82 protein-coding genes and 2 other annotated features are annotated in these 93,129 nt (G+C 30.5%); of the genes, 59 read left to right on the top strand and 23 right to left on the bottom strand.

Features of this window, described 5'->3' with window-relative positions; all coding sequences use genetic code 11:
• Window positions 1-153 precede the first annotated feature (153 nt).
• The 6 genes from CLCOS_RS01140 (at window position 154) to CLCOS_RS01165 (ending at window position 6,678) form a co-directional block, all read left to right on the top strand.
• A complete protein-coding gene (locus tag CLCOS_RS01140) occupies window positions 154-936 on the top strand; it encodes a PhzF family phenazine biosynthesis protein (protein ID WP_063600015.1) in 783 nt (260 codons plus the stop codon).
• 17 nt (window positions 937-953) lie between these two features.
• Window positions 954-1,844: a DMT family transporter gene (locus CLCOS_RS01145; RefSeq protein WP_204524430.1), complete on the top strand. Its 891-nt coding sequence runs from the start codon at window positions 954-956 to the stop codon at window positions 1,842-1,844.
• 12 nt (window positions 1,845-1,856) lie between these two features.
• Window positions 1,857-2,798, top strand: coding sequence for a DUF1848 domain-containing protein (locus tag CLCOS_RS01150; RefSeq protein WP_063600013.1), 942 nt, complete (start codon window positions 1,857-1,859; stop codon window positions 2,796-2,798).
• A gap of 301 nt (window positions 2,799-3,099) precedes the next feature.
• Entirely contained in the window at window positions 3,100-3,801 is a 702-nt protein-coding gene (locus tag CLCOS_RS01155; protein ID WP_063600012.1) for a response regulator transcription factor, read from the top strand.
• Window positions 3,791-5,239: a HAMP domain-containing sensor histidine kinase gene (locus CLCOS_RS01160; protein ID WP_242866870.1), complete on the top strand. Its 1,449-nt coding sequence runs from the start codon at window positions 3,791-3,793 to the stop codon at window positions 5,237-5,239. The genes CLCOS_RS01155 and CLCOS_RS01160 overlap by 11 nt, the downstream gene beginning before the upstream one ends.
• An 83-nt stretch (window positions 5,240-5,322) precedes the next feature.
• On the top strand, window positions 5,323-6,678 hold the full coding sequence (locus CLCOS_RS01165) for a hypothetical protein (RefSeq protein WP_063600010.1): 1,356 nt from the start codon (window positions 5,323-5,325) through the stop codon (window positions 6,676-6,678).
• Window positions 6,679-7,042: 364 nt separating this feature from the next.
• Here the strand turns inward: CLCOS_RS01165 and rd are convergent, their stop codons facing one another.
• Window positions 7,043-7,732, bottom strand: coding sequence for a rubredoxin (rd, locus tag CLCOS_RS01170; RefSeq protein WP_063600009.1), 690 nt, complete (start codon window positions 7,730-7,732; stop codon window positions 7,043-7,045).
• A gap of 60 nt (window positions 7,733-7,792) precedes the next feature.
• Window positions 7,793-8,314: a ferritin gene (locus tag CLCOS_RS01175; protein WP_013238603.1), complete on the bottom strand. Its 522-nt coding sequence runs from the start codon at window positions 8,312-8,314 to the stop codon at window positions 7,793-7,795.
• 480 nt (window positions 8,315-8,794) lie between these two features.
• On the opposite strand from CLCOS_RS01175, the gene CLCOS_RS01180 reads away from it, so the two are divergent.
• Window positions 8,795-8,992 carry a cold-shock protein gene (locus CLCOS_RS01180; protein ID WP_013238604.1) on the top strand — a complete coding sequence of 66 codons (198 nt, stop codon included), beginning with the start codon at window positions 8,795-8,797 and terminating at the stop codon, window positions 8,990-8,992.
• A 79-nt stretch (window positions 8,993-9,071) separates the two neighbouring features.
• On the opposite strand, the gene nudC is transcribed toward CLCOS_RS01180, so the two are convergent.
• The gene (gene nudC, locus CLCOS_RS01185; protein WP_013238605.1) at window positions 9,072-9,893 is read right to left on the bottom strand and encodes an NAD(+) diphosphatase; all 822 of its coding nucleotides are present in this window, start codon (window positions 9,891-9,893) and stop codon (window positions 9,072-9,074) included.
• A gap of 221 nt (window positions 9,894-10,114) precedes the next feature.
• Here nudC and CLCOS_RS01190 point away from each other — a divergent pair, with 221 nt between their 5' ends.
• The 7 genes from CLCOS_RS01190 to CLCOS_RS01220 all read left to right on the top strand — a co-directional run bounded on the left by CLCOS_RS01190 (window position 10,115) and on the right by CLCOS_RS01220 (window position 13,543).
• Window positions 10,115-10,348 (top strand): hypothetical protein, encoded by a 234-nt coding sequence (locus CLCOS_RS01190; RefSeq protein WP_013238606.1) that lies wholly within the window; start codon window positions 10,115-10,117, stop codon window positions 10,346-10,348.
• Window positions 10,341-10,703, top strand: coding sequence for a spore coat protein (locus CLCOS_RS01195; RefSeq protein ID WP_063600008.1), 363 nt, complete (start codon window positions 10,341-10,343; stop codon window positions 10,701-10,703). The genes CLCOS_RS01190 and CLCOS_RS01195 overlap by 8 nt, the downstream gene beginning before the upstream one ends.
• A 19-nt stretch (window positions 10,704-10,722) precedes the next feature.
• Window positions 10,723-11,859: a zinc-dependent alcohol dehydrogenase gene (locus CLCOS_RS01200; RefSeq protein WP_013238608.1), complete on the top strand. Its 1,137-nt coding sequence runs from the start codon at window positions 10,723-10,725 to the stop codon at window positions 11,857-11,859.
• 14 nt (window positions 11,860-11,873) lie between these two features.
• A complete protein-coding gene (locus CLCOS_RS01205) occupies window positions 11,874-12,086 on the top strand; it encodes a hypothetical protein (protein WP_063600007.1) in 213 nt (70 codons plus the stop codon).
• A 22-nt stretch (window positions 12,087-12,108) separates the two neighbouring features.
• Window positions 12,109-12,411, top strand: a complete 303-nt coding sequence (locus tag CLCOS_RS01210; protein WP_063600006.1) for a spore coat protein — start codon at window positions 12,109-12,111, stop codon at window positions 12,409-12,411.
• Window positions 12,412-12,657: 246 nt separating this feature from the next.
• Complete coding sequence (locus CLCOS_RS01215; RefSeq protein WP_013238611.1) at window positions 12,658-13,143, top strand: flavodoxin family protein; 486 nt, start codon at window positions 12,658-12,660, stop codon at window positions 13,141-13,143.
• A 202-nt stretch (window positions 13,144-13,345) separates the two neighbouring features.
• A complete protein-coding gene (locus CLCOS_RS01220) occupies window positions 13,346-13,543 on the top strand; it encodes a cold-shock protein (protein ID WP_013238612.1) in 198 nt (65 codons plus the stop codon).
• A gap of 64 nt (window positions 13,544-13,607) precedes the next feature.
• Here CLCOS_RS01220 and CLCOS_RS01225 read toward each other — a convergent pair whose 3' ends face one another.
• The 3 genes from CLCOS_RS01225 to CLCOS_RS01235 form a co-directional block, all read right to left on the bottom strand.
• On the bottom strand, window positions 13,608-14,786 hold the full coding sequence (locus tag CLCOS_RS01225; protein ID WP_063600005.1) for a PLP-dependent aminotransferase family protein: 1,179 nt from the start codon (window positions 14,784-14,786) through the stop codon (window positions 13,608-13,610).
• Window positions 14,787-14,798: 12 nt separating this feature from the next.
• Window positions 14,799-16,322: a PLP-dependent aminotransferase family protein gene (locus tag CLCOS_RS01230; RefSeq protein WP_063600004.1), complete on the bottom strand. Its 1,524-nt coding sequence runs from the start codon at window positions 16,320-16,322 to the stop codon at window positions 14,799-14,801.
• 103 nt (window positions 16,323-16,425) lie between these two features.
• Complete coding sequence (locus CLCOS_RS01235) at window positions 16,426-17,355, bottom strand: site-2 protease family protein (protein ID WP_063600003.1); 930 nt, start codon at window positions 17,353-17,355, stop codon at window positions 16,426-16,428.
• A gap of 229 nt (window positions 17,356-17,584) precedes the next feature.
• Between CLCOS_RS01235 and CLCOS_RS01240 the strand changes: the two genes are divergently transcribed.
• On the top strand, window positions 17,585-17,908 hold the full coding sequence (locus tag CLCOS_RS01240; RefSeq protein WP_063600002.1) for a hypothetical protein: 324 nt from the start codon (window positions 17,585-17,587) through the stop codon (window positions 17,906-17,908).
• Between the two features lie 55 nt (window positions 17,909-17,963).
• On the opposite strand, the gene CLCOS_RS01245 is transcribed toward CLCOS_RS01240, so the two are convergent.
• Together CLCOS_RS01245 and CLCOS_RS01250 are read right to left on the bottom strand one after the other, a co-directional pair.
• Window positions 17,964-19,397 (bottom strand): sensor histidine kinase, encoded by a 1,434-nt coding sequence (locus CLCOS_RS01245; RefSeq protein ID WP_063600001.1) that lies wholly within the window; start codon window positions 19,395-19,397, stop codon window positions 17,964-17,966.
• Window positions 19,387-20,067 carry a response regulator transcription factor gene (locus CLCOS_RS01250; protein WP_063600000.1) on the bottom strand — a complete coding sequence of 227 codons (681 nt, stop codon included), beginning with the start codon at window positions 20,065-20,067 and terminating at the stop codon, window positions 19,387-19,389. The genes CLCOS_RS01245 and CLCOS_RS01250 overlap by 11 nt, the downstream gene beginning before the upstream one ends.
• A 164-nt stretch (window positions 20,068-20,231) precedes the next feature.
• On the opposite strand from CLCOS_RS01250, the gene CLCOS_RS01255 reads away from it, so the two are divergent.
• From CLCOS_RS01255 to CLCOS_RS01270, 4 genes are all read left to right on the top strand, one after another.
• Complete coding sequence (locus tag CLCOS_RS01255; protein ID WP_242866868.1) at window positions 20,232-20,966, top strand: ABC transporter ATP-binding protein; 735 nt, start codon at window positions 20,232-20,234, stop codon at window positions 20,964-20,966.
• Window positions 20,947-22,125 carry an ABC transporter permease gene (locus CLCOS_RS01260; protein ID WP_082853473.1) on the top strand — a complete coding sequence of 393 codons (1,179 nt, stop codon included), beginning with the start codon at window positions 20,947-20,949 and terminating at the stop codon, window positions 22,123-22,125. The genes CLCOS_RS01255 and CLCOS_RS01260 overlap by 20 nt, the downstream gene beginning before the upstream one ends.
• A 126-nt stretch (window positions 22,126-22,251) precedes the next feature.
• On the top strand, window positions 22,252-23,316 hold the full coding sequence (locus tag CLCOS_RS01265; protein ID WP_063599998.1) for a glycosyltransferase family 4 protein: 1,065 nt from the start codon (window positions 22,252-22,254) through the stop codon (window positions 23,314-23,316).
• A complete protein-coding gene (locus CLCOS_RS01270; RefSeq protein WP_063599997.1) occupies window positions 23,306-24,316 on the top strand; it encodes a lysylphosphatidylglycerol synthase transmembrane domain-containing protein in 1,011 nt (336 codons plus the stop codon). The genes CLCOS_RS01265 and CLCOS_RS01270 overlap by 11 nt, the downstream gene beginning before the upstream one ends.
• Window positions 24,317-24,318: 2 nt before the next feature.
• Here CLCOS_RS01270 and CLCOS_RS01275 read toward each other — a convergent pair whose 3' ends face one another.
• The gene (locus CLCOS_RS01275) at window positions 24,319-25,491 is read right to left on the bottom strand and encodes a glycosyltransferase family 4 protein (RefSeq protein ID WP_063599996.1); all 1,173 of its coding nucleotides are present in this window, start codon (window positions 25,489-25,491) and stop codon (window positions 24,319-24,321) included.
• 138 nt (window positions 25,492-25,629) lie between these two features.
• Between CLCOS_RS01275 and CLCOS_RS01280 the strand changes: the two genes are divergently transcribed.
• Window positions 25,630-26,160: a ferritin-like domain-containing protein gene (locus CLCOS_RS01280; RefSeq protein ID WP_063599995.1), complete on the top strand. Its 531-nt coding sequence runs from the start codon at window positions 25,630-25,632 to the stop codon at window positions 26,158-26,160.
• Window positions 26,161-26,244: 84 nt separating this feature from the next.
• On the opposite strand, the gene CLCOS_RS01285 is transcribed toward CLCOS_RS01280, so the two are convergent.
• On the bottom strand, window positions 26,245-27,342 hold the full coding sequence (locus tag CLCOS_RS01285) for a DUF5667 domain-containing protein (protein ID WP_063599994.1): 1,098 nt from the start codon (window positions 27,340-27,342) through the stop codon (window positions 26,245-26,247).
• A 389-nt stretch (window positions 27,343-27,731) separates the two neighbouring features.
• On the opposite strand from CLCOS_RS01285, the gene CLCOS_RS01290 reads away from it, so the two are divergent.
• The 4 genes from CLCOS_RS01290 (at window position 27,732) to htpG (ending at window position 34,390) form a co-directional block, all read left to right on the top strand.
• Window positions 27,732-28,970, top strand: coding sequence for an MFS transporter (locus tag CLCOS_RS01290; protein WP_063599993.1), 1,239 nt, complete (start codon window positions 27,732-27,734; stop codon window positions 28,968-28,970).
• Between the two features lie 83 nt (window positions 28,971-29,053).
• Entirely contained in the window at window positions 29,054-30,400 is a 1,347-nt protein-coding gene (locus tag CLCOS_RS01295; protein WP_063599992.1) for an FIST signal transduction protein, read from the top strand.
• A gap of 72 nt (window positions 30,401-30,472) precedes the next feature.
• Window positions 30,473-32,230, top strand: a complete 1,758-nt coding sequence (locus tag CLCOS_RS01300) for a hybrid sensor histidine kinase/response regulator (protein ID WP_063600033.1) — start codon at window positions 30,473-30,475, stop codon at window positions 32,228-32,230.
• 285 nt (window positions 32,231-32,515) lie between these two features.
• On the top strand, window positions 32,516-34,390 hold the full coding sequence (htpG, locus tag CLCOS_RS01305) for a molecular chaperone HtpG (RefSeq protein WP_063599991.1): 1,875 nt from the start codon (window positions 32,516-32,518) through the stop codon (window positions 34,388-34,390).
• A 447-nt stretch (window positions 34,391-34,837) separates the two neighbouring features.
• Here the strand turns inward: htpG and CLCOS_RS01310 are convergent, their stop codons facing one another.
• Window positions 34,838-36,082 carry an APC family permease gene (locus CLCOS_RS01310; protein WP_063599990.1) on the bottom strand — a complete coding sequence of 415 codons (1,245 nt, stop codon included), beginning with the start codon at window positions 36,080-36,082 and terminating at the stop codon, window positions 34,838-34,840.
• 213 nt (window positions 36,083-36,295) lie between these two features.
• Here CLCOS_RS01310 and CLCOS_RS01315 point away from each other — a divergent pair, with 213 nt between their 5' ends.
• The 7 genes from CLCOS_RS01315 (at window position 36,296) to CLCOS_RS01345 (ending at window position 42,428) form a co-directional block, all read left to right on the top strand.
• A complete protein-coding gene (locus CLCOS_RS01315; protein WP_063599989.1) occupies window positions 36,296-37,171 on the top strand; it encodes a LysR family transcriptional regulator in 876 nt (291 codons plus the stop codon).
• 164 nt (window positions 37,172-37,335) lie between these two features.
• Window positions 37,336-38,157: a hypothetical protein gene (locus CLCOS_RS01320; RefSeq protein WP_242866867.1), complete on the top strand. Its 822-nt coding sequence runs from the start codon at window positions 37,336-37,338 to the stop codon at window positions 38,155-38,157.
• A gap of 174 nt (window positions 38,158-38,331) precedes the next feature.
• Entirely contained in the window at window positions 38,332-38,985 is a 654-nt protein-coding gene (locus CLCOS_RS01325) for a response regulator transcription factor (protein ID WP_013238635.1), read from the top strand.
• Window positions 38,986-40,407, top strand: coding sequence for a sensor histidine kinase (locus CLCOS_RS01330; RefSeq protein ID WP_063599987.1), 1,422 nt, complete (start codon window positions 38,986-38,988; stop codon window positions 40,405-40,407). It abuts the gene before it with no gap.
• A gap of 74 nt (window positions 40,408-40,481) precedes the next feature.
• Entirely contained in the window at window positions 40,482-41,039 is a 558-nt protein-coding gene (locus tag CLCOS_RS01335) for a prolyl-tRNA synthetase associated domain-containing protein (protein ID WP_063599986.1), read from the top strand.
• A gap of 21 nt (window positions 41,040-41,060) precedes the next feature.
• Window positions 41,061-41,912 (top strand): helix-turn-helix domain-containing protein, encoded by an 852-nt coding sequence (locus CLCOS_RS01340; protein ID WP_063599985.1) that lies wholly within the window; start codon window positions 41,061-41,063, stop codon window positions 41,910-41,912.
• A gap of 48 nt (window positions 41,913-41,960) precedes the next feature.
• Window positions 41,961-42,428, top strand: a complete 468-nt coding sequence (locus CLCOS_RS01345) for a VOC family protein (RefSeq protein WP_063599984.1) — start codon at window positions 41,961-41,963, stop codon at window positions 42,426-42,428.
• A 178-nt stretch (window positions 42,429-42,606) separates the two neighbouring features.
• Here the strand turns inward: CLCOS_RS01345 and CLCOS_RS01350 are convergent, their stop codons facing one another.
• Both CLCOS_RS01350 and CLCOS_RS01355 read right to left on the bottom strand, forming a co-directional pair.
• A complete protein-coding gene (locus CLCOS_RS01350; protein WP_063599983.1) occupies window positions 42,607-43,935 on the bottom strand; it encodes a glycosyl hydrolase family 18 protein in 1,329 nt (442 codons plus the stop codon).
• A gap of 381 nt (window positions 43,936-44,316) precedes the next feature.
• Window positions 44,317-45,582 carry a serine dehydratase subunit alpha family protein gene (locus tag CLCOS_RS01355; RefSeq protein WP_063599982.1) on the bottom strand — a complete coding sequence of 422 codons (1,266 nt, stop codon included), beginning with the start codon at window positions 45,580-45,582 and terminating at the stop codon, window positions 44,317-44,319.
• Between the two features lie 361 nt (window positions 45,583-45,943).
• Here CLCOS_RS01355 and CLCOS_RS01360 point away from each other — a divergent pair, with 361 nt between their 5' ends.
• The 3 genes from CLCOS_RS01360 to CLCOS_RS01370 all read left to right on the top strand — a co-directional run bounded on the left by CLCOS_RS01360 (window position 45,944) and on the right by CLCOS_RS01370 (window position 48,254).
• Window positions 45,944-46,570, top strand: coding sequence for a GntR family transcriptional regulator (locus CLCOS_RS01360; protein WP_063599981.1), 627 nt, complete (start codon window positions 45,944-45,946; stop codon window positions 46,568-46,570).
• Window positions 46,571-46,805: 235 nt separating this feature from the next.
• Window positions 46,806-47,375, top strand: a complete 570-nt coding sequence (locus CLCOS_RS01365; RefSeq protein ID WP_063599980.1) for a LemA family protein — start codon at window positions 46,806-46,808, stop codon at window positions 47,373-47,375.
• A gap of 93 nt (window positions 47,376-47,468) precedes the next feature.
• A complete protein-coding gene (locus CLCOS_RS01370; protein ID WP_063599979.1) occupies window positions 47,469-48,254 on the top strand; it encodes a TPM domain-containing protein in 786 nt (261 codons plus the stop codon).
• A gap of 505 nt (window positions 48,255-48,759) precedes the next feature.
• On the opposite strand, the gene CLCOS_RS01380 is transcribed toward CLCOS_RS01370, so the two are convergent.
• Complete coding sequence (locus tag CLCOS_RS01380; protein WP_082853472.1) at window positions 48,760-49,827, bottom strand: uroporphyrinogen decarboxylase family protein; 1,068 nt, start codon at window positions 49,825-49,827, stop codon at window positions 48,760-48,762.
• Between the two features lie 133 nt (window positions 49,828-49,960).
• Between CLCOS_RS01380 and CLCOS_RS22220 the strand changes: the two genes are divergently transcribed.
• Complete coding sequence (locus CLCOS_RS22220; protein ID WP_156496357.1) at window positions 49,961-50,104, top strand: hypothetical protein; 144 nt, start codon at window positions 49,961-49,963, stop codon at window positions 50,102-50,104.
• A 72-nt stretch (window positions 50,105-50,176) separates the two neighbouring features.
• On the opposite strand, the gene CLCOS_RS01385 is transcribed toward CLCOS_RS22220, so the two are convergent.
• From CLCOS_RS01385 to CLCOS_RS01405, 5 genes are all read right to left on the bottom strand, one after another.
• Window positions 50,177-51,007: a MetQ/NlpA family ABC transporter substrate-binding protein gene (locus tag CLCOS_RS01385; protein ID WP_063600031.1), complete on the bottom strand. Its 831-nt coding sequence runs from the start codon at window positions 51,005-51,007 to the stop codon at window positions 50,177-50,179.
• Window positions 51,008-51,029: 22 nt separating this feature from the next.
• The gene (locus CLCOS_RS01390; RefSeq protein WP_063599977.1) at window positions 51,030-51,689 is read right to left on the bottom strand and encodes a methionine ABC transporter permease; all 660 of its coding nucleotides are present in this window, start codon (window positions 51,687-51,689) and stop codon (window positions 51,030-51,032) included.
• Window positions 51,679-52,653 (bottom strand): methionine ABC transporter ATP-binding protein, encoded by a 975-nt coding sequence (locus tag CLCOS_RS01395; protein WP_063599976.1) that lies wholly within the window; start codon window positions 52,651-52,653, stop codon window positions 51,679-51,681. Before CLCOS_RS01395 ends, CLCOS_RS01390 begins: the two co-directional genes overlap by 11 nt.
• Window positions 52,654-52,903: 250 nt before the next feature.
• On the bottom strand, window positions 52,904-53,398 hold the full coding sequence (locus CLCOS_RS21270) for a hypothetical protein (protein ID WP_242866866.1): 495 nt from the start codon (window positions 53,396-53,398) through the stop codon (window positions 52,904-52,906).
• Complete coding sequence (locus tag CLCOS_RS01405; RefSeq protein ID WP_242866865.1) at window positions 53,388-54,539, bottom strand: alpha/beta fold hydrolase; 1,152 nt, start codon at window positions 54,537-54,539, stop codon at window positions 53,388-53,390. Before CLCOS_RS01405 ends, CLCOS_RS21270 begins: the two co-directional genes overlap by 11 nt.
• A gap of 140 nt (window positions 54,540-54,679) precedes the next feature.
• On the opposite strand from CLCOS_RS01405, the gene CLCOS_RS01410 reads away from it, so the two are divergent.
• The 6 genes from CLCOS_RS01410 (at window position 54,680) to CLCOS_RS01435 (ending at window position 61,573) form a co-directional block, all read left to right on the top strand.
• On the top strand, window positions 54,680-54,904 hold the full coding sequence (locus tag CLCOS_RS01410; protein ID WP_430392606.1) for a hypothetical protein: 225 nt from the start codon (window positions 54,680-54,682) through the stop codon (window positions 54,902-54,904).
• Window positions 54,905-55,197: 293 nt separating this feature from the next.
• Window positions 55,198-57,177 (top strand): serine hydrolase domain-containing protein, encoded by a 1,980-nt coding sequence (locus CLCOS_RS01415; RefSeq protein WP_063599973.1) that lies wholly within the window; start codon window positions 55,198-55,200, stop codon window positions 57,175-57,177.
• A 30-nt stretch (window positions 57,178-57,207) separates the two neighbouring features.
• Window positions 57,208-57,975, top strand: a complete 768-nt coding sequence (locus CLCOS_RS01420) for an ABC transporter ATP-binding protein (RefSeq protein ID WP_063599972.1) — start codon at window positions 57,208-57,210, stop codon at window positions 57,973-57,975.
• On the top strand, window positions 57,962-59,857 hold the full coding sequence (locus tag CLCOS_RS01425) for an FtsX-like permease family protein (protein ID WP_063599971.1): 1,896 nt from the start codon (window positions 57,962-57,964) through the stop codon (window positions 59,855-59,857). Before CLCOS_RS01420 ends, CLCOS_RS01425 begins: the two co-directional genes overlap by 14 nt.
• Before the next feature lie 25 nt (window positions 59,858-59,882).
• Window positions 59,883-60,557, top strand: coding sequence for a response regulator transcription factor (locus tag CLCOS_RS01430; protein WP_063599970.1), 675 nt, complete (start codon window positions 59,883-59,885; stop codon window positions 60,555-60,557).
• The gene (locus CLCOS_RS01435) at window positions 60,554-61,573 is read left to right on the top strand and encodes a sensor histidine kinase (protein WP_063599969.1); all 1,020 of its coding nucleotides are present in this window, start codon (window positions 60,554-60,556) and stop codon (window positions 61,571-61,573) included. The genes CLCOS_RS01430 and CLCOS_RS01435 overlap by 4 nt, the downstream gene beginning before the upstream one ends.
• A 52-nt stretch (window positions 61,574-61,625) precedes the next feature.
• Here CLCOS_RS01435 and CLCOS_RS01440 read toward each other — a convergent pair whose 3' ends face one another.
• On the bottom strand, window positions 61,626-63,068 hold the full coding sequence (locus CLCOS_RS01440; protein WP_063599968.1) for an MDR family MFS transporter: 1,443 nt from the start codon (window positions 63,066-63,068) through the stop codon (window positions 61,626-61,628).
• 100 nt (window positions 63,069-63,168) lie between these two features.
• Complete coding sequence (locus tag CLCOS_RS01445; protein WP_063599967.1) at window positions 63,169-63,747, bottom strand: TetR/AcrR family transcriptional regulator; 579 nt, start codon at window positions 63,745-63,747, stop codon at window positions 63,169-63,171.
• Window positions 63,748-63,972: 225 nt separating this feature from the next.
• Here CLCOS_RS01445 and CLCOS_RS01450 point away from each other — a divergent pair, with 225 nt between their 5' ends.
• From CLCOS_RS01450 to CLCOS_RS01470, 5 genes are all read left to right on the top strand, one after another.
• Window positions 63,973-64,860, top strand: a complete 888-nt coding sequence (locus CLCOS_RS01450) for a DUF2225 domain-containing protein (protein WP_082853469.1) — start codon at window positions 63,973-63,975, stop codon at window positions 64,858-64,860.
• Between the two features lie 304 nt (window positions 64,861-65,164).
• The gene (locus tag CLCOS_RS01455) at window positions 65,165-65,824 is read left to right on the top strand and encodes a GTP pyrophosphokinase (protein WP_063599966.1); all 660 of its coding nucleotides are present in this window, start codon (window positions 65,165-65,167) and stop codon (window positions 65,822-65,824) included.
• Window positions 65,825-66,091: 267 nt separating this feature from the next.
• A complete protein-coding gene (locus CLCOS_RS01460; protein ID WP_082853468.1) occupies window positions 66,092-68,098 on the top strand; it encodes a methyl-accepting chemotaxis protein in 2,007 nt (668 codons plus the stop codon).
• Between the two features lie 10 nt (window positions 68,099-68,108).
• The gene (locus tag CLCOS_RS01465; protein WP_063599964.1) at window positions 68,109-68,993 is read left to right on the top strand and encodes an ADP-ribosylglycohydrolase family protein; all 885 of its coding nucleotides are present in this window, start codon (window positions 68,109-68,111) and stop codon (window positions 68,991-68,993) included.
• Between the two features lie 258 nt (window positions 68,994-69,251).
• Window positions 69,252-70,118: an SDR family oxidoreductase gene (locus CLCOS_RS01470; protein ID WP_063599963.1), complete on the top strand. Its 867-nt coding sequence runs from the start codon at window positions 69,252-69,254 to the stop codon at window positions 70,116-70,118.
• Window positions 70,119-70,476: 358 nt separating this feature from the next.
• Here the strand turns inward: CLCOS_RS01470 and CLCOS_RS01475 are convergent, their stop codons facing one another.
• Window positions 70,477-71,010, bottom strand: a complete 534-nt coding sequence (locus CLCOS_RS01475; RefSeq protein ID WP_063599962.1) for a nitroreductase family protein — start codon at window positions 71,008-71,010, stop codon at window positions 70,477-70,479.
• 237 nt (window positions 71,011-71,247) lie between these two features.
• Here CLCOS_RS01475 and CLCOS_RS01480 point away from each other — a divergent pair, with 237 nt between their 5' ends.
• The 5 genes from CLCOS_RS01480 (at window position 71,248) to CLCOS_RS01500 (ending at window position 78,000) form a co-directional block, all read left to right on the top strand.
• Complete coding sequence (locus tag CLCOS_RS01480) at window positions 71,248-71,694, top strand: helix-turn-helix domain-containing protein (RefSeq protein ID WP_023161678.1); 447 nt, start codon at window positions 71,248-71,250, stop codon at window positions 71,692-71,694.
• A gap of 73 nt (window positions 71,695-71,767) precedes the next feature.
• Complete coding sequence (locus tag CLCOS_RS01485; protein WP_063599961.1) at window positions 71,768-72,631, top strand: EamA family transporter; 864 nt, start codon at window positions 71,768-71,770, stop codon at window positions 72,629-72,631.
• Between the two features lie 127 nt (window positions 72,632-72,758).
• Window positions 72,759-73,655, top strand: coding sequence for a deoxyribonuclease IV (locus CLCOS_RS01490; protein ID WP_013238681.1), 897 nt, complete (start codon window positions 72,759-72,761; stop codon window positions 73,653-73,655).
• Between the two features lie 159 nt (window positions 73,656-73,814).
• Entirely contained in the window at window positions 73,815-76,460 is a 2,646-nt protein-coding gene (locus tag CLCOS_RS01495) for a penicillin-binding transpeptidase domain-containing protein (RefSeq protein WP_063599960.1), read from the top strand.
• Between the two features lie 193 nt (window positions 76,461-76,653).
• Window positions 76,654-78,000, top strand: a complete 1,347-nt coding sequence (locus CLCOS_RS01500) for a [Fe-Fe] hydrogenase large subunit C-terminal domain-containing protein (RefSeq protein WP_063599959.1) — start codon at window positions 76,654-76,656, stop codon at window positions 77,998-78,000.
• Window positions 78,001-78,030: 30 nt separating this feature from the next.
• On the opposite strand, the gene CLCOS_RS01505 is transcribed toward CLCOS_RS01500, so the two are convergent.
• On the bottom strand, window positions 78,031-79,419 hold the full coding sequence (locus CLCOS_RS01505) for a DUF2334 domain-containing protein (RefSeq protein WP_063599958.1): 1,389 nt from the start codon (window positions 79,417-79,419) through the stop codon (window positions 78,031-78,033).
• Between the two features lie 237 nt (window positions 79,420-79,656).
• Between CLCOS_RS01505 and CLCOS_RS01510 the strand changes: the two genes are divergently transcribed.
• From CLCOS_RS01510 to CLCOS_RS01545, 8 genes are all read left to right on the top strand, one after another.
• On the top strand, window positions 79,657-80,877 hold the full coding sequence (locus CLCOS_RS01510; RefSeq protein WP_063599957.1) for an exonuclease SbcCD subunit D: 1,221 nt from the start codon (window positions 79,657-79,659) through the stop codon (window positions 80,875-80,877).
• Window positions 80,864-84,358, top strand: coding sequence for an AAA family ATPase (locus CLCOS_RS01515; RefSeq protein ID WP_063599956.1), 3,495 nt, complete (start codon window positions 80,864-80,866; stop codon window positions 84,356-84,358). Before CLCOS_RS01510 ends, CLCOS_RS01515 begins: the two co-directional genes overlap by 14 nt.
• Window positions 84,359-84,422: 64 nt before the next feature.
• Window positions 84,423-84,622: a binding site (T-box leader), on the top strand.
• Between the two features lie 167 nt (window positions 84,623-84,789).
• Complete coding sequence (locus tag CLCOS_RS01520) at window positions 84,790-85,593, top strand: electron transfer flavoprotein subunit beta/FixA family protein (RefSeq protein WP_063599955.1); 804 nt, start codon at window positions 84,790-84,792, stop codon at window positions 85,591-85,593.
• Between the two features lie 4 nt (window positions 85,594-85,597).
• Complete coding sequence (locus CLCOS_RS01525) at window positions 85,598-86,596, top strand: electron transfer flavoprotein subunit alpha/FixB family protein (protein ID WP_063599954.1); 999 nt, start codon at window positions 85,598-85,600, stop codon at window positions 86,594-86,596.
• A gap of 23 nt (window positions 86,597-86,619) precedes the next feature.
• Entirely contained in the window at window positions 86,620-88,026 is a 1,407-nt protein-coding gene (locus CLCOS_RS01530) for an FAD-binding oxidoreductase (protein ID WP_063599953.1), read from the top strand.
• 115 nt (window positions 88,027-88,141) lie between these two features.
• Complete coding sequence (locus CLCOS_RS01535) at window positions 88,142-89,050, top strand: ketopantoate reductase family protein (RefSeq protein ID WP_063599952.1); 909 nt, start codon at window positions 88,142-88,144, stop codon at window positions 89,048-89,050.
• Between the two features lie 168 nt (window positions 89,051-89,218).
• Window positions 89,219-91,135, top strand: a complete 1,917-nt coding sequence (locus CLCOS_RS01540; RefSeq protein ID WP_063557203.1) for a [Fe-Fe] hydrogenase large subunit C-terminal domain-containing protein — start codon at window positions 89,219-89,221, stop codon at window positions 91,133-91,135.
• A 266-nt stretch (window positions 91,136-91,401) separates the two neighbouring features.
• On the top strand, window positions 91,402-92,340 hold the full coding sequence (locus CLCOS_RS01545) for an AEC family transporter (RefSeq protein ID WP_063599951.1): 939 nt from the start codon (window positions 91,402-91,404) through the stop codon (window positions 92,338-92,340).
• Window positions 92,341-92,743: 403 nt separating this feature from the next.
• Window positions 92,744-92,942: a binding site (T-box leader), on the bottom strand.
• Window positions 92,943-93,129: the final 187 nt, after the last annotated feature.

Consider the following 93,129-nt stretch of genomic DNA (forward strand, 5'->3'; position numbering starts at 1 on the left):
GATGCTACTGGTAATAAGTTTATTGGAAAATATGATATTAATTTAGCTTAAATATTAGGGGTGAAGCAGAGATGCTGAACCTTATACTATATAAAAATCAAGCTCTCTGAGTTTTCGAGAGCGTACTATTATTCAAAGAGGGGGGCTAAGTATATGAAATATTATGTTGCTGATGCTTTTACGGATGAAGTGTTTAAGGGAAATCCGGCAGGAGTATGTGTATTAGATGAGTGGCTGCAGGATGATGTAATGCAAAAAATTGCAGCAGAGAACAATTTGTCAGAAACAGCTTTTGTAGTTAAAGGTAAAAATAAAAATGAATATGATCTAAGGTGGTTTACGCCAAAGGCAGAAATAGATTTATGCGGACACGCTACACTGGGGACTTCCTATGTTATTTCCAATTATGTAGATGTTGGAACAGATAAAATGATATTTCATACTGCAAGTGGAATACTTGAAGTCAATCGTAAAAGTGATTTATATGAAATGAATTTTCCTACAAGAGAACCTAAAAAAACTCAAATACCAGAAACAATTTTGGATATCATTGGGGTGAAACCTATAGAAATATACTTATCAAGGGATTTATTTACAGTAGTTGAAACAGAAGAGCAGGTTAAAAATTTAGCTCCTGATTTTTCTAAAATGTTAAAATTAGAAGTTGGCTCAGGAGTTATCGTAACTGCAAAGGGCAGTGATGTGGATTTTGTATCCCGTTGTTTTTATCCGAAGCTTGGTGTAAATGAAGATCCTGTAACTGGTTCTGCACACAGTAATTTAATACCCTTTTGGTCAAAAAGATTGAATAAAGATAAGATGATAGCAAAACAGCTGTCAAAACGCGGTGGAACATTATATTGTGAACTTTGTGGTGATAGGGTTAAAATAAGTGGAAGAGCTTCACTATATATGGTGGGAAATATTAATATATAGTTATGAGGAGTTAAATGATGGAAAATGGAAAAATAAAACTTATAGTTGCAATGCTCATATTCGGCAGCGTTGGGCTGTTTGTCAAAAATATAGACTTGTCTTCTAGCATGATTGCATTGGCAAGGGGAATAATAGGAAGTATCTTTTTATTTACAGCAAGTTACATAACAAGACAAAATACATCATGGAAAGCCATTAAATCTAATTTAATTCCATTAATAATATCTGGAGCTGCTATAGGTGTCAATTGGATTTTTTTATTTCAAGCATACAAGTATACCACTGTATCAAAAGCTACTTTGTGTTATTATTTTGCACCTGTAATTGTCATGTTTTTGTCTCCATTTATATTGAAGGAAAAATTGAATACAGTTAAGATTATGTGCATCATAGTCGCTATGGCGGGAATGTTTTTAATAGTAGGAGCTGGAAGTAGTGCGGCAGAAAACAATCAATTGCTAGGTATTATATATGGTCTCGCAGCAGCAGCTCTCTATGCCAGTGTGATTATAATAAATAAGTTTATAAAAAATTTATCAGGTATGGAAAGCGGTATGATACAACTTACTGCAGCGGCAGTAGTTCTATTGCCTTATGTATTTGTTACGGAAAAAGTGTCACTTTCACAGTTAGGTTTTAAGTCCATTGTACTTCTTTTAGCTGTGGGAATAATACATACGGGGATAGCTTATCTTCTGTATTTTTCTGCAATACTAAAACTTAAAGGGCAGACAATAGCAATATTCAGCTATATTGATCCCATATCGGCAATAGTTATGTCTAGTATATTTTTAGGAGAAAGAATGACATTTATACAGGTACTAGGTGGCATTCTCATATTGGGGACAACTTTTATCAATGAGTTATCAGGAAAAAAATCAGATGAAAAGGAATATATGTTGGATTAGAAGGATAGTTTTATGATATTAAGTGTAAGTAGAAGAACGGATATACCGGCTTTTTATAGTGACTGGTTTTTCAATAGGATAAAGGAAGGATTTGTGTTAGTCAAGAATCCATTTAATTCAAAACAAGTGAGTAAAGTGAGTTTAAATCCAAAAGTAATAGATTGTATAGTATTTTGGACTAAGAATCCTAAAAAAATGACGAAGAGATTGAACGAAATTAAAGAATACAACTATTATTTTCAATTCACTTTAAATTCATATGATAAGACATTGGAGACAAACGTTCCAGAGAAAAAGTATTTGATAAATACATTTATAGAATTATCAAAACGAATTGGTAAGGATAGAGTTATATGGAGGTATGATCCCATAATATTAACTGATAAGTTTACAAAAGATTACCATTATAAGTGGTTTGAGTATCTTGCAAGAAAATTGTGCCCATATACAAAGAAGTGTGTTATCAGCTTTTTAGATTTATACAGGAAAACAGAGCGCAATTTAAAAGAAATAAACATTTTACCGATAGACAAGGATGATATGTTTGAGTTAGCAGAGAAGTTTTCAAAGATAGCTTCTAAGTATAATGTGACTATTGAAACTTGTTCGGAAGAAATAGATCTATCAAAGTTCAATATTAATCACGGTAAATGTATAGATGACAGGTTGATTTCTAAGATATCTGGGGAAAAGCTGTCTATAGATAAAGATCCAAATCAAAGAGAGGTTTGTGGATGTGTAAAAAGCATTGATATAGGAGCTTATAATACATGTAACCATGCTTGTTTATATTGTTATGCAAATTTCAATAGAGATGCTGCTGAAAAAAATTTATTGAAGCATAATAAAAGGTCTGCACTATTGCTTGGTGAGTTATGTGGAGATGAAAAGATTGTAGATAGAAAGATGAAGTCATATAGAGAAGATCAGGTATCTTTTTTATCCGATGACTAGTTGCTCTAATACTCCCACGCACTCTGTGAAAGCGACTGTCACCAAATCAAAGATTTGGGATATCTGCTTTTCTCCAAGTGTACGTTGTGAGCAGCTACGTCCCTGGATATTAAAACTCCATCTGATGCCAAGAATTCTGTTTATAGAAAATAAGATTACGATATAATTGTATTGATGTAAGTTGATACAATTATTTTTATTTACATATGAAGAGGAGAAATGAGATGTAGTCTAAATAATCATTTACTTTATGGTATAATTTCACTGTATAAGGACGATAATTTGAGCGGAGGAATAAAAAGTGAATGAAAAAATACTTTTAGTAGATGATGAAAAGAGCATTTTAGATGTGCTGACCTATGCACTAAAAAGAGAAGGATATTTAGTAGAAAGAGCTTATGATGGAGAGGAAGCACTTCATAAAGTAGATATTTTTAATCCACACATAGTAATTTTGGATTTAATGCTCCCTGTGATAAAGGGATACGATGTTTGTAAAAAATTAGAAAACAAAAATATTGGGATTATCATGCTTACAGCAAAAGAAGATATTGTGGACAAGATACTTGGCCTTGAATTTGGAGCAGATGATTATATGACGAAACCCTTTGACATAAGAGAACTTCTTGCAAGAATCAAGTCACTTGTAAGAAGACTTAATAAAACTATTGATGAAAAAAGAGATATCGGTGTCATAAAGATAAATGATCTTATTGTTAATAAAAAAAAGAGAACTGTAAGTATAAAAAATGTTTTGCTAGAGCTTACACCTATGGAATTTGATCTGCTGTATTTACTGCTTTCAAACCCAGGCATAGTATACTCTAGAGAACAGCTTCTAAATATAATATGGAATATGGATTATGTTGGAGGAACACGAACTGTAGATACACACATTCAAAGGGTAAGAAAAAAGTTAGGCGATAGTTATCAGGATTTAATACAAACTGTTTATGGTATTGGATATAAAGGGGTTGACGAATTATTTGAAGGTGGGAATTAAATTCAAGCTCATATCTTTTACAGCTTCACTTTTATTGATTGTAATATCATTTTTGAGCTTCTTGGTACTTAATGGAATAAAAAGTTATCAAAATAAGGAAACACAGGCTATTTTATTTAAGCAAAAGGATATATTTGAAGAATATTTTAGTGAACGCATGAGTTTGAATAAAAATACTAATTATGATGACAGCTTAGCTAGAGGTAGTATTTTTAATAAAGCATGGCTGAGAACTATACCTGCAAATATATATAATACAAAAGGTGAACTCCTTTCAGGGTTTAAGACAGATGCAAAGCTAAATGAAAATGATGAGAAAAAAATTATGATAGACTATGCAATTAAAGGCAAAGTATCTTATAGAGAAATTAATGATGTGATATATTTTTATTCACCTATTAAATATAAGGGCAGTACAGCAGCAATTTTAGAATTGGAATATTCAATTAGAGAAAATAAATTATTTTATAGTGATATAGAAAAATTGTTTTATGGTATAGGTTTTTTGGCTTTAGTTCTTGGTATATTTGTAGGAATCTTTTATTTTTCCAGACTAACTAGAGACATATATGAAATGAAAGATTCAGTAGAAAGCATTCAAAAGGGTGAATTTAGTAAAGTACATAAGGTAAATCGAAATGATGAATTAGGAGAATTGAGCAGCGGTCTTATATTTATGAGTAATACTATAGAACAAAATATTGAGGAACTTCAAGTTGAAAGAGATTCTTTAAGTAGGGCCGTGGATAAATTAAAAAAAATGGACAAGCAACAAAAAGAATTTATAGGAAATGTAACTCATGAATTCAAGACTCCAATTACCAGTATAAAAGCCTATGCAGATGTGATTGGAATGTACACGGATGATTTAAAATTAATTGAAGAAGGTACTTTAAGTATATCAAAAGAATGTGATAGGCTTTCGAGCATGTTAGATAATATATTGAGCCTATCTGCCCTTGAAAAATATGATTTTGAAATAGAAAAAAATGAAGTTAATTTAAAAAAAGTATTGAATGAAATATGTAAAACAATGATGGCAAAAGTCAAGAAAAATAGTTTGATTTTAAAATATGATGCAGAGGATATTGTTGTTACCTTGGATGAAGATAGTTTAAAGCATATTTTAATTAATTTAATTGATAATGCTATAAAATACAATAAACCAGGTGGAAGTATATATATTCAGTGTTATAAAAATGATAAAGACAAGATAATTATAAGTGTTAAAGATACTGGTATAGGTATGAGTGAAGAAGTACTTTCCAAAATTTTTGAACCTTTTTATAGAGCTGACAAACATAGGAGTCGTGAAACAGGAGGAGCTGGACTTGGACTAGCTTTAGTTAAAAAACTAGTTGAAAAACAAGAGGGAAACATAAAGGTAAATTCCAAATTAAATGAAGGTACTACTTTTTGTGTTGAATTTTCCACATAAAGTTTACAAGATTGTGACATCTATTTATAATTTTGTGAAAAAGTTTTGATAATCTGTTTATAAAGAAAAAGGAGGAAAATTCAATGTTGAGTAAAAAGGTTTTATCTCTGATTTTGGCCGTAGGAGTTATAGGAGGTGTAAGTGCAATTCAATTAAATCATCATGTAATTGCTAAATCTAAACAGGACATAAAAGTAACAGCATATAAACCTTCTGCTAAAGTCAATGAAAACGGATACCAGATTGACAAATATGAAAATATTGAGGGTACTGCATGGCTTAACGAGAATGAAGTGTTGACTTTAACTAGGAAAAGTGAATTTAAAAATCCCGATTCCACTAGAATTATAAGATATTGCAGCATTTATAATTTAAATACAAAAAGCTCTAAGGATTTTAAGAATGCAAATATAGATGAATTTTTAGGAGTATCGCCAGATAATAAATTTGTTCTTTATTCAGAAGCAAGGAATATTCCAAAAGTTGAAAGCCAGGAGTGGAAGGATGCTCTTGCTTCAGGAGATTTACTCCACAAAAATGTAAAATTATTAAATTTGTCTACAGGTCAAATTACAGATGTAAATACGGAAAAGTTAAACAGTGATGCCCAATTTATATGGGTAAGTAAGGATAAAATTTTAGCAAATTATTTTAATCATTGGGCAATAATTGATACAACTGGAAAAGTGTATGCTGATGGAAGTTATAATGCTGGAGAACAGGATAGTGCATGGATATCCGGTGTAGATGATATTAAAGATTTAGGAAATAATATGGAAGGTAAGTTTTATTATACCCAAGATAAGAATGGAAAAGAAGGAGTAAAATTATGCTCCATGGACGTGAAGACTAAAGAGATAAAGGATATTTACGCCAATAAATATTCTTTGCATGCAGATAAAAAGGGAAAGACAATTATAATGGACAACTACAATAACAATGGTGGGGCAGTTGATGGAGTTTATGTAAACAGAACTTTTGGAGCACTTGTTATGAATGAATCCGGTAAGGTACTTCAAGATATTAAATTGCCTAAAGGCAGACTAACTTCGGGATCATTTACATCTGACTACATACTCTCACCTGATGGGAGTAAAGCTGCCTATGTGGAGAGCAATAATGAAATTAGTCGTCAGGTAGGTTCAGATAATAAGAATCTTGATATATCAATTAAGGTTATAGATATTAAAACAGGTGATATAAAGGAAATAGTAAAGGCATCCAGCTTAAAGAGTAAAAATGGAGAAAATAATTATATTACAGTTAGAATTAAAGATAAAGATGGTAATTTTAAAGAAAAGAAAATTAAGAGAGGACCTGGAATCTTAAATATTTCTTGGGATAGCACAAGTACGGCACTGTCATTTACTGATGGGAGCTCTTCTGATCCGTTTAATAAAGACAATATAAATACTTATATAGTTACTTTTGATAAATAACCTCTTTATAAATTAACTTTCGCACGTATAAAATTTTGACTTAATATAAGTAAATTGCGAAACATTTTTTAGAGGACAATTGACAGAGGACATAGGACAGTGAAGGTAAGTTTTCTTCCTTATGTCAGAAAACTAATTCATTTTTTTAGGCTTGTTTTGCTAATGCAAAACAAGCTTCAAATTTATATAAGTCAGCAATATTTCACTTTAGCCAAATGAGTCATTAGAAATTTAATTAAAGATTTTTCGTAGTGCAGCGGAGAAAAATATTCCTTCACTGTCCTCTGTCAATTGTCATCTGCCCTCTCAAAAAAGTTGTTTCGCAAAGTTTTTAAACTGCGAAAATTGGGCTATAATCGTGGATCTATACAATTAGTTTAAAATTATCTTTAGTAACCCCACATATTGGACAAGTCCAATCATCTGGTATGTTTTCAAATGGGGTACCAGCTGGAATTCCTGAGTCAGGATCTCCAACAGCTGGATCATAAATGTATCCACATACTGTACATTCATATTTTCCTATATTTTTTGAAGTTTGATTTTTATTTTGTGGGATGTTTGCTTCAACCTTAGGTGAGATTCCTCGTTTCATATCCTGGTAATATTTATAGGTAATTTGTTCTACATCGTTGATCAGTTCTGCATTTAGTACTTTACAGATAAATATTGTATGAGTAAAAACATCAATTTCTTTTTCAACTTTTAATTCAAAATAGGATGATGTGTTGTCTAATATTATAGGGACACCACTTTCTATTGTTTTAAATGATACTCCTTCAAATTTATCAATGTCCCTTCCTGATTTAAATCCAAATTTGCCTATGAATTCAATAGGAGTTTCTATGGATAGGGCAGATATACCTATCAATTTACTGCTTTGTATATAATCATGGGTAAGATTTTTTTTGTTAATGCTCACTGCGAGAATAGCAGGATTTGATGTTATTTGAAAAACTGTATTTGCAATTTGAGCATTTTTCTTTCCTTCTGAAATAGAACTTACAAGGTATAGTCCATAACTTAATTTGTAAAAAGCTTTATTATCAATCATAAATTTATATACCTACATGTAAGATCATGTAAGTAATCCCCCTCCTTTATATATTAAAAATTATTGGTTGGCATTTGCATTTACAGGCGGTACAAAAGTTCTTGATTGAAGTTCTGTATCTAGCATATAAAGTGCTGCAGAATTATCACTTATTTTATCCAACTTTTTAACTATCTTACTAAAAGTATCTTCTTCTTCAATTTGTTCATCTATAAACCACTTGAGTAAGCTTGCTGTGGCATGTTCTTTTTCTTCAGTAGCAAGATCCATCAAATTGTAAATTCTTGCAGTAACTTTTTTTTCATGTGTTAGTGCTTTGTTGAAAACATCATTTATTGAATCATAATTGTTATCAGGTGAATCTATAGATCCAATGAGTATTCTAGCATTTGTTCTTTTTAGAAAATCATAAAATTTTGATATATGGTAGTTTTCTTCTTCAATTTGCACTTTAAAGAAATTTGAAAATCCATCTAGATCCAATGAATCACAGTATGCCTTCATAGAAAAGTAAATATTTGCTGAGTACATTTCATAGTTTATCTGATCGTTTATAGCTTTTATAAGTTTATCACTTAACATAGTATAAGCTTCCTTTCTTTCGTAGTTTAGATTAAGTTACATTTTAGTATAAATTATATAAAATAAAATTATACATTTTACAATTTCCCTTGAGATCTCAAAAGTTAATATTGTGGGAACATTAGATATTAAGCCATAATTGTTATTATTTAATATCTAATGTTAGAATATCACATTTAATATAAATTTTCAATACTTATATTGCAGATAATATTTTTTATATGTATTAACATTTAAAATATTATGTAAATTAAAATTAATGTAAACAATAAATTTTTAACAATTATACATAATAAATTCTTTTACTGCCATACTAAATTTGTAATTAGTCTAAGAATTTTTTAGCAAAACTTTAGTACAATATTAAAAGGTTAAATAGACTAATAGTAATTTATTATAAAATCAACTACATATGGAGATTTTATTAGTGAGTTATTATGATAAATTTAAGAATAATAAAATTTGGGAGGTACACGTTATATGAATGGTACAGTAAAATGGTTTAATGGAGAAAAGGGATTTGGATTCATTACAGGAGAAGATGGAAAAGATGTTTTTGCACATTTTTCTCAAATAAATTCAAATGGTTATAAGTCACTCGATGAAGGTCAGAAAGTTTCTTATGATGTAGTTGAAGGACCAAAAGGACTTCAAGCAGAGAATATTACTACTATTTAGTTAATGAAATTTACCCCTTAAATAATCATTTTATTTGAGGGGCTTTTAGTTATCTAAAAATTTGTGATGCCTAATTTTATTATTGATTTCTTTTAGAAAATTCATTAATTAAGCTTCTTGCAATAGTGAATTTTTTAGGTATGTTAGGAAAATTATCTTTTGTAAACCAATCAGCTTGTTTTATTTCACTTCCATCAACTTTTATCTGGTCAGATTCATATTCTGCAAAAAATCCTATCATTAAGGAATTTGGAAATGGCCATGGGGAGCTTCTGTAATACTCAATATTTTTCACTTTTATACCAACCTCTTCAAAAACCTCTCTTTTTACAGCACTATTTAAGTCTTCTCCAGCCTCTACAAAGCCGGCAATTAAGCCGTACATATTGTCTTTAAATCCATTGTTATGTGCAAGAAGTATCTTATCACCCTTAGTAACTGCAACTATTATTGCCGGACAAATTACAGGATACATTATGTGATTACAGTTTGGACAAATTTTAGCCATTTCATCTTTTTTATTTTCTGTTTTAGAGCCACATTTGCCACAGAATCTATGAGTCTTATCCCAATTCAGTATTTGGCTAGCCCGTCCTGATATTAAAAAAGATTGTTCATCAAGTAGAGAACCAAGGTCGTACAAGTCCATTAAGTTGAAATTAATTGGTAAATTCAATTCAGAAGTTGATTCAATGGCAAAGCAAGATTTTTTTTCAATGCTGCCTAAAAAGAATTCAGTTTGATACTCAATATTTAGCAATTTAATATCGTCAAAGGTAGGAATGACAAAAGTATTTCCTTCTTTTTTTACTAATAGATTTTGGTTATGAAACACACAGCATAAGTCGCTAGCTTTACCTTTTTTTAAGGTATCAGATGATATTTTAAAATTATTATTCATGTGCGGCAAATCCTTTCATACTATTTATATAATAAACAATTATTTTTTATTATAACACTTGATTCGACATATATGGAGATTATTTGTTCATTTTAACAAATTTTTAAGTTGCTATAAGAAATATGCTTCTAGTAAGCTAAAGTTTTTATATATTGATTACATAATACAAGATAAAAAGTGCAATAATAACTTAGATGGAATAAATAAGGAGGTGATTTAGTATGCAGCACCAAACTTTAGCACCACATGAATCAATGGAAATACATGAGATGCTAAATTTTAAAACAGTATCTATAGTAAAGTCCAAGATGATGCAAGGCTTAGTTTTTGATCAAGATCTCAAGAAACTTATGGAAAAGGATGTGCAGCAATCAATGGGTGCTATAAATGATTTACAAGGACTACTGCAAAAGGTTTCTAATATAAAAGAGGAGAAGGTGAAATTATATGAATAATGACTATTTAGAAATAAGAAATGCTGAGGGTATGCCTAAAATTGTTGATTCAACTGCAGCACTGGATTTTTTACTATCTGCCAAAACTGGAATTAGAAATTGTGCCATTGCGCTAACCGAAACTGCTACTCCAGAAGTTAGAACAGTTTTACATAATCAATTGAAAAATGCAATTAATATGCATGATGAGATATCAAATCTTATGGTAAACAAAGGATGGTTTCATCCCTGTGATTTAGATAAACAATTTCAAACAGATATAGAGTCATCTAACACAGCAGTACAAATTTCTAAAATGGAGCTTTTCCCTGGGAACACGAGTAGACTGGGAACATTTGCAACACCAGAAAAATAGTTAGGAGGCAGCAGGTATAATGAAAGCTGTAACGTTTCAAGGTATAAAAAATGTAAAGGTTAAAGATGTTAAGGAACCTGAGGTTCACAAAAATGATGATATAATAGTAAAACTTACAACTACAGCTATATGTGGATCGGATTTACACTTAATTCATGATATGATTCCTAATTTGCCCCAGGATTACATAATAGGGCACGAACCTATGGGAATTGTGGAAGAGGTAGGACCCGATGTTACAAAAGTGAAAAAAGGAGATAGGGTTATTGTACCATTTAATGTAAGCTGTGGTGAATGTTATTATTGTAAACATGGTCTTACAAGCCAGTGCAATAATTCAAATCCCCATGGAGAAACAGGAGCTTATTTTGGATATACTGAAACCTTTGGAGGATACCCCGGAGGTCAGGCTGAATACATGAGAGTTCCTTATGGAAATTTTACGCCTTTTCGTATTCCAGAAGACTGCGAAGTAGAGGACGATAAGCTAGTTCTTCTTGCTGATGTTGTACCTACAGCTTATTGGAGTGTGGAGAATTCTGGAGTTAAGGCTGGAGATACAGTAATAGTGTTAGGTTGTGGACCAGTTGGACTTATGGTACAAAAATTTGCATGGCTTAACAATGCTGAGAGAGTAATTGCAGTTGATAATATACAGTATAGATTAGAACATGCAAGACTTCACAATAATGTTGAAGTAGTAAATTTTGAGGAACATGAAAATACTGGAGAATATCTAAGGGAAATTACCCATGGGGGAGCAGATATTGTTATAGATTGTGCAGGAATGGATGGAAAGATGACACCTATGGAGTATTTGGAAACTGGTTTAAAATTGCAAGGAGGAGCTATGGGTGCTTTGGTAATAGCAACACAATCAGTTAGAAAAGGGGGAGTTATTCAACTCACGGGTGTTTATGGTGGAAGGTACAATGCATTTCCACTTGGAGATATATTTAGCCGTAATATAAATATAAGAACAGGTCAAGCTCCCGTCATTCCATATATGTCAAAGCTCTACAGCATGCTTGCAGAAGGAAAGGTTGATCCAAGTGATATTATTACACATAAATTGCCTTTAGATCAGGCAGAACATGGATATGAAGTTTTTGATACTAAAACAGAAGGTTGCATTAAAGTTGTTCTTAAACCATGATGGAGGTGATACAAATGTCAAAGCAAAGTGCTATAGCACCACATGAAAGTATTGAAGTGCATGAGCTTTTAACCTTTAAAAATATTTGCCTTACAAAATCAATTACTGCAGCTAAACTAGTATCAGATAGTGAGCTTAAGACAATTTTACAAAATGATGTATCTACAACAAAACGACAAATTCAGGAGTTAAAAGAAATTATGGAACGATCATGTAATGTAAAATAGATCATAGAGGGAAGGTAGATTTATGAATTCAATAATAGAAAGCCTTACTGGAATGGATAAGATGAGTGATCAGGTCATTGCTACAGATTTTTTAATAGCAGCTAAAAGTGGAATAAGAAACTATTCTATTGCCATAACTGAAACTATATCAGAGGATGTGAAAGAGGTACTTAAAAAACAATTAGAAGATTCTATCCAAACTTATGAAGCAATTACTGATTATATGATGAAAAATGGATATTATCATCCATATAATATGGATGAACAGTTTAAAGTGGATATGAAAACGACGAATACAGCGTTAAATTTAACAGAAGGTATGTAACAGGAGAAGGTTGTCTTAAAGTAAAATTTGAGATAACCTTCTTTATTTCAAAAATTTTAAGCATAATCCTTGCTAAAAATAATTACACTAATTGATATAGAAAGAATTGATTGGTAGTGGTTATAAGATCGATGAAACATTAAAATCAGAAATGGAGTAAATATTTTCTAGAATTTTATAAACTTTTCATAATAAGTTATACTATAATAATGGTAATTGGAAATATTAAAAAGGGAGTGATTTTTTATGCAAGGTAAGATTTTAGTTGTGTACTACTCACTTGAGGGAAACACAAGACTTATAGCTGAAACTATTTCAAAAGAGATATCCAGTGACATTTTAGAAATAAAGCCTAAAAAAAGTATAGATCCACACAGCAAAATGAGGTACTTTATAGGTGGAAAGCAGGCCATAACTAAGGAAAAACCAGAAATTTTACCTTATGATATAAATCCTGAGGATTATGATGTTTTATTTATTGGAACTCCAGTTTGGGCATGGACTTTTTCACCTGCCATAAGGAGCTTTTTCGCCAATACAGATTTAAAAGGTAAGAAGATAGCTTTATTTAGCTGCAATGGTGGGGGCAATGGAAAAACTTTTAAAAATATGAAAGAGCAGCTTGAGGGCAACGAATTCCTAGGAGAAATTGAATTTAAAGATCCTCTTAAAAATGACACGAAAGAAAATATAGAAAGAGCTAAAAAGTGGTGTAACAGTATTTGCAAATAGTAATTTAGTATATTTAACATAAATAACTTGATTTATATAATAAACTGTGTTATTCTTAACAAGAACTTAAATTAATAGTTAATAATCAAACACAAATATATTTCAATTAGTACTTAACGATATAGTATGTTGATATGGGAATTTTATTAGTGAGTTATTGCGATGAATTTAAGAATAATAAAATTTCGGAGGTACACATCATATGAATGGTACAGTAAAATGGTTTAATGGAGAAAAAGGATTTGGATTTATTACAGGAGAAGATGGAAAAGATATTTTTGCACATTTTTCTCAAATAAATTCAGATGGATATAAAACACTTGAAGAAGGTCAAAAAGTTTCTTATGACGAAGGTCAAGGACAAAAAGGACCTCAAGCAGAAAATATTACTGTTCTCTAGTTAATGAATTTTACCCCTTAAATAGTTATTCTATTTGAGGGGTTTTTAGTTTCCGAAAATTTATTTATTTCTTGAGCACTTCTCCTAATCTTTTAATTCCTTCTATAATCCTATCATCTGGCATATTTGAATAATTTAATCTAAAGGAATTTTTGAAATTAGCATTTGGGAAAAAAGATTCTCCAGCTACAAATGCCACATTGTTTTTTATTGCTTTAGTAAAAATATCTGAAGCATCCATATTTGAAGGAAGTTGAATCCATATGAAAAGTCCGCCATCAGGAAGAGTATGTTTTATATCTTTAGGAAAATACTTTTCTATACACTGTATCATAAGTTCTCTCCTGTGTCTGTATACTTCTTTGATTTTTTGTATATGTTCTTCTATATCATACATTTCCATATATTTTGCAGTAATCATTTGTGCGAATATATCAGTATGCAAATCTGCACTTTGCTTAAAAGGAATATATTTTTGAATAATACTCTTATCTGCACATATCCAGCCAAGCCTTAAGCCAGGAGCAAATATCTTTGAAAAAGTACTTAAGTAAATTACTCTTCCTTCAGTATCAAAATGCTTTACTGGTGGAAGATCTTCTCCAGCAAATCTTATTGCACCATAGGGGTTGTCTTCTATTATTACTATATCAAATTTATTTGCTATTTCTACCAGCTTTTTTCTCCTTTCAAGACTCATAGTTCTTCCAGTTGGATTTTGAAAATCTGGTATGGTGTAGATAAATTTTGCATTAGGATTATCCTTAAGGGCTTTTTCAAGATCTTCCATAATCATTCCTTCTTCGTCCATAGGAATTTCTTTAAAGTTTGGAAGATAGGTTTTAAAAGCACTGATAGCTGCAAGGTAAGTTGGACTTTCACAAATTATAGTGTCACATTCATCTATAAATACCTTTCCTGAAAGGTCTAAAGCCTGCTGGGAGCCTGTAGTAACTATTATGTTATCCAAAGATGTTTTTATACTTAGTTTCTCCATTCTCTTACAGATAGCTTCTCTTAAGGGGATATATCCTTCAGTGGTACTGTATTGAAGAGATGCTTCTCCGCATTTAGTTAAAACTTCTGTACATACGTTTTTTAATTCATTAACAGGAAAAAGTTCTGGGGCTGGCAGACCTCCTGCAAAAGATATTATTTCAGGCCTTTCTGTAACTTTTAAAATTTCACGTATTTCCGAAGGCCTAACAAAATTATTTCTTTTTGAAAATTTAGTATAATTCATAAGTAACACTCCTTATATAATAGGTTTTCCAAAATAATTATCCTGGTTAACTGTTGAAGAATTTGTATTTTGAAGCAGTTCTGCTATAGCTTTCATAAGCTTATTTAATCCAATACTTATATTTTTTGCATTTTCGAAAGTGTAATTTAACCTCATATAGCTTTTACCATCGCTTCCTTCAGGGTAAAATACATTCCCTGGAGCATAGGAAACACCTTCCTTAGAACATTTTAATAACAATTGTGTTTGTGAAATATTTTCAGGAAGCTTGCACCAAATGTAATAACCGCCTTTAGGAAGATTAAAACTAATACCAAGAGATTTATTTTTTTCAAGTATGCCAAGCATTAAATCTCTTTTTTTCATATATTCTTTGCATATTAGCTTTATGTGATCTTCATACAGTCCTTCTCGTAAAAACTTATCCAATATATACTGTGAAGCTGTGTTAACGTGAAGATCTGTCATTTGCTTTAATAAAGCAAACTTTTTTATTACTTGTACAGGTGCAGCAGTCCATCCAACACGCATACCTGAAAACATAGTTTTAGAAAATGTACTTAGATATATGACATAGCCGTATGCATCCAGGGACTTTAAAGACGGCAAGTATATATTCTCATAGTTTATTTCACTGTAAGGGTCATCTTCGATAATTGGAAGCTGATATTTATATGCCAAATTTAGCAGCTTGTATCTTTTTTCTAAACTCATAACTATTGAAGTTGGATTTTGAAAAGTAGGTACTGTGTATAAAAATTTAGGCTTATATTTATTTAGTAAAATTTCAAGCACATCTAAGTTTATACCATCACTTTCCATAGGGACTCCTATAACTTTTGCCCCTGACAACTTAAATAGTTCAATTGCACTCATAAATGTAGGTTCTTCTACTATAACCACATCACCTTTACTTAGAAAGGCTCTTCCAATAAAATCTATTCCCTGCATAGAGCCTGAAAGTATCATTATTTCTTTAGGAGAAACAGATATGTTTCTTGATTTTAGTAATTTACTTAAGCTTTCTCTAAGAGGATAATATCCATAAGAAGAAATATAAGCCAGCATATCATTTCCGCATTTTTCCCATAAGTCTTTTTGCAATTTTACTATATCCTTAAGAGGATGCAAACTTGGATCTGCAATACCAGCTGAAAAAGATATATTTTTTTCTCCCCCTACTGAATTTATTATGTCAACAATGTCATGATTATTAGCAGAACTTACATTTGAATCAAAAAACTGATACCATGAAAGTGGTACAGTATGATTTCTAATACTTAACTGCTTATTTTTTGTGTTATTTGCTACTATAGTTCCTTTTCCTTTGTGGGACTCTAATAAACCTAAAGATTTCAATTCTTCATAAGCACTAATTACTGTACTTCTGCTTACACTAAGTTCTCCTGCAAGTTTGCGCTCAGATGGAAGTAAAAAATTTGATGGAAGCATACCAGAGTAAATCATATTTCTTATTTCATTTTTAATTTGTACGTAAATTGGTATGGAGCTTTTTTTGTCTATAGAAATGCGCATTTCTATCACTCTTTCTAAAATTTAAAAAATATTATATACATAATAACATTAAATTTTTATATTTAAACTACCAATTCTTATATTTAAAACCAATCCAATCTCATTATTGATAGGTTAAAGGGATAAAAGCATGAATATATTCACTGCTTGCACCAAGAATTGCTACTAATCCAAAATAAACTAGAGTAAATACAATTCTTGTTGAGGTTTTCATTTCATAATATTCTTTTTTAGGATTTTTATAATACTTGTACAATTCTACAATTCCTAAAATTAAAAATATGATTAGCACAGGGTTGAAAAATTTTATACAAGCCAAAGCAAAAACAGGGATACCGATAAACCATAGCTTAGGTGTTATAGCTGTAGCGATTCTACCACCATCTAGGGGATGAATAGGTACTAGATTAAATAAATTCATAAAAAATCCTGTATATGCTAGTGCTAAGAAAACATTATTGTGAGTTAAAAGATAAATAGGTATACAAAGTAGGGCGGCAATGCTGCCTCCAACTGGTCCTGCAGCAGCCATAAAAGCTTCATCTTTTGCAGTTTTAGGCATTTCCTTCATTGATATGAGTGCACCAATAAAGGGTATAAATATTGGAGTTGAAACAGGAAGATGAATTTTTTTAGCAGCTGCATAGTGTCCCATCTCATGTGCAAACAATAAAAGTATAAAGCCTACTCCAAAAACAACACCGTACATGCTGGCGTATATAAAAATAGCTAATATCATAGAACTTAGTGTATAAAATACCTTGCTTAATTTAAGTAGCACAAATAAGAATTTGAATTTTGCAAGAAATATCAATGCACCTTTAAATTTTAAAAGAAAAGCTCCTATTATTCCTAAAATGCCAATTTTACTTTTTTTTGACCTTATTTTTTTTAGGATAGGAGGCTTTACGTTTGAATTTTCTGTAAATTCCTCGTTAGCATCTGTTTTATAAGGCACATTATCTCCCTTGATTTCAGTATATAGATTATTTACAGATTGATTTTCGTTTTTTGATTTAGTCATACCAAACATTTAAATCACCTCTTTATATATCTCGTGTAGAATATACTATACTATATTCCATTATATAAATGATAACAAAATAAAAAATATTAGTAAAATAGAAAATTATGAAAATCAAATAAACGAAAGTTATTATAAAATGATATATTAACTATGAATATAATTTATTTTTCCAGTATTTGATAATAGAAATTAGATAAATATTTTGCTATAATATATTATAGGTGGTGAGATATATATGGATAAAGAAATCCTGGAAATTTTAAAATCTATGCAGCAGGATATGAAATCAATGAAACAAGACATAAATTCAATGAGACAAGATATGAGTTCAATGAAGAAAGATATAGTATCGATAAAATCTACACAAAAAGAACATACTCAGCTATTAAGTGCTTTAGAACATAAGACAAATGTAATTTCAGCAGAACAGGAAAATTTAAAGCATGAGGTTGCTGAAATTAAAGGAGAAGTTAAAGGCATAAGGAAAGACTTGAGCAATGTAGAACTCATCACAGCTAGCAATTGGTCTGATATTGCTAAATTAAAAGCCATTAAATAAGTAAGAATTTATAGGCACTTAATTTAGTGTCTTTTTAGAATATTAGGTAAAACGTCTAATCTGGAAGTAATATTGTAAAAGTAATTGTGCTTTCATCATAATTTCCCCATATCTTTCCATTGTGCCTTTCAATTATACTTTTTGTTATAGAAAGACCCAATCCCGAGCCTTCATCAGGATTTGTACGGGATTTATCTGCTCTATAAAACTTTTCAAATAGCGTACTTACATTTTCTATATTTAAATTTTCACATTTATTGCTTATGCTGATTACAGCATTTTTATCACATTGAGTTAAAGATACATTCACATCCGAAGGCTTGGTACTGTATTTTAGAGCATTGTACATTAGATTGTTTAGAGCTCTTACAAATAAATTGATGTCAATTGTAACCATTATATTTTCAGCACATATGTTATCTATAATATTTAACTTTGAATTTTCAAAAGTAATTGAAAATTCGTCAATTAACTGGTAGATGAGTTCATTTAAGCATACTGTAGACAGGTGCAATTTTAAGTCTCCACCATTTAGTTTTGTGAACATAAATAAATTATCCGTAAGTTTCTTCATTGTTTCAGCTTTTTTTAATGATATATTTATAAATCTTTGCATCTCTTCTTTGGATTCATACTCATTATTTTCTATAATTTGTAAAAAACCAATTATGCTTGTGAGTGGACTTCTTATGTCGTGGGCTACATTTGTTATAAGTGCATTTTTAGAAACTTCAATTTTTTTCTCGTTTTCAATTTTTTCATTTATTTTATCTGCCATAAAGTTTATATTTTTAGATATCTCAGATAGTTCATCATGACCTTTTTCACGTATTTTAAAATTTAAGTTTTCATTTGCAATAGTTTTTATACCGCAGCACATTTCATTTATGTATTTCATCCTATGATGGGTTATTATGAAAAATATCAACATACATATGGAAAGTAAAATTAAAATGTTTTTGTCTCCAACTAGTGTTCCTATTGAGTCATGAGGTGTATTTATAGGAGAGGCAATAATCCAAAGTATGGAAATATCATTACCTGTTTTTATAGGTGTTTTGTATATATAATCATGATACATGGTTAAATTCGTCGTATGATTAAAGTATTTTAAAAAGTCAGAGTATGTTTTTTCCAAGCCTTTATTTTCAGCAAGTTTAGATGAATTATATAAAATTTTGTTTTGGGGATCAGTTACAATAAAACCTAGTTTATATTTTGAATATTTAACTTCATATTTTGACAATACAGATTTATATTTGGAGTTATTATTGAAATTTACACCACTTGTATTTAAACTTACATCACGGGAAATACTCGACAATCTGCCAAGGCTATAGTTGTAATTTTGAAACTTATAAGGATACTTTTGAGATACAAAACTTATGTAGGTTGAATACACAGTCGTAAATATACAAAAACTTGCAATTAGTGAAAATATAAATGATATAAAGAATTTAGTTTGAATACCTGCTATTTTAACTTTCAATTTTATACCCAACTCCCCATACAGTTTTTATGTAATCTTTTTTAAGCTTTTGCCTCAATCTTCTTATATGCACAGTAACTGTTCTGTCAAATTCTATGTAAGGTTCCTTCCATACGTTTTCATATATTTGCTTTATACTCAGCACATTGTCCTTGTTCTTTGCAAGAAAATCCAAAATTTCAAATTCACGTGGGGTCAAATTTATCTCATCGTCATCTACCTTTACAATGTGCTTATCTGTATCCAGAAGCATGTCCTGAATTTTAATCAACTTTGAATTTTCATGAAAGTTTGAATTAAATTCTTTGTATCTTCTTAGATGGGAGTTTATCTTTGCAATTAGGAGCATTGGATTAAAAGGTTTTGAGATATAATCATCAGCCCCAATGGTAAGCCCCATTATTTTATCAGCATCGTCAATTTTAGCAGATAGTATTATAATAGGTAAATTTAAGTTTTCTCGTATTTTCATACATGCCATCATGCCGTCCATCCTTGGCATCATAACATCTAAGAGTATCAAATCTATTTTATTGTTTTTTAAAATCTCCAGGGCTTCAATTCCGTCTTTTGCACATAGGGAAGCTATGTTTTGGTTTTTTAACATTATAGTTAAAAGTTCTCTTATATTTTCATCGTCGTCTACAATTAAAACTACATTTTTGTCCATGTAAAAATTCACCTTCCTATTGTCCTATATTTATTATATACATTTTTTTATTGCTTTGGCCAATTGTAATAAAATCTTAATAAACAGTATCAATTTTGTAATATAAAATATACCAGGTTTGTAATATGAGCACATTATAATGAAGCTATCATATAAAAAAGGATGTGAATTTTTTGGAAGTATTGAAATTGGAAAATCTATCAAAGACTATAGGAAAGAGAGAAATTGTGAAAAATTTAAATTTAAGTGTAAAGGAAGGTGAGATTTTTGGATTTTTAGGGCCCAATGGTGCAGGAAAAACCACAACTATAAAGATGATTGTTGGATTTTTAAAACCTACTGGCGGCAAAATTTATATAAATGGGAAAGAAATCAAAGATAATAGGATAAGCTATATAAGCAATATGGCAGCTATAGTTGAAGCACCGGATATGTATCCATATTTAACTGGATTTCAAAATTTAAAGCAGCTGGCAAGGCTTGATGGAGATATTAGTCAAAGTCAAATAGATGAAGCTGTAAAATTAGCTGGATTAAGTGACAGGATAAATGACAAAATTAAAAAGTATTCCCTTGGAATGAAACAGAGGCTTGGTATTGCACAGGTTCTCATGGGAAACAAAAAGATATGGATACTGGACGAACCAACTAATGGACTAGATCCAAGCGGAATGATTCATTTTAGAAATTTGTTTAAAAAATATTCTAGAGAAAAGAAAGTTACCATATTCATATCATCCCACATACTTGGCGAAATGGAATCCATGTGTGATAGGGTTGCATTTTTAAATGAAGGTGAAATTAAGGGAATAGAGGATGTAAATAATATGAAGGGAAACCTTGAAAAAAGATATCTTGAAGTTGTAGGAGGAGAAGAAGATGATTTTTCCAATAATTAAAAACGAAATTATTAAGATATTTTATAGAAAAAAGTTTTTAATATGTTCTATTATATTACTGCTTGTAGCTGTATTTTCAGTATTAGCTGTGAACGGCGAAAATGGAGAGAGGGGACTGCAAAAAGACAAAAGTATAGAACAATACTATAAAGATCAAAAAAAATTAGTAAAGGATAAAACAAAAATTGCTGAAATTCAAACACATATCGATAACATTGATAAAATGGCAAAAGATTATGAATTTCAAAAAACACATCCACTAGCCTGGAAAGATACTTTAAAAAAGGATGTAAAGCTTATGGAAAGTGTTGATGATAGTAAATTGGATGATGCTAAAAAAGAACAAAGAAAAAGTGAAATTACTTATAAGAAATATTTATTAGAGAATAACATAAAGCCAGTTAGCAGTATTAAAGCTACAGGATACGTATTGTTTAATGATTACAGCACTATTTTGGATTATGGCATGATAGTGATATTTTTAGTAGCAGTGTTTATGACAGTAGACAGTGTTTCAAGTGAATACGCACCTCCTACATTAAAGCTTTTGCTTTTAAGACCTGTTACAAAGACAAAACTTCTACTTGGCAAATTTTTAGCTTGTGCCATTTCAAGCTCTGCACTTGTAGTGATTTTCAATTTGATATTTTTTTTGTTTGGAGAAATTGTATATGGTTTTGACAGCTTCAAATATCCAGTTTCTATAGAACCTGCATTTAAACACAGCAGCATACAAAATATGGATTTGCATAAATTTATATCTGTCATTCCAGGAACGTCAAGTATTATGCCTCTTTATAAATTTTTAATTGAATTTATGATCTTACAGATAATTTTTATAATTGCAGCTACAAGTTTTTGTATTCTAATATCTACTTTAATTAAAAGCAATGCAGCAGCGACATCTACAGCTATACTATTTGGAGTAGCTTATGTGATACTTTCAAAAATTCCTGCATTGTCTGATAAGTCAGATATTATGCCAGCATTTTTTATAGCCCTTGGAAGCTCTGGAAGTATAATAACAAGACGAATTGTACAAGATACAGGAGCATACTATATAAATACGTTATCTGCAAGCTTAATAATGATTGCATGGTCTATATTATTTTTAGGGTTAAGTACAATTATAGCAGAAAAAAGAGAAGAGTATATCTAGTCATTTTCAAAGAAGTAACAAGTCAGTATGCTAGTTTATTTTTCAAATGCCTTAAAGAATATATTTATAATAATTTGCAGAAACTACAAGAGCATAGACAAAGCTATTTGAAAGGGGAAATTTAATATGCCTGTTATTAATATGCTCTCTTCTGCAGAACAAGTAAAAGGGCAGGGGGTGTTGTCTGCTTACGTTGAACAAGTTAATTTAGTTAGGAATGAACTTAAGGATAGTTATGAAGTAAGAATAAATGATTTTAAATTATGTGATATTATGCACTATCATACCATTGATTTTAAGTTCTTTTTAAGTATACCATTTGCAAAATTATTGGGTACAAGTGTTGCTTATGTACATTTTGTTCCAGAAACTATAGATAATAGCTTAAAATTGCCTTACATCATAAAAAAAATATTTTACAAGTACATAATTTTGTTTTACAAAAGTGTAGATTACCTCGTAGTTGTAAATCCATATTTCATTGATGTCTTAAAAAAATATAATATAGAAGAGGAAAAGATAGTATACATTCCTAATTTCGTATCTGAAAACAACTTTTTTGAATATGAAAAGGAAAAAGCAAAAAAAATAAAGCAGGAGTTACGTATTCCGCTTAAAAAATTTGTTGTTTTGGGAGTAGGTCAGGTGCAGAACAGAAAGGGAATACTAGACTTTATTGAAGTTGCCAAAAAACTTCCACAAATTCAATTTATATGGGCAGGTGGTTTTTCTTTTGGTGTGATAACAGATGGGTATAAGAAATTAAAAAAGGTTGTAGAAAATCCACCTGAAAATGTAAGGTTTTTAGGTATCATTGATAGGAAAAATATGAATGATATTTATAATATTGCAGATATAATGTTTTTGCCTTCCTATAATGAGTTATTTCCAATGTCTGTTTTGGAAGCCATGGCACTTAAAATTCCTGTACTATTGAGGGATCTAGATATATACCATAACATTTTGTTTGATGACTATTTAAAAGGAAAAAATATAGATGAATTTGTAAAATGTATAGAAAGATTACAGGATAAAGGTGAAAGTTATAGAACTTGGTGTGAAAGGTCATGGAAATGTCACAAGTTTTATTCCAAGGAATACATCTTAAACACGTGGAAGCAATTTTATGACAAGATATATTATGAGAAAAATAAAAGAAGAAAGCTTAAGGGAAACTTAAATGAAAAATAAAATGTTTAATATAATTGTTGTATTTATTTCCGCCTGTATTTTTTTCTTATTTTTCATTTTTACAAAAGGCATCCATTCTATGATTCAAGAGTTAAAGTCACTGGATATCCACTGGATATCTTTAGCTGTAATAGCTGTTATTTTATTTTGGACATTTGAAACAATGATTTTATATACTGTAATGAAAAAGCTCTATTTTGGGGAGCATTTGCTTTTCAAATCAATAAAATTTCAAATGGTTGGTCAATTTTTTGGAGCAATTACACCTTTAGGAGCAGGAAGCCACCCTTCTCAATTATATGCAATGACAGAAGCAGGAATGCCTGCAGGACTTTCAGGGTCTATATTGATAATAAAGTTTATGATACATGAAATAGTAAGCATATTTTATCTAATAGTAGCACTGCTTTTTAGGTTTAACTATTTTAATTCAAAAATTAAATATTTTATTTACTTTGCGATCCTTGGTATTGTGATTAACGCAGGAGTGATGTTACTAGCAATATCAATTGTAATAAATAAAAAAATGACTAAGGCTATAATAAACTTTATTGTGAAATTGCTTGGAAAGGTTCATATTATGAAAGATGTAAAATCAAAACAAGGGAAAATTGAAGATGAAATAGAAAGTTTTCATAAAAATGCACTTTTAGTAAGAAAACACATAGGTATGTGTTTTCATGCTTTAATCTATTCACTTTTTCAGTGGGCTTTTTATTTTAGCATTCCTTATTGTATTTACAGAAGTTTCGGGCTTAATTCTACAGACTTATGGACAATTATGGCTGCGCAGGTGTTTCTAACAGTATTTATGACTGCAATTCCTCTTCCAGGAGCAGAAGGAGGAGCAGAAGGGGGATTTTATGTAATTTTTAATTTGTTTTTTAAAGCTAAAACTGTCATAGCCCTTTTTGTATGGAGGATAATTACTTATTACCTGTCTATTATAGTGTCAAGCATATTTATTTTAGCATTTCCAAATGTACGTTTAAAAAAATGATATTATTGAACAGTAATGTTTTGACATTTTGCATTTAAAATTTTACTATAAGTTTCAATTACTCTATGGGTGAAAATGCAGCTGGAATATTTCTTTGAAGTATGAATTGCCTCTTCACTCAATTTATTTTTTAAATTTTCATCTTTTAAGATTTTATCTATGTAATAGCTAAATTCCCAGGGCTCCTTATAAGAAAATCCATTTTTACCCTGAAGAATGATTCCGTCTATACACGGATCATATTTGCAAACTACAGGACATCCGCTGCTTAAGGCTTCTATATAGGTTAATCCTTGAGTTTCACTGGTAGAAGCAGTGACAAATATATCTGCTATTTTATAATATTTGTAAATTTCTTTTGGATCTATCATTCCTGTAAAAACAACAGTATCTCCAAGACCTTCAGTACGTACCTGCTCTTTTAAATTTTGTAAATAAGGGCCATCTCCTACAATTAAAAGTTTAACATCCCCAACCTTATTAACTACAGTATTAAAGAGTTTTATGAGTTCACTTATATTTTTTTCTTTTCCTATCCTTCCAATATAAGCTATAACTTTATCTGTATTTTTAATTTTAAGTGTTGAAAGAATTTCTTCCTTTTCGTTTAAAAGCAAAGGTCTGCAAAATTTATTTAAATCAATTCCCGTTGGTATCACATTAATAGGTTTATTTACTCCATAATGAAGCAGCATCTTCTTTGTTTTTTCTGTTGGAACAACTACGCCATCAAGGCTATTTAAAAGTAGACGGGTTATTTTCCCAACAGCACTTTTTTTTATAAGTTTTCCGCCAAATAGATAGTCTAAATATTCTTCATACATTGTATGATAGGTGTGAATTTGAGGTACATTTATTTTGCTGGCGATGTACTTGGCTGCAAATAAGGTAGAAAATTCTGTTTGAGAATGGATCATATCAGGTTTCCAATCTATAAGCCTATTTATGATTCTATTACGAAATGGAACTTTAATTCTGGCATTAGGGTAAATTCCAATGCCAATGGACTTTAAGTAACATATATCTCCTATGATTTTCTCATTTCCTGTAGGAGATAGGGTTAGAATTTTAACATCGTAATTATTATTCTTTAATTCTTTATATAAATTGTATATTGAAGTGACAACACCATTTATCATAGGAAAATATGTGTCGGTAGTAATTAAGATTTTCATTTTCTATTTCTCCTAATCTAATTAGAATTTTCTATTCCTAATTAGTGTTTCCAATAATATATAAAAAAATAATGAAACGTAATATAATTTTGAATTTATCATAAAATTAACTATAATGATATTTTTTAGGAGTGAAATATGTCAGGCGATATATCAAAACATACAAAATATATTGTTAATTTACCTTATCCTAAGCCAAGAGTGGAAAAAACAAGTATAGGATATGCAAATGTTCTTCTTAAAGATTATGCAGGAGAAGTAAGTGAATTTACTGCAGTCTCCCTCTATGTGTATCAACATATGGTAAGCGAAGGAATATTTGAAGATTATGCCAAGATTATAGGGGGTATATCTATGGCTGAAATGAAACATTTAGAGCTTATAGGAAAAACAGTTAAACTTCTTGGTATAAAGCCAGTTTATATTGATTCTGCATGTCCACCTGGACAGTTATGGACACCTGCTTACGTTAACTTTATCACCTTCATTAAAGATATGCTTTTAGAGGATATTAAATCGGAAAAAAAAGCTATTAAAAATTACAAGTACCATATATCAATAATTAAAGATAGATATATACAAGAACTTATTAAAAGAATAATTATGGATGAAGAGTTACATCTAAAGTTGTTTACAGAATTATATGAAAAGTATAGTGCAGTACAATAATACTTAAATTTCCAATTAGGCAAAAACAATTGACCCTGAATTGATATCAATTCAGGGTTATTAGACATATAAGTAGATAATGAACTACTGTTGTCCCTTGTCCTTTTTTTGTCCATTATTGCCATTACCGTTATTTCCTTTATCCTTGGTATCCGCTTTATTACTGTTAGTTACTTCTGTTTTAGGTTCATTTTTTATAGTTGGTGCTGATGAAGTTTGTTTTTTTGTATTTTCACTATTTACAGAAGCTGATTTAGGTGAAGTTGATTTTGCTGGAGTTGAAGCTGAGTCAGTGGAAGTTGGGCTAGCTTCTGTAGTGCTTGTAGCAGTATTTGTTGTAGTAGAGGTAGTTGGTGCTGGTGAAGTTTGTTTTTTACTTTCCGATGTAGTTTCATTATTTTTTGAATCCTTCTTTGCCTGGCCTTTATTTTCTTTTGTTGTTTTACCCACACTTATTTTAGAAGCTTCTTTTTTAGCTTCAACAGCTTTTGCAAGATTTTGTTTTTCCGTATCTAATGCTAGCTTTTTCTGCTGCAGCAAATCTTCTGCAGCTTTAATTGCAGCTTCATCTCCTGATTGTTTTGCTGTCTCAAGAGCTACTTTAGCTTCATTATATTGTTTTTTAGCATCATTGTAAAGTTGACGTTCTTTTTTTACAGCTATTAAGGCATTTCTTTTTGCTGTTTGCATTTCTATAACTTTTGCTACTGTAGCTTTTGCTTTATCTGGAAGTTTATCTTGAAGTTTGGTTAATACATCTAAAGAATTTTTCTGCTTATCAATAATTTTGTTTTCTATGTTTTCAACGTTTTTAAGTTTATCTTCATCACCTGAAGTTTGAGTTTTGTCTACTGCATCTTCAATTTTAGTTTGAGCTTCATTCATGGTATTTTCATAGTCAGTAAGAGCTGTATTTGCAAGATCCTGTTTATCTTCACTTGTCATTACTTCACTTTCACCTAATCTTTCTTCTGCTATATCGGATAAGGTATCGGCTTTAGCTTCTTCTGAAGAAGATAGTGTAACTTTCAAATTGTCTATAGCTTTATCTGCTGAATATAAAATACTGTCTGGTGTTATACCTGCTTGATCCGTTAAAGTTGCTGTATCAGAAGCAAGTACACTGCTGCCTAAACTCATTGTTACCACTATACTTGTTACTAAAATCATTACTTTTTTCATTTTAATAGTCCTCCCTAAATATATAAATTTGAACCACATTTTTTTATTAATCTCATTTAACTATTCACTAAAATATACGGATGTTAAATATGTTTTAGGGGGGCTTCAATTAAAAATTAAAAGATAATAGTTATAGATGATTTACTACGGTAATCTACATGTGATGCATAAATATATTACAAATCCTAAAATAAATAATTTAAATTCCATAACTTTCAAATCTATATAATTGATGCTATAATAAGCAATATATGCTTAAAAATTATGATCATAAAAGAAAGGAAGTGTGAAAACCTGATAATATTTGACGAATAGAAAAAGCATTATAATTTTTAAATTAATACATTATACTATTTGTTATGTTTTTTAAAGTCAGGAAATAAATAATAATGAAACATTGGAAAGTAAATCTTTATACTGTTTGGTTTTCCCAGATATTGTCCATAATGAGTTTTAATTTTGGTATGCCTTTTTTGCCATTTTATATACAGCAGCTTGGCATTACAGCTCCAAATGACATTAAGTTTTATTCTGGTATTTTAAATGCAGCACCAGCTGTTACAATGGCAATTATGTGCCCTATTTGGGGGATTATTTCAGACAGATATGGTAGAAAGCTTATGCTTATAAGGGCTATGCTTTTTGCATCGTTTATAATTGGGGCAACAGGTATGGTTGCTAATGTAAATCAACTTATAATCTTAAGACTTTTACAAGGTGTGTTTACGGGAACTGTTACTGCAGCTCAAATTTTAGTAGCAGCTAATACACCTAAAAATAGAATTTCTTATGCATTAGGGTTTTTATCTTCATCAACATTTATTGGACAATCTATTGGACCAGTAATTGGAGGTATAGTGGCAGAGTTTGTTGGATATCGTGTAAGTTTTATAATAGGTGGTATTCTTATGTTTTTTGATTTCCTATTAGTTTTATTTGTTGTAAAGGAAGAAAAGCAGGTAGTAAAGGAAAGCATTAATTCTACTGAAAAAAAAGAAAAGACATCTATACTTTCTATTTTTACTGTTACAGCTGTCTCAATGCTATTAGTTATTTTATTTATAAGAATAGGACGTACTGTGTTTAACCCATATATTCCAATATATGTACAAGAAGTTACAGCTACAACAAAAGGAGCATCAGGCATTACAGGTATAATAAATGGGATTTTGGCTTTAATGACAGCTATGTCTGGATTGATTTTAAGTAAACTAGGTGACAAGTATGACAAAATGAAATTATTAATGATATACCTAACATTAGGTATGGTATTTGCAATACCACTTGTTTATATAAATAAATTATGGTTATTTACAGTTGTTTTAGGTATTGTATTTTTTATTACAGGTGGAGTGGAACCTATGATAATGTCAATTACTACAGAAGATACTCCTGTGGACAAAAGAGGTTTATTGTTTGGTATCCAGGGAACTGTAGGCAATGCTGGATTTGCAGTAGCACCTTTATTAGGAGGGGTGATTTCAATAAAATATTCAACTAATGCAATCCTCATATTCATACCTATATTTCTACTTATTTCAGCTTTAGTTGTTTTAAGTATAATAGTTCACAATGCAAGACATAATTTCCATTCGAGTTTGAATTTAAAAAATATGTTTAAGTCTTAATATACTATATAACAATTTTGTATTTCTACATAAAAATCTAATATTAGCGAAGAATTAACTAAGTATAAAAGGGGGAATTATTCTTGGCTGGTAAGATAAAAGAAATTATTGATAATGTGATTAAACACCGTTCTAAAGGGAATCCTGCTATTGCAGAAATGACTAAAACTAAATTTATTTTAAAGGGAATCAATCCAAATAAATTTGATAGCAATTCCTATGATGATCCAATTATCATAGAAAAACTTATTAAAATTGTTGAACAAATGGATGTAAAAAACTCAGTATATAAGGGGATAAATATAAAATCAGTTTTTTCAACTAAATCCTTAGAAAAGGAAGTAGTAGAAGATATTAAAAATAAACTAGCTCCTTGTAATGCCAAACTTATAATATTTTTTGCTTCTTCTAAATTTGACCAATATAAGTTAAGTAATTTAATGAAGGAAGCATTTAAAGATTGTCTAGTAGCGGGATGTTCTACTTCAGGTGAAATAGTTAGTGGAAAGTTATTAAAGAATTCTGTAGTGGCAATGGCTTTTAATTCAAATATTGTTTCCGATGCCAAAGTTGAAGTAATTGAAAATATGAAACAAGGATTAGATGTGGAGAGGGCTTTTACATCTTTAGAAAAATATTTTAATGAAAGTGCATATACAATGAATACAAAAAAGTTTGTTGGTATAGTTTTAATAGATGGTGTGAGTAAGAAAGAAGAAAATATTATGGATTTGATAGGCAATAGAACCAATGTATTTTTTATTGGTGGATCTGCTGGAGATGATTATAATTTTAGAAAAACCTATATACTAGCAAATGGAAAGGCATATACAGATTCAGCAGTGATTATAATGCCTAAGATAAGTGATAATGCTGAGTTTAGCATTATTAAAACGGAAAGCTTTAAGTGTTTAGATACGGTATTAACGGCAAATAAAGTGGATGAAAGCAACAGGGAAGTCATTGAATTTAACAATAAACCAGCTATTGTGGCTTATTCAAATGCTGTAGGGGCACATTCAATTGAAGATGTACAAAATTATTTTACGATAAATCCTGTTGGATTAGTAATAGGGAAAAATGATGTGTTTGTTAGAAGTCCTCAGCAAGTAAAAGGTACAAGTATGCTGTTTTATTGTAACATACTGGAAGGCACAGAGGTTAGACTACTTCAGTCTACAAATATTATTGAAGATACAAAGAAAGCTATTGAAAGTAAAATTAATGAATTTGGGAAAATTGATGGAATTATAAATTTTAACTGTGTTCAGAGAACCCGTGAACTAGAGGAAAAAGGTCTTGAAAAACAATACGGAGATATATTTAAAGATATGCCCACAATTGGATTTTCTTGTTATGGTGAAGAATTTATAGGGCACATGAATCAAACAGCTACTATGCTAGTTTTTAAGTCAAAAACAAATATATAAAAGAATTATTATTTATATAATTAGAAGAATATACAGATTAAATTTTATGAAATGGGGCAGCAAATCATGGATATGGATAATATGCAAATTCTTTTAAATAATTCTAATGTACTTATTATTGATGATTCCTATTACAATGTTAAAATACTTACAGCAATGTTTGAACAGAAAGAGTACTGTGTTAGGAATGCTTATAGTTATGAATTAGGGCTTAAATCTGTAAGAGAAAATATACCGGACATAATTTTACTTAAAGTTAATATAGGAAATATATATGGATATGAAATATGTGAAAGGTTAAAGGCTAGTTATAAACTTCAGAAAATTCCTGTTATTTTTATCATTGATGAAAATGAACCTATTGATAAAGATAAGGTATTTACTGCTGGAGCTTATGACTATATAACTGTACCATTTAATTATAAAGAGGTTACTACACGAGTTGATAATCAGCTAAAGATTAGGGCGATACAGCTTGAAATGAAAGAAAACAATGATGATTTGGAAAAACAAGTGTATGAAGGAAAGCGTCAGTTAGAGGAGATAACTGAAGAACTTAAAGAATTTAACATTACGCTGGAAGAAGAAATTACTGAACGCACAAAAACTGAAGAAGCTTTAAGAGAAAGTGAGAGAAACTTTCGTTATTCCATAGAAGAAGCTCCAGTTCCTGTAATGATATATACACAAGACGGAGAAGTATTAAAGATCAATAGAACATGGAGTGACATTACAGGATATACCATTGCCGATATTCCTACAATATCTAAATTAGCAGAAATATCGGATGTATTTAAAGAAGATATACACAAGCTATCAAGCTTTAGTGAAAAACAAAACAGCGGTGAGTATTCTGTGAAGACAAAACATGGTAATATACGAATATGGGATTTTTACTTAGCCTGTATTGGAAAATTGACTGATAAACGAAATATGTTAATAGTAGTAGCTGTAGATGTAACGGAAAAAAGATGTATGGAACAATTGCAAAAAAACATAGAAAAAGAAAGAATTAGGCTAAATGAAATTCAAAAGTATGACAGGATGAAAACAGACTTTTTTGCCAACATTTCTCATGAGCTCAGGACACCTATTAATCTTATTTTTTCAGCCATACAGGTGTACAAACTTAAGTTAAAAGAATGTATCTGTGAGAATCCATGTTCAGATAGATATAAATATATAAAAGTAATGGAACAAAATTCCTATCGCCTTTTAAGGTTGGTAAACAATTTAATTGACATAACGAAGATAGACTCGGGATACTTTAGTATAGATGAAGTTAATTACAATATAGTAAGCCTTGTAGAAGATACGACTCTTTCTATAGCTGATTATATAAAAAGCAAAGGATTATCTATAGTATTTGATACTGATGTAGAAGAAAAAGTTATAGCTTGTGATCCGGAAGAAATAGAGAGAATTATGTTGAATTTGTTATCAAATGCTATAAAGTTTACTCCCCGCGGCGGGAAGATTATGGTTAATGTAGAAGATGGCAATAAAAGTATTTCTATAAAGGTAAAAGATACAGGCAAGGGTATTCCCAAAGAAAAGTTAAATTCTATATTTGAACGCTTTGTACAAGTTGATAAATCTCTTGCAAGAGAGAATGAAGGAAGTGGAATAGGACTTTCATTAGTAAAAGCTTTAGTAGAATTACACGGTGGAACTATATCAGTAAAAAGTAAGGAAGGTTATGGCAGCGAATTTATCATTCATATTCCATGTAAATTAGTAGATGGTAAAACTTCTAGCAAGAACGAATATGGTTTGAGGAAAAATTATATTGAAAAAATCAATTTAGAGTTTTCTGATATATATAATTAATTTGAAAGGTTGTTTTTAGGAAAATTTATAAAAACATATTGACAAAGAAGAAATAATTGCTAAAATAAAATTAGCACTCAGTTATTATGAGTGCTAATAAAAATAATTTAAAGAGGCGTTTTTATGTTCCGATTAATACTTATTTATTCGAAACAGAAGGAAGTAGTAAGGACGGCTTGATTACGGTGAAATAGCCGCGCTAACTTACATTTAAGCGAGGCTTTCTTAAATTGATTCCATTAAATATAACAAAACATTTTTATTTAGATGAAAGGAAATGATAAAATGACTACAAAACAATTTAAGGCTGAATCCAAAAGATTACTTAATTTAATGATTAATTCTATTTACACAAATAAGGAAATATTTTTGAGGGAACTTATATCAAATGCCAGTGATGCAATTGATAAAAGTTATTATCGTTCACTAGTTGATGAAAATGTTAGCTTTAATAAAGAAGACTTTTATATTAGAATTGCAGCAGATAAAGAAAACAAAACCCTTACTATTACTGATACTGGTATAGGTATGACAAAAGATGAACTTGAAAATAATCTAGGTACTATTGCAAAAAGTGGTTCCTTTACATTTAAAAATGAAAATGAAGCAAAAGAAGGAGTAGATATCATAGGTCAATTTGGAGTTGGCTTTTACTCTGCTTTTATGGTGTCAGATTTAGTTACTGTAAAAAGCCGTGCCTTGAATTCAGATGAAGCATACAAATGGGAATCAAAGGGCGTAGAAGGGTATACAATTGAGCCTTGTGAAAAAAATGAAGTTGGAACTGAAATTACATTGAAAATTAAAGAAAGTACTGATGACGAAAAGTACGATGAATTTTTAGATGAATATAAAATAAGATCATTAATTAAAAAATACTCTGATTTTATAAAGTATCCAATTAAAATGATGGTAAAGAAAAGCAAACTAAAAGAAGGCAGTAAGGATGAACATGAAGACTATTTTGAAGATGAAACTTTAAATAGTATGGTTCCAATTTGGAGAAAAAATAGAAATGAATTGAAGCCTGAAGATTATAATCAGTTCTACATGGATAAACATTTTGGATATGAAAAACCTCTTAAGGTAATCCATTCGAGTGTTGAAGGTGTTGTAAGTTATAATACCTTACTTTTTATTCCAGCTAGAGCACCTTTTGATTTCTATACTAAGGAATTCGAAAAGGGATTGGAACTTTATTCAAATGGCGTTCTCATAATGGAGAAATGTGGAGATCTTTTACCAGATTACTTTAGCTTTGTACAGGGATTAGTTGATTCAGCAGATCTTTCACTTAATATTTCAAGAGAACTTTTGCAGCATGATAGACAGCTTAAATTTATTGCAAAAAAGATAAAGGAAAAAATTAAGAGTGAACTTTTATTAATGCAGAAAAATGATAGAGAAAAGTATGATGAGTTTTATAAAAACTTTGGAAAACAGCTTAAATATGGTGTTTATGCTGATTTTGGAAGTAATAAAGAGGTACTTCAAGATTTACTCATGTTCTATTCTTCTACAGAGAAAAAGCTTGTAAGCCTTGATGAATATGTTTCTCGTATGAAGGAAGACCAGAAGTTTATATACTATGCAACTGGTGAAAACATAGATAAAATTGAAAAATTACCACAAACTGAAGTCGTTAAGGATAAAGGATATGAAATATTGTACTTTACAGATGAAGTTGACGAATTTGCAATTAAGATGCTTATGAAATACAAGGAAAAGGAATTTAAATCTGTTTCAAGCAAAGATTTAGGATTTGAATCTGATGACAAGGAAAGTGAAAAGGAAACAAAGGAAAATAAAGAACTGTTTGATTTCATGAAAGAAACATTAAATGGAAAAGTTAAAGAAGTTAGGGCATCAAACAGATTAAAGACCCATCCTGTTTGTCTTGCAAATGGTGGTGAATTGTCAATTGATATGGAAAAAGTGCTTAATACAATGCCAAACAATCAAAATGTAAAAGCAGATAAAATTTTAGAGATAAATACAAATCATAAAATGTTTAAATCAATAAAAGATGCATTTGAAAATGATAAAGATAAACTTAAAATGCTTTCAAATGTATTATATAATCAGGCACTTATGATTGAAGGACTGCCTGTAGATGATCCTGTGGAATTTGCAAATGATGTCTGCAGCTTGATTAAGTAAAGAGGAATATGCTGACAAATCTCATCACGTTAAAAACTTTTAATAAGTATAAAGCTGGGTATTTTGAAAATCTAAAGAAGTTTAGCTAAACTCGTACCTCAGACATATCTAAGTTTCTAAGATTTTCTAAAATACCCAGCTAACACTTATATAAAAGTTTTTAAATGTGATTTCAATTTTGTCAGCATATTCCTTAGTATAATTATGGATGATTTTCTTACGTTAACACTACAGAAAATCTAAATATAACGATATTGAAGTAGAGCTTTAATAAGCTTTAAATTTAGAAATTTTTGAACGCTCGCTTTACTAAACCAAAACATTAATGGTTCTATAAATTTAAAGATTTTTTTGCGATAGCTAAAAATCATCCTTCATTGTCAGTTGTCCACTATCAACTTTCAACTAAAAAAATTTTACATGTGCGAAAGTTGAGTTAATTGTATTTTAACCGCAGGAACTAGGGATTTTCTCCTTGTTAAGTCTTTTGTTGTTATATATGGATAAAAGCACAACTATAATTAAAAGTGAAATACTCCATAAGGCTGCTTTAAATAACAATAGTGTAAATGATACAATGAGTATTGAAATTGCAATTTTGAGTTTAATGTTGTGAAGTAATTTAAATCCTGCAGCTAAACCAACTATTGCATTGGATAGAAAAAATACGTTAGCACAGGTTACAATCTTGTCCAGACTTAAAAAATTTGCAGCTGCTAGAGATAAAACTACAAGATGTATACATACAAGTGTTATTATGGCATTGATGGGACTTCCGTTTTTGTTTACATATGAGAGATAAAAGGGCAGTTTATTGTTTGCAGCACGCTTTGCACTCATTCTTGAAACTCCTCCAACTATCATAAGATAAGTACACATACACAGTCCTGATGCAGCAAGAGCAATTATAGGCAGAGAAAATGAACCAAATAGTGGGGTCATGATTGTCAGTATATCATGACTGCTTGAAGATACATTTTGTACGGAAAGTGCAACAGTAATATATAAGCTTATAATAACTATAAGGCTTACTGTCATTGCTTTTATAAGTGTAATTTTTGGATTTTCTATGTCTTCTATATAGTTCCCTATGATTTCCCATCCTATGATTGCCCAAAATAAAAGTAAAAGGGTATATCCAAACTTAGAAAAAGAAAATGATGTTTCAGGTGCATGTACATTTGAAGCAAAAATCAAGGTATATATGCTTCCACAAAATAATAGTGCAGCTGTGAGTCCTGTTAAAATTAAAGTGAATTTTGCCAGAGTTTTTACACCACATATAAGAATTAGGGCACATATAATTTCCATTCCAAATGCAATCATTTCAACTTTAATATTTGAAAATATGTTAAAGCTTTTTAAAAAGTTTGCAGCTGTAATTAAAACTGCTGTGGGGCCAAAACAAACTGCAGCTGTAAGAAAGTTTGAAGTCAGTTCTCGAAAAAAATTCCCAAATACATTTCCAATAGCGATTGAAACGCCTTCATTTCCAGGACTTTTCAAGCTTAGAAATACAAAAACATAGGCAAATATAATGCCAAGTAGCATTATTATAATCCAGGCTGGTATTGCCCATTTTCCAATTAGCTTGTAGGCAAGAGGTGGTAACAGAACTATTCCTGATCCTAGCACCGGGCCTACTATAAGACCACAAAGTGTTATTGTTCCAATGTTTTTATTTTTACTCATAAGTTTTCTCCTAATAGTATAATATTATTTTAAATAATAGATTCAAAGATGCGCCATAATTGAACAATTAAAACCAGTATACTTTTGCAAAAGCTTACCTTAAAAAATTCATTGAATTTCCAATAGATTCATAGTAGCATAAGATTAACTATTAATAAAATTGAATTATTTGAAAGTACAGTTCAGTTTTATTGAAGTAAGTGGAGGTATGATATGGAATTTAGAAATTTGAGGACATTTTCTGAAATTGCGCATTTAAAAAGTTATACTAAGGCAGCAGAGGAATTGGGATATGCCCAGTCTACTATTACGACCCAAATTCAACTTTTAGAGGAAGAACTTGGTGTAAAACTTTTTGAAAGAGTTGGAAGAAAAATACACCTTACTTCAAAGGGTGAAGTGCTTCTTAAATATGCAGAAAATATAATAAGCCTTACAGAGGAAGCTAAAGAGGCAGTAAGTGAAATAGATCTTCCCTGTGGAATTCTAAAAATAGGGATTGTAGAATCTCTATGCACTATGAGACTCCCAGAATTACTTAAAAAATATCATATGAAATATCCTGAAGTGGAAGTGATAATTAAAGTAGGTGTTTGTTCAGATTTGCGAAGTATGCTTAAAAACAATATAGTTGATTTGGCATTTATTTTGGATAAACCAGTTGTTGACCCAGATTTGATATCCTGTGTATCTTATAATGAACCAATGATATTTTTAACGTCTCCAGTAAATAGGCTTGCTGGTAAAAGACAAGTTACAATGGAAGACATTAAAGATGAGCCTTTAATTGTAACGGAAAAAGGGTGCAGCTATAGAAATATTTTTGAGAAAATGTTTCAAAAATCAGGTTTAAAACCTAATATAGCATTGGAAGTTGGAAGTATTGAGGCAATTAAGAGCTTTACTATAAGCAATCTTGGAATAACCCTGCTTCCTGTTATGACTGTAGAAAAGGAACTTGAAAATGGTGAACTTATTGGGTTTGATTTGGATGGTTGTAAATTTAATATGACAACACAAATACTATATCACAAGAACAAATGGGTAACAGCTGCAATGAGGGCATTTATATCAGAAGCTAGAGGTTAATTTGTGTTATAATAATGCTAAATCCAATGGTAAATTGTTCATAGATTTTACAACTTGGAGACAAGTGAAGGATGGTTTTTACATATCTCTAATATATACTTTATATTGTAGTAAAGATGTTTTGGCATGCTAAACAGCTAAATACAATTTTGGAGGTATTTATTATGAATAGAAAAAAAATATTAGTTTGGATTTTAACATTATTAGTAGTAGGAGGTGCTTCAGGAATTACCTATGCAAGTGAAAAAATGGATACTACTAAAAATGTAGTTGCAGCAGCAGAAAATAAGAATAATAGTAATGCTTTAAAGCAGGGAACTATGAATGATGAAGAGGCAATTAAAATAGCTGCAGAAGCAATGAAAAATTACATGGGAAAAGATGCAAACTATTTTTCACAAATTAAAGTAGACAGATCAGCTGATATTGCAAAAGAAACACAACAATTAAATAAGAAAGACGAAAAAGAAGGTTCAGAGGGTGAAAAAAAATTTGAAGAAATAAGGGAAAAATACTCAAAAGAACATCCAGAAGATGCAAAAGTAGAGGCAGAAAATATGGCTAAAGCAAAAGATCAGAGAATGATATATATTCTTTTCACTCCTAAAAATTATGATGAAAATAAGATGTGTAACTATTCTGTTTCTATAGATGAAAAAACAGGTGAAATAGTAGGTGTAAGAGCTGAAAATGACTCGGACAAGGATTTTAAGCCTGCAATTGTTGATAATAGAATTAAAGATACGACTTTAAACTTCTGTAAAAAAATAGGAAACAAAATTAAAGGTAATACTATAAAAGTTGATAAAAATATTAACTTTGGCAGGCTATTAGTAAGATGTGAGCTAGATGACGGAAGAGATGCCGAATTTGAAATAAATCTTAAAGATTATTCTGTAGTATATTATCAACTACAGAGTATTAAGCTTTTGCCTTCTATGAAAAAGGACCTTAATAACCAAATTAGACAAATTGAAATTAATTAGTAAATAAAATTTTTAATACTATATGGAGTTTATTAGGTATTCAACATTCTCAGTTTAAAAACATTGCGGCATAACTTTTTTGAGAGGACAGAGGACAATTGTCCTCTGTTAAATGTCATCTAAAAAGTAATTGATATTATAAAAAATCTAAATGATCAGGAGGACAATCATGTAATGATAAAAATATTAGTTGTTGAGGATGAGCTTCCAATATCGAACTTAATAAAGCTGAATTTAAATATGTCAAATTATGAGTGTAAAACAGCTTTTAATGGAGAAGATGCTTTAGAGGAAATTGAAAATGATAGCTTTGACTTAATACTTTTAGATGTTATGCTTCCAAAAATTGATGGCTTTACATTATTAGAAAAGATAAAGCCTCTAGGAATTCCAGTTATATTTTTAACTGCTAAAACCTCTGTCACAGATAAGGTATATGGTCTTAGAGCTGGGGCTGATGATTATATAACAAAACCTTTTGAAGGTATTGAATTATTAGCTAGAATTGATAATGTGCTTAGACATTATAATAAAAATACTAATGTAATAAATTTTGAAGATGTAGAGATAAATTTAAGGGAAATGACAGCTAGGAAAGCAGGTGAAGCTGTAGAGCTTACTTTAAAGGAATTTGAATTATTAGTGTTTTTAGTACAAAATAAAAATGTTGTATTAACCAGAGAAAAGTTAATAGAAAAAATTTGGGGATATGACTATGTTGGGGAAACCAGGACTATAGATAACCATATACAAAAATTGAGAAAAAAGCTTCAGTGGAAGGATAAAATTAAAACTGTATTTAAATTAGGATACAGGCTGGAGGGCTAAATGAAATTCTGGGAGAAGATATTTTTATGCACCTTGGTTATATTTGAAATATTTTTTGTTCCTTCATCAATATATTTAATTAGCAGTAATTTTAAATTGAATCTTAATACAGAAATTAATTCTGGAATAAATGAGCAGCAAAGATTTTGCTTTTTTGTAGAATCAAATTTATTTTTATTTAAAATTCAAAAAGAGTCTAATTCTTACAAGACTGAACTTGATAAACAAAGTATAGATTCAATGATTAGTACATATTTAAATAATTTTGGAAAACAGGATATATATATTGAGGTAATAGATAATAACAATAAAGTTATTTTTACTAATTTAAGCATGAATATATCAGATAAAAGAGAGGAACTTAATGTTCAGCTTAATAAAGTGAAGTATATAATACGTGATATTGATGAAAAAAACTATTTATTTATAACTAAAAAAATAAATTTAGACAATAATTACTATAAAATTTCTTATGTTAAAGATGTTTCAAGTATTTATGAAAATAAGAAATATTTGTTGAATCTTCTTTTAAAATTAAATATATTTGTTTGTATAATTTTAATTATAGTAACCATAGCATTAAGTAAGTTTATAGTAAATCCTATAAATAAATTAATTAAAACCACTCAAAAAATAGCTGCTGGAAACTTTAGTGAAAGAGTAAAGGTAATATCAGATGATGAGATTGGATTATTATCAAAAAATTTTAATGATATGGCAGATGTTGTGGAGGATAAAATAAATGAACTAGAGATGGTTTCAGAAGATAAGCAGAGATTTATTGATAATCTTGCTCATGAGCTTAGAACGCCATTAACTTCTATAATAGGTTATGCTGATTTTCTTAGAACTACTAAGTATGATGAGGAAACCTTTATAAATTCCTTAAGTTATATATACAGCGAAGGCAAGAGATTAGAAAAATTAGCCTTCAAATTAATGGATTTAATTATTTTAAGAAAAAAAGATTTTAAAATGAAAAGTGAAAATGTTCTTAAGCTTCTAGTTGAAATTAAAGATTCCATGCAGCCAAAATTGGAGAAGAAAAATATTCATTTAGAAATTTTAGCTGAAGATTTAAATTTATCGATGGATAAAGAGTTAATGACGGTGATGATAACTAATTTTGTTGATAATGCCGTTAAAGCATCTCAAATTGGTGATAAAATATACTTAAAGGCATATAAATATGATGCTTCTAATATAATATTGGAAGTTAAGGACAGCGGAATTGGTATTCCAGAAGAGGATATATCAAAGGTAATGAAACCATTTTTTATGGTGGACAAATCCAGGGCAAGGGCTAGTAATGGTGTAGGGCTTGGACTCTCTTTGTGTGTGGAAATTGCTAAAATTCATAATGCTAGGATTGATATAGAAAGTAAGGTTGGAGAGGGTACCGCAATAAAGGTAATTTTTTAAGAGACAAAATGTTCTATTTTTACAAGAGCTTTTAATACTTATAATACCATGTTTAAGAAAGGGAGGTTTAACTAATGACAAAGATACATATTGATTCAACTATTTATACTACAAAACCAGCAGATTCTCGATTATCCAAGGAGATGGCAGTTTATGATTTGCTGGAGGAGCTTGATATACCTTATAGTCGTATAGATCATGATGTAACGGCAAGCATTGAGGATTGTCATAATGTAGAAAGGCTTTTGGGGATTACCATTTGCAAAAATTTATTTTTGTGTAACAGCCAGAAAACTGACTTTTATTTGCTTATGATGCCTGGCGATAAAAAGTTCAAGACAAAAGAACTGTCTTCGCAGATTCAATCTTCCCGTTTGTCATTTGCACCAGCGGAGTATATGGAAAAGTATCTTAATATTACACCAGGCTCTGTGAGTGTTATGGGACTTATGAATGATGCAGAACATAACGTAAAACTTTTGATAGATGAGGATGTAATAAAAGGAGAATATGTGGGATGCCATCCTTGTATTAATACTTCAAGTCTTAAGATTGAGACCAAATATATTATAGATAAGTTTCTTCCACATACAGGACATCTTCCAACATATGTGAAATTAACAGGAGAATAGTTTTACATAGGAGGAATAGATTTGTTCTTTAATGATATTTCAGTAAAGAGGCATTTAAAAATAAAAGAAACACCTAATTACATATACATAGAGCCCCATCCTTTGCTTAGAAAATATATTGCACACTATACTATATTATTTCCTAATCCAAAAGAAATGGGAAGGTGCAGTGATAATATTGGTGATTTAACTTTAATACCTGACTGCAGTGGTTGTATTATATATACTTATGAAAATAATAATTTTTTATTAAGCCTTTGGGGAGCAACAACAAAAACAGTTGTAGTAAAAAATGATGTGAACTCTAAAAAAATAAGATTTTTTATTGAGTTTGTACCTGGTGGCCTACATGCTATTACTGGGATAAAACAATCAGAATTATGTGATATTCAAACACAAGTAGATGAAGTTGATAAGTGTTTGTATGATTCATTAAATCATGCTGCCGAGATTGCAAATAATGCAGATGATATGATTTCAATAGTGAATAGGATTTTTTTGGAAGCAGTAGAGAAAAATAATAAGCAGCATGCAGTTATGAGATCTAGCTTAGAGAAAATTAAAGCTGCAAATGGAGTGCTAACAGTAAAAGAATTATCATCAAGTGAATATGTAAGCCAGCGTCATTTAAATAGATTGTTTAATGAGTATATTGGGATAAATCCAAAAATGCTTTTAAGAATTTCTAGGATAAATTATTCAATAAATATGTTAAAAAAAGCTGAGAATAAAAGTTACATAAATGCATCTCAAATTTTTGGCTATTTTGATCAATCACATTTTATACATGATTTTAAGCAAATATGTGGAGTCTCTCCTAAAGAATTTTTCAAAAACATGTCTGATTTTTACAATGAACTTTTTAAATATTGATATATAATGAACAATGTTAGAAAAGTATATAAATAGGAGATGTTAGAAATGAAATTTGTATGTCCACTTATAGCTGTTAGTGATATTGAAATTTCAAAAAATTTTTATGAAAAAGTGCTTAATCAGAAGGTAACCATGGATTTTGGAGCAAATGTTACTTTTGAAAATAGTTTTGCAATACAAAAAGGTTTTGCGGAACTTATTGATATAAATAAAAATGAAGTTGCCAATAAGTCAAATAATTTTGAACTCTATTTTGAAGAAGAGGATTTAAATGAATTTGTGGAAAGGTTAAAGGATTTTGATAACATAGAATATGTTCATGATGTTAAAGAACATCCATGGGGACAGAAAGTTATCCGATTTTATGATCCTGATAAGCATATTATTGAGGTTGGGGAAAGTATGGTAAGTGTTATAAAGCGGTTTTTAAGTGAAGGTTTGACACCTGAAGAAACAGCTAAGCGTACTCAGTTTCCTATTGATTATATAAGGCAATTAGAAGAATGTAAATAATTTAATTTTCGCACATATGAAGATATGACTTAATGTAAAAATAATGCAAAACGGTATTTTTAATTAATAGTTAAGAATGAAGAATTAATATTTAGTGTGGATTTTTGATGGATTATTTTGTTAAAAAATCAACCCTTACTATTAATTCTTCATTATTAATTCTTAACTATATAATAATTTATCTGTTAAATTTTGTTTTTATGCTTGTCCAATAATCTGCGTTTTCAAGCCCCAATCTCCAAATAGCAATGCCATTTAAATTATAGGAATTAACTAAATCTAATTTATATCCTAAACTCTGGCCATTTTCAAACCAATCTGAGTGAGCTATACCAGAAGTATCTGTATAATTAAAATATGGCGATTTTGATATATCATCCCACAGTACAGCCGCATTGTTTGTAGCTGCAATATTGTACATGCCATTTATTCCATAAGCTTTTGTACCATTTGATGACCAATCGTATCCATAAGCTGCAACACCTAACATAATTTTTTCTCTTGGAATTATGGTAATTGCGTATTTAACTACATTTTCAACCCAAGATATAGAGGCAATTGGACCTGCTGTTCCACCAGGATAGTGTTCATCATAGGTCATTATAGCTATTTGATCAGAATACTTTGCCAGTGCAGCATAATCGTATGCTCCGCTCCAAGTATCTATTGTACTATCACTTGTTTTAGCTGGTACTGAAAGGGTTACTGAAAAACCTTGTGGAGTTAACAAGTTGTAAAGTTCTTGTACAAAAGTTGTGTAGTAGTTTCTATCATAATAGAAAACTCCTTCAAGATCTACATTTACGCCTTTGTAGCCATTTACTTTTATTGCATTTAAAAGATTGCTTTCTAAATTTTGTCTGTTTGTTTGATTTTCTAGTACTGATTTTGCAATATTGCCATCAAAATTATTTTGAAGCATTGCATAGGTTTTAATTCCATTGCTGTTTGCATAGCTAATTTGGTTAGTTGGAACTAATCCTGAAATATTGCCAAGACTATCTGTAGTATAGGTTTGTGTAGCTATTTCATCAATAGTTGAAGTATTAGCTGCTATTGAATTGTAAGAGGATGGATCTCCCGAATAATAATAGGTTGTAAAACCTAAAACTTGCTTTTTAGTTGTAGTTGGTATTATAGGAATTTGCAGTGTATTAGCAGTTACATGAATTGAACTTGCTGAAGTACCATAGCGATTATAAGCTGTGACATAAAACCAATAATTAGTATTAGAAGTTAGTCCGGACTTTATTAATTTTGTACTAGTAACAGTGGCAATTTTGGTATAGTTAGCATCATTTGGTGAAGCCATATAAACATAATATCCGGATGCACCATATACTGAAGACCAACTCAATGTAAGAGAGCTTGTACTAATATTAGAAATAGTTAATCCTGTTGGAGCTGGTGGTGGAGAACCATTGTTTTTTGCTGCAGCAAATTGTATGTTGGAAATTAAGAAAATAATTGCTGTAATAAATATCAAAAAGCTTTTTTTAACTGTCATTTGTACCCCTCCTTAAATTTGTTATTGAATTAGGTTGGCAAATCTAATATTTCTCTCCTTTGATGATCTAATTATAAAGCCTTTTTTTGTATATAAATAGATTTCTATAGTCACATTGATGTAGGGACTAAAGTCATAAAATCTTATAATATTTTAAAGATATTTTCAGAAAATCAAGGAGGAGAAGGAGTTTTTAACAAAGTGTCGGATACTATTATAGGTAATATTTATGATTTAATCGCGTACAGTGTAACTCATTCTCAAAAATTATTAATGAATTTTACTTAGTAGGAAAAGCGACTATCATCAAATCTGTGATCTGGTGATAGTCGCTTTCTCTTTGGAGTTTGGTTTCTTACGCTAAGTTTAGATAAAAAGAGGTTATTTACCTATCATAATATTAAGAATTTCTACGTCAGTTGATTTCATGCCTTGATGTCCCACACGACCGATATTCTGAATTGTTTTTTCATAATCCTTTTCCACAAGTCCTTCACCAAATGGAAATACTAAACCATGTTTTGCCATTTCATATCCCATTAAACCAGCATCTACTGAACTAGAAATTTTTGCTGCACAGGAAGCTTTGGCTCCATCGCATACAATACCACCAACAGTGCCAATAGAATTGATTATGGTTTTCCCAATTGTATCATAATCACCACCATTTAAATAAGCAATACCGCAAGCTGCAGCTGTCCCTGCTGACACAGCTCCACAGTAAGCAGATAAATTTCCTATATAACGTTTTTGATGTAGGGATATAAGGTTAGTTAAAACAAGAGCTCTGTAAAGGATATCTTCATCCACACCCATCTCTTTAGCATAAACTAAAACTGGCATAGTACAGGTGATTCCTTGGTTACCACTTCCCGAGTTAATGACTACGGGAAGGGCACATCCATTCATTCTTGCATCAGAACCTGCTGCGGCAGCTGCTTTTGCCTTGGTACGTATATCATTACTACCAAATTTTATAAGAGTTTGTCCAACTTGAGCACCCCAATTATGAGTCAAGCCTTCTTTTGATATGGCAGAATTATATTTAATTTGTCTACTAATAATATCTCGTACATCATTCAAGTTTACTTCATTGGCAAACTGAAGTATGTCTTTGATGTTGAGCTTTGATTTATCTCCAGATTGTTTAGTTACTATGTCAGGTTGTTCAAATATTACTTCACCATTTTTTTGGATTTTGGCAATGTGGTTATGTTTTGTTCTGACTTCTACAGCTGACATATTATGTCCAGCCGTTAATTCTGCACGGATAAAAAGATTTTCTTCTCCTTCTTCTAGTTTACAGATGCAGATTCCCTTTTTGCGTAATGCCTTAGCTTTATCGATGTCTTCTTGCTTCACTTCACTGATAACTTGGAGTTCCAAATTTGCTTTTCCTGCTACGACACCTAAAATAGCTGCAGCTTCCACACCCTTTTCTCCACCGGAATTAGGTACAATAACTCCCTTTACGTTTTTAATAATATTGCCACTACAGCAAATAACTATTTTTTCTGGCATTTGTCCAAGAACTTCTCTTGCTTTTGCAGCTGTAAATGCAATAGCAATTGGTTCTGTACATCCCATAGCTGGAATTAACTCTTCTTTTAATATTTTAACGTAATTGTCATATTGGATTTTATCCATCAAAAAGCCCCCTTTGTTACTAGATAATATGACTATAAGAATATGTAATATATTTATAACAGCAGTAAACAATATTTCTATGTTATGCAAATTTATACTTTAGTATTTCTACTAATCATATCACGATAAGTTTCAATAATCAATATTATATGCTATATGTATATAATATGTTTGATTACATCAAATATATTATGAAAAATTTAAAATTTAATGGAAGATATAATGATATATATTATATTGTGATATGATTACAAACAATAATTTATATGTTGTTCAAAAATCAGATTCTTTTATATTGACTTATTTTTTTTAAAAATGTATAATGACTTGACAATAATATTGGAATAAAAGGGGTAGTTTTATGGGTGAAAAAAATGATAATACATTAAAAAATCAAATTTATAATGCTTTGTTTTCTGATATTATTAATGGTGTATATTCTTCAGATACCATCCTAACTGAAAAGTTTTTAATGGAGAAATACGGCGTTAGTCGTGCACCAATACGTGAAGCACTTACACAGCTTATTGGAACTCATATACTATCAAGTATCCCAAGACAGGGATATAAAATTATTCAGCCAAGTAAACAGCAATTATTGGAAATCGTAAAATTCCGTTCTGTTTTAGAAAGCTCCTTTTTGGAAAATTATTATATGTATATAGATGAAGCTTTTATCGAGGAGCTTAAAAACATTTGTATGAGCCATGCTAATTGTCCTGACGATGATTTTATGGTTCGCTGGAATTATAATTGTGAGTTTCACCTTAAACTATTTTCTATTTATGGAAATCAGTATGCGTATAAGCTTTTGGAAGATGCTATGAATATACAGACTATTTTTTTTATACAGAGAAAACATTATAGCAGAACGAGTTTGCATAGGGTTTTAATTGATTATTTGGAAAGAAACGAAATTGAAATGGCTGTAAACATTTTAAAAGCGGATATCGAGAATCTTATGATTTCAGACATTGCTGCTATTTAAACTAATAACAATAAGAAATGATATTACACATTGATAAAAGGTCAGGAACTTTTGAAAGGTTATGATTAAAATCTCAAAAATTCTTGACTCTATTATTTTTTGAGACTAAATTTTTCAGAACTTTAGCGTTAAATATGAATTCACTAGTACAAAATAGAAATTTTGTGTACTAGTATATTTATTAAAAAAATTCCTCAAAATAAATATACTATTATAAAAAATGGTGGTGCATCAAATGAGTAAAAGATTAAAAACATCTTTAATTGTTATAGGAGTATTGTTAATTATATTTTTGCCTTTAATAGACAGTTATAACTCCATTGTAGGATTAGAACAAAAAGTTAATGCAGCACAGGCTAATATTGATACTCAACTGCAGAGAAGGTCAGATTTAATACCAAACCTAGTTCAAACGGTAAAAGGTTATGCAGCTCAAGAAAAAACAATATTTACAGATGTGGCAAACGCAAGAGCTAAGCTTGCTGGAGCCCAAACAATTACTGATAGAGCAAATGCAGATGCAGCACTTTCATCAGCACTTTCAAGACTTTTAGTAATTGTTGAAAGATATCCGGATTTAAAATCTAATCAAAATTTTAGAGATTTATCTGTTGCTTTAGAAGGTACAGAAAATAGAATAGGAATAGCAAGACAAGATTATAATACTGCTGTGAATAACTATAATACATCTATAAGAAGATTTCCAAATTCAGTAATTTCAGGTATGCTTGGTTTTTCTCAAAAAACATATTATAAGGCTAGTCAGGGAGCACAGGAAGTTCCAAAGGTGGATTTTACAAAATAGTTTATGTTACAGCTTAGAATCATATAGATAATTCATTGATAGAACTAAGTTGTAAAAAAGCTATTTTATACAATCTTAAAATGGGAAATTTAAATGAATAGTAAATTTAAGATGGTCAAATCATCTTTAGGTGTATTACTTTCTGTGTTAATTTTTATTTTGACTTTGCCTTATTTTGTGAAAGGTGCTTCAAATATACCTGTACCAACTAAATTAAAGTATATAAATGATTATGTAGGAATTGTTGATGAAGGTTCTAAAAACTATATCGTATCACTTGGAAGTGAATTAGAAAATAAAACTGGTTCACAAGCAGCAGTGGTTATAATTAGTTCACTTGAAGGAAAAGATATAGAATCTTATTCCAATGAACTTTTCAGAAGCTGGGGAATTGGACAAAAAGGTAAGGATAATGGGCTTTTAATATTATTATCAATAAATGATAAAAAGTGGAGAGTGGAAGTAGGGAGAGAGTTGGAAGGCGTAATTACGGATATATATTCTTCTAGAGTTATGAATAGTGAAGCAATTCCACTCTTTAAAGAAAAAAGATATGGTGAAGGTTTAAAAAATGCTTATTTAGTTTTTGCAAGAGATATAGCTAAAGAATATAATGTTAGTTTGCAAGGAAGTACTGAAACTGTACAGGAGCGAAAATCAGTTTCTGTAAATCCTGTAGTAATATACTATATTCTGGGCGCTTTCCTATTGGATATTTTACTAAATAAAGCAAGGATAACTAAGTTTTTATTTTATTTGTTGTTTTGGAATTCTTTTTGGGGAGGCCCAAGAGGCGGCGGCGGAGGCTTTGGTGGAAGTAACCAGGGCGGATTTGGAGGAGGCAGCTCTAGTGGAGGTGGTTCTTCAGGAAGTTGGTAAAATTGTAAATGAAGATTAGATTATTAACTTATGCCTATTTCAAAGTCTTTTATTAAAACACTTTGAAAAGCATAAGTTAATTTTTATTATATAAATTTAAAAGTAAATAAATTATGGATACTTTAATAGGTTTGCCATAAGAATGAGGTATAATAAATCTATATCTTTTTTGGCTTACATTTTATATAATCTCTACATTGTTTATTTGTCAATTAAAATTAGTTTAACCACTACTTTTGTCAATAATTTAAAATACCATTAATTGCATAACCAATGTACTGAAAAAAATTGAAAAGCATCCTATATCTCCCTTATGATTATCTTGCAGAAAAAATCAAAATAAGGAGTGATTATTGAATGCCTTTAGACTTTAATTTTATAGAAAATCTAATAGGATTGCAAGATATTAAGGTAACATTTGTAGATGCAAATAATGGAGTAGTTGAAATATATGCAGAATCAAAAACTCATTTAGTTAGAATATATTTGCTATTGCTTGAGGGTATTATAATAAATCTATTTTTATGGGATAAGTACCATAACTCCTTACAGTATCCATAAGTGCTTGTATGTTTTCAATTGGAGAACTTATAGGAATTTGACACCCTGTACTAAGTACAAAGCCTTTTGGATTATCATATGCTTTTTTTATGCATAACTTGCTCTCTCTTACTACATCCTCGTAGCTCCCATATTTCACAATATCTACTGGTGGTACATTACCCACTAAACAAACTTTATCACCCACAGCTTTTTTAGCCTCTTCTAAATCTTCAATATTATCAATACTTAATGTAACTATTCCTGATTCCACTAAACTGCTCCATATTTCCTTGCTCTTGCCACACACATGTATTGATGTATTTTTGCCACTCTTTTGTTTCATTCTATCTATACATTTCTTTTGATAAGGCAATGAAAACTCCTTATATAATTTTTTACTAATTATACTTGAAGAAGAAAGTGGATCTGCCATTGAAAATCCAACACCCATATTAGCAATGATATCTATAATTTTGAAATTGGACTCTGTTACAATGTCTAAAAGCTGATGAACTTTTTCTGGATATTTAATTAAAGCCTTTAAAAACTTTTCAGTACCTAATAAATCTGATGCAGTGGTAAACGGACCTGGAATGTTACAACCAACATTTACTTCCTTAGATAAAGCATCATTTAACATTTTTAATGCTTTTAACCTTATTGGAATTTTACCAGCTTTATACGGGTTAATCGGAGAAAGCTTATCTAAATCATTAATATCATTTAGCGCTGGATCCTCAACATAAGAAATTCCGTTTTCAGGATAAGTAACTTTTGTTCCCATAGCTTCTGCCACTTCTCTAAGAGAAATTCCTACCCCTACACCATCATGCCTAAATTTTTTAAAAAGAGATATTTCCAATTCAACAATTACTTCAGGATTATTATAGTATTCATAAGTAGTTTTTCCTATAAAAGAAGCTAAGGTAACACCCATATTAGGTTTACAAGGAATTCTATCAATAGGTTGACCTTTTGCAAAAGCTTGCATTCTTTCCTTTGGAGTCATCAAGTCTTTTTTAATTTTCATTTTTAACACCTCTTTATTATATACACCACTTTACAAGTAATTTAAAACTACCAAAAAATGCAACGTACCAAATACCTCTTAATTATCAATACTAATATTGTATAAACCAGTATGATAGGAGGTATCTGGTACTATGATTAGTATTGACGAAAAATCAACAATTAAAACAATTAAAAATTATTTTTGTAAATTCGTGCAAAAAATACAAAAGAACAAAATTAATGAAGAAGTTCTTGAGGCAATTAATTCCTTGATTTGCTCAGATGAAGCTAGTTAATTTTCTTGTAAAATGGTGTTATATATAAAAAAGGCTGCAATTATATATTATTACAACCTTTTTCTTCAATTATTAAAATAGTGGAACCATTGCACCCTTGTACTTTTCTTGCAGAGCCTTTTTTACATTTTTAGTACGAATAGAATCTTGAAGTAATTTTGCAAGTGGATCTTTTGATTTGTCCTTATTAACTACTAATATTATAGAATATTTTCTTGTCTTTAAAGAATCATCTATAGCTATAGCACTTTTAGGATCTATATTGCATTTCACAGCTACACTTGATGAAGTTACACCACAATCTACATCTGGCAAAGCTTTAATAATACTCCATCCATCCATTTCTACTATTTGAAGATTTCTTCTATTTTCTACTATATCTATTTTTGTTGGTGAAGCTACACCAGCTTTTAGCTTTATTAAACCTTTACTTTCAAGTAATTTTAATGCTCTTCCCTCATTTGATGCATCATTAGGTACAGATATTTTTGCTCCATCTTTAAGTTCATTCAGACTTTTTATTTTAGTTGAATATACTCCATAGAAAGTAGTAACTAAACCTTTATCAAACTTAATAAGATCAGTTCCTTTTTGTTTATTATATGTAATTAAATAAGGTTCATTTTGATGGAAGGTAGCATCTACACTTCCTTCCTTTAAAGCAACATTTGGAGTTATTGCATCATCAAAAACCTTAATTACAAGCTTATTACCACTTTTCTCGAAATCAGGTTGTGCTGCAACTAAAATATCTTTAAACAATGCCGTTGTAGCTACAGTATATGTTTTATTACTTTTTGTGCTACTATTTGATGTTGTTGATTGAGTCTTACTTCCACAAGCTGCAAGTGATATTGATAATATCAATAATAAACCCAATAAAGCTATTTTTCTTTTTTTCATTATTAATCCTTCTTTCATTTGTTTACTTTAATTTATTATATAAAAAGCCTCCTAATGATTGAATAATTTGAACTAACACTATAATAACGCATACTGTACCATACATTATTGTCTCATCAAAGTTTTGATAACCATATGTAATTGCGATTGCTCCTAACCCTCCAGCACCTACAGTTCCAGCCACTGCACTTGCACCAAGTATTGATATGGTTGCTAATGTTATTCCAGCTATAATAGAAGGCAATCCCTCACTAATCATTATTCTAAAAATAATTTGAAAATTAGATGCTCCAAAGGATTTGGCAACTTCAATAAGATTTTTATCAACTTCTTTGAGAGAAGATTCTATAATTCTAGCTATGTATGGAGCTGCTGTAATAGTAAGTGGAACAACTGCAGCTTTTTCTCCTATAGAAGTACCTACAATAAATCTTGTAAAAGGTATAATAGTTACCATTAAGATTATAAAAGGAAAAGATCTTATTATATTTATCAATGTGTCTAATACACCATAAATATATTTATTAGATTTCAAACCATCTTTACATACTACAATTAATATAATTGCTAAGATGAAACCTAAAATTGTAGCATATATTGTGGTTAAAAATACCATTTGCAATGTTCTTAAAAGTTCAGGAAAGATAATCTTGAAAATAAGATCTGAAAAATCAATGCCCATTGCTTACTACCTCCCATGCAATTGACTTTCCTTCTAAAAATTCTGTTACCACTTTTAAATTTTCTCTATTAGTATTTATCACGATGGAACCAAGCACTTTGTCTCTATATTTATCTAGTTTTGCTGATGCTATAGAAAAATTTATATTAAGAATCCTTGCTATTTCGGATAAAACCATTTTATTTACACTGTCTTCCAGGTAACGAATTCTAATATTTACACCTTCACTTGGAAGCATTTCTTCAAATTCCTCTCCTAGAAGATTTTTAAGAGCTTTAGGTTTATTTAAAAATATATCGCTAACATCTCCTGAAGCTGAAATTTCTCCGTCCTCGAGAATAGAAACTTTTTGGCAAATCTGTCTAACTACAGACATCTCATGTGTTACTAAGACTATTGTTATACCTAGTGTTTCATTTATTTTCCTTAAAAGAGACAATATTGATGATGTGGTCTTTGGATCTAATGAAGAAGTAGCTTCATCACAAAGCAAATTCCTAGGGTTAAGAGAAAGAGCTCTAGCTATTGCTACTCTCTGTTTTTGCCCCCCACTCAAAACTCTAGGTCTAAGATACATCTTATCTTCAATATCTACAATTTTAAGTAATTCCCGTACACGCTTGTCTATAATTTCTTTTTTATACCCCCAACATACCATTGGTAAAGCAACATTATCATATACAGTTTTTCTTTCCATTAAAGAAAAATGTTGAAATATCATACCTACATTTTTTCTAAATGATCTCAATTCCTTGTTACTAAAGTCTTTAACTTCTAACCCATCTACTTTAAGGGAACCTGAATCGTAAGTTTCAATACCATTTATACATCTAAGAAGTGTAGACTTACCAACACCACTCCTTCCAATAAGTCCATAAATCTCTCCATCATTTATTGTAAGGTTAATATTTTTTAAAACCTTTTTACCACCAAAAGATTTATGTACATTAAAAATTTCAATCAAACTGAATGTTCCTCCCTTTAAGTTTCTACTATACGCGTATTTTATATAAATAAAATTACATATATAGCCTATTAGTTTAATAAATTAACAAAAAATCTTTTATATCATTATAAATCGCAAACACCATGAATTCAAATGCAATTTATTTATAGAAACAATTAAATCTATTTAAAAAAATAATAGATTTAATGTCGTAAAAGGTAGAATCGAAAACCTTGATAAGAATGTATGTTCGTATAGTTTATATATATTAATCTACTCTATTTGAAAAGTAGAGCTGATTTTTAGCCAGCAATCCAAAAATCATACGAATTAATTTACGAGATGTTAACGCGAGTGCTCGTTTGTGATGGTGTATAGTTATTTTAGCAAGTTTTTTCTGATAGTACTCTTGATATTCAAGAATATGGCAAACAACGCTTCCTGCGGATTCTATCAAATAATAGCGTAAATAACGGTTACCAGCTTTGTTAATAGCTTTAAGCTCTTTATCAAAAGCTTGAATGCAGTTAAAAGAGCATGTTATAGCGGTTGTTAATGGTTCATACAAACATCTATCAAGACGGTATGAATCACGTGCAGCTTGTTGTAAAACTTCAGTAGTCATTTTGGAATTTGATATCCATTTACGACTTTTTTTATTGACGAATTCAACAAGTTCTTCAATTGGAGTATTTGCAATATCTTCGGAAGATAGAAACTCAATGAATATTGAAGATGCGGTAGCACCATGTTTATTTGTCAATTAAAATTTTATTCAGTTGATTTACAAATTTATCACTTTCATTAATCCAAGGACTATGGCCAGAGTGTTCAAACCAAACAATTTCCTTATGGGGTGCACGTAAAACATTATAATAGTCTTCAACTAATGAGATTGGAGCATTAATGTCGCGCCTTCCTATAAAAAAATAGATTGGTATTTTTACTTTTGCATAATTTTTCCTTAAATCAATACTATAAAGCTGAGGGTAAACATGATTGAATGTATTAGTAAGGCCCCACAAAAAGTTGATCTTATCTACAAGGTTATATTCCGATGAAGAAATATCTCTCCATGTATTAAAATGAGAATTATATATTCCCGGGTCTTTTTGCATATAAGAGCTTAAGTAATTTAAATACTCTGCACTTTTCCAGGTAACGTCAGTTCCATAATATGGTGGATGACCATTTGATCTTAGCTTTGTAATCTTATTAGTATTATTTTTAATCTGAGCTATTTTAATGGCGTTCTCGTAATCTAATTCTTCTGTTTTAGAGAAATCAACCATTTGTCCTGTCCCAACAAAACTGTAATACTTTTCTGGGTATTTTTCAGACAAAAAGATACCAAGAGCACTTCCCCATGACTCGCCAACTAAATAGATTTTATCCTTTTTAAATGTTTTACATAGATATTTAGTTAATGCATATCCATCTTGAACATAGGTATTTACATTTAAATTTTTGACATTTGCAGCATAATAGGATTTGCCAGAACCAGGCTGGTCCCAATTCACAACAACAAAATTCTTCTCAAGTTTTTGAAGATTATAGCGTACTGCAGCCATTTGAGTCCCACCAGGGCCTCCTGCTAAAAATAATAGTACTGGATTATTTTTGTTTTCTCCCCTTATGCTAATCCACTCTTGTCTACCATTTAATTGTACTTTTCTTAATTCAGCAATGCTTTTTGGTAGGGGATTTCCGTTCTTATCCACAATTATGGGAGTGTCAGTTGAAAAATAACTAAATATTATTAATATAAGTATCAATATAAATAAACTTCCTAAAATTACGGTATTTCTTTTTAATTTTAAGACTATGTTATTCAAGGGAGCTTTTTTTCTTATCTTTAGTATCCACAACATCCCAATAATAAGCTCTGTTATAAAGGTTCCCATAATTGAAATAAGAAGTATTGAAAAAATAATTATCTGTATCATAAAAGTTACTCCTCAAAAATATGAATCAAACTAATTACATAGTAATTTTTCTTAATAATAGATTTGACTAATGGTCGAATTTATATATTTATGTTATCATCTTTTCGACTATTATTAAACAAGGCGTTGATGAAAAGTTGTTTCAGTGTGATAAGCCAGAGGAAACTGCTGAGATTATATTGTCTACATATTGTTTTTTATTTGATCCTGGCATATTTTCATGGACTCATGAGCAAGTTTATAATAAAACAAAGGCATTAGCTGATTTGTTAGAATGTGGACTAATGGCACCAAAAGGAAGTATGCAATTTCTTTGTGAATAATGCAATGTTTTTAAAATAAAGGACCATCTAGTTAAAGCCAATATTTTCATAAAATATGGGCTTTAACTAGATGGCCTTTTTTTATCGTCTTCTCAACCTTACAATAATGTAATGCTGCTTAATAAATATTGTAAGGTAGATAAATGGCTCATGTTAAGGATGTTTTTTATAATTTATTTAAAGGTTGAAGTTAAAGAATATGTACAGTTCTAAACTTGAAACTTTAAATAAGTAATATTAAGAAAAATACTAGTTAATTTCTTAATATGTTAAAGCTATGGAGGAACATGAGCATGTGTTATGAAAGATTTAAAAAAAATATAAATTTCTTGAAAAATAAGTTAATAAAACGGATGTTTGCAATTATATCAATGTTTATAATATGTTTTGGAAGCAACGTTACAGTCTTTGCAGAATCTAATTCAAGTGATAACTTGTTAAGTAATAAAGATGATTTGAAAGTATTTATGGATAATACTTTTCAGAAAAAGATGAAGGAAGAACATGTTCCAGGAGCAGTTATTACTGTGGTTAAGGATGGAAAAGTTATTTTTAGCAAAGGATACGGATATGCTGATTTAGAAAATAAAGTACCTGTGACACCTGATAAAACTTTAGTAAGAATAGCATCGGTATCAAAGCTTTTTACTTATACGGCAATGATGCAGCTTTCTGAACAAGGTAAGGTAGATTTGAAGGCTGATGTAAATAAATATTTAAAAGGATATACCTTAAAAAATAAATATTCAAATCCAGTAACAGTGGAAGAACTTCTTACACATACATCTGGTATAGATGATAATAGAATAGCAGATTTGTCAAAAGATAAAAGAGATTTACTTCCTATGAATGATTTTTTAAAAAAACATCTACCTAAAGTAGTAAGAGAGCCTGGAACTGTCATTAATTACAGCAGCTATGATGCAGCGTTAGCGGGTGGGATTGTTGAGCGAGTTTCTGGAAAACCCCTTAATAATTTTATTGAAGATAATATATTTAAACCACTTAAAATGAGCAATTCAACATTAAATAGAGATATGAATCCAAAAGGCTTGGAATGTGGTTACAATTATGAGAATGACAAGATAGTTAAAGCTGAACTATTGAAAGGATATTTTAATAATTATGCTGTTGGTGGTATAATATCAACTTCTGAAGATATGGCTAAATTTATGATAGCTCAGCTTAATAATGGAGCATATAGGGATAAAAGAATTTTACAAGAAAGCACAGCTATTGATATGCACAGTCAGCATGCAACTTTTGATAAGAGATTGCCTGGAATGGCTTATGGGTTTAATGAAAAATATGTAAAAGGGTATAGGGCAATTGAGCATCCAGGATATTCACCAGATAATATATACAGTGGTATGACTTTATTTCCAGATGAAAATTTAGGAGTTTTTATATCTATAAATCAAGGAATGAATAATCTACCAGATGAAATTGTGTCAGAAATGGTTGCAAAATATTTTCCAAAGAAAGAAGAAGCAAAGAATAAAAAGCCTTATTATACATCAAAAAGCAATCTAAAGGATTTTATAGGCACTTATAGATTTAGTGAAAACCCTGTAAGTACTTTTCATAAAGGGGATGCCTTTCCAGAAGGAGAGGATGTCACTGTAAGCTTAAAGGATGGAAAAGCCTTAACATTAACAGGTAAAGATGTTTTCGTTGGAAATAAATATAGCACAACTCTTAAAGAAATAGAACCATTGGTATTTAAAAGAGCTGATACAGGAGAGTATGTTATATTTAAGAAGAATAAAGCTGGAAAAATTTATTACTTAGCACAGCAGCAGGACAGCTGGCATGGTACTTATGAAAAACTTAACTGGTATGAACTTTCAGACGTGCAAATAGGAGTAACTTTATTTTCTTTAATAATATTCTTAATTGTAGTTATATTCTCTATTGGAAGGATAATTTATAATACAATAAAGAAGAAAAATGGTGAGACAAATCCTTTGAAAAAAACTAATTTTTACATGACTTTTGTAATAAGCTTATTAAATATTACTTTCTTTATTGCAGCATTATTCGTACTGGGAGAACCAACACGATATGGTATAAGTGTGGGTGCCAAATTGTTACTATGTGTGCCAATATTGAGTTTAATTTTAAACTTACTCTTTTTAGTTTTTATAGTAATGGACTGGATGAAGAAAAACAGTAAATTACAAACTAGATTATATTATTTCATTGTAGATCTTACAGGAATATTATATATGTGGTTTTTAAATTATTGGAATCTTTTTGGATTTAAGTATTAGAAAATATAAGTGCAAACTGGGAGGATTATTATGAAGGTATTGACTGTTGAAAATGTAAAAAAAATATATGGTAGAAGTTCATGGGGCAGTGTTTCAAAGGCATTAAATGGAGTTAGTTTTGATGTGGAAAAAGGAGAGTTTGTCGGCATTATGGGACCATCTGGAGCAGGAAAATCCACATTACTAAATGTTATAGCAACTATAGACACACCCACTTCAGGAAGCATAAAAATAGGTAACCAGTATATAGTTAATTTAAAAGAACCTAAGCTTTCGCGATTTAGAAGAAAAAAATTGGGATTTATTTTTCAAGATTATAATTTGCTTGATACTTTAACTTTGAAGGAAAATATAATACTGCCTTTAGCACTTTCTAAAGTAAAGGCTAGTGAAATAGACGAAAGGGCAGAAAGAATAGCTTCTGCATTAGGTATAAGTAAGATACTTAATAAATATCCCTATGAAGTTTCTGGGGGACAAAGACAGAGAGCTGCTGCAGCTAGAGCTATAATAATCAATCCAGAACTCATACTGGCAGATGAACCAACGGGTGCTCTTGATTCTAAGTCATCAGGGGAATTGCTTGGCTGTATGAGCGAATTAAATAAAGAGCAAAAAGCTACAATTTTGATGGTAACTCATGATGCTTTTGCCGCCAGTTTTTGCAGAAGAATTATATTTATAAAAGATGGAGAATTGTTTACTGAAATAAGAAGCAGTGGAGATAGAAAGGAATTCTTTGACAGAATTTTAAAAGTTTTAGCAGTACTTGGAGGTGGAGTAAATGACCTTCATTAGTCTGGCTGTAAATAATGTTAAGAAAAACTTTAATAATTATGTTATGTATTTAATAAGTGCTGTCTTTTCTGTTATGATATTTTATATATTTTCTTCTATAGCCTTTAATGAGGTGATTATGAGACTATCAGATAATAAGCCTATAGTTAAAGCTATATTCAAAGCTTCAGCGGGTATAGTTGCACTATTTTCTTTTGTATTCATATGGTATTCGAATAGTTTTTTCTTGAAAAGAAGAAAAAAGGAAATAGCAATTTATTCTATGGTTGGTATGGAGAAAAAACAGATTGCAAAAATGTTATTTTATGAAAACTTAATTATAGGAGCTCTAGCGATATTATGTGGAATAGTACTAGGCACAATGTTTTCTAAATACTTTTCACTTATGCTAATTTATCTTATGAAGGAAACTTTGAATATAAAATTTATCATTTCACTTAAAGCTTTTGAAATAACTATTGTAGTATTTTGCATACTTTTCCTATTAAATTCCTTTCATAGTTACAGCATAATATATAGATACAAGCTAATAGAACTTTTGTCATCACAAAAAGAAGGAGAAAAGCAGCCTAATACTTCATTAATTACATCAATATTATCTTTGGTATTTATTGCAGCAGGATATATTATGACATATGATAAAACTACAATGCAGTTAGTGAAGATTGGAATACCAATAGTTATTTTAGTGTCTATAGGAACTTATTTTCTTTTTAGCAGCTTCATTATAATCTTTATAAGAGCTATTAAGAGAAATAGAAGTGTTTACTATAGGGGAGAAAATATGATATCTGTATCACAAATACTCTATAGGATAAAAAGTAATGCAAAAACTCTTTCTGTTATTGCACTCTTAAGTGCAGTAACCTTAACTTCTGTTGCAGCATCGTATTCATTTTATAAAACTACAGAAAAAGATATGGGAAAGAATATGGTCTTTTCTTATGAATTTGTTAATGCAGATAGCTCTTTAAATAAAAAAATTGAAGATACGATAAATAAATATGATAATAAACTGATCTCACGAAATAATTTAAAACTCATAAGTGCAAAAGTAAATCTACCTATTTTAAATAAAGATGATTTTGAAGGAAAAATCATATCACAAAGTGATTATAATAATGTAATTACAATAAAAAATAGGGGAAACAAGGTGAACTTAAAAGGCAACGAATGCTTATTCATTCAAACAAGTCAGGGAAGCAGTAAAAAGCATAACTATTTACATAATACGGTTTCAGTTAAATTAGAAAATTCAATAATGAACTTTACAATTATAAAATCTACAGATGTACAAGTAGTAAGTCCTACTGTAGCAGCAAGTACAATTGTTGTTTCAGACAAAGTCTTTAAAGGTATAAGTTCTCAAAATAAAATTACTAATATGAATGGATATATAGTACAAAATCCAGAAAAATCAAAGGAACTTACAAAAAAGTTGAGTATGGAAGTACCGAAAGACATATGTGTAGATTCTTATTATGACTCTTATCAGGGATTTTATAAAGGTGGAGCTATTTTAATTTTTATTGGAATGTTCTTAGGAATATTATTCTTCTTAGCAACAGGTAGTATAATATCTTTTAAACAATTGATGGAGGCATCTGATGATGAAAGAAGGTATTCAACTTTAAGAAAAATAGGCATGAACAGGCAGGAAATAAAGAAGTCCATAGAGAAGCAATTATCAGTAACGTTTGGAATGCCTTTAATAATTGCTATTTGTCACAGCACAGCAGCTTTAATAGTATTTCAAAGATTGATGAATGAAGGAATAATGAATTATTGTATAATAATAATGTTGGGATATATACTTATGTATTTTGTATATTATATAGTAACTGTAAATTCCTATACAAATATTGTTTGTAAAAAAGAATAAGGATATTTAAAGACTGGGGTGTGCTATGTTTAAGATACTTGTAATTGAAGATGATGAAGTTATAGGAGAAGAAATACTTAATGCTGTGAGAAATCATGGATATGAGGGAAAAAGAATTGAAGATTTTAATAAGGTCATAGAAGAATTTGTTAAATATAAACCAGATCTGGTGCTTTTAGATATAAACCTGCCAGCTTATGATGGCTTTTATTGGTGCGGAAAAATAAGAATGCTTTCAAAAGTTCCTATAATTTTTATATCTTCTAGGACCGAAGAAATGGACATAATAATAGCAACAAATATGGGAGGAGACGATTATGTTACAAAACCCTTTTCAATAAATATATTACTAACTAAGGTAAATGCACTCTTAAGAAGAACTTATTCTTATTTTAATGATTCAAAATCAGATGTAATTACACACAAAGGACTGATATTAAATTTAAAAGATGATACAGTTATGTATGATGGTAATAACGTTCAACTTACTAGAAATGAATTTAAAATTCTACACATACTTATGAAAAATAGAGGTACTATAGTAAGTCGTGATAGGATTATAAGGGAACTGTGGCAAGATGAAAGTTTTGTTGATGATAACACTTTGACTGTAAATATTGCAAGACTCAGAAAGAAACTTAAGAATATTGGCCTCCCTAATTACATTGAGACCCAAAAAAGTATGGGGTATATAGTATGAGTTTAAGAGAATATTTAAAAGATAGGAGAAATTTAATTGCTTTTTTTACCATACTCATGGTATTTATAGGCGGAATGATTTTATTTGATAGTTCTATAAAAATGTTAAAATCTAATGCAGAATATTTAATTATAGTTTCTTTTTTACTTTTTATAATATATCTTGTAATTGATTATAGTTTAATTAGATTTAATATGAACAAAATTAGAAATATACCTAAGGAAGGATTAGAGTGGATTCACAGTTTACCTTCTCCAATGAATTATGAACAAAAATTTTATCTTGATGTAATTAATAAGGTGTATGAAAATGCTAATCTACAAATAGAAGGGCTTATTAATAATAACAATGAAAGTGTTGAATTTTTAACTACCTGGGTTCATGAAATAAAAACGCCTATTGCTGCATCTAAACTAATTATTGAAAATAATTTAAGCAGTGAGAATGAAAAGACATTATATGGAATAGAAATGGAGATAGAAAAAGTAGAAGATTATGTTCAAAAAGCTTTGTTTTATTCCAGAATAAATGATTTTTCTAAAGATTACAGAATAGATAATGTTAAAATTGAAACTGCAGTAAAGGAAAGTATAAAAAGTGAGGTATCCTGGTTTATAAATAAAAACATAAAATTGAACATAGAGGATCTAGATGTAGAGGTTGATACCGATTATAAATGGCTTGAATTTATAATAAAACAAATTTTAGATAATGCCATAAAATATACCCCTAAAGATGGAGGTATACATATATATACAAAAGTACAAGAAAAGGAAAAAATTTTATATATAAAAGACAATGGCATAGGAATAAAAAGAGAAGATATTGCAAGAGTCTTTGAAAAAAGTTTTACAGGTTACAATGGAAGGGTAAAGCGGCATTCAACTGGAATGGGGCTTTACATAAGCCAAAAACTTGCAGGAAAGTTAGGGCATTATATAGCTATAGAATCTGAATATGGAAGAGGCACTGAAGTTTCAATCCATTTTCCCAAGTTAAGTAAGTATATTTCATAAACAAGAAAATTACAGGGTTTATCTGTAATTTTCTTGTTAGGTAAAAGTGTAATTATTTTACACTATTCTTTGTTCTACTTTTTTTACTAAGAATTAAAGATAACATGAAACCTATTCCAATTAGCACAGCAGCAACTGTTATAGAATGATTAAAGCCGCTGTATATTGCTTTTACTTGACTACTTGGATCTGTCCCAATATTCATATTTTTTAAGTAGATATTTTGATAAGCTGTCATAACACCCACAAATAGAGCTGAACCTAAAGCACCAGCTATTTGCATTCCAGTATTTACTATAGCAACACCATCTGCTTGGTTTTTACCTGATAATTCACTAAGTGAAGTTGTTTGGGTAGTTGACATAGACATAGATGTTCCCACCATTATAGCACAATATATAAGAGTAATTGTCCTTATAGGAGTTGACGGTGAAATACGTGATAGTACAAAAGTAAAAATGCATGCTACTAGAAAACCTAATGGAATCAGTATACTTCCGCCTATTTTATCATAAATCTTACCAACAAATGGAGTTAATACACATCCCACAAGAATAGGTGGTAATATAGCCATTGCTGACGTAAAAGAAGATGTTTTTAAGCCATTTTGAAGCAGCAAAGGTAATATGACATTTATTGAAAAGTTAAACATTTGCATTAATATAATTAATAGTACACCTATTGTAAATATAGGATGTTTAAATGATCGTATTTCAAGTATTGGCTGTTTTAAAGATAACTGACGTTTCCCAAAGAAAATTAATGCTATAAATCCAATTACAAAAATAGCAGCAGTAGATAATAAGTTTGAATTACCAGCTGAACTTACTGAATATATAATGCCTGCAAATCCTATAGTTGACAGCAGTATGGATAAGCAATCAATTTTAGGTTTTGTTATCACAGAGATATTTTCTAAATAAATATAACCTCCAATAATACAAATCAATAAAATCGGAATTAAGAGAATGAATAATGAATGCCAGCTAAAGTGCTGCAGAAGTAAACCAGAAACCGCTGGACCAAGTGCAGGCCCTAATGTGATGATACAAACACATAATCCCATTATTGAACCACGTTTTTCTGGTGGTGTTACTATTAGAGCTGAATTCATCATAATAGGTATGAGCATACCAGTGCCTAATGCTTGAATTATTCTTGAAATTAATAGTGCTGTAAAAGTGCTAGAAAATACAGCGCATAGAGTCCCAATTAAAAATAATATCATTGCACTTAAAAATAGTTGCTTTGTAGTAAAAGTGTGAATAAGAAAAGCTGTAACTGGCACAAGAATTCCAACTACTAGTACGTAACCAGTAGTAAGCCACTGTGCTGTAGTAGCTGTAATGTGCATTTCTACCATTAATTTGGGAAATGCTACATTTAATATAGTTTCGTTAAATAGTGCTATGAAACTTCCAAGTAATAATACAAACATAATTGCTTTTGCATTGTACCTAGGCTTTTTTTCTGTATAAATTTTTTTTGATTCCATAAATTATAATCTCCTCAAATCTATTTTCTAGACCGGTCTATATATTAAGAGCGTAAATGAATATTTAAAAAATAATGCGAAGTAAAGCTTCGCAAGTTTTTTAATTTATGTATGAATTCAATAAAATACCGATTTGTTTACTAACTGTCAAAAGAGCAATAGGGTTTTTTTCAGTAACTGATGCTGTAATGGCTCCTTCAACTATAATTTGAATAAAAATACCTAATTCCTGTGCAGTTTCTTTAGAAAATCCACCTTCAATTAACTTTTTAGTATATATGTTTTGTATATCTAGAAAAGCTGATTCACAGGCTTTTCTCAAAGATTCAATTGACAAATAAGTTTCTAAAGCTATAAGGCTTAAAGAAATATCTTTTAGTTTTCCATCCATTTTTAAATCTTCTATTATATTCTTAATTACGGATTGAATAGCTTCAATTGGATTTGAGTGTTCATTTAATGTAGCTTGCAATTTATTTTGAATAGCTTCACTGGCAAGTTTTATAGCTTCTAAAGCTAATTCTTCTTTTCCACCTGGGAAATAGTAATATAGAGAACCTTTAGGGGAGCCACTTTCTTTTAAAATTTCACTTAATCCTGTAGCGTTATATCCCTTAACTTGAAAAAGCATTGATGCTGCTGTAAGTATTTTTTCTCTTGAGCAAGTTTTATTTTTCATTGAAGTAATTTCCTTCCTTATAATATAATGACTGGTCTACATATATATTATAAATACAATTTTAATTATGTCAAGATAATTTTTCGGATTTTTGAATTGATTACCATTACTTACAAGGATATTTGACATTAATCTTCATGGCACAGGTTGATATAATTTAATTTAATTGCTTTTTTTGATATAATACTTATATAAAATTTTTTAGATGATGAAGGTGATGTTCTAGTGCCAAAAAATATATTTTCTGGTTTAGAAGATTTAGGATTTGATGATATAGATGGAATAGATTTGTACCATACAAAAAAAGAAGAAATAGAAAAAGAGGAAACGCTTCAATTAACGGATGAAGAAAAACAAAAAAAATTATTATATGATTGTGAAATTACATGTCCGGTTTGTGATAATGATTTTAAAGCTAGAGCAGTTAAAACTTCAGCTGCGAGAATTTTAAAAAGAGATTCTGATTCATTTATTATATTTGATGTTATAAATCCTTATTTTTATGATGTATGGGTTTGCGACAAATGTGGATATGCCGCAATGAAAAGGGACTTTAATAAAATTAGAGATTCTGAAATTGATCTAGTAAAAGAAAAAATCAGACCAAAGTGGCAGCCTAGATCTTACCCAGAGGTATATGATGTGAATGTAGCTATAGAAAGGTTTAAACTTTCTTTGTTAAATTATTATGTGATAGGTGCAAAAGCTAGTAAAAAGGCAATGAACTGCTTAAAATTAGCCTGGATGTATCGAATATTAGAGGACTCTGAAAATGAAACTGTATTTTTAAGACAGGCTTTAGAAGGGTTTAACTATGCTTATTTTAATGAAGCGTTTCCATTATATAACATGGATAAGTTTACTTCTATGTACATTATTGGTGAATTGAATAGAAGATTGGGAAATAATGATGAAAGTTTAAAATGGTTTAGCCAGGTAATAACAACCCATGGAGTCCCTTCAAAGCTTAAGGATCGAACTAGGGAGCAAAGAGATTTAATAAAAGAAGCTGAACAATTGGAAAAGGGTGTTGATGAACTAAATAACGATGAGGTTATTTCAAAAGAAGATCAAAAACCTAAAAAAGGATTTTTTTCAAGATTTTTTAGTTAAACGGATGTAACAAACCATCCGTTTAACTCATAAATTTGTAAATTAGTCCGCCTATTAGATATATAAACAGAGTTCTTGGTATCAGATGGAGTTTTGACTCCATCTGATGCTTAGAAATCGTTATCCAGGGACGTAGCTGCTCTTTACTCCCCTTGAAGAAGGGGGGGTATTAGAGCAGGTAGTCATCGGATAAATATTAACATAAAGTGAAAAATGACTAAAATACTTTTATGATTTCATAAACTGTAGTATTATGTGAATGAACTGAACTTAAAGTGAGTTTTTGAAAGGGGAAATATTTATAATGGAATCCACAGAAATTATTGAACTACCTTTAGACATATCAGTGGATATTGATGAGGGAATAGAAAAATTGCAATCTTTTATGATGCGTTATAGTTCTGCTATAAAAGAAGTTAGGACTAAACTTGAAATATTAGATAAAGAATTTAAAGTAAAGAGGAAAAGAAATCCCATAGAATATATTAAATCTAGAGTTAAGGAACCTAGAAGCATAATAGGAAAACTTAAGCGAAAGGGTTTGGAACTAACACTTGAATCGGCAAAGAAGAATTTGAATGATATAGCAGGCATAAGAGTTATTTGTTCATTTGTAAGTGATATATATGAAATTGCAGATATGCTCAAAAGACAGGATGATATAACTTTGATTAAGGAGAAGGATTATATTAAAAACCCAAAACCAAATGGATATAGAAGTTTTCATATGGTTCTAGAAATTCCTATATTCTTTTCAAACCATGTAGAACCAGTGAGAATAGAAGTACAGATAAGGACTATTGCTATGGATTTTTGGGCAAGCTTGGAACATAAATTATATTATAAAACAGCAGGGAAGGCTCCAGTACATATAAAGAGTGATTTAAAGGAATGTGCAGATGTTATATCAAAAACAGATATTAAGATGCAGAATATACAACAGGAATTGGAGAGATTAAATTAATTTTAAATAGAATCTTAGCATAAGGTGGGGTTTTAAACTCCATCTTATGTTGATTAACACTATATTATTTATTGCTTAAATATGAACATAATAGAGGTTACTAACTACCAGAAGATAGATTTAAGACTTTTTCTGATGGTGAATTCCTACCCATTTTAAATATATTGTTGAAAAATTATTAATTTGTAGTACAATGTAAGTAACAATAATTATTAATTAATATACAATTTAAACAAAATTACTTTACTAGGAATGGGAGGAATTAATTTGTACTTTAAGAGTATTAAGACAAAAATGGCTGTATCCTTTGGAATATTGATTTTAATTATGTGCATAGGACTTGGTACAGTATCTTTTATAGAATCTTATGATACGTTAGCTTCAAATGCTACTGAATCCTTGCTTCAAATGGCTCAGCAATCTGCAAAATTTGTTCAAACTAAAATTGAGGGACAATTAGATGTAATGGAAGGGCTGGCAGGAAACTATTATATAAAAAGTGATGTATTATCTATAGATCAAAAATTAAATATTTTAAAAGATGAGGTACAGAGAAGTGGACATATAAGTATGGGTATAGGAGATGTTAATGGTAATGTTACATTTACAGATGGAGTAAAGGCAAATTTATACGATAGAGAGAATTATAAAGAAGCACTTCAAGGAAAAAGTTCAGTTTCAGATCCGGTTTTAGGAAAGGCAGATAATAGGCTTGTTATGTCTTATGCTGTTTCTATTAAAGATGGTAGTAAAGTTAAGGGAGTTTTAATTGCCACACGTGATGGAAGTGAATTGAGTAAATTAACTAATAATATTAAGTATGGTAAAACTGGAACAACTTTCATGATAAGTAAAACTGGACATACAGTAGCAAATAAAGATATATCCCTTGTACGTAAAATGGAAAATGTAATTGAAAAAAGTAAAAAGGATCCAAGCTTGCAGGAACTAATGAAATTTGAAACCTATATGATGGAGGGAAAGAGTGGTGCAGATGGGTATACTTATAGAGATGGAACAAAAAAATATATAGGGTATGCACCTGTAAAAGGTACCAACTGGTCCTTAGGAATATCTGTACCCAAATCTGAAGTTATGGAAAGCCTCACAAAAAATGAAATCTTTCAGGTAATTACAACTATTATTTTTGTATTAATAGGTGTGTTAATAGCATTTTTCATTACTTCACTTATATCAAAACCTATAAATGTAATTACAAAGCATTTAAAAATAGTGGCGTCTGGTGATTTTACAATGCCGATACCTGAAAAGTTGTTAAAAATGAAAGATGAATCAGGTGTGCTTGCGGTTGCAGTAAAGAATATGCAGGAAAGTCAGGGAAATATAATTAGGAATATAATAGAAGAATCTTCTAATGTAACTGAAAATATGAAACAAATTAATGTGGAAATGGAGAATCTTAATAAAAGCATAGAGGAGATATCTGCAACTACAGAACAGCTGTCAGATACTACTGAGGAAACCGCAGCATCTACTGAGGAAATAAGTGCAATATCAAGGGAAATTGAAAAGGATGCAGAATCTATATCGAAAAAGGCACAATATGGTTCAGAAAGTGTTTCAAATGCAAGCAGTGCATCACAGAAAATGAAACAAAAAGCAATGAAATCCAGGGAGAGTATAATGAGCATATACAAAAATACAAAAGAAAGTTTGGAAGATGCCATTAAGAAATCAGAAGATGTTTCTAAGATTAATGAATTGTCCTCAGCAATTCTTGATATTATGGAAGATACTAATCTATTAGCGCTAAATGCGTCTATTGAAGCTGCTAGAGCAGGAGAAGCAGGTAGGGGTTTTGCAGTTGTAGCAAATGAAATAAGAACTCTTTCTGATGATTCTAAAGATACTGTTAATAGAATACAGCAGGTTACAAAAACTATTTTAGAAGTGGTAGATAATTTATCATCTAGTGCTTATGAAATATTGGAATTTATAGATAAAAATATTTTGCCTGATTACAATGAAATTGTAGAATCTCATGAAGAATCCAGTAAGAATTTCTTAGACGTAAATAATATAGTAACAGAGTTTAGCACTACTTCTCATGAACTTCTTGTATCAGTTCAAAATGTATCAAAACTAATGCAAGAGATATCCGATAGTGGAAATGAACAGGCAAGTGGGGCTCAAAATATTGCAGGGGAAACCTCTTACATAACTAAAATGGCAGGACACGTTGTAGAATTAACTGAAAAAGCAAAAGAAAAATCTGACTCATTAGTGGGCATAGTTTCAAAATTTAAAGTATAGAGGTGCTAATATGGAAAGATTAAATAAACTTTTGGGAGGATTATTTGGAGTAGCCTGTGGAGATGCATTAGGGGCAACTTTGGAATTTTTATCTCAAGAAGAAGGACGCAAAACGTATGGGTATCTAAAAGACATTATAGGCAGAGGCCATTGGAAGTTGAAGCCTGGTCAGGTTACAGACGATACCATGATGACTTTATGTGTAGCAGGAGGAATACTTGAAAATCCTGAATGTCCTATTGAATCTATAGGTAATAGGTTTGTAAAATGGTACAATAGTGATCCTAAGGATATAGGGATGACTTGTGAGCTAGCTATAAAAAAGTACATTGAAACTAGCAATTGGAAAGAGGCCTCATTTTATGTACATCATATATCCAAAGGCAGGACGGCTGGAAATGGGACCATTATGAGATGTATACCAGTTGCATTATATTACAGAGATTACAGCAAAATGATAGATATAAGCAGGCTGCAATCTAAAATGACACATTATGATGAAAAAGCAGCAGATGCCTGTGTAATATATAATACCATTATTTATAAATATTTAAATGGAGAGGATAAGGAAGGCACTATTACAGAGGCAATTGACAGCAGTGAAGACTATAAAGATGTAATGAATATGAAAAAAGAAGAACTTATACCTTCAGGATATGTAGTTGACACTTTAAGGTGTGCACTCTGGTGTTTTATGAACAATTCAAATTTAGAAGACACAGTATGTGAGGCTGCAAATTTATGTGGAGATGCTGATACTGTGGCTGCAGTTGCAGGGGGAATTGCAGGTACCTATTATGGATATGACAGTATTCCTGAAAGATGGAAAAATAAGATAGAGGTAAAAGATAAATTAATGAGTATTGGAGAAAAAATAAATAGCACCTATAATTAATATATAAATATTTTCTCCTCAATTGAAAATACTAGTTTATATAAACAGAGTTCTTGGTTTCAGGTGGAGTTTTTTCTCCATCTGAAACTTAGAAATCGTTATCCAGGGGCGTAGCAGCCGTTATCCCCCACTTTATAAGAAAAGCAGATATCCCAAATTTTTGATTTGGTGATAGTCGCTTTCACAGAGTGCGATGGAGGTATTATGGCTGGTAGCCATCGGATAAATAATAAATAGTAAATCGAAGGAGGAGTAAATATGAATTTTCCAACATCTTTTCCAAAGCAGCATCAGAATCATCATCCGGGATTTCAGTATGAAATGAATCCTATGCCTATATGTGATGATGCTGTGTATAATAGAAAAGGAGACCTTTTAAAAGGGAAAACTGCAATAATTACAGGTGGTGACAGCGGGATAGGTAGAGCTGTTTCTATAGCTTATGCCAGCCAAGGTGCAGATGTAGTAATTGTATATTTAAATGAACAAAAAGATGCTGAGGAAGCTAAAAGACTTGTGGAAACCAAGGGAACAAAGTGCACACTTATAACAGGTGATATTAGTGATGTAAATTTTTGCAATAGCGTTGTAGAAAAAACCATAAGTGAATATGGGAAAATAGATATACTAGTTAATAATGCTGCTGTCCAATATGAATGTACTGATATAAAGCAGTTATCAGATGAACAATTTGACAGAACTTTTAAAACCAATGCATATGGGACTTTCTATATGACAAGGGCAGCAATGAATTATTTAAAATCAGGAGCATGTATAATAAATACAGCTTCTATAGTGGCTTTTAAAGGAAGTGCCACACTTATAGATTATTCTATGACAAAAGGTGCAATAGTAGCTTTTACTAGATCATTATCTACTGCACTTGCAAAAGGGAAGACTGGAATAAGGGTAAATGCAGTTGCGCCAGGGCCAATCTGGACACCGCTTATACCATCTTGCTTTGATGAAACAAAAACTTCCCAGTTTGGTGAGGATATGCCAATGGCAAGAGCAGGTCAGCCTGTGGAATGTGCAGGAGCTTATGTATTTTTAGCTTCTCAAAATGCATCTTATATTACAGGTCAGACGATTCATGTAAATGGAGGAGAAGTAGTGAATGGTTGAATTAACCTGCTAAACTTTACCGATTCCCATCAAATATTGATTATTCCCACTAAACTTTGGCGAAATTGCTATTTGGGTAGGAATTCCACCAATCCAAAACTCAAACAAAAACCAGGTAAACCCCCAGAGCTGAGAACAAAATCTCAGCTCTATTTAAATGAGAAGAATTAGATTTAAGAACCTTAGAAGAACTTATTTAGGTGCGTAGCTACTATTATGAACAGCATAAGAAATCTAAATCGCTGAAGACTAAGAATTCTAATATCTTCCACTTTGATAGAAAAGCAGATATCCCAAATCTTTGATTTGGTGATAGTTATTTTCACAGAGTGAGTGGGAGTGTTACAGTAGGTAGACATCAGATAAATTGAGCGATTTCATCTATATTTTTACGTACCTTACTGCGGAGAGTTGTATCTGCAGAATATCCTACACTTACGACAAGCCTAATTCTTTTAGAATTTGGTATGTTGAGTAAATCCTTAAGCTTTTTTTCATTAAACCAACCCATAATGCAGGTAGATAGTCCTTGCTGCGTAGCTGCTAGACATATGTGAGCAGTTGCAATTCCTATATCTATGGGGGCATAATCTTGATTCTTAATTTTACCACCAATTCTAGCTTTAATATCTGTTTTTTCTTGAAGTACAATAATAAATGAAGGACAATTATCTGTAAATTTATTCATTCCTAGATCTTGAAGACATTTAGAAACCTTAGGTGACAGGTCTTTATTATTTACAATAATAAATCTCCAGGGTTGACCATTGCAAGCTGAGGGCGCAATTCTAGCTGCTTCTATACAGGCAACTAACTTTTCCTTTTCTACCTCTTTTTCTTTATAGTTTCTGCAGCTTTCACGTTGCTTGATTAAATCAAAATAATCAGTCATAAATACATCCCTTTCATAATTTGTTCATTTAAGTCCTTTATAATAATATAGTTTACGTTTGTCAAGATATATTTACATTTAGAGTTTTCCCTTTTTTCAGAAATGATTAATTATATTAATACTATATAGCAATTAAATTCAGTTATATTCATACTAAATTCAGTTTGAGTTGATATAGCTGTTCACCTATACTATAATGTTATTAAAAGGTAAGTAATAAAGGAGAGGTGTTACGTTTTGGACAACAATATATTAAACCTTGAACAGGCTATTGATTTTTTAGGAGTCAGCGAAAAAACTTTAATCAAATTATTGCGTGAAGAACATGTTCCTGCCAGAAAAATCGGGCGTGAATGGCGCTTCAACAAACAGGCATTGATAAATTGGATTGCGTCTGGAGATTCTATGGATTACATCAATCAAAATGAACGATATATTGTTTCAGAGGATATTTCGGGTGAGTCTACTGCTCTCTTTGACAAAATTGATGAAACGCTGAAAACAGTGAAGGAGCATGGTTATAAAATAAAATCAATTCTGAAACAACTTGACAAAGATATAGAAGTTCCTGATAATTCCACGCTGCGTATCAGTTATAAACAGCAGAGAGAAGTTGAAAAACTGGAATTTAAAGTGTTCTGGGATTTGCGGGAAAATTCAAGGTTTGAATCCAATAAGAAATAATCTATATATCAAAAATTATAGATGTTGATTATTTTGTATAAGCAATAGGATAAGTAGAAAGAAGGAAATTCTAATGTGGGTATTATTTGCATTTGGTTCAGCATTTTTTGCTGGAATTACAGCTATTTTAGCTAAGATCGGAATAAAAAAAACAGATTCTAATCTGGCAACTGCAATCAGGACTATTGCTATATTAATTTTTTCATGGCTCATAGTTCTTATTGTTGGTTCCAAAAATACGATTTATCAAATAAGTGGACAAAGTTTACTTTTTTTGATATTGTCAGGACTGGCAACAGGAGCTTCATGGCTTTGTTATTTTAAGGCCCTTCAGCTTGGGAATGTAAATAAAGTAACACCAATAGATAAATCAAGTACAGTATTAACTATGATTTTAGCTTTTATCTTATTAGGGGAAAAGATTACTTGGATAAAATTCATTGGTATGTGTGCTATAGGAATAGGCACATATATGATGATAACTAAGAAGGAAGTGAAAAACAAAGAAATTGTAGATAGCAGATGGTTATTTTATGCTGCGCTGTCAGCGGTGTTTGCAAGTTTAACTTCAATTCTTGGAAAAGTGGGAATCAGTGGAGTTGAATCAAATTTAGGAACTGCAATCAGAACCATTGTTGTATTAATTATGGCGTGGGCAGTAGTTTTTGTTTCGAAAAAACAAAATGAAATTAAAAATATTGATAAAAGGAGCTGCTTGTTTATTTGTGTTTCAGGAATTACAACAGGAGCTTCGTGGCTTTGCTATTACAGAGCGCTGCAAAAAGGTCTTGCAAGCGTAGTTGTACCTATAGATAAATTGAGTATTGTTATTTCAATTGTATTTTCATATTTTATTTTAAAAGAAAAACTTACGAAAAGGTCATTTTGGGGATTAATAATAATTGTAATAGGTACTTTAGTACTCTTGATAAAATAGTTTACATTTGTGAAGATAGATTTACATATCCTTTTGGTACAATAATTGAGATTTGTAGTATAATTATGTATTAGAAATGCTTAGGGTATAAATTTTAATAAAAATACTTATGGAAAAAGGTGATTACATGCTTAAGATAGGTTCACATGTTTCAATGAATGGAAAAGATATGCTTTTAGGTTCTGTAAAAGAAGCTCTTTCTTATGGTGCAAATACTTTTATGTTTTATACAGGAGCACCTCAAAATACTTCTAGAAAACCTTTAGAAAAGCTTAGAATTGATGAAGCAATAGAAAAGATGAATGAAAATGGTATTGATGAAATAGTAGTTCATGCTCCTTATATAATAAATATTGGAAATAGTATAAAGCCTGCTACTTTTGAACTTGGAGTGAATTTCTTAAGACAAGAAATAGAGAGGTCTTCTGCTATAAAAAAAGTAAAACAGCTTGTGCTGCATCCTGGTGCCCATGTAGGGGCAGGTACGGAAGTTGGAATAGCACAGATTGTAAATGGATTAAATGAAGTTATAACTGGAGATCAAACTGTACAGATAGCTCTTGAAACGATGGCAGGAAAGGGATCGGAATGTGGAAGAAATTTTGAGGAAATTGCAAAAATAATAGATGGAGTAAAATACAACGAAAAAATTACAGTTTGCCTTGACACCTGCCATATTAACGATGCCGGATATAATGTAGCAGAGGATTTTGACGGGATATTGAATGAGTTTGATCATATAGTAGGTATAGATAGATTAAAAGTAATTCACTTAAATGACAGTAAAAATCCTAAAGGGAGTAGAAAAGACAGGCATGAAATGATTGGATTTGGCAGCATTGGATTTGATGCACTTTCTTATGTAGCAAATCATGAAGATTTAAAAGATGTTCCTAAAATTTTAGAAACACCTTATTTAGCAAATACTGAAGGTGAAAAAAGACCTCCCTATAAATATGAAATCGCTATGCTTAAAGCTAAAAAGTTTAATGAAAATATTAAACAAGATATATTTACAAATTGATAATATAATTCTCCCCTAAATAAATTATCACATATATGGGAAAAATATATGTATTATATGTTATAATTTATATATTACAATAATTCTATTATTTACTATTTTATATCATTTTTGTATATAAACTAAAGTATGGAAATATAAATTTAGGGGAGATATTTTATGAATGAAAAAAAGAGATTTAGTATTACAAGATATACTATTCTTATAGCAATTATGATAATTGTTTTTTCCACAATAATCATAAGGCTTTTTTTTCTTCAGGTAGTGCAAGGAAATGAGTACAAGGAGAAGGCAAGTAATAAATCTATAAAAGAAATTTCAGATATAGCTCCAAGGGGAAAAATTTTAGATTCTAAGGGCAATATTTTAGCTGCTAGCACTCAGGGATATATGTTGATATATAACCAAACTGATAATCAGGATAAAGTTTTTTTCAGTACTATGAATAAGGTATTTAAAATATTGGACGACAGTGGTGAAAGTCAGCGGGATGATTTTGAACTAAAGGTGAATCCTTATAGATTTGAATTTAGAAGTGATGATGAGAATACAAGAAAAAATCTTGAAATTAAGTTCAAAAGAGATCGGGGATTAAATGAGGATTTAGAAAAAAACATTAAGAAAAAAAGTAAGAATATATCTGATGATGAACTTAAAGTACAGGTTAATAAAGAACTTTTGAATATGTCTCCAGAGGATACCTTCAAAAAGCTTATGAAGCGATATGGTATAAGTAGTACTTATCCTCTCGAACAACAGAGAAGACTCATGATTATAAAAGACACTTTAAAAATGAATAGCTTTTCAGGATATAAACCTGTTATTGTGGCTAGCAATATAAAAAAAGAAACTGCCTTTAAATTTTTGCAAATATTAAATGAACTCCCAGGAATGGATGTGACCACAGAACCTATAAGATCTTATCCAAATGGAGATTTAGGATCCAACTTTTTAGGGTATATATCAAAAATATCTTCTAGTTATGAAAAATATACAGAAAGAGGATATGATGTAAATAGTGATTACATAGGGCAAGCAGGAATTGAAGGAGCCCTTGAGGACAGACTAAAAGGGTCAAAAGGTGGAAGAATAGTAAAGCTGAATAAAAATGGGAAAATAACTGAAGAACTTGGGAAAAAGGAATCGTGTCCCGGACAGACAGTACAGCTTACTATAGATACAAATGTGCAAAAAGCTGCAGAAAATTCCCTTGAAAGTACTTTGGCAGGTCTTAGGAGTCATCCTTATGAGCAGCAAGGATCAAATACCTCAAATGCCACAAGAGGAGCAGCTGTAGCAGTAAATGTAAATACGGGAGCAATAGTGGCAATGGCTCAAGTACCAAGATATGATCCAAATTTGTTTACGGTACCAGGAAATTTAAGTTCAGAAATGTACAATAAATATTTCAATCCCAATCTAGAACAATTTGGGAAAAATTATATTGAAACACGAGGAATTACATCTAATTATCCAGGGGAAAGTGAGGATGAAGTGTTAAATGAACTTTTCCCAATTGATAAAAGCATAAAAAACAATACTACTATGAGAAAAGATGTATATGATATATATCCAAAACCTTTTTATAATTATGCCACTCAATCTCTTATTCCTCCAGGTTCTACTTTTAAACCCATAACTGCCATTGCAGGTCTTGAAACTGCAGTTATAACTCCAGATTTTACCGTAGATGATCAAGGGAAATTTGATCAGGGAGGAAAAATAGTAGAGTTTAAGTCGGATGGTCCTCAAGGCGTTGTAAATCTTATAAGTGCCATAGAGAAATCCAGTAACCCTTATTTTATGACAGTGGCAGAAAAGCTTAGAAATGTGTTCGGAGATAATATTCTGGCAAAATATGCATGGAAGTTCGGATTGGGTATAGATCCAAACAGCAATGTTAAAGCTGCTACGGGAATAGAAATATCAGAAAAGTTTGGGCAGGTATATAATACTGTGTCGAATAAAACTGCTTATGCTAGTACTTATCTTTGGAAAACTATGTCTGTACTTAAAAATGGGCAAGATGACTACGGACACAAGATTGTTACAGTAGATTTATATGATAACGATAATGATTCAAAAGAAACAACACAAATTAAAAATAATATTAAAAATCTTATAAAAGATTGTATAAAAAATGGAACTAGTTCTTTTGACAAATCAAAATACAAGGAATTATTTTCAGAACTTACATCAAAGGATGATAATAATAAAAAGGATATAAGTGACAGCCAAATGAATAGTCTAATCAGTGCAATATATAGTATTACTATTTCAGATGCCAATGCACAACTAAAAGTACCTGCAAATATAGAAAATGCTGCTATAGGTCAAGGATTAAATCAATTTACACCTCTTCAAATAGTGAATTATATTGCAACTCTTGCAAATGGAGGTACTAGATATAAACTCCACTTGGTAGATCAATATCTAGATACAGATGGAAAAGTAATTGAAAAAATCAAGCCAGAGGTTATGAAAAAAACTGGTGTCAGTGCTGCAAATTTGGAATCTGTTAAAGAAGGAATGAATGCCGTTAATGAAAATGGTACAGCATCCAGTGTATTTAAAGGATTCCCAATAAGTGCAGCAGGTAAAACAGGTACTGCTCAAAGTCTTGGTAATCAAGAACAAGTTGGAAGAACCGACTATGCAGAGTATGTAGGATTTGCTCCTAGTGATAAACCAGAAATAGCAGTATGTGTGGTTTTATTCGATGGTGGGCACGGAGGGGTTGGTGCAGCTTCTGTAGCCAAAGATATTTATTCTTCATACTTTAATATAAGTAATAAAATTAAATGAATATTCATTGCTCAGTACTATATTCCACTGTTTGAATAGTATACTTAAATGCTCCTTTAGGTTTAACAAAAAATTGTGATTATTATCTCTTAGATAAGGAAAGTATATTAGTTATTAGAAGCTATTGAATTAGAGAAAATTAATTGTAATGAGCAAGTTTTTGATGAACAGTTAAGAGGAGATGTAGTGTAAATTGAGAGATGATTATAGGAATCTATTTAAATTCATAATAAAGGCATATTATAGTGGGAATTTTGAAGAAGAAGTAATGTCATTTTTATTAGAGTCTAAAATGGATAAACAGGAATTGTGTAAGATTATATCTACATTGTGCGGCACTAATGTAGATTACAGCTCTAACTTTATAGAAAATTTGAAAAAAGCAATAAAGTCTTATAAACAAGATGGTAAAGTAGTCAATAAAGTTAAAGACTGTTCCATGGAATGTGTGGATGAAAAAGGTGAGGTACTATGTCAAAAAACATGCCCTTTTGATGCAATTTTTATAGACAATAAGAAAAATTGTGCTTACATAGATAAAGAAAAATGTACCGATTGTGGTTTTTGTGTAGATGTTTGTCCTACTGGGGGAATAATGGATAAAGTTCAGTTCATTCCTCTTGCTGATATTTTAAAAAGCAAATCTCCAGTTGTGGCTATAGTGGCTCCTGCCATAATAGGACAGTTTGGGGATGATGTTACTATGGATCAACTTAGGACTGCTTTAAAAAAACTGGGATTTACTGATATGATTGAAGTGGCATTTTTTGCAGATATGCTTACTTTAAAGGAGTCTATTGAATTTGACAATCATGTAAAAGATGAAAAAGATTTTATGATAACCTCCTGCTGCTGTCCTATGTGGGTGGCTATGGTAAAAAAGGTATACAGCAATTTGGTTAAACACGTATCTCCCTCTGTATCTCCGATGGTTGCAGGAGGAAGAGTGCTTAAAAAGTTAAACCCTTACTGCAAGGTAGTGTTTATAGGCCCATGTATTGCTAAAAAATCTGAGGCAAAGGAAGAAGACATAAAAGGAGCAATAGATTTTGTACTTACTTTTGAAGAATTAAGAGATATATTCGATGCTTTTCATATAGTTCCATCTAAACTTGAAGGAGATTTTTCCTCTAAATATGCGTCTAGAGGTGGAAGATTATATGCCCGTACAGGTGGAGTTTCTATTGCAGTAAGCGAAGCTGTGGAAAGAATTTTTCCTGAAAAGCATAAACTATTTAGTGCAATTCAGGCAAATGGCATTAGAGAATGTAAAGAAATGCTTACCAAGGTGCAAAATGGAGAAATAAAAGCTAATTTTATTGAAGGAATGGGCTGCATTGGTGGATGTGTAGGTGGTCCCAAAGCAATTGTACTTAAGGATGAGGGTAGGGATCGAGTAAATAAATTTGCACAAGATTCTGAAATAAAAGTTGCTGTAGATAGTGAATGTATGCATGGAGTATTACATGCTTTGGATATACATTCTATAGATGATTTTAAGGATGAGAAAAAAATAGAACTGTTAGAACGAGAATTTTAATTTGAAATTATAAGAAGCAAATAAGTTGATTTATTTGCTTCTTAACAAATTATCTATACTATTAAAGTTATACCCCTTTTTATTAAGTACTTCTACCATCTGGTGCAGTGGTGAATTGCTTGAATAAGTGTAAGTTGGGTATCCATTTTTCTCTGTTGAAAGATTTATATAGTCAAACTCAATGTAGGGGTGGTAGAATAAACTTGCAACCGTACTGTCGCTTATTTCCCTTATTTTGTTCAACATATTTCTGCAATCACTTTTACCATCTACATATCCTAAGGGAGTTGGAATGTAAACAGCTTTTCTATGACTGTTTTCAAACTTTACAATATGTTTGGATTCTGTAAAACCTCCATTTATTGAATAAGGTTCATACATATAGTTGAAGGACTTTTCTATTGCTGTCATTTGTTCGGGTAGTATGGCATAATGGGGTGCTTCAAAAAAATCACAATTTATATCCAATGCTTTTGCTGTCTGTATAGCCTTACTAATTCTATCCTTAGCATATTCAGCACTTGCTGGAATGTTATCTTTCTTACTTCGGTGAAATTCTATTGCGTCAATGCTTTTGGTATTTCCATATTGATGGGTGTATCCATGAAGTCCTAAAATACCATTTTTATTTATCATGTAATCCAGTGTAAATACAAAATCAGCATTAAACATATTATTTTTCTCCAATAAATTGTTGTCTATATTCATGGAAGGATCAACATATCTTGGAACCCAGGCAACGTAAAATATTGTTCCTTTAGCATATAAATAATCAGTTACTATCCGCAATTTTTCCAAGGTTTCATGGGAGTTGTAAAGTCCTCCTGCAGAAACGTCCTCTAATCTTAGTAAAGCTGCTTTTTTCTTTATAGGGGTAGTACTTAAGGTAACTATATCCTTATTTTTGTAAAAGCAAATTTCTGAACTTTTTTCATTCCAATAAGTTTTTAAGTTAAACATATTGGTAAAATCAAATAGGGATATATATAAAATGTTTTGTTTTAAAAATACTTTGTGCCTTAACTTATGTGTTGTTCCATTTATTTTATAAGTAGTCCCTTTAGTATCAATAAGAGAACGTGTTGAGAGAAAATTTAATTCAGCTTTTCCATGTTTTATTGAAAATTTTCCATTTAAATTAGATACTATTTCATTTACAGGTATGTAATATATGTTGCTTTTTACACCTATAGGTAAGTCAATCTTAATTTTTTTGTTTTCATAAACTAAGTTTATAGGTGCTTTTTTTAAGTCGAAGCTGTCTAATGAAAAATTTTTATAGCTGGAGCTGCCTTTTACGCTAATTATACTGTCTTTAAAAATTATCGTACCCAATAATGTAAAAACAGTAAGTGCAATTATAATTGTTAATATAATAAATTTACGGCTTCTAATAATATCACTTCTTTCAAAAATCATACTTTAATACTATTTATTATATTGCTTTTATAGAAATATATGTATTAAGTTAAATTTAACTTATGTGGTGCAAATTACATAAGAATTAAATACAGGTCTATTCAGGTGAGTGAAATAATTTTATGTTATAATATAGTAAAATTTAGAGCTCATAGTAAATGTAAGTAAATGGTCAAAAAACATCATAAGTAGCCAATTACTTATGATGTTTTTGATGAAAGGTTTGGAGGAGAATTAATGAGAATTTTACATACTTCTGATTGGCATTTGGGAAAAAATCTAGAGGGACATAGTCGTATGGATGAACAGGAGGCTTTCCTCAAAGATTTTGTACATATAGTTTCGGAGAACAATGTGGATTTAATAATTATTGCAGGAGACATTTATGATAGTCCTAATCCACCTGCAAGAGCGGAAAAAATGTTTTATAATACGCTAAAAAAACTGTCTTCAAATGGGGAGAGAGTGACTTTGGTTATAGCAGGTAATCATGATAATCCTGACAGGTTAGTAGCAGCAGGACCTTTAGCCAGAGATCATGGAATTATAATGGTAGGGACACCAAAATCTGTAGTGCCTATAGGAAATTATGGTAGACATACAGTTGTGAATTCAGGAGAAGGATTTATTGAAATTCATATAAATGAAGAAAAAGCTGTCATACTTACAGTTCCTTTTCCAAGTGAAAAGAGGCTAAATGAAGTTTTGTACGGAGATATGGATGAGGAAGAGGAAAGGGCTAAGTCCTATGGTGATAGAATAAAGGCGTTGTTTAGTAAATTAAGTGAAAATTATAGAGAGGATACTATAAATATAGTAGTATCTCATTTATTTACTATGGGTAGTGAAGAATCAGGTTCAGAGAGAAATGCCCAGCTTGGAGGAAGCTTTATTGTAGATTCAAGCTGTTTTCCTCAAAATGCCCAGTATATTGCACTTGGTCATGTACATAAACCTCAAATAGTGCCAGCTACGGAAAAGAGGGCTAGGTATTCGGGATCTCCTTTAGAATACAATAAAAAAGAAATTAATTTTAAAAAGAAATGCTTTATTATAGATGTAAAAGCAGGAGAAAAGTGTACAGTAAAGGATATAGAATTTAAAACATATAAGCCCATAGAGGTATGGAAATGTAAAAGTATTCAGGATGCAATAGAAAAATGTGAAGAAAACAAAGATAGAAATTGCTGGGTCTATTTGGAGATAACTACGGACAGGTATATAAGAGAAGATGAAATAAAAATAATGAAAACTACTAAGAAAGATATAATTGAAATTATGCCTAAAATAGTTGAAAAAAGCAATGAAAATTTTGATATAAATAGTTTTTCACAGAAATCCCTTAAGGATATTTTTAAAGAGTTTTATTTAAAAGAGAGAAAAGTAGAACCTCAGGAAGAATTAGTTAACATGTTATTGTCTGTTATGGAAGGTGACGAAAATAATGAAGCCAATTAAACTTAAAATAAAAGGATTAAACAGTTTTATAGAATCACAGTGTATAGATTTTGGAAAGTTGACCCAAAGAGGCTTGTTTGGAATATTTGGACCTACGGGAAGTGGAAAATCCACCATACTTGATGGTATGACTCTGGCCTTATACGGTGAAACATCCAGAAAAAGTTCAAATTACATCAATATAAATTGTAATACTTTAAGTATTAGTTTTGAGTTCCAGATATCCGGAAGAAATGTAAAAAAGTATAGAGTTGAAAGAGAATTTAAAAGAGACAATAAAACAGGCAGCCCTAGAAGCAAGTTAGCTAAAATAGTGGATGTTACAGATGATGAGGAAAAGATATTAGAAGAAGGGGCTAGAAATGTAACTGAAAAATGTGAGGATATTATTGGGCTTAGGTTAGAAGACTTTACAAGAACTGTAGTTTTACCTCAGGGAAAATTTAATGAATTTTTAAGGCTTGAGGGAAAAGACAGAAGAAATATGCTTGAAAGACTTTTTAACCTTCAAGAATATGGTTATGAGCTTTCTGAAAAATTATCAAAGAAAATTGGCAGGGAAAAAGATAAGGCAAATTTAATTGAAGGCGAGTTAAAGGGATATGAAAATATAAATGAGAAAGTTTTGGAAGATAAGAAAAAGGCACTTTGCGAATTAAATAAAAATTATGATAAGTGTCAAAGTGAACTAGTTGATTCACAAAATAAATTTAACGATGGAAAAGAACTGTGGAATCTTCAAGAAGAGTTAAAACGTCAAGTTATAGAGCAGGAGAAACTTAAGAAAAATGAAGTATACATAAATGAAATCCAGCAAAAAGTTTTATTAGGGGAAAGTGCAGCAAAAGTAAAACCTTATATTGATGAATATGAAAATACACTTTCAAAAATTAAAAGTATAGAAAAAGAGCTTTTGATTTTAAATGATACTATGAAATCTATAAAAAATAATAAAGATGAAATAGAGAGTAAATTAGAGAATGCCAAAAATAAAAGAAATAATGAATTACCTGATTTAAAAATAAAGGAACAAAAGGCTATTGAGGCAATAGAAGAAAAGTCAGCTTTAAATATATTACTTCATGATAAAGAAAAATTAGAAAAAAATATTGCAATTTTAAAACAAGATTTGCAAGCTAACAGTGGGACTATAGAAAAAAGTGAAGTAGATATTAGTAGGATAAACTGTCAGATAAAAGATAGTGAAAATAAAATGCAGGCTTTGAAAATTCCCGAAGAGTATAAGAAAAAGATTAATGAAGGCATAGTGATTTTGAACAACATTGAAAGTATTGCTGAACAGAAAAAAAGTACAGCTAGGGATATTGAAAATTTGAAATCAAGTATTGAAACTGAAGAAAAGAAAAGTGAACTACTAGCTAAAAAAAATAATGAAAAATCCGATTTATTAGAAGACAATAATAAGTTATTGAATAATTTAATAGAGAACTGTCCTGGGGATCAAAACTCACTTTTAACTTTGCAGAAAAATTTAACAGATGCAAGAGACAAATGGAGTAAATATTATGAATATGAAGGTGATTTACGCAGCAGCACTACTTTAATAGAAAAGCTTAAAATTGAGCTTCAAGACAAGAAAAGTGAAAAAGGTAATTTGGAAAATGAAATTGAAGAAATAGATAAAAAAGTAAAAAAGATTGAAGCTGAAAATTTGGCACATACGTTGAGGAAATCCTTAGCAGAAGGAGAGCCCTGTCCTGTATGTGGATCAGTTCATCATGTTGTAGAAAATGTTATAATTTTAGATTCAAGTAATTTGAAAGAACTAAAACTTGATTTGGATGCAAAAATTCAAAAAAGTAATAAACTAAATAATGAAATAGTGAAAATAGATACGAATATTAAAGTACAAAAAGAAAATATAGCAGACAGACAGAAAAAAATAAAAGAATTAGGTGAGAATTTTAAAGCATTTCCTTTAAAAGATGTTGAAAGTAAGTTTAACAATTTAAAGAAAGCTGTGGATGAATTTAATAATAAAAAAATAACTCTGGAAAATAAGATTAAAATTTTAAATCAAGATAAAAATGTCATAGAAATTGAATACAGTAAATCAGTTACGAGGAAATTAGAAAACAAGGCTCAACTTCAAAAGTTACAGGAAAATTTTCAGAAAATAGACCATAAGTGTGCAAAAATAAATAGTGAATATGAATTATTGAAACAAGAACTTGGTATCTGTAATTTTAAAGAAAAGAATGAGGAAATCCTTGAAAAGGAGAAAAGTAGAACACTACTTGAAAATGTTATAAAAAATCTAAGAAAAGATTTGGAAATTGAGCAAAGAAAAAAAGAGAGCTTAAATGAAAAATTAATGACTTTACAGACGCAGTTAAGTAAAAACAGTGCTACCTTCGTAGAAAAAAATAAAAACATAATGGAAAAAGAAAATAGTATAAAAGATAAGGGTTGTGGTAGGAAAGACTTAGAAAATTTAAAAAGAGAAATATCAGGTAACATAAAAAAAATAGAGTATGAATATGAGGAAACAGAAAAAAACAGTAAAAAAATAGAAAAGCAGTATAATGAATGCAGCAGCAGCATAATAGCAGCTCAGAAAAATTTAGTTAGCCTAAATGAGAGATGTACAGATGATCTGGTAAATTTAAGAAAGGCTTTATCGGAAGAAAAAATTGAAAATATGGTTGAGGCTAAAAATAACTATATGTCTAAAGATAAAATTGAGGAACTTAAGATTAAAATAGAACAATATAGAAATGCAAGTGTTAAAATAATTGGTACCATAGAAAACCTTAATACAAAAATAGGTGACAGGAGTTTAAGTGAAGACAGATGGATTGAAATACAAAGTACTAGAGATAAAAATACTGAAACTTTAGAAAAGTTAAAAAAAGACAAAATAGAACTTGAAAGGGAAGTCAAGAATATAGACGAAAAAATAGGTCAGCTTACAAAACTTTTAAATAAAAAACAGAAACTAGAACATGAATTAAGTCTTTTAGATGATCTGGATAAATTGTTCAAAGGTAAAAAATTTGTGGAATTTGTAGCCCAGAATCAGCTGAAATATATATCCATAGAAGCAGACAAGAGGTTGAAGGAGATTACCTGTGGAAATTATGGATTGGAAGTTGATAAGGATGGCAGATTCATTATAAGGGATTATAAAAATGGTGGAGCACAAAGAGATGCATCTACTTTATCTGGAGGAGAGACTTTTGTAACATCACTGGCACTGGCACTAGCACTATCCGCCCAAATACAATTAAAGGGAAGTGCGCCGCTAGAACTATTCTTCCTGGATGAAGGTTTTGGAACTCTTGATGATAACCTCCTGGAAGTGGTTATGGATTCACTGGAGAAAATTCATAATGATAGGCTGTCCATAGGTATAATAAGTCATCTTGAATCAATTAAAGATAGGATGCCTGTAAAGCTTATAGTTGCTCCTGCAGAGGCAGGAATGGGTGGAAGTAAAGTTAAAATAGAAATAAATTAATTATGAAATCATTGGAATTATTTATTGACATTGATTTAAACTTATAGTAAACTCGTGTTTAAAGATAAAAGCAATGACAGGACTAGTAGATATGTTAAATATTTTAAAGAGAGTGGGACAAGGTGAAATCTCATAAATATACATATCTAAGATCACCCTGGAGCTGTAGGCTGAACATATTGTAAGCTGATCCGGCTTGTATAGGCCGTTATATGAATCAAGTAGAAATTGGGTGGTACCGCGACAGACTTTTTCGCCCCAGCGAAAGAGAGCTGTTTTTTTTATACACCAAAAGGATAGGTTAAAGGTGTAGTAGATATTGCTTTATTTGTCACCTTTACATTGATAACGCGGTGAAGCTTTGTTCGATATAAGTATGACAGCATATCAGTTAATTTAAAAAAATTTACAGAAGGGATGGAGACTTGGTAATGAATATTGTAGTTTTAATTAAACAGGTTCCTGATATGGAAAAAGTAAAATTTGACAGGGAAAAGGGAGTAGTGGATCGTAAATCTGCAGGTGTAGAGATCAATCCGTTTGATCTAAATGCACTGGAAGCAGCAGTACAAATAAGTGAAAAAATTGATGCTAAGGTTACAGTAGTAAGCATGGGACCTCCAAGTGCAGACCAGGCATTAAGGGAATGCATCGCAAGAGGTGCTAATGAAGGAATTCTTATAAGTGATGTAAAATTTGGAGGGTCAGATACTAAGGCTACATCATCTATACTTGCAAGTGCAATAAAAAAAATAGGCAGCTGTGATTTGGTGATTGCTGGAGAAAAAACTGTGGATGGAGATACAGGTCAGGTTGGACCTGAAGTTGCAGAATTTTTGAATGTACCTCATGCAAGTTATGTAAGTAAGATTACAGATGCAAGTGATGATAAAATTGAAGTTTGTTCTGAAATATGGGAAGGAACTTATTTAAAGAGTGTAAAGTTACCAGCTTTAATTACAGTTACTAAAGATATAAATGAACCAAGGCTTCCGAGCTTTAAAAATAAAATGAAAGCTAGAAAAGCAGAAATACAGACTTTAAAGTTTGAAGATTTAAAGGAATATACAGATGTTGATAAAGTTGGCTTTAAGGGATCACCTACAAAGGTTAAAAAGATAGAAGTACCAAAAATACAGAAAAGACAAGGAAAAATCTATAGAGAAGCAGATGCAGCTAAGGCAGAAGATGAACTTTTAGATATATTTAGAAAAAAGAAAATTTTGGAGGCATAATGATATGGGAAAGGAATATAATGGAGTTTTAGTATTTGCAGAACAGAAAAAAGGGGAAATCCATAAAGTAAGTTATGAACTTCTTGGAAAAGCTAGGGAACTTGCAGGTAAGTTAGATATACCTGTGTACAGTGCACTTTTAGCACCTTGTGGTATTAAAGCTGAGGAACTTATATACAGAGGTGCAGATAAGGTATTTTATGTTGAGGATGATATATTTAATGCACCGGAAGAGACAGTTTATAAAACTAATCTGGAAAGTTTGATTAAGAAAATTAAACCTGAAATTTGTTTAATAGGCGCAACAAGTCTTGGGAGATCACTGGCACCCAGGCTTGCAGCTTCTCTTGAAACAGGGCTTACAGCAGATTGTACAGGCCTTGAAATAGATGAAGATGGAAAGCTTATACAAATAAGACCTGCCTTTAGTGAGAATATATTGGCACATATAAAGTCAGACACGTATCCACAAATGTCTACAGTAAGATATAAGGAATTTAATGAAAGCAAGAGAGATGAAAATAGAAAAGGTGAAATTGTGAAAGTAGATGCAATTAAGCCTGAAAATGAACTTGTAAAAGTTATAAAAGAATTGAAATCCCAGGAAGTAAACATCTCTGATGCAAGTGTTGTAGTTGCAGCAGGCAAAGGATTAAAGAAGGCAGAAGATATGGCTATGATAAAAGAACTTGCTGACTTACTTTCTGGTGTAGTAGGAGCTAGTAGGGAGATAGTTGATGATGGCTTTATATCTAAGGACTTCCAGGTAGGATACAGTGGAAACAGGGTAAAACCTAAATTATATATAGCTTGTGGAATTTCAGGGGCTCCACAGCATTTGGCAGGAATGAAGGAATCAGACTTTATTGTTGCAATTAATACAGATCCGTCAGCTCCGATATTTAATGTAGCTGACTACGGAATAGTAGATGATATGTACAAGGTATTACCTGATTTAATTAGTAAAATAAAGCAGGTAAGTTTAGAAGTTGTAGATTGTTAGAATAAAAAAAGGGGGCATTAAAAATGAATACTGATTTAATAAAAAATTCACCAGAAAAAGTAGTTGAAAGTTTAAGGAAAGTTGTAGGAGATGATTGGGTTACTAATGATTTATCTCAAATGCAGGGTTATCTTTATGATGAGACCGAAACATTACTTCGTCCAGAAGCATGTAAAGATTGTGTGGTAGTTAAACCAGCTTCACCTGAGGAAATATCAGAAGTGTTAAAGTATGTAAATAAGGAAGTATTGCCTGTAATCGTCAGGGGCGGCGGTACAGGAGTAGTTGCTGGAGCGATACCAACACAGCCAAGCATTATTTTATCCTTGGAGAGACTAAATAAGGTTGTTGAATTTGACGAAAAGAATCTTATGATTACTTTAGAATCTGGAGCAACATTATCTCAACTACTTGAAGAACTAAATAAGAATGGCAAATTATTTTTTCCTGTACATCCGGGAGATGAAGGTGCACAAGTGGGAGGCATGGTTGCAGCAAATGCAGGTGGTACAAGGGCTGTAAAGCATGGAATTATGAGAAATCATGTTAAAGCGTTGGAAGTGGTTCTTGCAACAGGAGAGATAATTACTTTAGGTGGTAAATTACTAAAGAATAACATGGGTTATGATTTACTTCAGCTTATGATAGGAAGTGAAGGAACCCTTGGAATTATTACAAAAGTAACACTTAGATTATATGCAAGAAGTAAATGCAATGGAACATTACTGGTTTCATTTAATAGCCAAAGAGATGCCTGTGATGCAGTACCTGAAATACTGCAAGAGGGAATCACACCTCTTGCCATTGAATACATGGATAGAGTAATATCTGAAAAGGCAGCAGAGCAGCTTGGAACTACCTGGCCTGCAGCTAAAGGCTCTGTAGATTTGATGTTCATATTAGATGAATGTAGTGAAGATGATTTGTATTCTAATAGTGAAAAAGTTGTAGAAATATGTGAAAAACATGGTTCTGTAGATAGCATTGTAGCGGAAACTGAAAAGGATCAGAGGCATCTTTTGCAGATAAGAAGCAATGCATATGGCCCTTATAAAGATAATATAGCAGATATTATGGATGTAGCTGTACCACCGTCTTCTGTACCTGATTTCTTTGATGATGTAAAAAGGTTGACTAAAGAGTATGGCAATGAAATTGTATCTCTTGGCCATATAGGAGATGGAAATATTCACAACTTTATCATGGGTGACAATGGCAAACTCCCTGCTAATTATGAGCAGCTTAAAGAAGAGATATACAAGACTGCAATAAAGTATGGTGGAACAATAACAGCAGAGCATGGTACAGGAAAGACTAGAAAGAAGCATATGCCTCTTCAATTTAGTCAGGCTGAAATAAATATCATGGAGAATATCAAAAGAGCTTTTGACCCAAATAGTATTTTGAGTCCTGGAAATATAGTGGATTAGAAGTTATATCAATTTCTAATAAGAGTCTGTGTTAGCTCATTATGTGCTGTGAGTAGCACAGGCTTTTTGAATATTAAATTTCCAGTATAACGTTGAAAAAGGAGATGTGTGTAGTATGAAAACCATAAAAAATATATCTGCCATTGGATTAGGAGCTATTGGATGTGCCTACACCAGTAAATTGTATGATTTTAATCCAGAAGGAATAAAATTTATAGCTGGAGAAGAAAGAGCTGAAAGGTACAAAAAAAGTGGATTTATAATTAACGGGAAAAAGTATAATTTTACGTATATAGATCCAAAGGAAAAATGCCAGCCAGCAGATTTGATTATTGTCTCCGTAAAGTCAAATCAGTTAACTCAAGCTATTTGTGATATGAGAAACCATGTAGGAGAAAATACTATCATAATTTCTCTCATGAATGGCATTACTAGTGAGAAAATTATAGGAAAAGAATATGGAATGGATAAGATGCTTTATGCCTTATGCATTGGCATTGATGGAAATCGTAAGGAAAACAATATCAGTTTTTCTAATATTGGAAACATAACCTTTGGAGAAAAGGTAAATAAAATTTATTCAGAAAAAGTACAGAAAGTAAAGACTCTCTTTGACAATGCAAAAATTCCTTATAAAATTCCAGAAGACATGATGCGTGCTCTGTGGTATAAGTTTATGGTAAATGTAGGTATAAATCAAACCTCAGCAGTTCTTAGGGCAACTTATGGTGTATTTCAAACTAAAAATGAGGCTAAAGAACTTATGGAATCTGCAATGTGGGAAGTGGTAAAATTATCACAAAAAGTAGGAGTTAATTTAAGCAAAAATGATATAGAAGAATGGCAAAAAGTGTTGAATACTCTAGGACGTGACAGCAGGACCTCAATGTGTCAGGATATTGTATATGGCAGAAAAACTGAAGTTGATATATTTGCAGGTACTGTTTGTAAGTTAGGAGAGAAATATGGTGTAGATACTCCTGTTAACAGGACACTTTTAAATATAATAAAGTTAATTGAATAGGTGAGTTTTATAGCATTTTAAGGGTATATTTTTTTACGCTTTTTTAAAAAATGGGTAAATATTATCATTATAGCATTGTTATACCAATTAGTTTATTGTAAAATAGAATAGGATTCAGTTTCAAGTAAAATTCATTGAAGTTTAGGGGGAAATTGAGGGGGTTTTAGTGTGAATAAAAGTCCTATAACTGTTTTAAAAGAAAAATGTACAGGTTGCAATAAGTGTATAAGAACTTGTCCTATTCTTGGTGCAAATGTTACAATAACTGAAAATGGTGTAAGTAAGGTTTACATAGATGAGGAAAGATGTATTGGGTGCGGTGAATGTGTAAAGGTTTGCGAACATGGGGCTAGAGATTTTAAAGATAGTACTGAAAACTTTTTTAAGGATTTGAAAAAGGGTAAAAAAGTAACAGTAATAGCTGCACCATCTATTATAGTTAATATTAAAAATTACAAGAAATTTTTTGGATATCTTAAATCTTTGGGAGTATCTATAATTTATGATGTTTCTTTTGGTGCAGATATTACTACCTGGGCTTATCTAAAAGCAATGAAGGAGAATAATATTTCTTCTTTAATATCGCAGCCCTGTCCTATCGTGGTTAATTATATTGAAAAATATAAGCCCGAATTAATAGAATATTTAGCGCCTATACACAGTCCTATGATGTGTACTGCTGTTTATTTGAAAAAATATAAGCGTATATGTGAAGATATAGCTTTTCTGTCACCTTGTATTGGCAAGTTAATTGAAATAAATGATAAGAATACAGATGGGTATGTGAAATATAATGTAACCTATAAAAAGATTTTAGATTATTTGAGAGATAATAATGTTAATTTGAACAATTACGATGAAGTTGAATTTGATAATGTTCCTGCTTCTCTGGGGGTTGTTTATAGTTTACCAGGCGGATTAAAAGCAAATGTAAAAGCTAGGACTGAAGAATTACATGTTCTTCAAGTAGAGGGACATAAAGAGGCAATCGAGTATTTGAATAAGTATTCTGATAGAGTTAAAGCTAATAAGCTTCTACCTAGTTTACTGGATATTTTAAATTGCAAAAATGGATGCAATATAGGTACAGCTTCCTTAAATAATTTAACGGAATATGATATTCAATATAGGTTTCATAATATGAAGATGGAAAAGTTAAAGGAAAAAACTGGTTTACTTAAGAAAAAAATCAAATCAATAGACGAGTACTTTGATAAAAATCTTAATTTAAACGATTTCGTAAGAAAGTATACTGCACAGAAGGTTAAAAAAATAATTGAACCTACTCAAAAAGATTATGACAACATATTTAATGAGATGATGAAAACTACAACTTTAGGAAAAGAATTTAACTGTTCTGCTTGTGGATATACTACTTGCAAGGAAATGGTAAAGATGATTTTTAATGGTATAAATTCTAAGGAAAATTGTATTTATTATGTGAAGAAAAAAATCAATATGGAATATAGCGAACTGGAAGAAAAAAATAAAGAGGTGAAAGAGTCTATAAACAAAATAACTGTACTAGCTGAGGAAAGACAACGAAAATCAGATGAAATAATTAAATTTGCAAATACTCTATTGGCAGCTATAAATGAAGTAAGTAAAGGAAATGAGGAAAGTGCATCCGCAATTCAAGATATAGTAGAAGAATTAAAGTCAATAATGGATATATCAAGTAAGTTAAAGGAAAATATTCATCAGATAAACGAAAAATTAGGTAAATTCACGGATTCATCAGATAGTATTGTGGCTATTTCAGAGCAGACTAATTTACTTTCGCTAAATGCCGCAATAGAAGCAGCACGGGCAAATGAACATGGAAAAGGTTTTGCAGTAGTAGCAGATGAAGTAAAAAAGCTAGCAGAGCAATCTAAAACTACTGCACAATCTACTAAAAATGAAGAAAATGCAATGATGCAATCTATTTTAAAGGTTATTGAAGTATCTGATTTACTCCAGAGTAAAATGGATAATATAAATAACGATATATTAACTATATCGGAAACTATCCAAGAGATAAGTGCTAAGAGTCAGGAGATAGTCTCTAGCTCTGAAAAGTTAATAAATAGTGAGTCACATTAATTTAATTGAAGCCATCGTAAAAACTGAGTTATACCATATATAACTCAGTTTTTTGCTGACCAAATTAGGAAGTATAAGACAAGTGAGTTGACCTTAATTGAAAAAGGATATATTATGTAATATGACGTTTATGATATTACTGTAAAATTTTATATTAATAACTATACTTACGTGTACCACAGCTGCAATTTTGGACAAAAGCTGTCATCTTTTGCATTAGCGGATGCACTTGGTAAATTTAAAGATGAAGATGGTGGGATGAACAGATGGTAATATTAAATGCAATTGGAAGTGTGCTTAGCATAGTAATTATGATATGTACAGGATATGTGCTTACAAAATTTAAATGGCTTAATGAGAACATATCAAAAGTATTTTCAAAATTAGTGTGCAATGTAGCCCTTCCTTGCCTTATGATTTCTAATTTAATGGGTAACTTTACAAGAGATAAATTAGATCATATAGGGAAAGGGCTTATTATACCAGTTTTATCTATGGCTATAGGTTATATACTAGCTATATTGATTTCTAAGATGATAAAGGTGAAAAAGGAGAGAATTGGTACATTTCGGTCTATGTTTTTTGTATCTAACTCCATATTTATTGGACTGCCTATAAATTTGGCATTGTTCGGTTCAAAAAGTGTTCCCTATGTGCTTTTATACTATATAGCAAATACTACTTTTTTTTGGACAATAGGTGCTTATGGAATAAGCTCAGATGGACAAGCTGATAAAAAAACAAGTATTTTTTCAAAGGAAACTTTAAATAGAATATTTTCTCCTCCACTTATGGGATTTATAATAGCAATGATATTTATATTTTGTGGAATAAAACTTCCTAAGTTTGTTATGGATACCTGTAAATACTTTGGAGATATGACAACACCACTTTCTATGTTGTTTATAGGAATAACAATTTACTATGTGGATATAAAGAAAATAAAGATGAGTAAAGATATATTTTTTGTTCTAATAGGAAGGTTCATTATATCACCAGTTTTAATAATATTTCTGGCAGGTTTCTTCCCTATACCTGAGCTTATGAAAAAAGTGTTTATAATACAAGCTGCTATGCCGGTAATGACGAATACTTCTATAGTGGCAAAGGCATATGGTGCTGATTATGAATATGCAGCAGTGGTTACATCATTGACAACGGCCTTAAGTTTACTAGTTATTCCTATATATATGGCTATAATATAGTTGAAAATTGATAATTTAATTTGAAATGATTATATAATACACTTATTTCTAAATTTAATAAAATTATACACTACTAAATAATAAAGTAAACACTTAAAAACAAATTAAAATACAATTGTAGTTTTATAGTTATAGGATAAACAGAGTTCTTGGAATCAGGTGGAGGTTTAATTCCATCTGATACTTGGAAACTGTCATCCAGAGACGCAGCTACTTTTTATTTCTACTTGGACAAGTGGAAATATTAGAACAGGTAGTCATCGGATAAAAAAGATAAATATGAAAATACATTAGTATTAAATTTTAATATTTAAATTACATATACACACTAAATTTTTTTGATTAAATAAATTTAAAAACAAATAAACTTAAAATAGAGTATAAAAAAAACAGACATACACCCCAATGGGGCGAAGGTCTGTCGCTGTACCACCCAAATTATTACTCGTATATATAACGGCTGTGCCGGCATAACTTACTTTATATAAAGTTCAGTTTGCAACTTAGGAGTGATTTTCAACAACTGTAGCTTATGGGTTCGCACCAAATCCCCATTCTCTGAAAGCATATTTTTGCTTACTCTTCTCCGTCATCGTTTTTTTATTTGCACTAACTATACTATAAAAAAATATGTATGTCAACAATTTTTTTGAAATATATAATTAACTATATAAAGAAATTTTAAATAAAAAATCAAGGTACAAGCTAAATATTTTTACAATCTTCAGCTTGGTTAAATATTTTGATAAGCCTAAACAATAAATTCTAAAAAGCTAAAAGTTTAAATTC

Origin of the sequence: Clostridium coskatii (genome assembly GCF_001675205.1) — a bacterium.
In the GTDB taxonomy this organism is placed as follows: Bacteria; Bacillota; Clostridia; order Clostridiales; family Clostridiaceae; genus Clostridium_B; species Clostridium_B ljungdahlii.

Coding starts and splice junctions, on each gene's coding strand:
- CLCOS_RS01220 (WP_013238612.1), top strand. CDS start 13,346: ATGAATGGTACAGTAAAATGGTTTAATGGAGAAAAAGGATTTGGATTT.
- CLCOS_RS01390 (WP_063599977.1), bottom strand. CDS start 51,689: ATGGGCATTGATTTTTCAGATCTTATTTTCAAGATTATCTTTCCTGAA.
- CLCOS_RS01225 (WP_063600005.1), bottom strand. CDS start 14,786: ATGAATTATACTAAATTTTCAAAAAGAAATAATTTTGTTAGGCCTTCG.
- CLCOS_RS01520 (WP_063599955.1), top strand. CDS start 84,790: ATGAATATTGTAGTTTTAATTAAACAGGTTCCTGATATGGAAAAAGTA.
- CLCOS_RS22220 (WP_156496357.1), top strand. CDS start 49,961: ATGATTAGTATTGACGAAAAATCAACAATTAAAACAATTAAAAATTAT.
- CLCOS_RS01465 (WP_063599964.1), top strand. CDS start 68,109: ATGGAAAGATTAAATAAACTTTTGGGAGGATTATTTGGAGTAGCCTGT.
- CLCOS_RS01265 (WP_063599998.1), top strand. CDS start 22,252: ATGCCTGTTATTAATATGCTCTCTTCTGCAGAACAAGTAAAAGGGCAG.
- CLCOS_RS01195 (WP_063600008.1), top strand. CDS start 10,341: ATGAATAATGACTATTTAGAAATAAGAAATGCTGAGGGTATGCCTAAA.
- CLCOS_RS01280 (WP_063599995.1), top strand. CDS start 25,630: ATGTCAGGCGATATATCAAAACATACAAAATATATTGTTAATTTACCT.
- CLCOS_RS01470 (WP_063599963.1), top strand. CDS start 69,252: ATGAATTTTCCAACATCTTTTCCAAAGCAGCATCAGAATCATCATCCG.
- CLCOS_RS01495 (WP_063599960.1), top strand. CDS start 73,815: ATGAATGAAAAAAAGAGATTTAGTATTACAAGATATACTATTCTTATA.
- CLCOS_RS01405 (WP_242866865.1), bottom strand. CDS start 54,539: ATGGGAACCTTTATAACAGAGCTTATTATTGGGATGTTGTGGATACTA.
- CLCOS_RS01230 (WP_063600004.1), bottom strand. CDS start 16,322: ATGCGCATTTCTATAGACAAAAAAAGCTCCATACCAATTTACGTACAA.
- CLCOS_RS01435 (WP_063599969.1), top strand. CDS start 60,554: ATGAGTTTAAGAGAATATTTAAAAGATAGGAGAAATTTAATTGCTTTT.
- CLCOS_RS01350 (WP_063599983.1), bottom strand. CDS start 43,935: ATGACAGTTAAAAAAAGCTTTTTGATATTTATTACAGCAATTATTTTC.
- rd (WP_063600009.1), bottom strand. CDS start 7,732: ATGATTGATAATAAAGCTTTTTACAAATTAAGTTATGGACTATACCTT.
- CLCOS_RS01310 (WP_063599990.1), bottom strand. CDS start 36,082: ATGAGTAAAAATAAAAACATTGGAACAATAACACTTTGTGGTCTTATA.
- CLCOS_RS01335 (WP_063599986.1), top strand. CDS start 40,482: ATGACAAAGATACATATTGATTCAACTATTTATACTACAAAACCAGCA.
- CLCOS_RS01425 (WP_063599971.1), top strand. CDS start 57,962: ATGACCTTCATTAGTCTGGCTGTAAATAATGTTAAGAAAAACTTTAAT.
- CLCOS_RS01415 (WP_063599973.1), top strand. CDS start 55,198: ATGTGTTATGAAAGATTTAAAAAAAATATAAATTTCTTGAAAAATAAG.
- CLCOS_RS01145 (WP_204524430.1), top strand. CDS start 954: ATGGAAAATGGAAAAATAAAACTTATAGTTGCAATGCTCATATTCGGC.
- CLCOS_RS01355 (WP_063599982.1), bottom strand. CDS start 45,582: ATGGATAAAATCCAATATGACAATTACGTTAAAATATTAAAAGAAGAG.
- CLCOS_RS01150 (WP_063600013.1), top strand. CDS start 1,857: ATGATATTAAGTGTAAGTAGAAGAACGGATATACCGGCTTTTTATAGT.
- CLCOS_RS01420 (WP_063599972.1), top strand. CDS start 57,208: ATGAAGGTATTGACTGTTGAAAATGTAAAAAAAATATATGGTAGAAGT.
- CLCOS_RS01360 (WP_063599981.1), top strand. CDS start 45,944: ATGGGTGAAAAAAATGATAATACATTAAAAAATCAAATTTATAATGCT.
- CLCOS_RS01370 (WP_063599979.1), top strand. CDS start 47,469: ATGAATAGTAAATTTAAGATGGTCAAATCATCTTTAGGTGTATTACTT.
- CLCOS_RS01430 (WP_063599970.1), top strand. CDS start 59,883: ATGTTTAAGATACTTGTAATTGAAGATGATGAAGTTATAGGAGAAGAA.
- CLCOS_RS01475 (WP_063599962.1), bottom strand. CDS start 71,010: ATGACTGATTATTTTGATTTAATCAAGCAACGTGAAAGCTGCAGAAAC.
- CLCOS_RS01535 (WP_063599952.1), top strand. CDS start 88,142: ATGAAAACCATAAAAAATATATCTGCCATTGGATTAGGAGCTATTGGA.
- htpG (WP_063599991.1), top strand. CDS start 32,516: ATGACTACAAAACAATTTAAGGCTGAATCCAAAAGATTACTTAATTTA.
- CLCOS_RS01140 (WP_063600015.1), top strand. CDS start 154: ATGAAATATTATGTTGCTGATGCTTTTACGGATGAAGTGTTTAAGGGA.
- CLCOS_RS01380 (WP_082853472.1), bottom strand. CDS start 49,827: ATGAAAATTAAAAAAGACTTGATGACTCCAAAGGAAAGAATGCAAGCT.
- CLCOS_RS01200 (WP_013238608.1), top strand. CDS start 10,723: ATGAAAGCTGTAACGTTTCAAGGTATAAAAAATGTAAAGGTTAAAGAT.
- CLCOS_RS01315 (WP_063599989.1), top strand. CDS start 36,296: ATGGAATTTAGAAATTTGAGGACATTTTCTGAAATTGCGCATTTAAAA.
- CLCOS_RS01180 (WP_013238604.1), top strand. CDS start 8,795: ATGAATGGTACAGTAAAATGGTTTAATGGAGAAAAGGGATTTGGATTC.
- CLCOS_RS01485 (WP_063599961.1), top strand. CDS start 71,768: ATGTGGGTATTATTTGCATTTGGTTCAGCATTTTTTGCTGGAATTACA.
- CLCOS_RS01190 (WP_013238606.1), top strand. CDS start 10,115: ATGCAGCACCAAACTTTAGCACCACATGAATCAATGGAAATACATGAG.
- CLCOS_RS01285 (WP_063599994.1), bottom strand. CDS start 27,342: ATGAAAAAAGTAATGATTTTAGTAACAAGTATAGTGGTAACAATGAGT.
- CLCOS_RS01215 (WP_013238611.1), top strand. CDS start 12,658: ATGCAAGGTAAGATTTTAGTTGTGTACTACTCACTTGAGGGAAACACA.
- CLCOS_RS01490 (WP_013238681.1), top strand. CDS start 72,759: ATGCTTAAGATAGGTTCACATGTTTCAATGAATGGAAAAGATATGCTT.
- CLCOS_RS01175 (WP_013238603.1), bottom strand. CDS start 8,314: ATGTTAAGTGATAAACTTATAAAAGCTATAAACGATCAGATAAACTAT.
- CLCOS_RS01385 (WP_063600031.1), bottom strand. CDS start 51,007: ATGAAAAAAAGAAAAATAGCTTTATTGGGTTTATTATTGATATTATCA.
- CLCOS_RS01235 (WP_063600003.1), bottom strand. CDS start 17,355: ATGTTTGGTATGACTAAATCAAAAAACGAAAATCAATCTGTAAATAAT.
- CLCOS_RS01515 (WP_063599956.1), top strand. CDS start 80,864: ATGAAGCCAATTAAACTTAAAATAAAAGGATTAAACAGTTTTATAGAA.
- CLCOS_RS01290 (WP_063599993.1), top strand. CDS start 27,732: ATGAAACATTGGAAAGTAAATCTTTATACTGTTTGGTTTTCCCAGATA.
- CLCOS_RS01270 (WP_063599997.1), top strand. CDS start 23,306: ATGAAAAATAAAATGTTTAATATAATTGTTGTATTTATTTCCGCCTGT.
- CLCOS_RS01345 (WP_063599984.1), top strand. CDS start 41,961: ATGAAATTTGTATGTCCACTTATAGCTGTTAGTGATATTGAAATTTCA.
- CLCOS_RS01165 (WP_063600010.1), top strand. CDS start 5,323: ATGTTGAGTAAAAAGGTTTTATCTCTGATTTTGGCCGTAGGAGTTATA.
- CLCOS_RS01260 (WP_082853473.1), top strand. CDS start 20,947: ATGATTTTTCCAATAATTAAAAACGAAATTATTAAGATATTTTATAGA.
- nudC (WP_013238605.1), bottom strand. CDS start 9,893: ATGAATAATAATTTTAAAATATCATCTGATACCTTAAAAAAAGGTAAA.
- CLCOS_RS01205 (WP_063600007.1), top strand. CDS start 11,874: ATGTCAAAGCAAAGTGCTATAGCACCACATGAAAGTATTGAAGTGCAT.
- CLCOS_RS01525 (WP_063599954.1), top strand. CDS start 85,598: ATGGGAAAGGAATATAATGGAGTTTTAGTATTTGCAGAACAGAAAAAA.
- CLCOS_RS01455 (WP_063599966.1), top strand. CDS start 65,165: ATGGAATCCACAGAAATTATTGAACTACCTTTAGACATATCAGTGGAT.
- CLCOS_RS01300 (WP_063600033.1), top strand. CDS start 30,473: ATGGATAATATGCAAATTCTTTTAAATAATTCTAATGTACTTATTATT.
- CLCOS_RS01545 (WP_063599951.1), top strand. CDS start 91,402: ATGGTAATATTAAATGCAATTGGAAGTGTGCTTAGCATAGTAATTATG.
- CLCOS_RS01325 (WP_013238635.1), top strand. CDS start 38,332: ATGATAAAAATATTAGTTGTTGAGGATGAGCTTCCAATATCGAACTTA.
- CLCOS_RS01330 (WP_063599987.1), top strand. CDS start 38,986: ATGAAATTCTGGGAGAAGATATTTTTATGCACCTTGGTTATATTTGAA.
- CLCOS_RS01275 (WP_063599996.1), bottom strand. CDS start 25,491: ATGAAAATCTTAATTACTACCGACACATATTTTCCTATGATAAATGGT.
- CLCOS_RS01510 (WP_063599957.1), top strand. CDS start 79,657: ATGAGAATTTTACATACTTCTGATTGGCATTTGGGAAAAAATCTAGAG.
- CLCOS_RS01240 (WP_063600002.1), top strand. CDS start 17,585: ATGGATAAAGAAATCCTGGAAATTTTAAAATCTATGCAGCAGGATATG.
- CLCOS_RS01365 (WP_063599980.1), top strand. CDS start 46,806: ATGAGTAAAAGATTAAAAACATCTTTAATTGTTATAGGAGTATTGTTA.
- CLCOS_RS01320 (WP_242866867.1), top strand. CDS start 37,336: ATGAATAGAAAAAAAATATTAGTTTGGATTTTAACATTATTAGTAGTA.
- CLCOS_RS01440 (WP_063599968.1), bottom strand. CDS start 63,068: ATGGAATCAAAAAAAATTTATACAGAAAAAAAGCCTAGGTACAATGCA.
- CLCOS_RS01505 (WP_063599958.1), bottom strand. CDS start 79,419: ATGATTTTTGAAAGAAGTGATATTATTAGAAGCCGTAAATTTATTATA.
- CLCOS_RS01210 (WP_063600006.1), top strand. CDS start 12,109: ATGAATTCAATAATAGAAAGCCTTACTGGAATGGATAAGATGAGTGAT.
- CLCOS_RS01250 (WP_063600000.1), bottom strand. CDS start 20,067: ATGGACAAAAATGTAGTTTTAATTGTAGACGACGATGAAAATATAAGA.
- CLCOS_RS01445 (WP_063599967.1), bottom strand. CDS start 63,747: ATGAAAAATAAAACTTGCTCAAGAGAAAAAATACTTACAGCAGCATCA.
- CLCOS_RS01530 (WP_063599953.1), top strand. CDS start 86,620: ATGAATACTGATTTAATAAAAAATTCACCAGAAAAAGTAGTTGAAAGT.